The following is a 113,816-nucleotide window of genomic DNA, read 5'->3' on the forward strand; positions in this document are numbered from 1 at the left end:
GGCATTGCGGGTCGCCCCTGGGCTCGCCGACGCTGCGCGCACCCGACGCCGGCGCCAACAGATCCCACTCTGGAGTTCCACCATGCGTGCATCCCTTCCCTCGAACAGCAGCTCGACCGAGAACCAGCTCCCCTCGCGGCGCGCCATCGTGACCGCCGGCGCCTGGAGCATCCCCCTCGTGACGCTGGCCGTCGGAGCGCCGTCGGCGTCGGCAAGCACGACGACCGCCGGGTTCGATCTCGCGATCGTCGGCCTGCAGTTCGGTGATTCCCTTCCCCTGTTCACGCCGGACTACTCCCAGCGGTACACGTCGTTCGTGCCGCTCAGCAACTTCGCCGTCGCGAACTTCGGCGACGCCCCTTCCCCTGATTCGGGGTTCCAGGCCAGCTACACGGTCGACAACGAGGTGGCCACCATCGACCGCGTCGGGTACCGGGTCGCCGGGGCCACCGAGCCCACGTACGTCGACGACGTCGAGACGATCGTGACCGGGACACGCACCGAGCTCAAGTGGCTCGTCCCCGTCTCGGTTCCCGTCAACGAGTCCGACGACCCGATCTTCCCCACCGGTGCGGTGGTGCTCGTCGTGGAGTCGACCGTGCTTCTCCGCTACCCGAACGACGCGTACGACCCGACGAAGATCACGGGAGCCCGGGTCAGTGCGACGTCCCTGTCTCCCGAGACCAAGACCGACAACAACGTGCTGCAGGGCGTCGGTGTCACCGAGCTCGAGCCAGCCGCGCCGTACGCCGCAGAGACCGAGGCGAGCTTCGAGACGGTTCCCCTCGGCACCGGGCCAGCCCGCACGAGCCGCCCGACGTCGGTCAAGATCACGTCGGTCGGTCCGAGCCCGCTTCCTGCGTCTGGCGCAGCCGTCGTCAGGTTCGACTACCGTTCGACGACGACGTTCTCCATCACCAACGTCCGCCGCAACGGCGCCGCGACGAGTGACTTCCTCCTGAGCGTGACCGCACCGGATCGTCAGACCGGCTCGAGCGTGCAGGAGCTTGTCGCCGCGTTCGGGACACCGCTCGACGCTGGCGACTTCCTCGAGTTCGACATCGTCTACGACGCCCCGGGCGCTGGTTCCTTCGATGTGACGTCGACCGCTGGGCACGTGGGCTTCCTCCCGGCGGACAACAACGACCGCAACCAGCGCACCACCGAGTTCGCCTACGTCTACGGCGTGATCCCGGCCTGAGCGTGAAGGGCGAGCCTCCGAAGAGCTCTGACTGCTCGGGAGGCCCGCTCCGAACGAGCTCGCTGCCGAACGACGGGGTTCACACGCCTGGCCGACGATTCGGCTGACTGGCCCGCCGGGATCGCTCGCGCGCGGGCCTCCCGAGGGGTACGTTCTCGTCATGGTCCCAATCGACAGCCTGCTCGCCTTCGCCGTCGCGTCGGTGCTGCTCATCCTCATCCCGGGGCCGAGCGTGCTCTTCGTGATCGGCAGGTCGATCGCGCTCGGCCGTCGGGCTGGCGTGCTGAGCGTCGTCGGCAACGCGATCGGGATGATCCCGGCGGTCCTCGCGGTGGCGCTCGGGGTCGGGGCCCTTGTCGCCTCGTCGGTCGTGGCGTTCACGATCATCAAGATCGTCGGCGCGGTCTACCTCGTCTGGCTCGGCGTGCAGGCGATCCGCACCAGGAACGCGCACCTCGAGGCCGCGGCGCCCGTTCCTTCGAGCGCGTTCAAGCTGCTCACACAGGGCTTCATCGTCGGCAGCACGAACCCGAAGACGATCGCGTTCTTCGTGGCCGTGCTTCCCCAGTTCGTGTCGCCGGCGGCCGGGCCCGCCTGGCTCCAGCTCCTGGAGCTCGGCGTCTGCTTCCTCCTGCTCGCACTCGTCTTCGACTGTGCGTGGGCGCTCTTCGCCGGTACGGCCCGGGCCTGGTTCGCGCGCTCCCCCAAGCGCATCTCCGGCATGTCCGCGACGGGCGGAGCCATGATGATCGGGCTCGGCGGCGCGCTCGCCTTCACTGGCGCGAAGTCCTAGCGACGCACGCAAGCTGGCCGGTCCGTGCATCCGGGACCGGCCAGCCGTGCGTTTCGCGCGCGAGCTGCGCGCTCGTGGCGACTCCTCGCTGTTGGGAGCTACTCGCGCTCGGTCGCAGCGCGTCGACGGGCGACGAGTGCAACGGTGATGCCCGCGGCGAGGAGCAGACCAGCACCAATCGCGATGGGCGCGGCACCCTCTGCGCCGGTCGTGGCCAGCGAGTCCCCGCCCTGGCCGGTCGCCGAGGTGCTCGTGGGTGCAGGACCCGCAGTGGCAGGAGCGGTGGCGGATGCCGTTGCGGACGCGGTCGGCTCGGTCGTCGCCGTCGCCGTCGGTGCGGTGGTGGCCGTCGGCTCAGTCGTCGCCGTGGCGGTCGGTGCGGTCGTGGCCGTCGGCTCGGTCGTGGCGGTCGGTTCGGTCGTCGCGGTCGGCGTCGGCGGAGCGGCCTCGACCCACGCGGACGTCAGCAGCCACTGCGCCATCTCGGTGTTGTCGAGGTAGTGGCCGCGCAGCGGGTCCCGCTGGTCGGCGAGCGCCGTGAGCTGCTCGGCACCTGCACCCTTGTAGAAGAAGGGCACAAGCTGGTTGGTGTGGTTCGTGGAGTTCCACGAGTGGGTGGCATAGTCGAGGTGGTTCTCGACCGTCATAGGCGTGAACTGGCCTTCGACCGGGCCAGAGAGGTAACCGGTCTCGTGGTCGGCGGTGACGACGACAAGCGTCTCATCCCAGCTCGACTCGGTCTCGACCCAGTCGATGACGGAATCCACGGCATCGTTGAAGTCGAGGGTCTCCTCGAGCGCACGGTCGGTCTGGTTGGCGTGCCCGGTCCAGTCGATCGCGCCGCCCTCGACCATGAGGAACATGCCGCTGTCGTTGTTGTCGAGCACGTTGAGGGCGCCCTCGGTGAGCGTCGCGAGACCCGGCACGTCGTTCTTCGCACCGGTGTCCGTGCGGCCCTGCTGCAGCGTCGAGCCGACCTGGGGGACCCCGAAGACCTGCTCGGGGGTGTCGCCCTCGGTGAGCGCCTCGAAGTCCTCGTTCGTCTCCAGGAAGGCGTAGTCGCTCGCCCCGCTGGTCGCCGCCTCCCACTCCGCTTGGCCCACGTACTGGTAGTTCGGGGTGGCCAACGGCTGGTTGTCGTCGTCGTAGAACGGGTGGCCCGCGCCGATCACGACATCCATCTCGCCAGAGAGCTGCTGGGCGGCGATGCCGTGGTAGTCGTTGCGCGACACGTTGTGCGCCGAGTAGGCGGCGGGTGTGGCGTGCGAGAACGGCACGCTCGTGACGACGCCCGTCGACTTGCCGAGCGAGTTCGCACGCTCCGAGAGGTTCTCGACGACGTTCTCGTCGACGTCAACTCCGATGCCGGCGTTGTAGGTCTTGACGCCTGTCGCCATGGCGGTTCCAGCTGCGGCGGAGTCGGTCGGGTCGTTCTTGTTCCACTCGAAGTCGGTCCAGGACTCCGCGGGGTCGTACGCGGGGCCCTCAGCCCAGTGCGTGGACATGCCGGCGAGGTCCCAGCTCTGGAAGCCCTCCGTGGGCCGGTCAGCGTTGCTGCCAGCGGGGATGACCTTCTTGTCCCCGCCCGTGGTGACCTGGTAGTAGGTCTCGCCGCTGGTGTGGGCGTTCGCGAGGTCCACGAAGTTGTAGCCCATGCCGTCGCCGATGAGCACGATCACGTTCTTCGGGCCAGTCTCGTCGGCGGCGGCGGCCGGCGTCGCGGCGAACGCGGTGCCTGCGATGGCGAGCGCGGTGAGCGCGACAGCGCCTCCGGCGAGTGGTCTGCGGATGATGCTGGGCATCTGGTTCCTTCCGGTCCGTCTTCGGGGTACCTCGGCGACGCTATGAGAACCATTCGCATGTCCGGCGAAGACTCCGTTTCCCCCGGGTAGCGCCCCGGTGAATTTCGAGTGACCTCCTCGCAAGCCGACACCGGCGCGCACGACCACCCAGTCCTTCCCGAGCGATTACCCTCGTCAGGTGCGTCTTGTCATTGCGAACTGCAGCGTCGATTACATCGGCCGTCTCACCGCCCACCTCCCCATGGCCCCGCGTGTGCTCATGCGAAAGGCCGACGGCAGCCTCCTGGTGCACTCCGACGGCGGCAGCTACAAGCCGCTGAACTGGATGAGCGCACCCTGCTCGATCGTCGAGGAGGAACCGGACGCAACCCAGCTCGAGGCGGGTATCACCGCGCTCTGGCGGGTCACGCAGACGAAGACCGGCGACCAGCTGCTCGTCACGATCGGCGAGGTCTTCGGCGACCACTCCCACGAGCTCGGCAAAGACCCCGGCCTCGAGAAGGACGGCGTCGAGGCGCACCTCCAGAAGCTGCTCGCCGACCAGATCGACCTGCTCGGCGAGGGGCATGCGCTCGTGCGCCGGGAGTACATGACCGCGATCGGGCCGGTCGACATCCTCGCGCGCGACGAGAGCGGCGCTTCTGTTGCCGTGGAGATCAAGCGTCGCGGAGGCATCGACGGCGTCGAGCAGCTGACGCGCTACCTCGAGCTCATGAACCGCGACCCGCTGCTCGCTCCCGTCTCCGGGGTGTTCGCCGCGCAGGAGATCGCCCCGCAGGCACGCACGCTCGCCGAGGACCGCGGCATCCGCTGCGTCATCCTCGACTACGACGAGATGCGCGGCGTCGACCCGCGCCACATGCGCCTCTTCTAGCGGCGCACCCCAACCGTTCAGCGGGCTGTCGCCTGCCGCTCGGCCAGCCCTCACTACACTGGCTCGGACATGACGCACACAAGCTCTCCAGAAACGGAAGGCCGGGTCCCCGCCGACCCGCAGCCGACACCGGCCGTCCAGCCTGCGGCCACCACGACGACTCGCAGGGTCGACCTCGAGCGCGGCACCGGCATCGCCCCATACACGGCGGTGCTGTGGGACCTGGACGGGACGATCAGCGACTCGGCTCCTGGCATCCTGAACAGCCTGCGCACGGTTCTCTCGAGCTACGGGCTGCCGATCCCGAGCGACAGCGAGCTGCTCAAGCACGTCGGCCCTCCGATCCACGAGACGTTCGCCGCCTACGGGCTCGACCCCATCGAGGCGACCGAACGCTATCGCGCGATCTACCGCGCCTCTGAGTCGTTCATCGGCGACGCGTACCCCGGGGTGCTGCAGGTCATCCGCGACGTGCATGCCGCAGGTATCCCGCAATCGACGGCGACGAGCAAGCCGGAGAGCTCGGCGAGAGTCATCCTCGAGAGCTACGGGATCGACGACAGCTTCCTCACCATCACGGGAGCCTCCGACGACGAGGTGCGCTCGGCCAAGGCCGACGTCATCGAGGAGGCGCTTCGTCGACTCGACGTCGCGGGCGTCGACCTCAGCAACGTGCTGATGATCGGCGACCGGTTCTATGACGTCGAGGGGGCTGCCGAGCACGGCGTGCCCGCGGTGTACGTGTCCTGGGGCTACGGCCGCCTCGGCGAGGAGGCGGGCTCCGTCGCGGTCGCCGATTCGGCGGAACGGCTCCGAGCCTTCCTCTCACTCGACTGACCACGCCGGAGTTCCCGTCGCTTTGTCGGTGCGCCGTCGTATCCTCGTGGCATGCGCGCAGAGAGCTCTTTCACCATCGAAGCCTGGGATGCCAACGGCAGAGCCGTCGGCATCGAGACCGCCGCACCGCTTGGCGGTGCATTCATCGTCCGTGCCATCTCAGGCGGTGACATCGAGGGGCGCAGCGAGGTGCTCTTCGCTGGCGCTTTCAACGAGAAGCATGGTTCGGGCACGTACGTCGCGATCGACGCCTTCGAGGGCTCGATCGCCGGCAGGACGGGCACGCTCGCGTTCTGGCACGCGAACACGGTCGCGAGGGGCCGTCCTGCCGCTGGCGGAGGCGTGCTGCATGTCGTCCCCGACTCCGGCACCGGAGAGCTGACCGGTGCGAGCGGCACGGGTGAGATCATCGCCCGTGGCGACGACCACACGCTTGTCCTGCAGATCGAGTTCGACGGCGCCGACGACGTGGAGATCGACGGCGAGGTGTTCGCGGGCGAGGTCGAGGCGGGCTCGTCGAAGAGCGAGGCCTGACCGGAAGCCGGCCGCCCGTGCCCACGAAGGCGGGAGCCGCATCCACCCGCCCGAACCCCTTCACGCCCTCGTTCGGCGTGACGCCGCCACTGCTTGTCGGCCGGTCGGCGATGCTGGCTTCGTTCGAAGCGGCGATCGACGGCACGCCGGGCGAGGTGGGGAGGGCGACCCTCGTCACCGGACTGCGCGGCGTCGGCAAGACCGTCATGCTCAACGCCCTGGAAGACATCGCCGTCTCACGAGGCTGGCTCGTCATCTCGGAGACGGCCACGAAGGGACTGGCCGGGCGGATGACCACCGAAGCGCTCCCCAAGCTCTTGGCCGAGCACGACCCGAGGTCCAGCAAGCGCCGCATCACGGGCGTCACCCTGCCGATGGGCTCCGGAGGGTTCGTGTCGACGGTCGAGGAGCGCTACCGCCCCGTCGCCAACCTGCGGTCCCAGCTGACGGAGCTCACGCGTCTGCTCGCCCCGAACGGGACGGGGGTCCTCATCACCGTCGACGAGATCCACCGTGGCGCGATCGACGACCTCCGCGAGATCACGACGGTTGTGCAGCACGCGTTCCGAGAAGGGCTCGACGTCGCGTTTGTCGGCGCCGGCCTCAAGCCGAACATCAACGAGCTGCGCAGCGACCGCATGCTGACGTTCCTGCGCCGCGCGCACGTGCAGGAACTCGGGCAGCTCGACTACGAGGCGTCGGCGCGGGCTCTCCGGGAGCCCATCGCCGAGGGTGGGCGCAGCATCGATGACGACGCCCTCGACTACGCCGTGCGAGGCACGCAGGGGTACCCGTTCCTCGTGCAGTTCATCGGCTCGAAATCGTGGCAGGAAGCCGGCCCCGCCGAGCGCATCCAGCTCGCGCACGCCCGCCGCGCTGTTCGCCTCGCGAGGCAGGCCATGGGCCAGTACATCTACGAGCCCACGCTCGCCGCGCTGTCCGTCGGCGACCGGACCTACCTGGCCGCGATGGCGAGCGACGACGGGCCGTCGCTCTCAAGCGATATCCGACTGCGGATGCGCGCGAAGGCCGGCTACGTGGGCGTGTACCGCCAGCGACTCATCAACGCCGGCATCATCGAGCCGGCGGGTTACGGCAGCGTGCAGTTCACGACGCCGTACCTGCGGGAGTATCTGCGAGAGCACGTCGTGAGCGAGGCCATCGCGCTCCCGCAGGGGCGGGCCTTCCCGCCTCCACCCGACGAGGACGAAGATCTCGACGACTGAGCCCTGGCACCAGTCGTGAGGGGCCGGGTCGGCCTGGATGGACTCAGGGAACGCGAACGCCGGTGAACGGCGTGGCCCGACGCAGCTCGAAGCCCAGCTTCTCGTATGCGGCGATGGCGCCCGTGTTGGCGGCCGCCGCGTGCATGAGCGCACGGTCGCCGCGTTGCTGGATGTGGAAAGCGACGTCGAGCACGAGTCGGGATGCGAGTCCCTGCCGGCGGTAGTCGGCGTCGGTCGCGACCGCGCTGATCTCCGTCCAACCCGCCGGGTGGAGTCGCTCCCCGGCCATGGCGATGAGCTTTCCGTCGCGGCGGATGCCGACGTAGCGCCCGAGCACGTACGTTCGCGGCAGGAACGGGCCGGGTTGGTTGCGCTCCACGAGCGCCAGCATCTCGGGGGCGTCGTCTGCCCCGAGCTCGACGACCTCCTCGTCCGGTCTCGTCTGCAAGCGCGGCGTCTCGACCAGCTGCACGCCTTCGCCGCGCCAGGTCTGTGCCCAACCAGCCGGAACCTCGGGGTCTGCGTGCGAGATCGCGAGCTCGGCCCCGGAGCCGAGGAGCTCGGCGATCGCATCCCAGACGCCGGGCTCCTCCCAGGAGCGGACGCCGACGAACGGCGACACGTCGGCCGGGTATCGCTTGACCAGGTCGCCGCCGACCGCGAGGTGCGCGTGGGCGCCGGTCAGCGAGTTCCAGGCGGGGTTGTCGAGCACGGAGGTGGAGGCGATGGTGGTGTCGGTCATGGGGTCCTCGAGACAGTGGATGTGTCTCCGATTGTCACGCACAACGCACGATGCTCTTGACGTCGTGACCGACGGTTACGACCCGTTGCCTCCCGCTCGGCTCAGATGCCGAGCGTCGCGCGCAGCTCCTCCACGTGGCCGTCCGGGTCGATGTCGTACGCGACCCAGGAGAGCTTCCCGCTCGCATCCACGATGAAGGTCGACCTGATGACTCCGGTTCCCGCGATTCCCGCGACGGGACGCTCGCCCCACGCACCCCATTCCATGGCGGTCGCCCCCGAGTCGCTGAGGAGCGAGTACGGCACCTGCTGCTCTTCGCCGAAGATGGCGAGCTCTCGCGGCTGATCGAGCGAGATGCCGAGCACGGTGACTCCGGCGTCGCTGAGTGCGGCGTAGTTGTCGCGGAAGTCGCACGCCTGCTGCGTGCACTTGCGCGTGCCGGCCTTCGGGTAGAAGTAGACGACGACTGGCGAGCCGGCGAGGTCGCTGAGGCGGATGATCTCGCCGTGCTGGTCGGTGAGCGCGAAATCGGGGGCGCTGTCGCCAACGCTGAGAGTGGTGACCAAGATTGCTCCTCGCTCGGGAATCTGACCTGCCCGACTCTAGCGAGAGCGCATCCACCGTCGCCTGTGAACGAGATGCGGGCCGCCCGCCGATAGGGGCGAGCGGCCCGCATCTGCAGAGCGGAACCGAGCGATCGGCGCGAGGCCGACCCTGGCTGAACTCTCTAGGCCTCCACGGTGATGCCGAAGGCCTCTGCGAGGCGCAGGATCTTGCGGGCGCGGCCGAGACGCGGGAGGTCGCTGCCGTCGCGGACCACTCCGCCGGAAGCGTCGAAGTCGGCGAGGAACTCGCGTGCCCAGAGGATGTCGCTCGTCTGCGGGCAGATGACCTCGTTGACGACGGCCGTCTGCTCGAGGCGGAGGCACAGCTTGCCGGTCATGCCGTGCTCGAGGGTCCACTCGGACTCGTTGCGGAGGACGCGGAGGCTCTCGTCGGTGGTGGGTCCGTCGACGGGGCCCGGGAGGCCTGCCGCCTTGGAGGAGACGGTGAGGCGCGAGCGTGCGTAGGCCATGGCCTCGCGGGTCGCCCACATGCCGGTGTCGCGACGGAAGTCGCCGCTGCCGAAGGCGAGGCGGAAGGAGCCGTCAGCGCGGGCGATGTTCGTGGCCTCTTCGAGTCCGAGTGCCGACTCGATGAGCGGTACGACGGGGATGCGCGCGCCGAGTCGCTGGTACGTGTTGACGACCTGCTCGGCCTGTTCCGTCTTGGCGAGCACGACTCCGAGGAGACCGGGGACTCCCGCGAGCTCGTCGACGTCGTCAGCCCAGAAGTCGGACAGGGTGTCGTTGATGCGCACCCAGGCGGCGTTGCCCGCCTTGAGCCAGGCGATGACGTCAGCTCGGGCGGCGGCCTTGTGCTTGGGGTCGACGGCATCCTCGATGTCGAGGATGACGACGTCGGCGCGCGAGGCTGCCGCGGCGTCGAAGGCTTCGGGCTTGGACGCCGGGACGAGCAACCAGGACCTGGCGTCTGCCGGGGGCACGACGTGTCCGGCGGTTGACTTGGGGTGGGGGCTCGCTGGAGCGTTCAGAACTCTCGCCTCATTCATCGACTGGATGCACGGGCCTGCTCGACCGCGTACGGCCGCGTGACACGCAGCCAAGGTGTGAGCTTAGTACGACGAAACGCGGTGTCCTCTTGCGGACCTCTACAAGAACGGCTCGGGATCCTGATCAGTAGGAGAACGGGATCAGGCCGATGAGGAAGAAGAAAACCGTGGGAACGAGGGTGATGACTCCGACGACGGAGCCGACGGAGGCTGGCATGTTGCGCCATCCGCTGGATCGAAGCGCGAGGATGCCGAAGACGATTGCGGCGACGGAGGTCAGCAGCTGCAGGATGCCGTTTGCGGGGCTCAGCACCCCGTAGATCTCGTAGCCGCCAGTGCGCGCCAGGACGCTCATCACGAAGGAGAGGAACGTCGTGAGGACCCACCCGCCAAGCGCGCTCGCCAGCGAGATCATGCCGAACAGGTTCGTCGAGAAGGAGAGCTCCTCGCGCAGGCTCGCGAAGGTGGCCAGCTGCTTCCGGCTCGGCCCCTTCGCCGGCTGAGGGTTGCCCGGCTGCTGGTAGCCACCCGGCTGCGCGTACTCGCCGGGTTGGGCGTAGCTGCCTGGCTGCTGGTAGCCACCGGGCTGCGCGTAACCGCCGGACTGCTGGTAGCCGCCCAACTGCTGAGGGTCACCGGATGCCTGACCGTATCCCTGGCCAGACGGCGCCTGACCCGACGGTGCCTGACCAGTGGGACCGTAGGCGGAAGGTGTGCCGCTGGGCGGAGTGCCGTAGCCAGACGCGCCCTGGGCTGCGGTCGACTGGGGGTCGGGGCTGTGCTGTCCGTTCCACTGGCTCGGTGTCGTCATGCGTTCACCCTAGGACTGTTGGTGTGTTCGTGACGCGGGCACCTCTGCCCGTCGCCTCTCTGCAATACGATTCGGTGCATGACGACGACGTTCTCCCCTTCGCCTGTTCTTGCCATCGATGCTGGCCAGAGCGGCATCCGCTCGCAGATCGATTCGGGCGAGGTTCGCTCCTTCGCCGCGATTCGCACCGACCTCCCGTTGGCGCCGCAGCTCGCGAGCGTCGTGGAGCAGTCGCTGCGTGATTCTGGGTTGACGGGGGTCACGGTGTCCGGTGGCGTGTCGGGGGTGACGCACGCGCAGACGGTTGCGGATGAGCTCGCTCTGCTGGTCGGGCAGTTCGGCGTCGCGAGGGTCTTCATCGCGCACGATTCGATCTCGGCCTTCCTGGGGGCCCTCGGGTCCGAGCTCGGTGCGGTCGTCGCCGCTGGCACCGGTGTCGTGACGCTCGCGGTCGGCGAGGAACGCCTCGCGCAGGTCGACGGCTGGGGCTACCTCGTCGGCGATGCCGGCTCCGGGTACTGGATCGGTCGCGCCGCACTGGACTCGGTGATGCGCGCCTTCGATGGCCGTGGTCCGGAGACGGCGCTCACCGAGGTCGTGCTCGCCCACCACCCAGATCTGCCGAGCATGTACGTATCGCTGCAGACGAACGAGGGGAAGGTCCGTCACATCGCGTCGTTCGCTCGGTCGGTCGGCGACCTGGCGGAGACGGATGCGGTCGCTGCTGCAATCCTGGCGGCGGCGGGCTCGGAGCTGGCCGCCTCGGTCGCGGCCGGGCTCACGCGGGTCGGTCTGCCAGGCGGGCGTGAGGTCGTGCAGGTGCGGGCGATCGGCAACGTGTTCTCGTCGCCGCATGTGGCCGCGGCCTTCCGGCGCTCGCTGCTCGAGCGGGTCCCGGAGGCTCAGGTGGCGGTGGGCGAGAGCCACCCGCTGGACGGGGCGGCGATGCTCCCCCATCTGGAGAAGGACCACGCGCTCATCGCCTCGATCGGGGTCGTGACGCTCTAGGTCGTGACGCTCTAGGTCGTGACGCTCTCGATCGTGACGCTCTCGATCGTGACGCTCGAGGCCCGCGCGCCGACGGCCTCCCCGAGAGGGTCGAGCGTCAGATCGCGAAGATGCGCTGCGAGGTCTCGAGCTTCTCGCCTGGCTCGAGCCAGGCGAGGTCGAGGCCGGAGTTGAAGGCGTCGGGTGCGCAGGTCATGGGCTCGACCGCGACGGCCTGGCGGTCCCATTCGATGCCAGGCTGATCGCTCGTGAAGACCTGCACCCACGGTGCGTCCGTACTCCAGGTCATGCCGACGCCCGTGCCGTCGGGGGTCGTGAGCGTCACCGTGGCGGTGTCGCCTTCGCCGAAGACATCGGTGAAGGCGTGGTCGATCTCCATCTCGCCGATGCGCCGGGCGGCCCGGAAGTCGAAGGCCCCCGCGACCTCCTCGACCGAGACGACCGAGCCGGGGAGCAGACGTGCGCCGTGGGCGTGCATGAGCTTCTGCGCGGGAGACTCGAGGGTCCATTCGTCGATCTGACCCTCGCCGGCGACCAGGTACGAGTGGGTGGATGCGCCGGCGGGTGCGGTCCCGGCTCCGACGTTCCGCAGCTCCACGGTCGTGGTGAGGCCGTCGTCGCCGAGCACATAGCTCGTGCGCACCTCGATGCGGAACGGGTAGCCCGTCTGCGGCTCGATCGTGGCCGTCAGCACGACGAGGTCGGGGCGGACATCCTCAGGTGCGAAGTCGAGCCACAGGGCGAGGCCGTGCAGGGCGTGCCCGCGCTTGGGCTCGGAGAGGGGCAGCTGCAGCTCCTGCCCGTCGATGCGATACCGGCCGTCGATGATGCGGTTCGGCCACGGGGCGAGCGTCGCCCCCTTGTACGCGGGTCGAACCTCATCCATGTCGAAGGTGTGCACGAGATGCCTGCCGTTGTGCGTGAGCTCGCGCAGGGTCGCACCGACGCTCGAGATCGAGGCCTCGTAGGCACCGTGCGAGAGGAAGTAGGAGGAGCCTGAGCGCGGGGTGATCGACATCTGTGGGGACTCCTCGGTGCTGTCGGGGGAAGGACCAAGGCAGTCTTTCACGCCGGGGTGAGACGGGCGGGTCGCAGGCACCCAGGGAGTGCTTCCCAGACCGCGTCACTAGCCTGAGACGATGACTCCAGCTCCTCAGCCCTGGCCGCAGACCGCACTCTGGTGGCACGTGTACCCGCTCGGCTTCGTCGGTGCGGACACGGCGGGCACTCCCCGCTCGAGTGCGATCGAGCATCGCCTCGATCGCATCACGGCGTGGCTGGACGAACTCGTCGCTCTCGGCCTCAACGGCTTGCTGCTCGGACCGATCTTCGCCTCGCAGACCCACGGCTACGACACGGTCGATCATCTCCGCATCGACCCGCGGCTCGGCGACGAGGCCGACTTCGACGCGCTCATCGCCGCCTGCCGTGAACGCGGCGTCCGCGTGCTCCTCGACGGAGTCTTCAATCATGTTGGCCGCGAGCACCCGTGGTGGCGCGAGGCCGTCGAGGCTGGCCCCGACTCAGGAGCCGCTGCACGGTTCGCGAGAGGTGCGGATGCGCGTGGGGTCGACGGACTCGCGGTCGACGTATTCGAGGGTCACGACGCGCTCGTAGTGCTCAACCACCAGCATCCTGAGGTCGTCGAGCTCGTCTCGAAGGCCATGGACCACTGGCTGGAGCGGGGCGTCGACGGGTGGCGCCTCGACGCGGCCTACGCGGTGCCGCCGCACTTCTGGCGGTCGACGATCGACCCGTTGCGTGAGCGGTTCCCGGACTCGTGGTTCGTTGGCGAGGTCATCCACGGCGACTACGAGGAGTACGTGCGAGAGTCCGGCATCGACTCGGTGACGCAGTACGAGCTGTGGAAGGCGCTGCGCTCATCCGTGCAGGATCAGAACCTCTTCGAGCTCGACTGGTCGCTGCAGCGGCACAACGACTTCGCAGAGCACTTCCTGCCGATGACGTTCCTCGGCAATCACGACGTGACGCGCATCGCGAGCGCCATCGACGATGAGCGCAACCACGCCATCGCCATCGCCATGCTGTTCTTCTTCTCGGGCGCCCCGAGCGTGTACGCGGGCGACGAGCGCGGGCTCGAGGCGCTGAAGGAGGAGCGGGCCGGCGGAGACGACGCCATCAGGCCTGAGTTCCCGCGCGACCCGAAGCAGTGGCCGGAGAACGCCTACTCGCAGGCGCACCGAGACGCGATCGCGTTCCGGCGCCAGCATCCCTGGCTCGCGACTGCGCGCATCCGCACGGAAGAGCTCGCGAACACGGCGGCACTGTTCATCGCCGAGGGCAGCGAGGGCGAGCGGGCTCTCCTCGCGGTGAACCTCGGCGACGACTCGGTGCAGCTCGGCGGCCGATCCGTCGACGGCCACGGTCTCGAACGCTGGAGCGACGGCAGCTAGCGACGACGGCTGACCAACTTCAGTGCGGAGAAGCCCCGGATCAGTCCGAGACGACCCGGAATGACCTGTTCAGCACTGAAGTTGGTCAGGGCGCGCGTCAGTGCATCGAGACGAGGGAGTCCTGCTCGGCTGATTCCGACGGCACGAGCGGGCGGTCCTTGGTGCCCCTGATCATGAAGCCGGCGATGAGCGCCGCGAGGAGCATGGCACCCGCGGCGGCCAGGAAGACCGCCGAGTAGCCGTTCGTGAAGGCCTGCAGCTGCGTCTCGCCCTCCTCGACTCCCGAAGCAACGGCGTTCGCATAGAACACGGTGAAGACGGAGAGGCCGATCGACCCGCCGATCTGCATGGTCGAGTTCACGGTTGCCGCTGCGGCACCAGCGTCGTGCGGCTCCACGCCCGTGAGCGCGAGGTTCTGCAGTGGGACGAAGATCATCGAGAGGCCGATGCCGAGCAGCACGAGTCCGGGCAGGATGTGCGTGAGGTAGCTGCCGTCGACGGTCACGCCGGAGAGCAGCAGGAGTCCGCCGGCGACGACGATCGGGCCGACGAGCATGAACGGGCGTGGCCCGAACTTGGGGAGCAGACGCGCCCAGACAGGGACGCACACGAGGATGACGACGGTCATCGCGACGTTCGCGAGGCCCGCGACGAGCGGCTCCATTCCCATGACGATCTGCAGGTGCAGCGCGAGGTACATGGTGGCGCCGATGAGCACGCTGCCGATGACGGCCTGGATGAGGAACGCGCCGCCGCGCACCCGGTCGAGCACGACCCGCAACGGGAGCAGGGGCTGGGCGACGCGGGTCTCGATCCACACGAATGCGGCGAGGAGTGCAACACCGAGCGCGAGGAAGCCGATGGTCCCGAGGGATCCCCAGCCCTCCTCGGCGAGGCTGAACCCGTAGACGAGCGAGCCGAGGCCGAGCGACACGGTGACGGTGCCCCAGAGGTCGTAGGTGTTGTCACCCTCGGCCTTGCTCTCCTTCAGGACGATGAGCGCCCCGATGACACCGGCGATGACGAAGAAGACGTTGACGAGCAGGCACCAGCGCCAGCTGGCGAACTCGGTGAGCGCTCCGCCGAGCACGAGGCCGACCGCGGCCCCGCTCCCGCCGATGGCACCGAAGACGGCGAACGCGGTTGTGCGCTCCTTGCCGGAGGGGAAGCTGACGGTGAGCAGCGCGAGGGCGGCGGGGGCGAGGAGCGCGGCGAAGAGACCCTGGAGTCCGCGGGCGAGGATGAGGTCGAAGGCACTCTGGGCGAAGCCGCCGTAGACCGAGGCGACCCCGAAGCCGATCATGCCGACGAGGAAGGCGCGCTTGCGTCCCCAGTAGTCGGCGACTCGACCGCCGAGCAGCAGGAGCGCCCCGAAGACGAGGGCGTAGGCGGTTACGACCCATTGCCGCTGCACGTCGGTGAGGCCGAGCTCGATCTGCGCCTGCGGCAGTGCGATGGTGACGATCGTGCCGTCGAGCACGACGACGAGCTGGGTGAGGGCGAGCACGGCGAGTGCCCACCACTTGGAGATGGTGCGTGGCGCGGATGCGCGCTTGACGGAAGACGCGTCAGAAGACAAGAAAACCCTCCAGGTTCTCAGAAAGCGAGTGCTGGAGGTTTCAAGCCTCGGACCGAGGACGTCGCCGCCTCGACCTACCCGAGCGGCGACGCTCGACAGATCGGCCACCTTAGCAAGTCCCGAAGCTCGACATAAGTCCGCCGGTGCGGGTGCGTGCCGGAACGACGAAACCCCCGGAACCGAAGTTCCGGGGGTTTCGTGTTCCCAGTGCTCTTGCTCTGGGACCCTGGTGCGCGAGGGGGGACTTGAACCCCCACACCCGAAGGCACACGGACCTGAACCGTGCGCGTCTGCCAATTCCGCCACTCGCGCCAACCTCCGAGAGATTACCAGACACTGTCGCAGAGTGCGAAACCGGGGCGTGGATGCGAGCGTCTCAGACCCGAGGACGCCCACCGGGGAAGCGCCCAGGCAGGGCACCGAAAGCCCATAGCCGAGGCAAAGAAGTCGGACATCCAGCCCAGTGCCGTTAGCATGAAACAGATTCGCGCCACCCGGTGCGGGCTGTTGCGTGCCCTCGAGAACCAGGAGACATGTGGGAATCCTCGACAGATTTGAGCGTGGGCTCGAGCGTCTCTTCAATGGTGCGTTCGCGAAGACCTTCCGCTCTGGGCTCCAGCCCGTCGAGATCAGCGCCGCGCTGAAACGCGAGATGGACACCAGGGCGTCGATCGTCACACGCGACCGCGTGCTGGTCCCGAATCGCTTCAACGTGCAGATGTCGCAGGTCGACTACACGCGCATCTCGCAGATCGCTGGCATCCAGGACGAGCTCATGCGCGTCGTCGAGCAGCATGCCGCGAAGCAGGGCTACCAGTTCTCGGGTGGCCTCAGCATCAAGTTCCTGGAGAACGACTCGCTCTCTGAGGGACGCATCGAGGTCGACTCGCGCAGCGTGCAGGGCCAGGTCGCCTGGGCCCCCATCCTGGATGTCGATGGCGAGCGCATCCATGTGGGCGTCGGATCGACGGTCATCGGGCGCGGCTCCGAAGCCGACATCACGATCGCCGACACCGGCGCGTCGCGGAAGCACGCCGAAGTCGTCTGGGACGGGAAGCGTGCCGGTATCCGCGATCTCGGCTCGACGAACGGGACGAAGGTCAATGGCCGTTCGATCTCCCAGGCGGGTCTCGAGCCCGATTCGACCATTCAGATCGGGCGTCACCGTATTGTGTTCCGGGTGATCCCCCAGGCCGACCCGAGCGACGACACCGGGTACCTCCCGCGACAGGGAGGCCTCACATGACCAGTGAGCTGACTCTCCTCGTCTTGCGCCTCGCCTTCCTGGCCGCGCTCTGGATCTTCGTCTTCTCCGTCATCTACTCGCTTCGCAGCGATCTCTTCGGCACCCGATCGTCCGCCTACAAGCAGGCCATGGAGAAGTCGCGCCAGCAGGTGTTCGCCTCGGCCGACAACGACGCCGCACCGGCACCGGCCGCCGCGCCTGCCGCTCCCGTCCGCTCATCCGACTCGGGTGATGCTGGTCCAGGAAGCCACCGGCCGCCGACTCCCGTGCCCAGTCCGGCTGCGCGCTCCGAGCGGCCGAGCAAGCTGGTCATCACCTCCGGCCCGAAGCGCGGCACGGAGCTGTCGCTGCGCAGCGAGCCGCTCTCGATCGGCCGATCTGGCGACTCCGACCTCGTCATCCAGGACGACTACAGCTCCACGCACCACGCGCGCCTGCTGCTCTGGAACGATGCGTGGATGGTGCAGGACCTCGACTCCACGAACGGCACCTACGTCAACGGCAAGCGCGTCTCCCAGCCGACCCACGTCCCGGTCGGCACGCCTGTGCGCATCGGGACGACGACGTTCGAGCTGCGATAGGCATGCTGGTCATCGCGCGCGCCGGCGCCGTCTCCCATGTCGGCAAGGTCAGAAGCAACAACCAGGACTCCGGCTTCGTCGGCACCAACCTGTTCGTCGTCGCGGATGGCATGGGCGGGCATGCCGGCGGTGACGTGGCGAGCGCGATCGCGGTCAAGCACTTCGCGGAGAACGACGAGCAGTACTCGAGCACCGAAGACGCCGAGCAGGCCATGACGGAGATGCTGCTCGACGCGAACGCCCTCATCGCGGGCGCCGTCGAGGAGCACAGCGAGCTCCGCGGCATGGGAACCACGGTGAGCGCCCTCAGCCTCGTCGGCCAGTCCCTCGTGCTCGCGCACATCGGCGACTCGCGGGTGTACCGGTTCCGCGATGGCTCTCTCGTGCAGATGACCGTCGACCACACGTTCGTGCAGCGGCTCGTGGATGCGGGCCGCATCACGGCGGAGGAAGCACTCACCCACCCGAGGCGCTCGGTGCTCATGCGGGTGCTCGGCGATGTCGAGACCAGGCCTGACGTCGACACCGAGGTCTTCGACATCCAGGAGGGCGACCGCTGGCTGCTCTGCTCGGACGGCCTCTCGAGCTACGTCGACGAGTCGCAGATCGAGCGCACCCTGGCTCGCATGGACGAGTCGAGCCGCGAGATCAGCGATGACCTCGTGCAGCTCGCGCTCGACAACGGCGCACCGGACAACGTGACCGTGGTGATGCTCGAGATCGGCCCCGAGCCCCTCGAGCCCATGAAGACGCGAGTCGTGGGATCAGCCGCGAACCCGCTCCGCTACTCGGCGAACCTGCAGAAGCGCAGCAACCAGATCATCCCGTCCATCCTGCACCCCCTGCGGCGGCCCGCCCCTCGCCCGCAGGACGAGGAGTTCGTCCCGTTCAGCGACGAGGCGCTGCAGGAGCTCATCGCGGAGGACAAGCGACGAAAGCGCCTCCGGCAGGTCTCGTGGCTCGCGGCGTCCATCGTCTTCCTCGCGGCCGTCGCCGGTGCTGGGCTCCTCGCCTACAACTGGACGCAGCAGCAGTACTACGTCGGTGAGAGCGTCGGCTACGTCGCCGTCTACCAGGGCGTGCAGCAGGGCATCGGACCGATCACCCTGCACGAGCTCACCGAGACGACCGACATCAAGATCTCGAGCCTGCCCGAGTATCAGCAGTCGCAGGTCGACAAGACGATCAGCGCCGGCGACCGCGAGGCCGCCAACGAGATCGTGGAACGGCTCCGAGATGCCATTCCTGAGTAAGCAACGCGAAGAGGCGCCCGTCGTGCCCGGGGCCCCGAGGAAGACAGGTCAGGGGCTCCGCAACATGGAGCTCGGCCTGCTGGTCTTCGCGTTCATCATCAACTTCTCGGCGCTGCTGCTCGTGCAGCTCGGCGTGCGCGGCACCTTCGACTTCAACGTCGTCACCCTGTCGGCCATCATCGGTGCGCTGACTCTCGGCGTGAACATCGTGCTGCGCTTCCGCGCGCCGGGCGCCGACCCGTTCATCCTGCCCATCGCGGCGGTGCTCAACGGCCTCGGCATCGCGATGATCTACCGCATCGACCTGAGCAATCCTGCGCTTGAGGGCGTCTTCTGGACTCCCTCGACGCAGCAGATCGTGCTCACGATGCTCGCGGTGGGCGTCGCGATCGCAGTGCTCATCGCGCTCAAGAACCACCGAGTGCTGCAGCGCTACACGTACGTGTTCATGGCCATCGCCATCGTGCTCCTGCTGCTGCCGCTCATCCCGGGGCTTGGCCGTACCGACGTCGCCGCGCGCGTGTGGATCAGCATCGCGGGCTTTTCCTTCCAGCCCGGTGAGATCGCGAAGATCGCGCTTGCGATCTTCTTCGCCGGCTACCTCGTCACGGCCCGCGACTCGCTCTCTGTCGTCGGCAAGAAGTTCCTGTGGATGCGCTTCCCGCGGGTCAGGGATCTGGGGCCGATCCTCGTCGTGTGGGCCGTGTGCATGGGCGTGCTGGTCTTCCAGCGCGACCTGGGAACCTCCCTGCTGTACTTCGGCCTGTTCCTCGTCATGGTCTTCGTCTCGACGGGGCGCCTCTCGTGGGTGCTCATCGGCCTCGGCCTGTTCATCGGCGGCGCGCTCATCGCGGCGAACACGCTCGGCTACGTCGAATTCCGCGTCCACGCCTGGCTCGACCCCTTCGACGACGAGATGTACGAGGCGGATGGCGGCAGCTACCAGCTCGTGACGGGACTCTTCGGCCTCGGTGCCGGCGGTCTCATCGGCAAGGGCCTCGGCTCGGGCAGCCCCGGCACGACCCCCCTCGCGTCGAGCGACTTCATCATCGCGGCCATCGGCGAGGAGCTCGGCATGGCCGGCATCTTCGTCGTGCTGCTGCTCTTCGTGATCTTCGTGGCGCGCGGCTTCCGCATCGGCCAGCAGGGGGTCGACGACTTCGGGCGACTGCTCGCGACGGGCCTCGCGTTCACGATCGCGGTGCAGGTGTTCGTCGTGGCAGGTGGCGTCATGCGCGTCATCCCGCTGACGGGCCTCACGATGCCCTTCATGGCGGCGGGCGGCTCGAGCCTGCTCGCCAACTGGATCATCGTCGCGATCCTTCTCAGACTGAGCGACACCGTGCGTAACGTGCCGACGGAGGCGATCGACGAATGAGCAAGAACATCCGCCTCGTTGGCGTCCTCGTCATGATCATGTTCATGTCGCTGTTCGTCGCGTCGACGAGCATCCAGGTCTTCCAGGCCGAGTCGCTCCGCGACGACCCACGCAATAACCGCACCCGTGAGGAGAGCTTCGAGATCCAGCGTGGTCCGATCCTCGTCGACGGGACGCCGATCGCGTCTTCGACGCCCGTCGACACTGCCTACAAGTACGAGCGACAGTACGAGAACGGCCCCCTATACGCCGCCGTGACCGGGTACTACTCGATCAACGGCGCATCCACTGGCCTCGAGGGTGCCCTGAACCCGGAGCTCTCCGGCAGCAGCGACACGCAGTTCTTCCAGGGACTCGAGCGTCTCTTCACGGGCCAGGACCCAGCTGGTGCATTCGTCGAGACGACGATCGATCCCGTTGCCCAGCAGACGGCTGCGGATGCTCTCGGCGAGTACAAGGGTGCGGCTGTGGCGATCAACCCGGCGACGGGCGCGATCCTCGCGATGTACTCGACGCCGACGTTCGACCCGACTGTGCTCGCCGGACAGGACTCCGAGACCGTCGAGGAGGCCTACCGGAATCTCCTGGCTGACCCGAATGATCCTCTCCAGAACCGCGCCATCGGTGGCGACATGAACCCGCCCGGCTCGGTGTTCAAGCTTGTCGTCGCGGCCGCGGCACTGGAAGACGGGCTCGCGACGGCCGAGTCCCCGCTCCCGAACCCGGCGACGCTCACGCTCCCGGGCACCAACGTCTCGGTGAACAACCCGTCCGCCGGCGCGAAGTGCGGAAGCGGCGACACGACGAACCTCCGGATCGCCCTCGAGCAGTCGTGCAATGTGCCGTTCGCACAGCTCGCCATGGACCTCGGCGCCGACAAGGTACGCGCTATGGCTGAGGCGTTCGGCTTCAACCACGAATTCGAGATCCCGATGACGGCGAGCGCGAGCAGCTACCCGACGGCGCTCGACGACGACGCGCAGCTCGCGCTGACCGGCTTCGGCCAGTTCGACGTGCGGGCGACCCCGCTCCAGTTCGCGATGATCTCAGCGGCCATCGCCAACGGCGGCGAGGTCATGAACCCGTCGCTCGTGGAGAGCATCCAGACTCCGACGTTCCAGGAGATCCAGGGACCGGAGATCTCGAGCTATGGCAGGGCCATCAGCGAGGAGACTGCGGCATCACTCCAGTCGATGATGGAGGGCAGCGTGAACTCGGGCGTTGCCAGTAATGCAAGAATTGACGGGATCAACGTGGCTGGGAAGACAGGGACCGCGGAGAACGGCGAGGGTGAGCCGTACTCGCTGTGGTTCACAGGATTCGCCGAATCGGGCGATACGCAGATCGCGGTCGCGGTAGTGCTCGAAGACGGTGGCGGAATGGGACAGTCTGGGACCGGAAATGGCCTGGCGGCGACGATTGGGCAGCAAGTGATGAAGGCGGTGCTGAGCAGATGAGACCAGCTGCAGGTGTTTCGTTCGGAGACCGATACAAGCTGAGCTCGCGCATTGCCATCGGCGGCATGGGCGAGGTCTGGGAGGCGACCGATCAGGTGATCGGGCGCACCGTTGCCATCAAGATCCTCAAAGACGAGTACATGGGCGACCCCGGCTTCCTCGAGCGCTTCCGCGCGGAGGCGAGGCACGCCGCTCTCGTGAACCACGAGGGAATCGCCAACGTGTACGACTACGGCGAGGAGAACGGCTCCGCCTACCTCGTCATGGAGCTCGTGCCAGGCGAGGCGCTCTCGACCGTGCTCGAGCGCGAGCGCGTGCTGCCGCCCGACCAGGTCATGGACATCGTGTCGCAGACGGCACTCGCCCTGCACGCGGCTCACAAGGCCGGCCTCGTTCACCGCGACATCAAGCCAGGCAACCTGCTCATCACGCCAGACCGCCGCGTGAAGATCACCGACTTCGGCATCGCTCGGATCGCCGACCAGGTGCCGCTCACGGCGACGGGTCAGGTCATGGGCACCGTCCAGTACCTCTCGCCCGAGCAGGCCTCCGGTCACGCCGCGAACCCGTCCACCGACATCTACTCGCTTGGCATCGTCGCCTACGAGGCGCTCGCAGGCAGGCGCCCGTTCACGGGTGAATCGCAGGTCGCGATCGCCATGGCGCACATCAACGACGAGCCTCCGGCACTGCCCGTGACGGTGCCAGAGCCGGTTCGCAACCTCGTGCTCGCTGCCATCGCGAAGAAGCCGGAAGACCGGCCGGTCTCAGCGGAGGTCTTCGCTCGAGCTGCACGCGCACTGCGCGACGGCAACGTCACGCGGGCAGCGCAGGCGGTCCCCGCGGTTCTCGGTTTGACGGCCGCCGACGAGGTCGGTGACGCCACCGCTCCGCTCGATCGCACCGCCATCATGGACGAGGGCGCACGCACGACCGTGCTCGGCACGGCCGCGGGCACGACCGAGGTCATGAAGGACGACTTCGACACGCTCATCGGAGGAACCCCGGTCGAAGGCGCAGAAGAGGATTCGACCTCGCTCGTCTCCCCGGCAGACGAAGAGCGCAAGAAGCCGGCTGCCTGGTTGTGGGTACTCATCGGAGCGATCATCCTCTTCGCTGCGGCCCTCGCCTGGTTCGCGTTCGCGCTGGTGACCAACAACACCGACGCCGACGCGACGACGACACCCCCGCCCTCGATCACGGAGACGACACCGGTCGAGACTCCGTCGCAGGAGCCGACCCCCAGCGTCAGCACGCCGACCAACGTGTCGATCGCGCAGGCCGACTACCTGGGCCTCGACTACGACACGGCGGCGAACCGCATCTCGGAGCTCGGGCTGACCCCGGCACGCGCCGAGGGCCCGGTCGCGACGAACCAGGAAGACGTCAACACGGTCACGGCGGTCAGCCCGACCGGAACCGTCGACCTCGGCTCCACCGTGACGCTCACCGTGTACGCGAACATGGAGACGCCGAACACCCCGACGACGGCTCCGACCGTCACCGTCAACGCGGCGGGTACGCAGGCGACCATCAGCTGGCCGTCGTTCCAGTGCCCTCCCGGGCAGAGCCTCTCCGCGTACAACCTGAACGTGTCTGGCGCCGAATCCCCGGGCAGCGTGACGGGAACCTCGGTCAACGTCAACGTCAACGACGGCTCGACGATCGTCGAAGCCTCGTACAGCGCCACCTGCGGCTCGGGCAACACGAGTGCCGACTCACCCACGGGTTCCGCGACCGTCCCACAGCCGACGCCGAGCACGTCAACTCCGCCGTCAACCGACCCAGAGGGCTGATCTCGGCGGCCCGGCGGGCGGATGCACAAAGCAACGAATTCGCTCAACTCCATGCATCCACATGGAACGCGCGGTTCACAGCTCCGATGGCACCGATCACTCATTCGCGTCGAGATAAGATCGGCAGACTAACGAGGCTTGAGCTTGGCGAACACTGCCAAGGGGAGAGGAGCTTGCTTCCGTGATGCAGGGCGAACGCACGCTCGCGGGCCGATATGACATCGGTCGGCGTATTGGTCGTGGAGGTATGGCTGAGGTCTACCTCGGGACCGACGAGCGTCTTGGCCGCCGCGTCGCCGTCAAGCTCCTCAACACGCAGCTCTCCGGCGAGCCCGACTTCCGGTCGCGCTTCCGACAGGAGGCACAGGCCGCTGCCCGGATGACGCACCCGACGATCGTCCGCGTCTTCGACGCAGGCGAGGACACGTTCGTGCGCGCCGATGGGCACGAGCTTGTCGTGCCCTACATCGTCATGGAGTACATCGAGGGGCAGCAGCTTCGCGACGTCATGGCCGGTGCCCCGCTCGCCGACACGCAGATCCACGAGTACATGACGGGCATCCTGACGGCGCTCGAGTACTCGCATCGTGCTGGCGTCGTGCACCGCGACATCAAGCCCGGCAACATCATGATCACGCCGGAGGACACGGTCAAGGTCATGGACTTCGGCATCGCCCGAGCCATCTCCGACACGGCGGGCACGATCGCCCAGACGACGGCGATCCTCGGCACCGCCTCCTACTTCTCGCCCGAGCAGGCGAAGGGCGAGAACGTCGACGGACGAAGCGACCTCTACTCCGCAGGCATCGTGCTCTACGAGATGCTGACCGGCAAGGTCCCGTTCCAGGGTGACTCCGCCGTAGCCGTCGCCTACCAGCACGTCACCGAGCGCCCCATCGACGCCAACGAGATCAACCCGAAGGTCTCGAAGGCGATGAACGCGGTCGTCAAGCGCTCCCTCGCGAAGAACCGCGAGGACCGCTACCAGTCGGCCTCGGAGTTCCGACGCGACCTCGACCTCGCGGCGCAGGGCATCATGCCGGCGTTCGCCACGAAGGTGGAGGACGACGACCGCACCCAGCTCTTCGGCCCAGCCCCCTCTGGCGTGAGCGCCACGGAGTCCGCCTTCAACTCGCTCTCGGAGACCGACGACCGCGCACCGCAGGTGCAGCGGCGTCCCCCAGCGATGTGGATCTGGGGCGCCGCGGCGCTCCTCGTCGTCGTCATCGTGGCCGTCAGCATCTGGGTGTCCTCCCTCCCCCAGGTCGGCCAGCTGCCCGACACGAGCGTCGATGTGCCAGACGTCGTGGGCGAGCAGTGGGACGCGGCGCGCACGACACTCGAGGACGCCGGCCTGACGCCCGTGCGTGCGGCGCAGACGAGCGATGAGGTCCCCGAGAACCAGGTCATCAGCACGACGCCGGGCTCAGGACTGAGCGTCTCTCCCGGCCAGGAGATCACCGTCCTGGTCTCGACTGGCCCGTCTGCGGTCACGATGCCGGACATCAACGGCATGACCGTTGAGCAGGCGACGGTCGCGCTCCAGGGCGCGGGCTTGAGCGTCGGCCAGATCACGTCAGAGGACTCTCCGACGGTCGCTGCCGGCACGATCGTCCGCAGCGACCCTGCGGGCGGCTCCAGCGTCGCCGCGGGCTCCAGCGTCAACCTCGTGACGTCGACGGGCAACGTGGCGCTGCCTGACCTCATCGGCCAGCCCCTCGAGTCGGCGACTGCCACGCTCCGTGAACTCGGGCTCCTCGCGGTCGTGAAGCAGGACCCGGGCTGCCTCGCGGTCGACGGCGACCCGATCGTGAACATGTCGGTCCCATCAGGACCAGTCGCCCAGCACTCGCAGGTCGAGGTCACCTACTGCACGTCCGTGCCGGCCCCGCCGGAGACGACCGCGCCAGCACCAGAACCCACCTCGAGCGCGGGCCCCTCCTCAACGGAGGAGTAGCGGCGCACGACGACTCGCGAGCAAGGTCGCGGTGACCGCGCAACGCGTTCCGGCTCCTTCCGATGATCGGGAGGAGCCGTCGCTGTCAGGATGCCATTGTCGCTGAGGAGCCAGCGATTCCGAGGCCGACGGTGACGTCGTTCTGGGGCGTGAGCAGTGCATCCGCCCACGGGAACGCGTAGAAGACCAGACCGTAGAGAGCGGCTGCGATCACGACGAGCGTGATCAGGAGCTTGACGGGCCATGGCCCGGGGAGCACACGCCAGAGCGCGCCGTACATCAGAGACCCCCTTGCGTGGCGACGGACGCGGCGATCGACGCTGGCGGGCCGTCGGCCCGCGGCGTGAAGCTGTCGAACACCGCGTACCCGATGATGCGCTCTGCCGTCGACCAGAACGGGTTGCAGCTCATGATCATCATGAGCCGGTCTGTGCCGGTCTGCTCCGGGTAGCGAGGCACCGAGCCGAGCACGTCGACCTGTGTGGGGGCGACGTACTCGCCGGAACGATACGAGTAGGTGTACCAGCCGTCGGCGGTCTCAACGACGAGTTCGTCGCCGAGCTGCAGCTCGTGGATCTTCTGCATCGAAGCCCCGTACGCAAGACGGTGGCCCGCTATGGCGAAGTTGCCGACCTCACCGGGCATCTGCGAGTCGGGGTAGTGGCCGATGTTGTTGTCGAGCACCTCGTGCTGTTCGATTCCCTGCGCGATGGGACGGGCGTAGTCGGCCCCCCAGGTGGGAACGTAGAGAATCGCGAAGCGCTCGTTCGTGACCGTCGGCGCCGAGGAGATGGGGATGCCGATGGCCGGATCCGTTGTGGTCACGGTCGTCGCTTCTTCACCGCCATCCGCGAGCACCTGGCTGAGTTCCTGCCCGGCCTGGTTCTGCTCATCGCCGACGATGAGGTCGTTGAGCCAGTACTTCCACCCGACGAAGAGCAGGACGACGACTCCGAGGGTCATGAGCACTTCACCAGAAACGCCGATGATGCTGAGCCGCCGCCTCGGCTTCGAGCCCGTGACCTTCGACGAGTCCTCGCGCTGCCGGGATGCAGCCTGCTGCTCTCGGAGGCGTCGCTCGGACCTGGTCTCGTAGCCGTCGTCGGCCGCGAGGAGAGACTCGATCGAGGTCGTCCCGTCGTCTCGTCCGGGCCGTTCAGCAGATGGCATAGGAGCAATCATAGATAGGATGGCCCGCATGTCTCGTGAGAAGTCCAGCGACTCCAAGTCCGACGAGCCGGAGAAGAAGACTCCGGCCGGTACGAAGAAGCACCGTTCCTCGGAAGCGTCCGCAGCTGCGGCCGCTCTCGCGGCGACGGAGAAGCAGCGTCGGCAGAAGCGCGCCTCCGGGGTGAGCGACAGCGACGAGCGCAACCCGAACCCGGTCTGGTTCAAGCCGCTCATGTTCGGCTTCCTGCTGCTCGGGTTCCTCTGGATCATCGTGTTCTACCTGACGAGCGGTGCTCTCCCGATCGCCGAACTCGGCTCATGGAACATCCTCGTGGGCTTCGGCATCGCGTTCATCGGCTTCATCATGACGACGAACTGGCGTTAGCAGCCCCAAACAAGTTATCCACAGGGTCTCGAATGACAGCTGTGTAATTCATCCCCAGGTGTGCATAACCCTGTGGATAACTCTCACACAACACAGAGAAGCCGCGCATCCGACCGGATGCGCGGCTTCTTTGATCCTGCGAAGCAGACGGGACAGCTAGCCAGCTACCGCCAACGGCAGCTGGGAGACGCTGACGGTGGCACCCACGACGATGAGGACGCCGAGGGCCGCCACTATCCAGAGCCCCTTCTGTGAGGGCTTCGCCGATTTCGACTCCCAGAGGAACAGCCAGGAGCACAGCGCTCCCGTGACGAGCCCACCAAGGTGCGCCTGCCAGGCGATGCCCGGGATCACGAACCCCATGACGACGTTGATGCCGACCAGCACGATGAGCGACATCGTGTTCATCCGGGCCTGCCGCATAACGACGAAGTACGCGCCGAAGAGACCGAAGACGGCACCGGAGGCGCCGAGCACCGTGGTGTTCGGGGCGACCAGCGCGATCGCGAGCGAGCCACCGAGCGCACTGACGACGTAGAGCGCAGCGAACCTCAAGTGCCCGTAGACCTGCTCGAGTACCCGACCGAAGATCCACAGCGTCAGCATGTTGAACGCCAGGTGGAAGACGGTCGAGTGCGCGAACGCCGAGGTCAGCATGCGCCACGGCTCGAACGCCCCGCTACCCGCGTGAGAGTAGATGCCGTGGTAGACGAGGATGCCCGTGAGCCAGTCCCCCGTCACCTGCTGCAGCAGCCAGAGGACCGCCGAGATGCCGATGATGGCGTAGGTGACGAGCGGACGCTGATCCTGCCCGAGCCGTCGCAGCCGCGTGCGGGCCGAGGGCCGCTGTGCGGCCTTGGCCTTCGCGTTCGCTTCCCGGATGCACTCCGGACAGATCACGCCGACTGGCGCGAGTGTCTGGCATTCGGGGCACACGGTGCGCCCGCATCGCTGACAGAGCACGAAGCTCTGTCGGTCTGGGTGCCGGTAGCAGAAGTTCTCACGCTGCTGCGACAGCTCGGGTGATGTCATGCGGGGAGTGGCTCCTGGAGGTTAGAGCTGCTCGACGGCGACGCTCTCGATGACGACGTCCTTGAGCGGCTTGTCACGGCCGTCGGTGGGGACCTTCGCGATCGCGTCGACGACGGTGCGCGACTCATCGTCCGCGACGCGGCCGAAGATGGTGTGCTTTCCCTGGAGCCAGGGAGTGGGGTCCGTCGTGATGAAGAACTGCGAGCCGTTCGTGCCGCGTCCCATCTGCTTGCCGGCGTTCGCCATAGCGAAGATGTAGGGCTCGTTGAAGTTGAGCTCTGGGTGGATCTCGTCGTCGAACGCGAAGCCGGGACCGCCGGTGCCGGTGCCCGTGGGGTCACCGCCCTGGATCATGAAGTTGGGGATGATGCGGTGGAAGATCACGCCGTCGTACAGGGGCGTGCTCTTCGTCTGGCCGTCACGAGGGTCGGTCCATTCGAGCTCACCCGTGGCGAGGCCCACGATGGTCTTGACCGTGTTCGGCGCGTGGTTGCCGAAGAGCTCCACCTTGATGGGGCCGTGGTTCGTGTTGATCGTTGCGAGTGCAGTGGCGATTGACATGCTGGTCATCTTTCCATAGCCCCCCGACTTCTCTCCTCCCTGTCCGCCGACAGCGTGCGGTGATTCAGGTTCCGTGTGGCAGAAGCGTGCCAAGATATGCAGTACCTACTTGTCAACGTCCGGAGGTACCAATGGCCCTTTCACGGAAGCAGTCGCGTGAACTCAAGCGTCTCCGCAAGGACGCAACAAACTTGTGGAGCGAGCAGCAGTCTGTCATCGAGCACGCTCGAGGCATCCTGCAGTCGGCAGGCGTGAGCGCGAAGGGCTTGGCTGAGTCCGAGCTCGTGCCCGCGCTGCAGAAGAGCTACGACAACAACGTCCGCCCCAGCTTCGACCGCAGCTACAACGCCGCGCGCGACAAGTACGAAGACGCGAGCGTCCGTTTCAACGGCAAGGTCCTTCCTGTCGTGGCCGGCCTCTCCGGCTCGCTTGCCGGCACGGTGAGCAACCTCGCTTCGAAGAACGACGACTTCAAGGACGCCGCTGGCACCGCGAAGAAGGTCTCGAAGGAGCTCAACTCGCGCGCCAAGAAGGCGTCGAAGGCGTACGACAAGAAGTACAACAGCTCCGGCGTCGGTGTCGGTGGCTGGCTGCTCATCGGTGCAGGCGTCGCCGCCGTCGCAGCCGTGGGCTATGCCCTCTGGCAGACCTTCCGTGCAGACGACGACCTGTGGATCGCCGACGAGGAGCTCGACGCTCCCGTCACGACGGTCTCGCCCGCGTCGGCAGCGAACTAGTTCTCGCCGCACACATGCACGACTGGCCCCGCACTCACCTGGTGAGCTGCGGGGCCTCGTCGTAGGCGGCGACGATGACCTGCGCGAGCGCGTCCGCCACTGCTGGTTTGGCACCTCGCCACCACGCGAGTCTGACCTCGATCGTCGGGGCGTCCCGCAGCGGTCGGTAGGCGATACCGGGTCGCGGATGCTGCGCCGCCGTAGCCCCGCTTGTCACCCCGTAGACGTCGCCGTCCGCGATGAGGGTGAGCCACTCGTCGAGCGAGCTCGTGGGGATGAAGACCGGGGCGCGTTCCGCCGGCCAGAGCGAGCCGACCGTCGTGCCGGTGCGTGCATCCACCGCCATGGTCTTGCCGGCGAAGTCGTCGAGGAGCAGCGCCCTGCGTCTGGCGAGCGGATCGTCGTTCGCGAGGACGGCGACGCGTCGTTCCTCGCCGAGGCGGACCGTCTCGATTCGGGGATCACGGGGAACCGTGCGGAACACGGCGAGCTCGACCTCGCCGTCGAGGAGCCCCGCCGTCGCGGTGTTGCTCTGCCGGAAGACGAGGTGCGACTCGGGATGCTGCGCCCGCCAGGCGCGCTGCACGGCACCGGTGTGCGCGCCGAGGGTCGACCAGGCATAGCCGACTCTTACCTCCCGCGTCGTCTCGGCGACCTCGTCGCTGATGAGACGCACCTCGAGCAGCACCCGGCGGGCGCGGGTCAGGACACGCTCGCCGAGTGGCGTGAGCGCGACGTGTCGAGTCGACCTGGAGAGCAGTTGGGCTCCGAGCTGCGTCTCGAGGGCGAGGATCGCCCGGGAGACGGCCGCCTGCGAGCAGTGGAGCTCGATCGCCGCATCGGTGAAGGTTCCCGTGTCGACGACCGCGGCGAGGGCGCGCAGGTGACGAATCTCCAAACTCATGCGTCCAGCGTATAACTCCCGCGTGTCGCGCATTTCTGGGCTTGCGGGGGCGGGGTCACCATTGGCTCATGACAGGAACCGGGAGAACGGCCTCCGCTGCCGCACCACGCAGCGTGGTGACGGGTGCGGCGATGCTGACCGGAAGCGGGCTCTCGAACCAGCTCGGCGCGGCACTCGGCGCCCTGGCCTTCGGCCCCCTCGGCACCTCGGGCGTCGTGGCCATCCGCCACCTCGTGTCCGCAGCCATCCTCCTGCCGGTCGCGCGCCCTCGCCTGCGGAGCTTCACTTGGGCGCAATGGTGGCCCGCACTCCTCCTCGGCGTCGTCTTGGCGACCATGAACCTGTCCTTGTACGGAGCCGTCGACCGCATCGGGCTGGGGCTCGCCGTGACCCTCGAGTTCCTCGGACCCCTCGCCGTGGCCCTATGCGCATCCCGAACGAGGGCCGATCTCCTCCTCGCGGCCGGCGCCGCTGTCGGCGTGTACGTGCTGCTGCTCCCAGACGCGTCGAGCGACGTCCTCGGCTACGCCCTCGGACTGCTCGCGGCGTGCTGCTGGGCGAGCTACATCCTGCTCAATCGGATGCTCGGCGGTCGCCTGAGCGGCCTCCAGGCACCCGCCACGGCAACGCTCGTTTCGAGCCTGTTGACGCTCCCGATCACGGTGCAGCTGATCGCGGAGGGACGGCTCCTCGGCTGGCCACTGCTGCTGGCTGCGCTCTCCGGTGTGCTGTGCTCCGTCATCCCGTACTCGATCGACGTCATCGCGCTCCGCTGGGTGACGACGAGGTTCTTCGGGGTGTTCATGAGCATCAACCCGATGTTCGCGGCACTCGCCGGCGTCGTGGTGCTCGGGCAGGTGCCCGTAGCGCACGAGTGGATCGGGATGGCCATGATCGTGGCCGTCAACGCAGTCGCCGTCTCTCGCAACCTCCGCGGGTCTCGTGTCGCCCGCACGCCCCGTGACGGGGTCGCACCCTCCAGCGCCTAGCGGGGGGCCCGAATCGAACGCAGGTGCCCGTTGGCCGGACGCTCCTCATGGAGCCTGAGCCCCACATCCACGAGCGACACCGTGCGGAGCGCGGCTATCTCATCGAGGTCGAACCAGCGAGCCTCGTCCGTCGAGCCGCCCCGCTCGTTGCGGAGCTCGCCGCTCACGATGCTCGCCTCGTAGACGACCCGAACCGACTGCATGGGCGTCTTGCCTGGCTCGAGCCGGTCGCGGCCCGCGATGATGTGCGAGTCGATGCCGAGGAGCCGGTCGATGGACGCGTGGTAGCCGGTCTCCTCCCAGATCTCACGAACGACGCCGTCGATCGGATCCTCGCCGGGGTCGGTGCCACCGCCGGGCAGGGTCCAGCCCGAACGGCCGCGGTCACGCCAGTGCGCGAGGAGGATCTGCCCATCGCGCACGATGACACCGTAGGAAGCGAGTCGTCGATGCACGGAACCCCCAAAGATCTCTGCCGAGGTCTCGAGGTCAGCGGCCTGATGCCTGGGCCGACCCGAACCACGGGCGCTCGCTATCGTACGCCGACGCGCGCCGGGCCTCCGCACAGGGAGGCACCGACGCGCGATCGACGGGCGCTGGCATCTGCCCGGATCAGCGACGCAACGTCTTGCGCGCTGCCCAGTTCCCGAGGAACTGCAGACCCTGCACGATCACCACGATGACGATGACCGCAGCCCACGTGACGGCCGGGTTGAACTGGCGGTAGCCGTATTGGATGGCGAAGTCACCGAGACCGCCTGCGCCGATGGCACCGGCGATCGCCGACATGTCGACGAGAGCGACGACCGCGAACGTATAGCCGAGGATGAGGGGCCCGAGCGCTTCGGGGACGACAACCGACCATACGATCTGGAAGCGCCCGGCTCCCGCGGACCGTGCTGCCTCCACCACGCCTGGCGACACCGTGAGCAGGTTCTGCTCGACGAGGCGCGAGATCCCGAACGTCGCAGCGAGCGACATGGCGACGATGGCCGCTTCTGCCCCGATCCCCACGCCGACGATCATCCGCGAGACCGGCTGCACAGCAGCGATGAAGATGATGAACGGGATGGGTCGGAAGAAGTTCACGATGATGTTGACGATCGTGCTGACGACCGGCTGCTCGTAGAGGTTGCCCTTGCGCGTCAGATACAGCAGCAGGCCGACGAAGAGTCCGCCGACGCCACCGAAGACGAGGCTCAGGGCCACCATGTAGAGGGTGGCGCCTGTGGCTTCGAAGAGCTTCGGCAGCAGGTCGATCACATCGTTCATGCGGCACCTCCAGCATTGGTGTCCTGGAATTCCGTCACGACGGCGAGTTCCCTGATCTGGTCGAGCGCTCTGCGCTGTGCTGCGGCATCGCCCTGCAGGGCGAACGTCAGATCGCCGAACGACCTCCCGCGGATCTCGTTCATGCCTCCGTAGACGAGCTCGACGGTGATGCCTGCCTCGTGCAGGATGCGCAGCGCCTGGCCCTGGTTCGTCCGCCCGTCGCGGAAGCTCAGCGTCACGAGAGTTCCCGGGTGTCGCGCATTCAGGTCGGACCGCAGGGCAGCATCCGGAACTCCCTGGACGACCGTCGAGACGAACCGCTGGGTCGCGGGCGCCTGCGGGTTCGCGAAGATATCGAAGACCTCGCCCTGCTCGACGATCTTGCCGTGCTCCATGACGGCGACGTGGCTCGCGATCTCCTTCACGACGTCCATCTCGTGGGTGATGACGATGATCGTGACCCCGAGCTCCTGGTTGGCCTTCTTGAGCAGCTGCAGCACATCGGCCGTGGTCTGCGGATCGAGGGCGCTCGTGGACTCGTCGGCGAGCAGGATACTGGGGTTCGTTGCGAGCGCACGGGCGATGCCAACACGCTGCTTCTGACCGCCGGAGAGCTGGTCGGGGAAGGCGCGGGCCTTCTCGGAGAGCCCCACGAACTCGAGGAGTTCGGCGATGCGCTTCTCGCGCTCCGCCTTGGGGGTCTTCGCGACGCGCAGCGGATACGCGACGTTGCCGGCGACGTTGCGGGAGTTGAAGAGGTTGAACTGCTGGAAGATCATGCCGATGCCCGCGCGCACCGAGCGCAGCTTCGTCTCGCTGAGCGTCGTGATGTCGACGCCGTCGACGTGGATGCTGCCGGACGTGGTCGGCTCGAGCGCATTGATGAGGCGCACCATGGTCGACTTTCCAGCCCCCGAGTAGCCGATGACCCCGTAGATGTCGCCGGCCTCGACGTTGAGTGAGACGCCGTCGACGGCTCTGGTCGCCGGGGCTCCGCGCTTCGGCGACGGATACTCCTTGACGACGTCGGTGAGTGTGATGAGGGCCATGTGTTCGCTCTCGCCTTCTTCACGGTCGAACCGTGTGGGTGGTGCTGGTGGACGCCGTCGGGACGCCGTCCGTCGGTGCAAGCGAGATCGCCGCCCGAGGCCTGATGATCATCATCGGGTCTCGGGCGGCGATCTCGCGAGCGGTGGGTTCTAGCCCTGTGCTTCGATCTCGGCGACGAGCTCGTCGAGCGTCGTCTGCAGCTCATCGACGGGGGTCTTGGTGAGCACGGCGGTGTCGCCGAACGTCTCCTTGACCGAAGCCGCGACTGCCTCGGAGTTCTGGTAGATCTCGACCAGCTTCAGGTAGTTCGCGTTGTCGGCGTTCTCGGCCGACGTGACGAAGATGTTGATGTACGGGAACGCGGAGGCGTTCTGGGGGTCATCGCGAGTGAGCGCGTCTTCCGTCGTGAGGCCTGCGTTCTCGACGAAGTCGTTGTTGATGATCGCGCCGGCGAGGTCGGGCAGCGAGGTCGCCGTGAGCGAGGCCTCGAGCTCGGTCACCGTGACACGCGACTCGGGGAGCACGTCGTCGAGGGTCGAGAACGGCGAGCCGCCGTCCTTGAGCGAGATGAGACCGGCTTCCTGGAGCACGAGGAGGCCACGTGCGCGGTTCGACGCGTCGTTCGGCACCGCAACCTCGGCGCCGTCCGGGATGGCTTCGACGGAGTCGTACTGCGAGGAGTAGAAGCCGAGGGGGTAGATCGCGGTCGAGCCGATCGGCACGAGGTCGTCGCCGCTTGCTGCGTTGTGCTGCGCGAGGTAGATGATGTGCTGGAACGCGTTGACGTCGAGCTCACCCTCGGTCGTCGCCGGGTTCGGCTGGTTGTAGTCCGAGAAGTCGACGAGCTCGACCGTGAGGTCCTGAGCTGCGGCCTCCTCGACGAGCACCTCCCAGTAGGGGTCGGATGCGCCGACGACGCCGAGCTTGATGGTGTTCTCATCGGATGCGCCGGTGGAGCACGCGGAGAGGCCTCCAACGAGGGCGATCGCGCCGATTGCTGCGGCGATCTTGGTGAGACGTGACATGGAGGAGGGTCCTTTCAATGCGGCGCGCAAGCGCCGGACATCCTCTAAGGCTCTAGAGGGCCTCGCAAGAAGAGCCACGAGGCGTCGCAAGAATAAGAGAACAGCGGGTCTCCGCGCCGATACATCCTGACACGTTGCGTAACAGTCCACTGACGGGGTCACGAACGCAAGAATGTTGCTCTCGGGTCGGCCTTCAGTTCAAGGGAGGAGCCCTAGCTGCCTCGCCTTGGCAAGAGCCTGGTAGCGAGAGCTCGCATCCAGCTTCGTCATTGCGGTACCGAGGTAGCTCTTGACGGTGCTTTCGGTCAGGATCAGCTTCGCGGCGATGTCTCGATTGGAGAGTCCGAGGGCGATCTGCCCCAGCACGTCGAGCTCCCTCGGCGAGAGCCTGACCGGTTCCTCGGCCGACTCGAGAGCTCTCGAGCGCTCCCGATCGCGGGGGTCACCGTGGTCTCCGGCAAATCTGACGAGTCGCTCCTCGACGCCTCGAAGGCGCGCGCGAACCCGCGCGTCGCCGAGCATCGACGCGACCTCGCGCAAGTCGGAGAAGGTGCCTCTCAGCTCCTCGAGCTGGGATGCGGTGAGCCCGCCGGAGCCCAGCCCGGAGATGCTCGCGGACCCTACCCGCATTCGGCGCCTCAGCTCGTCTCGCAGACGCAGCTCATCCTCGACCCTCTTGCCGAGCGCGACAGCTTGACCGAGCGACATCGACTGGGAATCCGGAGCCGCGCGGAACCCGCCGTAGAGCACGCCCCGGACATGCTTGTCGACGATGACCGGAACCGCCATGAGGCTCTGGACCTGCTCAGACAGGACCTGCACGTCGTAGTCGTGGGTGATGCGGCTGCTTCCTCGGTAGTTCGTCGTGACCTTCGCGCGACGCTCCAGCATCGCGCGACCGCCGAGACCACGGCCGAGCTGCACTCGCAACCCGACCAATCCGCGACCCTGATTCCCGCAGATCGTGTGGACATTCGTCGTGTCGCGATGGGTGGGTCCGCCGAACGAGAGCGGACACCCCGTGGACTCGCGCAGGCGGGCGACAGCCTCGGCGAAGACATCCGCTTCAGTGGCTGCCTCTGGGAACATCATGTGGTCACTACCAACTTCCGGGGGTAGTTCGATACTTCGTCGTATGCGTAGCGTGGATGCTATCACGCAGGCAATGAGGCTTTCGTGTTCGCAACGATGCGAAGAAGCGCCGCCTTTTGCCGTCGAGAACTGCACGAACATATCTGACGAACGCAGCAATGCACTGAGGCAAGGAGGCCCCATGCGACACGAAACGTCATCTCAACCGCCAGGTGGAATCGACTACGTCGCATTCGAGGAAGCGGCTGAATTCAAGGAGCTGAAGAAGCGCCAGCGCTCCTTCGTCTTTCCACTCTCAATCTTCTTCCTGGTCTGGTACGGCGCCTACATCATCGTTGCCGCCTACGCGCACGACTTCATGGCCACACCGGTCTTCGGCAACATCAACGTGGGTCTGCTGCTCGGCATGGGCCAGTTCGTGACGACCTTCGCGATCACCATGTGGTACGTCTCCTACGCCAACCGGCGGCTCGATCCGCTCGCGAACGACCTTCGCGTTGAGCTCACCAAGGCGGACAAGGCATGAGCGGGCAGCTGTTGGCACCCCAGGCAAGCGCTGTCGCGAACAATGACCCCGTCCTGAATATCGCGATCTTCGCGGCATTCGTCGCGGTCACTCTCTTCATCGTTATTCGCGCAAGCCGCAACAGCAAGACCGCAGCCGACTACTACGCCGGCGGGCGATCCTTCTCCGGAACCCAGAATGGGTTCGCGATCTCAGGTGATTACCTGTCGGCAGCGTCGTTCCTCGGCATTGTCGGAGCTATCGCCATCAACGGCTACGACGGATTCCTCTATTCGATCGGCTTCCTCGTCGCCTGGCTCGTCGCTCTGCTGCTCGTCGCCGAGCTCATGCGCAACACCGGCAAGTTCACGATGGCGGACGTGCTCTCGTTCCGCCTCAAGCAGCGTCCCGTGCGTGTTGCCGCGGCCCTCACGACCCTCGCGGTGTGCTTCTTCTACCTGCTCGCGCAGATGGCGGGAGCCGGCGGCCTCGTCGCCCTCCTCCTCGGCATCACCGACGACATCGGGGTCGCGATCGTCGTCGCCGTCGTCGGCGTGCTCATGATCATCTACGTGCTCATCGGCGGGATGAAAGGCACCACCTGGGTGCAGATCATCAAGGCCTTCCTGCTCATCGGCGGCGCGGGTGCGATGACCATCTGGGTGCTCGTCATCAATGGCTTCGACCTCTCCGCGCTCCTCCAGGCGGCGGTCGACAAGGCGGCCCTCGACGGCGCGGAGGATCCGGCCGCGATCCTCGCGCCGGGCCTGCAGTACGGCAAGAACCCGATCGACTTCGTCTCGCTCGGACTCGCGCTGGTGCTCGGCACAGCTGGGCTCCCGCACGTGCTCATGCGCTTCTACACGGTGCCCACCGCCAAGGAGGCCAGGAAGTCGGTGGTCTGGGCCATCTGGCTCATCGGCGGCTTCTACGTCTTCACGCTCATCCTCGGCTACGGCGCAGCGGCACTCGTGGGGGCCCCAGCCATCAAGGATGCGCCAGGAGGCGTCAACTCGGCTGCCCCGCTGCTCGCCCTCGAGCTGGGCGGGCCGATCCTCATGGGCTTCATCTCGGCGGTCGCCTTCGCGACGATCCTCGCGGTCGTCGCGGGTCTTGCGATCACGGCTGCCGCATCCTTCGCCCACGACATCTACAACAGTGTCGTGAAGCGGGGAACGGCCACCCCAGAGCAGGAGGTGAAGGTCGGCAAGTACACGGTTGTCGTCCTCGGCGTCGTCGCCATCGTGGGTGGCATCGGCGTGCAGGGGCAGAACATCGCGTTCCTCGTCGCACTCGCCTTCGCCGTCGCGGCCAGCGCGAATCTGCCGACGATCCTGTACTCGCTCTACTGGCGCAAGTTCACGACCCGTGGGGCGCTGTGGAGCATGTACGGCGGTCTCGCCACGGCGATCATCCTGATCGTCTTCTCCAAGGTCGTCTCCGGCGCTGAGACGGCGATGCTCGGCGAGGAGATCGACTTCGCCTGGTTCCCACTCAACAACCCGGGCATCGTCTCGATCCCGGTCGGGTTCTTCCTCGGCTGGCTCGGCTCCGTGCTGCCGCAGAAGAAGGAGGACCCTCGGGTCGCCGCGGAGATGGATGTGCGCTCGCTCACGGGCTACGGCGCAGAGGAGGCTGTCGAGCACTAGGAGGCTCGCTGCACCGCGTTCGACGCCACGTCGAGTTCGCGCGTTTGCGTTCGCGAAATGGTCGCTCTGACTCGCTCAGGGCGACCATTTCCGCGTCTGCGTTGTCTCCGTGCCACAACGCACATGAGGTTCGGCATGCGCGTGGGTAGCGTGGGTGCGTCCACGATGCACATGGAGGTGCGGATTTGACGCAGTCAACGGAGACAGGTTCCCTCGCGGGGAAGACCATCATCATGTCGGGCGGGAGCCGCGGCATCGGACTCGCGATCGCGAAGCGCGCCGCGCGTGACGGTGCGAACGTCGTGCTCCTGGCCAAGACCGGGGATCCACATCCGAAGCTGCCAGGGACGGTGTACACAGCCGCTGAGGAGATACGCGAGGCCGGCGGACGCGCGCTGCCAGTCGTCGGCGACGTGCGCGACGACTCCGACCTGCAGCGGGCGGTCGACAGCGCCGTCGCCGAGTTCGGCGGCATCGACATCGTCGTCAACAATGCGAGCGCCATCGACCTGCGCTCGACGCTCGACATCGACGAGAAGCGCTACGACCTCATGCACCAGATCAACCAGCGCGGCACGTTCATGCTCTCGCGGGCGGCCCTGCCGCACCTCCTCGAGTCACAGGATGCGCGCATCCTGTCGCTCTCGCCGCCACTCAACCTCGCACCACAGTGGCTCGGTGCCTACCCGGCGTACATGACCGCGAAGTACGGCATGACACTCGCCACACTCGGTATCGCGGCCGAGTTCGCCGAACGGGGTGTGGAGGCGAACACCCTGTGGCCCCGCACCACCATCCAGACCGCAGCGGTGGCCAACATCATCGGCGGCGAGGAGCTCATGCGCCGCAGCCGAACCCCTGAGCTGTACGCCGACGCCGCCCACGCGGTGCTGACGGCCCCGCGGGGCCGATATCGGGGGCAGACGCTGCTCTGCGAGGACGTGCTCGCAGAAGCCGGTGTGAGCGACCTCAGCGTGTACTCGCCGGGAGTCGACGCCTCCGAGCTCTACCCCGACGCCTTCGTCGACTAGAGAAAAAGAAAGAACCCCGGTCAGATTTCTCTGACCGGGGTTCTCTGTCACCGTGGAGCCTAGGAGATTCGAACTCCTGACATCCTGCTTGCAAAGCAGGCACTCTACCAACTGAGTTAAGGCCCCGTTCGGGTGGAAACGATACCAACGTTCGGTATCGAACCGTGGGGCTACCAGGACTTGAACCTGGGACCTCTTCGTTATCAGCGAAGCGCTCTAACCGCCTGAGCTATAGCCCCCGAAGCGACTGCCCCAACATACACGAAAAGTGCACGTCAAGGGAAATCGAGCCGCTAGCTGTTCGTGAAACCGAACACGAGGCCCCCCGTGACCTTCACAGCGAGGTTGTAGAGGAACGCCGCAACTGCGCCGAGGGCCGTGCCCGCGACGAGGTTGAGGAGTGCGACCACAAGGGAGAAGAGCATGAGCTGGGGCAGGGTGACGAAGTCGTCGACCCCCACGCCGGCCGAGCCGGAGACGTCATTGAGCAGGTCGTTGACGCTTCCCAGCACACCAGTGTTCTCGATGACGGTCCACATCAGGAACGTCGCGACGATCGTGATGATGCCGAAGCAGATCGACAGGAGGAAGGAGAACTTCACGACAGACCAGAAGTCGATGTGCACCAAACGGAGGCGCACCTGCTTGCTCGCAGTCTTCTTGCTGGACTTCTGGGCCAGCTTGTCAGCAACGCTCGTCATAGATCAGTACCTCAGTCTTCGGTCTCGTCCTGCTCGAACGACGTGACAGAGTCTGCCACAGTCTCACTCTGGGCACTCTCGGCTGGGGCAGTCTCGCCGTCCGGTGAGACTGCAGACGTTCCCTCGAGAGCGGAGTCGGCGGCGGTGACGGTCGTCTCGCCGTCCTCACCTTCCTCGTCCTCCTTCTCGAGTTCGCGGTCGGCGTTCTGCGCGATGGCGATCACGTAGTCACTGCTGTCGAGCCTCGCGAACGTCACGCCCATGGAGTCGCGTCCCGTCACCGAGACCTCGGCCACGTTGGAGCGCACGACCTTGCCGGAGCCGAGGATGACCAGCACCTCTTCGTTGTCGTGGACGAGCAGCGCACCGGCGAGGCCGCCGCGCTCCTCGTTCAGCTTCGCGACCTTGATGCCGAGTCCGCCGCGCTTCTGGATGCGGTACTGCGACACCGAGGTGCGCTTCGCGTATCCGCCCTCGGTGACGATGAACACGTAGGCATCGTCGCTCGAGGTGACAGCGGCCGTGAGCAGGTAGTCGCCGTCGCGGAACGACATTCCCTTGACGCCGGAGGTCGACCGACCCATGGGCCGAAGCGCATCGTCGTTCGCCTCGAAGCGAAGCGACATTCCGAGGTGCGAGACACAGAACACGTGGTCCGACTCGTCGGCGAGCATGGCGGAGACGAGCTCGTCGCCTTCGCGCAGGTTGACGGCGATGATGCCAGCCTGACGGTTCGTGTCGTACTCCGTGAGTGCCGTCTTCTTGACGAGCCCCTCGCGTGTGGCGAGCACGAGATACTGCGCCTGGCGGTAGTCGCTGATGTCGAGGATCTGCGCGACCTTCTCATCGGGCTGGAGCGGCAGGAGGTTCGCGATGTGCTGCCCCTTCGCGTCCCGGCCCGCCTCCATGAGCTCGTACGCCTTCGCCCGGTACACACGACCCAGGTTGGTGAAGAAGAGCAGCCAGTGGTGCGTCGTCGTCACGAAGAACTGCTCGACGACGTCATCCGCGCGGAGCTGCGCACCCTTGATGCCCTTGCCGCCGCGGTGCTGCGAGCGGTAGTTGTCGCTGCGCGTGCGCTTGATGTAGCCGCCGCGGGTCACGGTGACCACCATCTCCTCCTCGGGGATGAGGTCCTCGTCAGTCATGTCGCCGCCGGAGCCACGCAGGATCTCGGTGCGGCGATCGTCGCCGAACTTGTCGACGACTTCCTGCAGCTCTTCGCCGATGATGGTGCGCTGGCGCACGGGGTCGGCGAGGATCGCCTTGTACTCGGCGATCATGGCCTCGAGGCGGGCCGCGTCTTCCATGATCTTCTGGCGCTCGAGCGCCGCGAGGCGACGGAGCTGCAGGTTCAGGATGGCGCTTGCCTGCAGCTCGTCGACATCGAGCAGCTCCATGAGGCCGGTCCGCGCCTCTTCGACGGTCGGCGACCGACGGATGAGTGCGATGACCTCGTCGAGCATGTCGAGAGCCTTGAGGTAGCCGCGGAGGATGTGAACCTCGTCCTCGGCCTTCTTGAGGCGGAACTTCGTGCGGCGCACGATGACTTCCACCTGGTGCTGCACCCACGCGGTGATGAAGCCGTCGATGGCGAGCGTGCGCGGAACCCCGTCGACGATCGCGAGCATGTTCGCGCCGAAGTTCTCCTGCAGCTGCGTGTGCTTGTAGAGGTTGTTCAGCACAACCTTGGCGACGGCGTCGCGCTTGAGCACGATGACGAGACGCTGTCCCGTGCGACCGGAGGACTCGTCGCGGATGTCGGCGATGCCGGAAAGGCGCTGATCCTTGACCAGCTCGGCGACCTTGAGCGCGAGGTTGTCCGGGTTGACCTGGTACGGCAGCTCGGTGATGACCAGGCACGTGCGTCCGTGGATCTCCTCGATCGCGACGACGGCGCGCATCGTGATGGAGCCGCGACCGGTTCGGTACGCCTCCTGGATGCCCTTGGTGCCGAGGATCTGGGCACCGGTCGGGAAGTCGGGGCCGTGGACGCGCTCCATGAGCGCATCCATGAGCTCCTCGCGAGAGGCGTCCGGGTGCTCGAGGTGCCAGAGCGCGCCTGCTGCGACCTCGCGGAGGTTGTGCGGCGGGATGTTCGTGGCCATTCCGACGGCGATGCCGACGGAGCCGTTGACGAGGAGGTTCGGGAAGCGAGCGGGCAGCACGGCAGGCTCGCGCGTACGTCCGTCGTAGTTGTCTTGGAAGTCGACGGTGTCCTCGTCGATGTCCCTGACCATCTCGAGCGCAAGCGGCGCCATCTTCGTCTCGGTGTACCGGGGGGCGGCGGCGCCGTCGTTGCCTGCAGAGCCGAAGTTCCCCTGGCCGAGTGCGAGTGGGTAGCGAAGGGACCACGGCTGCACGAGTCGGACCAGCGCGTCGTAGATCGCCGAGTCACCGTGCGGGTGGAACTGCCCCATGACGTCGCCGACGACGCGGGCGCACTTCGAGAATGCCTTGTCCGGGCGGTACCCGCCGTCGTACATCGCGTAGATGACGCGACGGTGCACGGGCTTGAGTCCATCCCGAACCTCGGGCAGTGCTCGACCGACGATGACGCTCATCGCGTAGTCGAGGTACGAGCGCTGCATCTCGAGCTGCAGGTCGACCTGTCCGATGCGGTCGCCGCCGTCGGCGTTGGTGGTTGTGACGCGTTCTTCAGCCATAGAGGTGCCTGTGTGCCTTAGATATCGAGGAAGCGCACGTCGTGCGCGTTCTGCTGAATGAAGGTCCGGCGAGATTCGACGTCCTCGCCCATGAGCGTGCTGAACACGGCGTCAGCCGCCTCAGCGTCGGTCACCTTGACCTGCAGGAGCGTGCGCACTGCGGGGTCCATCGTCGTCTCCCAGAGTTCCTGGTAGCTCATCTCGCCGAGGCCCTTGTAGCGCTGGATGGCGTTGTCCTTGGGGATGCGGCGGCCAGCTGCCTTGCCGTCTGCGAGCATCGCGTCGCGCTCACGGTCGGAGTACGCGAAGTCGTGCGCGGCATTCGACCATTTGATGCGGTACAGCGGCGGCTGGGCGAGGAAGACGTACCCGAGCTCGACGAGCGGACGCATGTAGCGGAAGAGCAGGGTGAGCAGCAGGGTCGTGATGTGCTGACCGTCGACGTCGGCGTCTGCCATGAGGATGATCTTGTGGTACCTGACCTTGTCAGGGTCGAAGTCGTCGCCGAGGCCGGCTCCGAATGCCGTGATCATGGACTGCACTTCGTTGTTCTGCAGCGCACGGTCGAGGCGGGCCTTCTCGACGTTCAGGATCTTGCCGCGCAGCGGAAGGATCGCCTGCGTCTCGGGGTCGCGGCCCTGGACGGCGGAGCCGCCTGCCGAGTCGCCCTCGACGATGAAGACCTCAGAGCGAGTCGGGTCCTTCGACTGGCAGTCCTTGAGCTTGCCCGGCATGCCACCGGTCTCGAGGAGTCCCTTGCGCCTGGTCTGCTCGCGCGCTCGACGTGCGGCGAGTCGAGCGGCGGATGCCTGACCGGCCTTGCGGATGATGTCCCTCGCCTGCGAGGGATTGCGGTCGAACCAGTCCTGGAGGGCTTGTCCGACGATGCGCTGCACGTAGGACTTGGCCTCGGTGTTGCCGAGCTTCGTCTTCGTCTGGCCTTCGAACTGGGGCTCGCCGAGCTTGATGGAGATGACTGCCGCGAGACCCTCGCGGACGTCTTCGCCTGAGAAGTTCTCGTCCTTCTCCTTGACGAGGTTCTTCTCCCTCGCGTAGCGGTTCACGACCGTGGTCAGCGCTGCACGGAACCCCTCGAGGTGCGTGCCGCCCTCCTTGGTGTTGATCGTGTTCGCGAACGAGTGAATGGATTCCGAGTAGGAGTCGATCCACTGCATGGCGAGCTCGAGCGAGATCTTCCGCTCGGTGTCCTCGGCGTTGACCTCGATGATCTCCTCGTGGACCGGCTGCTTCTTGCGGCGGCTGACGAGGTGCTGCACGTAGTCGACGAGGCCGCGCTCGAACAGGTAGGTCTGCGAGCGCTTCTGCGGGATCTCGATCGACTCGGTGACCCCCTTCGGCTCACCGGTCTCGGTGCGCTCCGCCTCGTCGATGTCTGCAGCGGATTCGTCCTGCAGCTCCGTGATCTGAGCGGCGAGCCCGTCACCCTGGAGGGTTGACTGGTCCCGGTCGTCGGCCAGCGAAATGCGAAGGCCCTTGTTCAGGAACGCCATCTGCTGGAAGCGGGCGCGGAGCACTTCGAAGTCGTACTCGACCGTCTCGAAGATCTCGGAGTTCGCGTAGAACGTGATGGTGGTCCCGGTGTCTTCCGTCGGCTCACCCTTGCGGATGTCGCCCGTCGGGACGCCGTTCTCGAAGTCCATCTCCCATTCGAAGCCGTCGCGCTTGACCTGAGCGATGAGTCGGTAGGAGAGCGCGTTGACCACGGAAGAGCCGACACCGTGGAGACCACCGGAGACGGCGTAGCCGCCACCACCGAACTTGCCGCCGGCGTGGAGCTTGGTGAGGACCACCTCGAGTGTGGAGATTCCCTCGATCGGGTGCAGCTCGACGGGGATACCTCGACCGTTGTCGCTCACGCGCACGGCACCGTCATCCTGGAGCGCGACCTGGATGTCGTCGCAGTACCCTGCGAGCGATTCATCCACAGAGTTATCCACAATCTCGTACACCAGATGGTGCAAGCCCTCGGGGCCCGTTGACCCGATGTACATGCCTGGGCGCTTGCGTACGGCCTCGAGACCCTCGAGCACCTGGATCTGCCCGGCGCCGTAGTCGTTCTCGACGCGGTCGTTCTGCGAGCGGGTCTCGGCCACTTCAGCAGGCGCCTCGCTCAGCCCTTCCGCAGCAGTCTGGCCTTCCGACGTTCCTGGACCGGCCGACTTCCCCGCATCTTCTGGCGTCTCAGTCGTGTTCTCGGGGTCGGAAGTTTCTGATGCCATAACTCGGGCGTCTCCTTGCTGTGTGGCGACATGCAAGATCCGCGTTGCGAGCAAACTCACACGACGCGGATCCAGCGACTGTTCAGTCTACCAAGGAACCCGACCCGAAGCCCGAAGAAGGCGCGTCAAGCGACGAAAACAATGGCGAGGACCGTAAATGCCTCGTCAGCCGTAGGTATCGCGTGGGCCACGCCCTGGAACCGATCTGGGACCGCGTTTCCACGAGGGGGCACCCGGGTTCAGAAAGCGGATGCGCTCGACCTTGGCCTCGGCGTACCTCTCGATGAGGTTCGTGAGCAGCAGCGTCTGCATGCCGCGGAGCTGCGTCGCCCAGGCGGTCGAGTCGCACTGCACAAGCAGCACCCCGTCCTCGATGTGCAGGGGAGTCGAGTGCGCAGCTGTCTCCTTGCCGACGATCTCGGGCCACGCATCCATCAGCTCCGCCTGTTTGATGGGGCCGTTCCAGCCGAACTGCCTGGTGAGGGCCGCAAGAGCGGAACCAGCAGCCACCGGATCGCGGCCGAAGCCGAAGGGCTCGGACAGATCGGTGCCCTGCTCATCCTTCGCCTTGGCGGCCAGCCGCCTGCGCAGCGAGGTCGTCTTCCCGCCGAAGACCTCCTTGAAGCGCGCGTAGACTTCCGCACCCTCACTCATCGGCTTGGCCTATCTGTATCGTCCCGGCGCTGATGCGGATGACCTGCGACCGCAGCCCCACAGGCACGTCTTCGAGGACCGCCGCAGTGATCAGGACCTGCTCGAAATCGCCGATCGCCTCTGCCAGACGTGATCGGCGCGAAGCATCGAGCTCGGCGAAGACGTCGTCGAGGATCAGGACGGGATCCCCGGCGCGCGACTCACTCCGCACCAGCTCGGCAGCAGCGAGCTTGAGCGCAAGCGCAAACGACCAGGACTCCCCGTGGCTCGCCGTGACGCGGGCCGGCAGGCCGTTCAACCAGAAGACGGCGTCGTCGCGGTGCGGACCCACGAGGCTCACACCGCGTTCGAGCTCCCGCGGACGCATGGCAGCCAGCTGCGCCGCGAACCGCTCGCGGATCTCAGACGTCGTGACCTCGCCACCCTCGACCTCGGCACCCTCGCCATCCGCGTCGCCCATCACGGAAGCTGCGTGCCCGAAGGCCGACACCCGCATCGAGAGCGTCGGACGGTGGTCGGCGCCGACCAAACGCTGATACGAGCCGGCGAGGTGAGGAAGGAGCCGGTCGCAGAGCAGGAGCCGTTCCGCGATGATCTGCGAGCCCAGCTCGAGCATGCGCTCATCCCAGACGTCAAGAGTCGCGATCATCGCGTCGGACGATCGTGGCCCTCGCATGGATCGGAGCAGGGAGTTCCGCTGTCGAAGCACACGCTCGTAGTCGGCGATGACACCGCCCAGTCTGGGCGAATGGGTCACGAGCAGGGAGTCGAGGAACCGCCGCCGTGCCCCGGGTTCGCCGCGAACGAGCGTCAGATCCTCCGGTGCGAACAGCACACTCGCGAAGTACCTGGCCAAGTCGCGAGAGCGGACGTTCTGTCCGCCGACCCGCGCCTTGTTCGCACCCGAGCTCGCGATCTGCACGTCGAGGTGCAGCGACCGCGTCTCGTGGGCCAGCTCCATCTTGACGACGGCAAACTCCTGGCCGAAGCGCACCAGCGCCTGGTCGCTCGAGACTCGGTGCGAACCGAGCGTGGCCAGGTACCCGATCGCCTCGACGAGGTTGGTCTTGCCCTGGCCGTTGGAGCCGACGAACAGGTGAGCGCCGGGTCCAAGCGAGAGGTCGGCGGACTCGTAGTTCCTGAAGTCGTGCAGCTGCAGACGGGTGACGTGCACCGGTTACCGCATGAGCAGATTCGGCTGCAGCAGGTAGCGGTAGTTCGTCGACTCGCCTTCATCGCGCGTGGTCTGGCTCGTCAGCAGCACCGGTCCGGGCTTGTTCGGGTTTTCGGAGTTCGTGAACGCGATGCGCACGAACGGCGAGTGGATGGCCCCGACGCCGTCGAGCAGGAACTGCGGCTTGAGCGAGACGACCATGTCGTTGCCCTGGAGCACCGCGTCGAGGTTCTCGCTCGCCTGCGCCTGCTCGCTGCCGAGCGCTTCCAAGTGGAGTCCCTCGGTCGTGAAGGTGAAACGCAGAGCCGCCTCGCGCTCGAGGACGAGCTGCACTCGACGGACCGCGTCGACGATGTCGCTCACCGTGAGCACCGCGTAGTGCGGCGTCTCGGCGGGGAACAGACGCTCGACGGCGGGGAAGTTGCCCTTGATGAGCAGCGAGGTGACGGTCTTGTTGCCGGCCGAGAAGGCGATCAGCTCGCGGATGTCGTCCTTGACGAGGGTGATGGTGATCTCACCGGAGCTCCCGAGCGACTTGCCGACCTCTGCGAGTGTCTTCGCCGGGACGAGCGCCGTCTCGGTCTCCGTGAGCGAGCTCTGCCATTCGATCGTGCGAACCGCGACCCGGTAGCGGTCGGTTGCAACGAGGCTCATGGAGTCTGCCTGCAGGGAGAGGTTGACGCCGGTGATGACGGGGGCGACATCTTCACGGGAAGCGGCGACGGCGACCTGCGAGATGGCCTCCGAGAAGACGTCGCCGGCGATGGAGCCGCTGGCTCCCTCGACGACGGGAAGGCTCGGGAACTCCTCGATCGGCATCGTCGGGAGGTGGAACGAAGCGCTTCCACAGCGGATGACGACACCGGAGTCGTCACGGCTGAGCTCGACGGGGGCCTGCGGGAGCCTGTTCGCGATGTCTGCGAGGAGGCGACCCTGCACGAGAACCGCACCGGGTTCCTGCACATCAGCGTCGATGCTCGTGCGGCTCGAGACCTCGTAGTCGAACGATGAGAGCGTGACGCCTGCCTCGCCGACCTCGACGACAACACCGCTGAGGATGGGGAGGGTCGGGCGCTGAGGCAGAAGCTTGACGACAAACGACACCGCATCGCTGAAGACGTCACGGTTGACCACAAACTTCACTAGGCGTTCCTCTCGTTGGAATGCCCCAATGGTAGCCGCCTCGATTCGGTGTGTTGTGACCGATCGCACGTGCATCCTGTGATGCACGCAGCAGCACGCTCGAGTCGTCGCGCACGCGAAAATACCAGCTAGACGAGGTCCAGCCGACCACCGTCCATCGATGTCATCGACTCTCCCAATATCTATAGATTTCTTGTCATCATCGTATTAACAGCTGTGCACACTGTGGATAACTCCGAACTCGCCAGCAGCCCCACGGGAACTACAGGAATGTAAGTTGTGGTGGAGCGGTGGACGCCCTGTGCACGCTGACGAGCACTGGGGTGCACAACTTCGCGGACTCCACAGCGTCGAGGGCGTTTTCCACAGTCCGTGCTCGCGTGTCGATTCCACAGTCCACAAGTTATCCACAGGCGAAAACGACAAGAAAAACTCCACATCCGAGCACAGGGCGTCGTGATGTGGAGCAGATGGAGCACTCAGGAGCGGCCGTTGCCGTTCTGACGGATGCGCGCGGTGAGCTCGGTGACCTGGTTGTAGACATCTCGTCGCTCGGTCATGAGCTTCGTGATCTTGCGGTGCGCGTACATGACCGTCGTGTGGTCCCGTCCGCCGAACAGCTGCCCGATCTTCGGGAGCGAGAGGTTCGTCATCTCCCTGCAGATGTACATGGCGATCTGCCTGCTCGTCGCGATCGCCTGAGAGCGGGACGAGCCATAGAGGTCATCGACCGTCAGCTGGAAGTACGCTGCAGTGCGGTTGATGATGTCGACCGGGGACACGATGCCCGTGTCCTGGTCGGAGACCAGATCCTTCAGAACGGTCGAGACGAGCGCCAGATCGACCTTCTCACCGTTGAGATTCGCGTACGCGGTGACCCGGATGAGGGTGCCCTCGAGCTCACGGATACTCGAAGACACCCGTGCAGCGATGAACTCGAGCGCATCGTCGGGAATCAGGAGGTTGTCGACCTGCGACTTCTTCCTCAGGATGGCGATACGCGTCTCGAGGTCAGGCGACTGCACGTCGGTGATGAGGCCCCACTCGAAGCGCGACCGCATCCGGTCCTCGAAGCCCGTCAGCTGCTTCGGTGGGAGGTCGCTGGTGATCACGACCTGCTTGTTGTGCTCGTGCAGGGTGTTGAACGTGTGGAAGAAGGCTTCCTGCGTCGAGTCCTTGCCCTGCAGGAACTGGATGTCGTCGATCAGGAGGATGTCGTTGTCGCGGTAGCGCGCCTGGAACGACTGCGTCCTGTTGTTGGCGATCGAGTTGATGAAGTCGTTCGTGAACTCTTCGCTCGAGACGTACCTGACCTGGATGCCAGGGTAGATCGACTCGGCATAGTTGCCGATGGCGTGGAGCATGTGGGTCTTGCCGAGCCCGGAGCCGCCGTAGACGAACAGGGGGTTGTACGAGCGAGCCGGTGCTTCCGCCACTGCGACCGCAGCAGCATGCGCGAATCGGTTCGACCCTCCGATGATGTAGTTGTCGAAGGTGTAGCGAGGGTTGAGGCGGGACTCCGGGTCGGGCTGCGTGCGCGCTCCCTGATCCGACGAGGAGTGGGCGCCGATCGCCTCCGACTCGACCACGGTGACGGAGCTCGTCGGCGCGGGAGCGGAGCGTGGCGGAGCCACCTCTATGTAGTCGTGCGAGTCAAGGGGCTCGCTCGCCGATGCCCGGGGCGCAGCATCCGGGTTGACGAGCACCGCGAAGGTCTTGATCTCGGACTCGTCGAGCTCTGCGATCGCTGCGAGCATCGGCACCCGCGCGCGCGTCTCGATCATCGTGCGAGTCATGTCGTTCGGGACCTCGAGGAGCAGGGCGCCGCTCATGACTCCCTTCGCCTCCACAAGGCCGAGGAACCCCAGGAGGGAAGCGGGGACGCGGTCATCTTCACGCAGTGTGGAGAGCAGCGTCTGCCACGTCTCCGAAACGGGGTCGGTCACCGAAGCACTCCCCCCATCCCTCTGTACTTCCCAGCTCCGCATCTCTGTGGGCCGGCGTTACTTCTTGGCTGCGCACTCGCAGCATGGTCAACGCACCGGCCGTGTGGCACTGGTGCGCAAGTCATTGTGATCTACCCGGTGAGATATCCACAACTTCTGTGGACAAACGGGCGTCTGCCTGTGCATAACTCGCAGAGGTAGGGGTCCAGCCTACGCTGGATCAGGACGTGCGCCAATCGCTTTCGCTGGATCCGGCATGTCGGAGCCGCGCGGCACGAGCTCGTGAGCATAATGCTGGGCTTCTGGCGGCAGTTGACTGCCAGGCGCAGGTCACGTAGGTTAAGGCAGTTGTGCCCTTCGGTAGGGCACTTGTGAAAATCCGTACGGCGTCCGCCGATCGGGTCGTATCTTCCGGAGTTCTCATGTCGAAGCGTACTTTCCAGCCAAACAACCGCCGTCGCGCGAAGACCCACGGCTTCCGCCTGCGTATGCGCACCCGTGCGGGTCGCGCCATCCTCTCGGCTCGTCGCCGCAAGGGACGCACCGAGCTTTCCGCGTAGCTTCTTGCTTCCCTACGCGAACCGCGTCACGAAGGGCGATGACTACCAAGCCATCGTTCGACGCGGCGTTCGCGTGGGTGCTCGGGGAATCACGGTCAGCGTGCGCGAGCGCGACACCAACGACACACCTACTCGCTTCGGCTTCATTGTCTCGAAGCGGGTAGGTGTGGCCGTTGTGCGCAATCGCATCCGTCGTCGCCTCAAGGCCGTCTCCAGGGAGCTTCTTCCTGAAGTGGGTCCGGGTTTTGACATCGTCTATCGCGTGCATCCCGAAGCGGCTGCGCTCGGATTCGAGGAGCTGCGGGAGCGTGCCAGGTTCGGATCCTTGCGAGGGGTGCGTCGTATCGCCGCCAATGGCGAAGCGAATGCACCGAGAACCGTGAGCTCGAGCACCTGATGGGCGGCTCACTCCGCGCGATCGCGCTGTTTCCTCGAAACGTCGTCATCGCCGTGCTCAACGGCTACCGGCTGCTGATCTCTCCGCTCTACGGAGATGTCTGCCGGTATCACCCCAGCTGCTCCGCGTACTCTTTAAGAGCCGTGCAGGTTCATGGCGTCCTCCGGGGCGGCTTCCTCACCGGGCGACGACTCGTTCGTTGCCACCCCTGGGCTGCCGGAGGCATTGACGATGTGCCAGAGCCTGAACACAGAACCACCACCACTACTGCCCACGGATTCGTAGTCCAGGGCAGCTAGCGGCATCTAAGAGAAAGACGTCACCACACTCATGGATATCCTCGGAACCATCCTGTGGCCGATCAAATGGGTCATCGAGCTCATCCTGGTCGGATTCCACTCGCTGTGGACGACGCTCGGTCTCGATGGCACAGATGGCTGGACCTGGATCCTCGCGATCCTCGGCCTGGTGCTCGTCGTCCGCTCCGCCATGATTCCCCTCATGGTGAAGCAGGTGAAGTCGCAGCGAGCCATGATGGATGTCGCTCCTGAGATCAAGAAGATCCAGGACAAGTACAAGGGCAAGCGCGACCAGTTCTCGATGGAGGCGATGCGCCGCGAGACCATGGCGGTCTACCAGCGCACCGGCTCGAACCCCATGGCAGGGTGCTGGCCGCTCCTCGTGCAGATGCCGATCTTCTTCGGTCTCTTCTCTGTGCTCAACGGCGCACAGCACAACACGGTGGGAGTGGGCCTCCTCAACCAGGAGCTCGCCACATCCTTCTCGCAGGCAGATATCTGGGGCGCGCCGCTGAGCGCGACGTTCCTCAATAACGACGGCAACGTCGGGGTGCAGATCCTCGCCGGCGTCATGGTCGTCGTGATGACGGTCTCGCAGTTCATCACCCAGAAGCAGATCACCTCGAAGAACGTGTCGCAGGCGACCAAGGAGTCGCCGATGTACCGCCAGCAGCAGATGCTGCTGTACATCCTGCCGCTCACGTTCCTCGTATCCGGTGTCATGTTCCCGCTCGGTGTCATGACGTACTGGCTCATCTCGAACTTCTGGACGATGGGGCAGCAGTACATCATCATCCGCAACATGCCGACGCCCGGCTCTGAAGCCGCGAAGGCTCGCGAGGACCGACTCAAGGCTCGAGGCAAGTGGGTCGAGCCTGAGCGCAAGGACTCCAAGGGCAACGTCATCATCGAGGCACCCGTGCAGCAGCCGGTGCAGCGATCGCAGCCTGTGTCGAAGAACAGGGCCAAGAAGAAGGCCTCTGGAGGCAAGCCAAGCGGTGGCACCTCTTCGGGCAAGAGCAGCCCACCTGCCAAGAAATAGCTCCCCAACTCTCGTTGCCACACTGTTTTAAGGAACCCGCATGACTGAAGCAACTCCTGAGACCATCCCCGCAGAGGTCAGCACACCGGACACTCGTGACGACGGTGACATCGCGGCGGACTACCTCGAGGAGCTGCTCGACATCAGTGACGTCGACGGTGACCTCGATATCGAGGTTCGCGAGTCTCGCACGTATATCTCGGTGAACTCAGACGGCGAATCGAACCTCTCGAAGCTTGCAGACGGCGAGACGGTTGACGCCCTCCAGCACTTGACCCGTCTGGCTGTCCAGGCTGAGACCGGCGAGTTCTCAAGACTCATTCTGGACATCGGAGGCTCGCGGGATGCACGCCGCATCGAGCTCGTCGGCCTGGTCGACCGCGCCGTGACCCGCATTGAGGAAGGTGCCTCCTCCGCGGCGCTTCCCCCTATGTCGTCCTACGAGCGCAAGATCGTGCACGACATCGTCTCGGAGCGTGGCTACGTGTCCGAGTCGGAGGGCGAAGCGCGCGAGCGTCACACCGTCATTCGCCCAGTCGCATCTGCCTGACCGAAGAGTTATCCACAGGAGTTTCCACAGGCGAAATCCCGGTTCGCGGCGACTTTCAGGTCTAGAACCACTAAATGCCTGGTCAGAAGCCTATTCCTGACGATTTGGCTGTCAGGTGACGCCAGCCAAGGGTTTTCCACAAAGTTATCCACAGCTTTGTTGCGCACGAACGACTGTCTGGCGAGTGTGGTCTCCGTCATGCATGTCAGACTGGTGCGAGCTGATTGCGGGAGGCTCTCGCAGTCTGGTGCCGACATTCACGTTCGAGAGGGAACTCCTGCATGACTCAGCAGCCAACCGAAGTCGAGGTCGAGCCGGCGATCGCCGCGGAGCTCTTCGCTGATCGTATCGACCTCGCGCGGGCATTCACGGCCGACCTCGCTCAGTACGGGGAACAGCTCGGTCTGGTGGGGCCCCTCGAGTACCCGCGACTATGGACGCGCCATATCGTGAACTCCGTGCTCATGGCGCCGCTGCTCCGTCCGGGACTTGTTGGGGATATTGGCTCTGGTGCAGGCTTGCCGGGAATCGTGCTCGCCATCGCACGCCCTGATGTCAACTTCGTACTGATTGAGCCCATGGAGCGTCGCACCGATTGGCTGCAACGCGAGGTGGACGGGCTTGCCCTCGAAAACGTGCAGGTTCGTCGTGCTCGTGCCGAGGAGGTTCATGACGAGTTCACGTTCGACCAGCTGACAGCCCGCGCCGTTTCGGCATTGAGCAAGCTCATTCCGATTACCGTTCCACTTGTCCGCTCAGGCGGGGAGCTGGTCTTCCTCAAAGGACGCTCCGCAGAGGCGGAGATCGAAAAGGCCAGCAAGGTGATCCGCAAGTTCGGTCTCACGGACGTTCGTGTCGAGGAGCTCGGGGACGAGCTGGAGACCGAGACGACGCGAGTCATTCGCGCGACCGTCGACTGACAGCTTGGGATTGCCACCCAGGGTGATCTCGACTGCAAACTGTCTTGCATCAGTCTAAGTAGATGCAAAAATTTCAGCTGCTCGTAGGACGAATGAGGGCGGGCACTGAAGAAGTTTCACGTGAAACCCCTCCTGATTGACAATCCGGCGCACGAAGTAGCTCTCTTGGGCCACTTGCAGTCGAATATGCGAGGATCAGCGCGCCTGACATCCGAATCTGGCTTCTAGCTGGCAAGATCGGCATGGTTTCTTACTCTGGGGTGGCCCGAGTTTTGGTTGCGGATCACATGACTGCAGTCACGATCAGTTCGAGGAGTTTTCGGCGTTCCCCGCACTGAGTTGTAGGTATTCGGGCCCCGTGGCTGTCACCCACCTACCTATGTGGTCTGCGACCCGCTTCGCTTACGCACGGCTCTTCGATAGCGAGAGTTTCACGTGAAACGCTGGGGAGTGCTCGTACCCGGTTGTCCTCTAGGGCGCTGCTCCGCGAAACTGTCATTCGTTGCGTGTCCAGGCGCCGTGCCTGACTTGAGCACTGTGTCGGCCGCCGTGACACGGGCATCGAGACGGGTGGTGTCGGCGTTGCACAAGTGCTTGCACGAGTGCCTTGGACACCGACAAGCCCGGAGATTCGACTGGCAGCAGTGCCGACCGTCGTGTCCTGGTTTCGTGTCGTGCCTGTCGCTGTGCCGTGTTGCCCTTTGGGTAGATGGGTGGGCGGGTGAGTATTTGTGGCTTCCCTGGCCCACTCCGAGACAGTCCTGTGCGAGTGGAGGAAGTCTGAGGACACCGTGACCGCCCTGACGCGGTCCACCGACGTCGCGAAGCTCGCACGGCCGTCGCCGTGCTCGTACGTGGAGGGCTGAGTGAAAAGCTTGCGGCCGCCTGCGGCCGTCTGCTGGCGACTGACTGTTGACGGTGGGCGACGGACTGGCGGTTGGGGTTGCGGGTTCAGCAGGCCAGGACAGGCACAGGCAGAAGCACGGGAACGGACGTAGGGAGCTTGGCTAGGGATAGAGAGACGCTTGGAGGGTCGAAGTCCGAGGGAGCGTCAACGAATGAGACATGGTGCGGGGGCAAGCGTCATTGTCATCGTCCGTCCACAAGTCAGGTGGAACGCGCATTGGGCGCTGGATGCTGATCTGGTGTGGAAGTAGCTTGATGCTGTCCCGGCCACTGTCGTGGCTCCTCGAGTTCGTGAGCGGGGCTAGCTCCGGGTGCGGACGCAATCCTCTGGCTGCTCTTCGTAGGGGCCCAGACGCGGGCTTGAGGGATCGTACTCGCCTAGGGCAGCCAACTTGCGCTATTGGACTGATCTTGAGCTCACATGGGCTGCTTAATTCTCGTTTCAGTCGAGTCCAGGGCCGGACCTCACTGTGTTCAGGTGCCCGTCTCATCACTCAACCAGTCTCCAGGTCTCGCTTTCTGGTTGTTCCACGTGGAACATGCTTGAGATTCAAGACCCGAGCTTGCAAATCGCAAGACCCTCTTAGCTACGCTCAACGCACAGCTTCTAGCTTCCATGATCAGACGGTCACCCCTTCGTCGACAATCATGTTCATCTCAAAGCCCACTGTGTTGGTTTCACATGAAACGGCGGCGGTCCGACCATCATGCCCCGAGCCAAGACTCGCACCCCAAGGTCTCCCGATCGGGGGCATCAGCTCGCGCGCTGAAGTAAGGAAGGCAGTGGGTAGGAGGCAAGTACGAGAGGGCTGCTTTGTACGCGGCCTGTTGGAATGGATTCTCGGGCTGAACAAGGACAGACACTCATGCCGATCGCATACGTCGTTGTCGGGTGGAGTCGCGCTGCACCTAGTGGCCTCCTGCAGTCCCGCAGGCCACAGTCATACCATGGGCTGGGAGAGGGTTAGTGGGGCGGCTGGAGCATCTTGAACGTATGCGAACTGCGATCGATTGTCCGAGTCGTATGGAGCCGGAGCCGTAGCGCTGACGGTGCCAAGATGGGGTGCGGCTCTGTGCCTCTGTGTTTCTGTGTTTCTGCGGCTCTGTGCCTCTACACCTCAGCAGGGAGGAGCTCAGATCATTGCCCATTGCAAATTTCGATTTCTGTCGTGCGCTGGAAACGAGGCGCAGCAGATCGGTCGAAGCTCTCATTAGCGGCGAGCGGCGAGCGGCGAGCTGGGAGCTGGTCAGCTGTATATGGGTCCGGAGGAAAATAGTCAGCTCGCCGTAGAACCACGCCTTCCGTCTCGCTCCACTCAGTCCGGCTTTACACGATACGAATCGTGAGCCTGATGGGTACGCGAGATTACGCCTGTCATTGAGCGAAGCGCGGCAGCAGAGTCCGACAAGGGCAGCGACTACAGACTACAACTGTGGCGCGAAGCGGGTCATGGACCTGGTCCTCAAGCACGGGACAGTCTCTGGGCGGTGTGTTCCACGTGAAACGGACGATCATGGGTGCCTGGCGGTACCGCCGCGAGCAGCCGGTGTCGTGCAGAATTCGATCGACTGAGTCTGCCATCCGCCGCCGCTGAAGCTCGAGATGTGGCGTGGCGTTCTCTGATTCTGTGCATTGGAGTGTCTCGCCTGGTTCAAGCAGAGGTCCGCAAGTTTCAAGAGGTGTCGACCGGCCACGGACCACCGGCCTGGGTGCGACGACGCAGCAGCCGCAACCGGCAATGTAGTCCCTCCGAGACTCTTGTCTCGCGACGAGCTGAAAGGGGTCTCTTCTCTGCGGCAGCTCGAGTTAGGTCGAGAACGGAGGTGCGTCGAGAGAACTCCGGTCTGGCACGCATGAGGGAGCGGGAGTGGGATCTGGATCGCGACTCGTCTTGTGGCAGTGGGGTCGAAGGGACGTCTCGCCCCAAACCCAGACTCCGAGATGCTGATATCGGTTTCGTTTCACGTGAAACAGAACTTGGCTGTTGACAGCTCTGATCATGTTTGAGGGTGATCATCGACGTATTTGGAGCCCCTTCAGATGGATCTCATGACCACGGAGACTCTCGAGAATGGGCCTTGCCGGGTTCCCGGGATAGCGGATGCGTGACTCCACAGCCGGTCCGTTTCGCAACCGTGAGCCGCAGTACGAGCGATATTGGCGAGAGTGTCCTTCGCGAGTTCAACCTCTGGTGCTCAAATGGTGAAGGGATGTAGTTCCGTCGACCCTTGATTTCCTGAAGTACCGAACCGCAAGAGAGAGGGCCGCGTCCTTGCTTGCGGTTTTTGAGAATGATCGAGTCAGCTCAGCTGCAAAGGTCTCGAGCCCCTAGTCGCACCTGACCGCGGTCTTGCAGTGAGCTACGTTTCACGTGAAACGTCTCGTGAAACATCTTGGGAAGGCACCGATTAGAGATGTCGGGTGAAGAAGCATTGACGCTTGCTGAGATTCGTTCTGAATCATTCTGGCTCGACTCGCCAATGGCTGGCCGGCCGGTGTTCGTCGACTACTGCACCGAGGGTGGACAACCCTCTTGAGCACCAAGGATGCGCCTCGTTTCACGTGAAACGTGATCCGATTGCTCGGTCAGCTGGACACCTAGGTAGTCGGGTCATTCAATAGCAACTGCGCCTCTCGATCATGACACCCCTGGGTCTTCCGCGATCGGATTCGATTTAGAAGGAGGTGGCTGGGGAGGTACGTGAGTGGGCCCAGGGGCCGAGAATCACCGACAGTGCTCTATTCGACCGGTGGGGTGGAGCTTGGCTTCTAGTCACGGATAGCTGCGAACTAGAGGCGTAGAACAACTGGACTCGACTCTGTTCTCCAGCGGGTCGGGGTACTTAGGGTTGTGCCGCAACGCGGAATTAGCAGTAGAGGACCAGGCGTTGAAGGCGCTGGCGACGGCGGCCCGAGTCGCATGACGCCCGTGGTCACAGTCGTCGCCCGTGGTCGCAGTCGTGGTCGTTCGTGGGTGCGAGTGCGTGTGCGAGTGCGAGCGCGAGTGCGAGCGCGAGTGCCAATGCGATCCGATCTGGTTCACCAAACCCACCATGGTTATCGAGGTACGCAGCGAGAGGTGAGGGGTGCGCACGGTATCCACTGGATTTTGGCGTCCGATCTTTGGCCTTCTTTGCATCGGAATGGACTCTAGGGTTCTCAATTTCTGGGTGTTTGAACAACCGATACCTGGCGTCAGTTCTTCGTTCCCAATGACCCAAGGACGGAGACCTTCGAGTCTTCAGGGAAGGCGCGTGCCTGCCGGGTCGCTCTACGAGCTGTGAGGCCTCGCTACCACTGGGAATAGGAGTAGGAGTAGGACGTACCGATGTACCGAGTAATCGAACGAGAGAGTCCCGTCGGCAGTCTGCCCAGCAGCCACGGTGGGTGCCGCAGTTAGTGGCCCTGTAGGCCTGTAGGCCTGTAGGTCTCTAGGTCTGTACCCCAGCAGAACCGGGCCCCGAGGGCTTAGGTGCAGGCTGCGCGTCCAACGGGGCTGATGAGAACCCGCTTCTCTGCTCATGTTTCACGTGGAACGAAGTTCGAGTAGATCTCGCTGAGAAAGACGCAGCCACATGAGGCAGTAGCCTCGGATCGGTATCCCTGAAAACGCACATGCAGCACAGGGCCAGGGGCGACGTGAAGGAGCAAACTGGGTGATGCTGAGCCCCTCGCCGGCCACGAACTAGCCGACCGAACTCCGCGGCTCGGTGGCTCACAGGGGCATCACACCACACCGCACAGGTCTGATCCTCGAGCACTGCAGTCATCGTGACTTTGACTGTCCGGCTCCATGGCCCGCAGCGGTGGGTGGCTGTGGTGCCAAGCTAGGTAGTCCGGGTGCGTACGGATGTGCTCTCTCTCTCTCTCTCTCTCTCTCTCTCTCTCTCTCTCTCTCTCTCTCTCTCTCGTCGGCTTGCGATCTTGTTCGTCGCTTCCCGCCCGCGCTGGCTGAACTACATCGTCTCCTTAGGTGAGGGCGCGGGCCTTGAGCGGAACAGGGCAGATCGGTCTGCAATCCTGGCCCACGCCGAAATACTGGCGGACACCGAGGCTGAGCATGGATACGACGGGCGCGGCCACGCTTCGGTTGAAGAGCAATAGCGTTCGATGCGCCGGGATACCTGCCCGTCCCTCCCGACTTGGTCGCCCGCGGACCACGCACGGCATCTCTCGAAGACGGGACGGGCTAGCGACTCGGTGTGTTCCACGTGAAACGGATCGAATAGACGACGCTGCCCTTCTTTTCGGATTTGGAGTGCGCCTACCGTCAACGCCAAAGGGCAGCGACAGCCGGCGAACCTGCAACACAGGAGTCACGTGCGTAGGCGGCCGATGTGATCAAGTACCGCGTCTCCGCGCTCTAGCGTTGCGCGTCCTCGTTGTGTGGTGTGGGACCAGGCGATTCGGCCTTCTTTCAACGCTCCACTGTCTTGTCGCAGCTTGGCGCGAAAGCTCGCGCTGAACTGTTTCGCTGTCGGACTTCTGCAGAGGGACCGCGCTCTAGGGCTGTCCTGGACACGCGGGAGCCTCCTTGGAACGGTGGCTGGACGAAGAGGTGGCTCGTCGGGCTTAGTTCAGTCCTACCGCTTAGTCAGCCCTACCGGGCCTGACAACAGAGCGATGCTCTCTGTCGGGCATCGTGAGAGCGACGATGACGACCATTGGCCGGTCCGCTGAGCCGGGATTTCTGCGTCGCGCACAGAAAGGCTGGGAGCTCATCGAACCCCGCTTGGAGAACCACCTCAGAGGTTGCGGTCTCTTTGTCTTGAGCTAGTTCGTATGCAGGACAATCTCCGGTGTTCAGTCGGCCACATTCTCATGCGGTCGAGGTCGAGGGCGAGGCCGGGCTCGCTCGACGTCCTTGCAAAGAAGCGCGCAGTGGGTGGTCATTCGGGACGTTCCACGTGAAACGCATTCGTCGAGAGGTGGTGAGGTGCGAGCGAAATCGTAGCGCCCCGCGCCCCGCGCGCCGCGTTGGCCCGTCAGCCACCGCGTTACCCGGGCCCGTCTCCTGATTTGAGCTCACCTCAGAGCGTGAGTCCGCGGTTCCGTTGGCCAGACGGAACTTGTCCCTCTGCCTAGCGACTCACTGCACGGTTGATCCCGTCCCGGGGCTGCGAAACCGGGACAGTACCGCCACTCACGATGACAACAAAGCAGCCGGGCTCTTGAATGTCGTCGGTGTTCGCTGGCCACGTAGATCCCCAAGATCCAAGCCCGCGGGTCTGGTCAGCACCGGGGCCACCAGATCTGAGAGTTTCAGTTTTGCCCCGCCAGAAGGACGCGGTGACGGTCCTACGGACCATTGTCACTGGCTCCGTCCTGATGTTCAGAGTGCTTGCTGTTGGCGGTAGACGGTGCCCTCGACGCGGGATGGGGCTGCCGTGTTCGGAGCGGTAGCTACCCAGCGTGATGCGCTCCAGTTGCCGGGTTCTGAACATCGCAGTCATTTCAAGCAGATGTGGCTACGCGAGCTGCGGGCTCCTTCGGACAGACGGGAAACTACTCCCGGACCCTCGTCTCTTCGTCCAACTGTCCGATGACCAGCGTTTCACGTGGAACAGTTCGTGTATTCGTCCACCCTTGAGCCCGCGCGTGCATACGCGCGGTGCGAGCGTCTGTGCGCTGCCCGACCTTGCTCGCTTTAAGGTCTTCGTGGTCTTAGAGTGGCAGGGCTCGGGCCTGGTGCGTTGCATTGCATCCGTCGAGCCTCTGCCGGAACGAGTGAGTAGCTTCTGCTGTGCCGCGCGACACCTCAACCTTCTAGCTGAAGTTGATGATGCGAAGCCGATGTTCCACGTGAAACCTACCGCCGCTGCACTGTGCACTGATTCCACAAGCCTGAGCGTCACCGCGTTTTCGCGTGCGATCTGGGGCACAATTGAGACGTCTACTTGAGGGAGAGCATTCTTGAAAGCTTCATCTGCCGGCGATGCCGCTTCGCCACCAGCGTCGCAGCTCGACGACTCACCGCTCGCGACGGCCCTCTCTGAACTGAACCAACGGAGAAAGAGCCTGGTCAAGAGAGAGGTTCCCCTCCCCGACCACACGCGCATCTTCACGATCTCCAACCAGAAGGGTGGAGTCGGGAAGACTACAACGGCGGTCAACCTCGCGGCGGCCCTGGCGACGCTCGGTGCTCGGGTCCTGGTCATCGACCTCGACCCCCAGGGCAACGCATCCACTGCGCTCGGTATCGAACACAGGGGTGAGACCGCGGGAACCTACGAGGCACTCCTCGATGGAGAACCACTGAGCGAACTCATGCAGCAGTGCCCCGATATCCACACCCTCTGGTGCGTGCCGGCAACACTTGACCTGGCGGGCGCTGAAATCGAGCTCGTCAACCTCGACAAGCGCGACTACCGCTTGCGTCAGGCAATCGCGGGACTCCTGGACGAGACCACGGGCACCGAGCAGGAGTTCCACTACGTCTTCATCGACTGCCCTCCCTCGCTCGGCCTGCTGACGATCAACGCATTTGTCGCTGCGCGTGAGGTGCTCATTCCCATCCAATGCGAGTACTACGCACTTGAGGGACTCGGACAGCTGATCTCGAACCTCAACCTCCTGTCACAGGATCTCAACCCGCAGCTTCGACTCACGACGATCCTGCTGACGATGTACGACGGGCGCACCAACCTGTCGCAAGAGGTCGCCGCCGACGTGCGAGAGCACTTTCCGCAGGAGACGCTGAAGGTCGCCATTCCCCGCACCGTCCGTATCTCGGAAGCCCCGAGCTTCGGCAAGACCATCATTTCCCACGAACCAACCTCGACCGGCGCGATCGCGTATCTCGAAGCGGCCGTCGAAATCGCCCAGCGAGGAGCATAAAGAACATGGCTACAAAAAAACGGACCGGACTCGGTCGGGGCATCGGGGCACTCATCCCCACGTCAGATCGAGGCGCATCTCGCCCTTCCGACGTGTTCTTCGACAGTGACACGCCCGCCTATCCGACGACTGCATCGACGCGTACCAATGCAGGAAATAAGACGGCAACGTCTGCTCGTGACGCCGACGCCGTCACCGAAGAGGCAGCCAAAGACGGCGCCAGGACTTCAGAGGTGGGTGCAGAGAAGAAGGCCCCCGCGACTCGCGCAAGTCGCGCGAAAACCACGACAACAAAGGCACCGGCCGCTAAAGCGGCAGCAACAAGGACACCCGCGGCGAAGGCCCCAGCCGGAACCAAGGCCCGCGCCACGGCTGTGAAGACACCCCCGAGCACCGCCGCCGCTCCGAGCCCTGCAACTGGATCGAAGAACATCGATTCAATAAGCATGGTCGACGACACCCAAGACCTGACGAGCACCACCGCTCCGGCCTCAGAGTCCTCGTCCGAAGCGCTCGACCCAGCCCCTGCGCCGGGCAACGAAAGCAACGGCGACAACGGCGGAGATGGCGACGGCCTCATCGAGATCCCTGGTGCGACCCTGCGCGCCCTGGACCCGAGCCGGATCGTTCCGAACGCGCACCAGCCCCGAACCGAGTTCGACGAAGCCGCGCTCCAAGAGCTCATCATCTCCGTGCGCGAGTTCGGGGTGCTCCAGCCGATCGTCGTTCGCCCGATCCCAGCCGACCACCCGCTTCGTGACGAAGCCGACTTCGAGCTCATCATGGGTGAGCGTCGCCTCCGGGCAACGAAGGCAGCCGGTCTCTCGAGCATCCCCGCAGTCATCCGCAATACCGAAGACGACGTCATGCTGCGTGACGCGCTCCTCGAGAACCTGCACCGCAGTCAGCTCAACCCGCTCGAGGAGGCATCCGCGTACCAGCAGCTGCTCAACGACTTCGGGATCACGCAGGAGGTGCTCGCCGAGCGAATCGGTCGATCACGCCCGCAGATCAGCAACACGCTGCGCCTCCTTCGCCTTCCACTGGAGGTTCAGCGTCGTGTCGCAGCCGGTGTGCTCTCAGCCGGTCACGCGCGTGCGATCCTCAGCGCGGGCGAACCGGCAGCCATGCAGCAGCTTGCCGACAAAATCGTCAACGAGGATCTGAGCGTTCGCTCGGCCGAGGCTGCCGCTGCGAAGTCGAGCAGCGCCAAGGCAGACACTCAGGCACCCATCCACAAGGAGCCCCGCAGCGGCCTCACCGGGTATCTCGACGAGATCGGCGAGCAGCTCGGCGACCGCCTCAACACCCGCGTCAAGGTCACCCTGCGGCGCACCAAGGGCCAGATCGTCGTCGACTTCGCGTCCATCGCGGACCTGAATCGGATCCTCGAGGAGCTCGGCGAGTCCGCACCCGGCAAGTAGCTCGACGCGAGTCGGCGCCGCACCCTGCGGCGCCGACACCGTGCCGACCCCGAGCTGAACTCATGCCGACCCCGAACTGCTTCGCCACACGAGTCCGGGTACAACTGAGGCATGCACGTGAACAGAGGAGGTGGATGCGCGCCGACCGCGCATCCACCTCCTCTGTTCTGCAGGGAGAAGCTGGCTACTCGAGCGGCCCGCGTGCAGCGGCTGACGCGGCGAGCTGCGCGTAGATCGTGCTGAGCTCGGAGTCGTCGGCCTCGATGCCGAGGGGCACGATCGAGGTCTCCGTGAGCCCGGGGATGGGATCCGCCTCGAGGAACCACACGACGCCGGCCTCGTCGACGATGAAGTCGACCCGAGCGATGTCGGAGAGACGGATCGTCGCGACCGCGTGCAGGGCCGCCTCGCTGACGCGCTGGGCCTCCTCGTCGGACAGCCTCGCCGGAGCGTAGTACGTCGTCTCACCGGCGTTGTAGCGGGCCTCGTAGTCGTAGACACCCTTGTTGGCCACGACTTCGACCGCGGGCAGGGCAAGCGGTTCGCCGTCGAGGTCGAGCACACCGACCATCACTTCGCGCCCCTCGATGCGCTTCTCGATGAGCACCGTGTCGTCGTAGGTGAACGCGGTGACGAGTGCCTGCGGGAACTCCTCGAACGTCGAGACCGATGTCACACCCTGCGCTGAACCGCCCTCGACGGGCTTCACGACAGCTGGCAGTTCGATGCCGCGCGCGATGAGGCGCATGACGGCCTCGGCGCCGAGTTCACGGAACGTGCTGTTCTCGAGCACGATGGAGGGCGGAGTCGACAGCCCTGCTCGCTTCGCGAGCGCCTTCGCGGTGGCCTTGTTCCACGCGAGCCGCGCGGACGTCGGTCGGGATCCCACGTACGGGATGCGCGCGGCGCGCAGCAGCGAGTACAGGGCGCCGTTCTCGCCGCTGGAGCCGTGCAACAGGGGCCAGACGACGTCTGGCTTCGTCTCTTCGAGGAAGCTGAGCAGGGACGCGTCTGGTTCGCGGATGGTGACGTTTGCGCCCGCTCGGGTGAGCGCATCCGCGACCCGCCTGCCAGATCGCAGCGACACGTCTCGCTCATGCGAGATGCCACCGGAGAGGATGACGACGTGCAGGCCCTCGATGCTCAATGGGGTTCCCTTCGTAGGAGAGTCAGGTGCCGCGGTCAGGAGATGTTGGGCGGCGGCATGTTGACGCGGTCCGCGTCGGGTCCGCGCCGCGTCGACGTTCCGAACGTCTCGACGAGGTCGAGTTCGCCGTTGATGACGTTCGCGAGACGCCGCACGCCGAGCTTGATGCGCTCGGGGGTCGGGTAGCAGAACGAGAGGCGCATCTCGTGGCGCCCGCGGCCGTCGGCGAAGAACGCGGTTCCTGGCGTGTAGGCGACGAGTTCCTTCACGGCGCGGGGCAGCATCTGCTTCGAGTCGAGCTGCTCGGTGAGGCGCACCCACACGAAGAAGCCGCCGTCTGGCTTCGTCCAGCTGAGCTGTGGGAGGTGCTCCTGCAGGGCCTGGTCCATGGCGTCGCGACGCTCCCGGTACACGTCTCGGTAGCCCTCGATCTGCTGTTGCCAGTCGCTCTGACGCAGGTACTCGGTGACAACCCACTGGTTGAACGTCGACGGGGAGAGGATGGACGCCTCGACGGCGAGGATCAGCTTCTCGCGGATGGCGTGCGGTGCGAGCGCCCATCCGACTCTGAGGCCCGGGGAGAGGATCTTCGAGAACGACCCGAGGTACACGACGTTCTCTGCATCCATCGAACGCAGCGCGGGCAGGCCGGGCTTGTCGAAGTAGAGGAGCCCGTAGGGGTTGTCCTCGAGGATCAGGATGTGCTCGCGCTTGCAGATCTCCAGCACGCGGATGCGCCGCTCGAGGCTCATCGTGACGCCAGCCGGGTTGTTGTAGTTCGCGACGGTGTACAGGAACTTGATCGTCCGGCCTTCGGCACGAAGATGCGCGATGGTCTCCTCGAGCGCTTCGGGGATGAGCCCGTTGTCGTCGATCGTGACGTGGGCCACATCCGCCTGGTACGACTTGAACGTGCCGAGCGCACCCACGTAGCTGGGCGCCTCCGCGAGGACGACATCTCCCGGGTTCAGGAAGAGCTTCGACACGAGGTCGAGGGCATGCTGCGAGCCGGTCGTCGTGACGACGTCGTCCGCTGACGCGTCGTTGATGCCTTCGAGGCTCATGACCTGCAGGATCTGCTCGCGCACCTCGGGGATGCCCTGGCCGCCCCCGTACTGCAGCGCTTCGGAGCCGTGCTCCCGCATCATCGTGGAGAAGGCGGAGTGGATGAGCTCTTCCGGGAGGGCCTGCACAAACGGCATCCCGCCGGCGAGCGACACGACCTCGGGGCGAGAGGCGACGGCGAAGAGGGCTCGAACCTCGCTGGCGGCCAGACCGGCGGTGCGGTCGGCGTAGCTGGTGTACCACGGGTCAAGGTTTCGGCCTGTCTGCGGGCCGACGTCTCCTGGATGCGTCACGGGGTTCCTTCGCGAGAGTCGAAATCCCAGGATACGCCCGCGCCGAGCGTTGTCTCGCGAACCGCATGCAGGAAGTGGACTGATCGGCTCGTGTGCGTGAGCTGCAGGCGAAGTCCGAGCGCAGCTCACGCACGCATCAGGAGACGGGCGCGGTGAAGGTGAAGACAGCACCGTCCGAGGTGCACTGCAGCTCGTCGGGGGCCCGGGAGGTGTCGCTCGGCACCAGCGTCACCGCCCACTCACCGTCCACGAAATCGATGACCGCGAGCTCATTCGGGTACAGCTCCTCGAAGGCCTCAGCGTAGAGCGCCATGCGCGAGTCGCGAGTCGCCATCCGACACTGTTCGAGAGCTTGCCCTCGGGTCAGAACGTGATCGGAATCGTCGTCGGCCGCGGGCCAGTCGTCGTAGCCATTGCTCAGCGCGACCGTCTCGGATCCGCCGGTCGCGCAGTAGAGGTTCCACTCGGCTTCGCGATTGAGCTTCGGAAGCAGCGTGATGCGCCACTCGCCAGCCGCCGTCGTCGCAAGATAGTGGTCGGTTCCGAAGGTCTGCTCGTAGTTGGCCTGGAAGTCGGAACCTACTCCCGGGTGCCATGCGTCGAGGCACTGAGCCGCTGCGTCGGCCTCACTGAGCACTGGCTTCTGTGTCGGCTCAGGACCCGCGCTGGCCGAGACCGTCGTCGTCGTGCTGGCTTCGGCATCCGGAGAATCGGAAGCTGTCTCCGACGTGCTTGCACATCCGGTGAGGATGAGGAGGGAGGATGCCGCGATCACGGCGGGTCGGGTCAGGCGCATCGGTCCAGGCTAGCGTCACGAGTCCCAGAGCCTCAGAGCCCCGAGTCAGCGCTTCGAGATCGGCGCGCGATGGCCGTCGACAACCTGCAGGAACGCCGCCGGCGCGACCTCGATATCGAGACCGCGCCGTCCGCCGGAGACGAAGACCGTCGGATACGCGAACGCAGACTCGTCGAGGTACGTCGGCAGGCGCATCCGCTGCCCGAACGGGCTGATGCCACCTCGCACGTACCCGGTTCGCTTCTCTGCGAGTGCGGTGTCGGCGAGCGAAGCGCGCTTGCAGCCAGCCGCCTGAGCGAGCCCGCGCAGGTCGAGCGACCCGCTGACGGGCACGACGGCGACAGCCAACTGCTTCTCGTCGAGTTGCACGATCAGCGTCTTGAAGACACGGGCCTCGTCGATGCCGAGCTTCGCGGCCGCTTCAGCCCCGAACGCAGAGACGCCGGGGTCGTGCACGTAGCTGTGAACCACGTGCTCGACCCCGGCAGCGACGAGCGCCTTCGTTGCGGGCGTTATCGGCGCCCTCGCCATGTCTGCTTCCTTCGCCGGTCGGGTCTAGCCCAGGTAGTCGGCGAACTGCTTCTCGAGTGCCGCACGCGGGTACGCGCCGACGACCTCCTTGACGACCTCGCCGTTCGAGAACAGCTTGAGGGCCGGGATGCTCGTGATGCGGAACTTCATGGCCAGGTCAGGCTCGTCATCGACGTTGACCTTGACGATGGAGAGGTTCTCGTGCGCTTCGCTCATCTGATCGAGCACCGGCGCGACCTGACGGCAAGGGCCGCACCAGGGCGCCCAGAAGTCGACGATGACGGGACCCGGGGCGTCTGCCACGATCTGGTCGAAGTTCGCCGTGGTGGCGACGATCGGTTCTGACATTGGTACCTCCGTGGGAGTTGTCGTGCTTCGTGGTGAATGGTGTTCGGGGCGGAGTGCCTGCTCGGATTGAGTCTGGCTGCACTCCGGCCGGTCAGACGATGACGGTTTCGCTCTCCGTCACCGCAGCGGCTGCCTGGTCTTCCGACTCCTGTGCGATCGGCTCGGGGAGAGCTGCCAGGAATGCTTCCGCATCGAGCGCCGCGACCGTGCCTGAGCCCGCAGCCGTGATGGCCTGACGGTAGTGAGGGTCGATGACGTCGCCAGCGGCGAAGACACCGGGGATGCTCGTGCGCGACGAGCGGCCATCCACCCAGATCGTGCCCTCCTCGGTGATGTCGAGGACATCCTTGAAGAGATCGATGCGGGGGTCGTTGCCGATGGCCACGAACACACCCGTCACGGGCAGCTCGGTGCGCTCGTCGGTCGCTGTGTTGAGGACGCTCGCCGACTCGACGCTCGCCTCACCGGCGATGTCCTCGATACGGGAGTTGAGCATCCACTCGATCTTCGGGTTCTGCTCTGCACGCTCGCGCATGATGACCGATGCGCGGAGGTTCTCGGAACGGTGGATGATCGTGACCTTGCTCGCGAAACGCGTCAGGAAGGTCGCCTCCTCCATCGCCGAGTCGCCGCCGCCGACGACCGCGATGTGCTGGTCCTTGAAGAACGCACCGTCGCAGGTCGCGCACCAGGAGACGCCGCGTCCCGAGAGACGACCTTCAGCGTCGAGGCCCAGCTTCCGGTAGGCGGAGCCAGTGGAGATGATGACCGTGCGCGCCTCGAAGTCGCCGCTGTACGACGTGGAGACCTTCTTGACGTCACCGTCGAGGTCAACCGTCGTGACGTCGTCGTAGACGAGCTCAGCGCCGAAGCGCTCAGCCTGCGCCTGCATGCGCTCCATGAGGTCAGGTCCGAGGATGCCCTCGGGGAAGCCCGGGAAGTTCTCGACGTCGGTCGTGTTCATGAGCTCGCCGCCGACTTCGACGCTCGAGGTGATGACAACAGGCTTGAGGCCAGCACGGGCCGCGTAGATCGCAGCTGTGTAGCCGGCGGGGCCTGAACCGATGATGATGACGTTCCGCATGAGTCCTCCGCACTTCTCCGAGTCGCGGGAATCGCGGCTCGACATACAGGCAAACGCGTTGAGACTAGCGACTATTCCTTCGGACGAGGTGTTGAACCGCGCCCGTCGTCGTCATCGGCCTGGCTCCGGGCCTCACGGGCGAGACGCGCCTCTTCTTCACGGCGGGCGGCCAGCTCGATCACAGCTCGGCGCTCCTCCTCGCGACGCTCTCGGCGGGTGCGGGGCGGTTCCTGGCGGCCGACCTTCGGGATCTCGGTCGTCCGAGAGTGCATGGGCAGGATGATGCCGGCGGTCGAGAGGTCCTCCGTCGCGCCACCGAATGCCCAGGAGGCCGCGTTGACTCGCTCCTCGCGCTGTTCCTGCTCCTCAGCGTGCCGGCGTTCGTCCGCGGCGTCGGGCTCGATCTCCTCGGATGCGAGATTCCATGGCGTTGGTGCCGAGTCCTCCGCGCCAACGGTGACGGTCTCCGGGAACAGCGGAAGGTCATCCTCGTCGAGGCCCTTCTCGCCGGGGCGGGCTGGATTCGATGGCGGTCCGGGCTTGATGCCGAATCGAGCGAGGAGCGGGCCAGCGAAGCCCCGGAACTCGGGTGACTTGAGCAGCCAGAGCAGCGGGAAATAGAAGAGGGCCATGATGCCGGCGCCGATCGCGCACGAGACGAGTGCCTGGAAGATGCCGGAGCGGGGGAAGCCGTCCTCCTGGAACGTGCCGAGCAGCATCATGACGATCAGGGCCGGGATGGATGCAGCGATGGCCGCGATCGTGAAGCGCACGTAGGAGCGGGCGATGTTCGCGAAGTCGAGCTGGCCCATCCGCTTTCGCAGGATGAAGAGCAGGATCGCGAGCCGCAGGGTCGACATGATCGACTGCATGAGGGCGAGCCCCACGACGATGAGCTCCACCGGCCCGATCGCTGCGAGCGCCATGCCGAAGATGTGCAGCGGGACCGTGAACAGGAACACGAAGAACACCGTCTTGGTGTCCTCGAGCGCGTAGAACGCGCGCTGCACGAGGAACAGGCCGCTGAACGGGATGAGCCCGACCAGGAAGGCGACAAGTGTCAGTGCGATCGAGTTGATGCCGGTATCCGTCGATGCGAAGATCCGCGCGAACGGGACAGCGACGAGGGCGAGCCCGAACCCCGAGAAGACGAGGAACATGCCGATGAGGCGTGAGCCCTCGGAGAGGTCGCGGATGAAGTCCTTCGGCTTCCCGTCACTGATCGCCGCGCTCATGCGGGTGAAGAACGCCGTGGCGATGGAGACGGCGATGACGGCGTGCGGAAGCGCGAAGATGAGGAACGCGTTCTGCATGGCCGCGATGGACGCGGCCCGACCGAATGCGACGTTGGCGACGATCGTCTCGACGAGGCCGGCGAGCTGCATGACGAGGAGCATCCCGAGCGTCCAGCCCGCGAGGCGGCCCACCTGTCCCAGGCCGGTACCGCGGAACTGGAAATCCAGGCCGAAGCGCAGGCCGGCGCGACGCCAGAAGAACAGCAGGACGATCGTCTGCATCGCGACGCCGACCGTTGCCGTGCCTCCGAGGACCGCGATCATCGTCGGGTCCCAGTCCGAGATGATCCTGTCCTGGCCAGTCGGGTCGGCGCCGAACACGGTGCTGAACAGCAGCAGGCCTGCGATGCCGACAACGTTGTTGATGACGGGCGCCCACGCGAACGGTCCGAAGAGGCCGCGGGCGTTGAGGATCTCGCCGAGGACGGCGTACATGCCGTAGAAGAAGATCTGCGGCATGCACCAGTAGGCGAAGGCCACGAGGAGCCCCAGCTGTTCGGGGCTGAGGCTCGCGCCGTAGAGCGCACCGATGATGGGCGCCCCAACGGTCGCGAGGATCGTCAGGCCGCCAAGCAGCACCATGGCGAGGGTCACGAGCCTGTTGACGTAGAGCTGCCCGCCGTCCTCGTGTCTCGCCGCCTTGACGACCTGCGGCACGATGACGGCGTTGAGGAGCCCGACCGAGATGATCGAGTAGATGTTGCTCGGCAGCTGGTTCGCCCCGGCGTACGCGTCAGCCGAGACGCCGATGACGCCGATCGTCTGAGCGATGACGATGGCCTTCACGAAGCCCAGCACGCGAGACACCATGGTGCCCGATGCCAGGAGCGCGCTCGCCCGCGCGATGCCCTGAGCCATGCCTACTCCTCGGTCTTCGCTGCGTCGGCGGTGTGCTTGCCGTCCGAGTCAGCTTCGGTGCTGTCCTCTTCCGAGGTCTGCGCGTCCAACGGCTCGGCTCCGGCTCCGGCCACTGCCGCGCGCCGGCGACGGATGGTGCGCACGAGACCCGCGACGAAGAGCACGGCCAGGCCGACGCTCGCGACGAGGATCGCGATGCTCTCCCACTCGGCGCGCACATCCAGGCGGATCTGCTTCGTCGAGGAGAGCTGCTCGCCCTCCGGAGTCATGACGTTCACGGTGACGTACGTCGTGCCGTTGGCGATCGCCTTGATGGGGATGCCGACACGCGACATCGAGTTCGGCTCGATCGTGAGGGCCACGGCGTCGCCGGTCTCGACTGCCCCCGTCGTCGGCCTCAACTCGACGAGCACGGTGACTTTGCGATTAGGAACTGCGTTGGACACGAAGAGTGGCAGCTCCGTGTCGCGGCCCACGATGAGCGCCTCGCTCGTGTCGCCGAGCTGCACGTACGACTCCGTGAGCGTGACGTAGTCCCGGAGTCCGCTGACGGCGGTCTGCGCCTCTGCCGGAACGGTCGCCCATCCGGTCGCGAGCGCACCGATACCGGCGACTCTGACGGGGTCGCTGTAATCCAGCGGGTCGTCGAAGATCGTCGAGATGACCTGCGCACGCTCGATGGTCTGCATGACGCTCGTCATCTGGTTGAACGAGGTCTCGCCGACACTGCCGTCGATGAGGGAGGCCTCTCGGCGCCCGGTGTCGGCATCGCTCGGGAACGTCAGCGGCGTCGATGACGCCCAGCTCAGCCCATCCACGAACTGGAGGGTCTGTGCGAGGCGGTCGCCGTCGAACTCGTCGCGAGTCACCGTGCCGACCAGCGTGCGCGGCTCGTAGGGCAGCTCGCGGGTCACGACGGCCAGCAGGGTCGCGATGCGGGTGGCCGCCTCGTTCCACTCCTCATCGGTGGTGGCGTGCACGGCGTCGTCGATCGCGTCGTCGAGGGTCTTCTCGGCGATCACCGCGCTCCACCCGGCGACCGTGGCCTGCGCGCTCTCCGTGAAGTCCGCATCCGCGCTGACCCCCGTGTTGGAGTCGTCCAGGATGAGCGACTCGCCGCCCCAGCCACGGAACTTGTCGAGGTCCGTCGACTGGACGGTGCCCGCTTGAGGCCAGACGACGCCGCTCATCGTGTACGGGAAGCTGACGAGGCTCTCGGTCGTGGGGAGCGGCGGTGCGACGGGCTCAGGATCCTCCGTGGCGGTCGGCTCCGGAGTCTCGGCTGCGGTCGCCTCTGGAGACGCGGACGCTTCTGCACTGCCCTCCGTGTCGGTGCCAGTGGCCCCGTCCTCGGAAGGCGTAGACGCCCCCGTGTCTGCGCTCTCGGTGGGCGTGGGCGTGGGTGTCTGCGTTTCCGTGGGATCGGCGAAGTTCGCGGGATCGATGTCGAAGTCGAAGTTCGTGACCTCGAGCGGCTGCTGCGCCCCCCACTGCGACTGGAGGGTGAGGCTCGCGTCGGCGAAGGGAAGCTCGAACGTCTGGTTGTCGAGGGCCGTCAGCCGGTCCAGCCAGGTCAGCGCCGACTGCGGCGCTGCAGAGCCGAGCACGCGGATCGAAGCCAGGATGCGGGGGTCGATCGCGACGGTCGAGTTCGGGCTGGCCTCGACTGCGGCGAGGATCTCCTCGAGGCGCCCGCCCGGTGCCGTCTGCTCGGCAAGTCGCGCACTGCTGAGCAGCGGCTCATCGGCGTCGACGAACAGGCCGGAGGTGATGGGGACGACGGTCGAGACGAGCGTCGGCTCAGCCGCCGCGGCCCCATTGAGCACGATCGTGGAACGCGCCTGTGCGAGCTTCGCGTCACCACTCGTGAGCGTCGCAGCCATGGCACGAGGCCCGAAGTCGTCGGTGGCGGCGAAGGGCAGCCCCTCCGCGGAAACGGAGACGTTGAGCAGGTCCGTCTCTCCTGGCGGAACGCTCTCGGTTGCGAGGCTCGCGACGACATCGAGCCGGTCGACTGCGGACTCGCTGCTCGAGGAGCTCCACGCATCCAACGCGAACCTCGTGTCGATCGTCGACGAGCCGACCGCGAGCTCGAGCTGAGCGGGCGGGAGCTCGGCATCCGTCTTGTTCACGACGACGAGCTCCACGACAAGCGGTCCGCCGGGCTGCACGAGACCGCCGTCGGCCGGCGCGGCGAAGATCGAGACCTGCCCGTCCGGCGCGTCGGCGATGGCCCGCGGCGCGGCCGTCGAAGAGCTGACCGCGGCCGGGCTCGTGTGGTTCGTGGGTGCACCTGACGCGCCACCGGTGACCCCGAGCGCCAGCACCGACGCCAGGAGCGTCGCAGGGACAACCCGGCGTGCGCAGGCACGCAGGAACCGTGGCACAGCGGCGCGCGGTGCGTGGTCCATGACCTCCATAGTAAGGACGGACGGCGAGGTGGCGAGCTGAACGCGCCCTCAGTGGCGAGCCGACCATCTGCCTCGCCTCGTAGAATGAGCGGATGCAAAACGTGCAGTCCGCCATGGAACGCCTTCGCGGACTCGCGACCGCGTCCCCCGTCGCCGAGCTCGCCTCCGCCTTCGAGGCCGCGGGCTTCGAGCTCGCCCTGGTCGGCGGCCCGGTTCGGGATGCCTTCCTCGGAAGGGACGTCACCGACCTCGATTTCACAACGAACGCTCGGCCGGATGAGATCCTCCGCATCGTCGCCCCGATCGCGGATGCGCACTGGGACATCGGTCGCGAGTTCGGCACGATCGGGGCCCGGTTCTCCGGTGAGACCGTCGAGATCACGACTTACCGGGCCGACAGCTACGACGGGACATCTCGAAAGCCCGTCGTAGCGTTCGGCGACAGCATCGACGGTGACCTGCATCGTCGCGACTTCACCGTCAACGCGCTAGCCCTTCAGCTCCCCGCGCTCACGCTCGTCGACCCCTCCGACGGCACGAAAGACCTCATCGAGACGACCCTGCGCACGCCCATCGAGGCTGCAGTCTCGTTCGGCGACGACCCCCTGCGGATGCTGCGGGCGGTGCGGTTCACATCGCAGCTCGGCTTCCAGCTGGACCGCGACTCCTTCGACGCGATCGTCGAGCTGCGGCGGCGCATCCTCGACATCTCTGCGGAACGAGTGCGCGACGAGCTCGTGAAGCTGCTCAAGACGGACACACCTCGGCCGGGCCTCGAGCTGTTCGTCGAGACGGGGCTCGCCGAGCTCGTGCTGCCGGAGCTGCCCGCGCTGCAGCTCGAACGCGATGACGCGCACCGGCACAAGGACGTCTATGAGCACTCCATCACGGTGCTCGAGCAGGCCATCAGCCTCGAGCGCGAACGCAACCCCGGAGCGGACTCGGACCTCGTCCTGCGCCTCGCCGCGCTGCTGCACGACATCGGCAAGCCCAAGACGCGACGCTTCGGCGAGGGGCGGAAGGTCACCTTCTACAACCACGACGTCGTCGGCGCGAAGCTTGCACGCAAGCGCCTCACTGCGCTGCGGTTCGACAACGACACCATCAAGTCGGTGGCGCGCCTCGTCGAACTCCACATGCGGGTCTTCAACTACGAGGGCGCGGGCTGGACCGACTCGGCCGTGCGACGTTTCGCGCGAGACGCCGGACCAGAGCTGCAGCGGCTCCTCATCCTCATCCGCGCCGACATCACGACGCGCAACCAGCGGAAGTCCGACCGGCTCCTCTTCGCGATCGACGACCTCGAGCGGCGCATTCTGGAACTGCAGGAGAAAGAAGAGCTCGACTCCGTGCGTCCGAGCCTCGACGGGGAGCAGATCATGGCGATCCTCGAGATCGCCCCAGGACCGCTCGTCGGCAAGGCGTACAAGCACCTGCTCGAGGTGCGCCTCGACGAGGGTCCGCTCGAGTACGACGATGCCAAGCAGCGACTGCTCGCCTGGTGGGAGCAGAACCGCCCGTAGTCGCACCAGGCCGGAGTCGCACCAGTGAGGTGCGTGATGGCTTTCGGTGACGCTGATGGGTTTTTACCCATCATCACTCGTGAATAGCCAGCACGCGCCGAGCAGAAACCCACCATCGGTCACCCAAACCCAGCACGAATCGTCCACGGGTGGGGCGATGCGGCAGGGAAGACGGCGGAAGGCGCGTTCGGTCTGCCGAGTCAACTCTGCTCAGCCAGGTCAAGTCTGCTCAGCCAGGTGAACTCCGGTCTGTACAGGCAACGCAGAACGGCCCCCTCCGCAGAGGGGGCCGTTCGTGTCGATCTGCCTGGAGCTACTCGGCGACCAGGTAGTCGGCGAGGCTGTAGCCCGAGCAGGAGACGTAGCTCGAGCTCGTCGCCTCTTCGACGACGTTGCCGTTGACGGTGAGCGTGCAGGTGAGCTGCGCGGTGTCCGAGTAGTCGCTCGTGGATGCGTACACCGAAGCGGACGAGCTGTCGTAGCCGTACTCAGCCTTGTACTTCATCGTGACCGACTCCGACCACGGCACAGCGCTCGCGAGAGCCTCCGTGTCGACCTGCTGGCGGTCGGCGCCCGTGAGGGCGTTGTCGTAGCTGTAGGTGATGTCGACCGGCGTGGTCGAGGTGCTCGTCACGGTGAGCTCGACATCGATCTCACCCTCCGACGGGAAGCCGTTGTCGAGAGTCGAGTACTCGTCGTCGAGCTCCTGCTGGAAGTCATCCACAGAGCTGTCGACCGAGCCGGCAACCGCGGCGACGGTCGTGGCGGTCGTGATGAACGGTCCCACGATGAGGCCGAGGCCACCCAGCACGAGGCCGATGATCGCCATGAGCTTCTTCGCGTTGTAGCGCTTGACGACGAGGCCTGCTATGCCCAGGCCGATGCCGACGAGGGCGAACAGGATGCCGAAGTAGCCGAAGAACGGGATGAACGAGATCAGGAGGCTGATGGCACCGGCGATGAGCGCGATGAGTCCCAGCGTGTTCATGCCGCCCTTGCCCTGCGGGGCGTAGTTGCCGTACTGCTGCTGCTGGCCTCCGCCAGCACCACCGGCTGCGCCGTAGGCAGGAGCTGCTCCGTAGGCGCCGGGAGCTGCGTTCGGGTCCTGCGACGGGGCGCCGTAGGCGTTGCTCTGTCCGGAAGCGCCGTACGCGTCGGGCGCCGGAGCGGAGCCGTACGCGTTGTTCTGCGCGGATGCACCATACGCGTCGGGTGCTGGCGCAGAACCGTAGGACCCGGGTGCGCTGTCGTTGCCGTAGCCGTTCCCGGCCGAGTAGTCGGGAGTGCTGCCGTAGCTCGGAGCCGCGTAGTCGCTTCCCGATGCGGAGGGTGCCGTGTACGAGGTGTCACCCGTGTATGAGCCGGCGCTCGGCGACGAGTAGGAGTTGTCGCTCGGAGCGCCGTAGCTGGGGGTGTCGCTCGGAGCGCCGTAGCTGGGGGTCGAGTAGCCAGAGTTCGACGATGCGCTCGGCACGCTCGAACCGGTCGACCCTGAGTACGACGACTGACCGCCCTGGTAGCCGGATGCTGCGCCCGGGGCCTCGTAGGAGCCGCCAGGTGCCGTGTAGTTGCCCGGGGCCTGGTAGTTGTCGCCGCTCGAGCCGTAGCTGCTGCCGACGCCGTAGCCATTGCTCGAGCCCTGCTCGGCTCCGCCGGGCTGGTCGCCGAACGACGCCTGAGGAGCCTGCGACGCCGCAGCGTCGCCCTCTTGCGGTGCTGAGTTCTTTGGCACGGGGGCGTTCGGGTCGCGTTCGCCCGCGCCGCCTGTTGGATCGCTCATGATTCCCCTAGGTAGTGGTGCGTTTCAGCGGACCACGGGGGCCGCCGGTTGTGCTGGAAAGAGCATATTCGTTCGCGCGTGGGGGAGTTCTTCCAATTGACTGGCATTTAGGAGCCGGAAGCGACTATGCTTGCCAGGTTGTCTGAGCGATCAACTGCCCAGGCACGCGCAATAACCCTCCTGCTGCAGATCGTCTGCAGCCGTTCTAGACCGAAGGAGGTGGGTTTATCGTGCATCAGTATGAGTTGATGGTGATCCTCGATCCAGAGATCGACGAGCGCACCGTAGCTCCGAGCCTCGATAAGTTCCTCAACGTCATTCGCAATGACGGTGGAACCATCGAGAAGACCGACATCTGGGGCCGTCGTCGCCTCGCCTACGAGATCAACAAGAAGAGCGAAGGCATCTACGCCGTCGTTGACTTCACGTCGACCTCGGCAACGGCGAACGAGCTCGACCGCCAGCTGAACCTGTCCGAAGCTGTCATGCGCACCAAGGTGCTCCGCGCAGAAGAGGCCATCGCTCGCGTCGCCTCCGAGGCGAAGCGCGACGAGGCTCGCAAGGCTGCCAAGGCCGCTGCTATCGCAGCGAAGCCCGCGGCGACCACCGAGGCCTAGTCATGGCTGGCGACACGATCATCACCGTGGTGGGCAACCTCACGGCTGACCCCGAACTGCGGTACACGCAGAACGGGCTCGCAGTCGCGAACTTCACCATCGCATCCACCCCCCGCGTGTTCGACCGTCAGGCGAACGAGTGGAAGGACGGCGAGGCACTCTTCCTTCGGGCGAGCGTCTGGCGTGAGTTTGCGGAGCATGTCGCCTCGAGCCTCTCAAAGGGCTCGCGAGTCATCGCGCAGGGTCGCCTCAAGCAGCGCTCCTACGAGACGAAGGAAGGCGAAAAGCGCACTTCCATCGAGCTCGAGATCGAGGAGATCGGTCCTAGCCTCCGCTACGCCACTGCGCAGCTCACCCGCACGTCCTCCGGCGGCGCCGGCGGACAGCAGGGTGGCGGCCAGGGTGGCTTCGGCGGTGGCCAGCAGCGTTCCTTCGGTGGCAACGGCGGCGGCAACGGCAACGGCAACGCGTCAGGTGGACGTCAGTCCGCCCCGGCGGACGAGCCATGGGGCCAGCCTGCGGGCCAGCCCCGCGACAACGGCGCATCCGGCTGGGCGACGCCCGGCGCATCGAACGATTTTGACGAGCCCCCCTTCTAAAGGGCGCTCGCAAACACACTCAACGAAAGAAGATCCCAATGGCTGGAAAGTCAAGCGGCGACCGCCGCAAGGGTGTACGCGGGAAGGGCGGCAAGCCCGCTGCTCCCGCGAAGCAGATCCGGGTCGGAGTCATCGACTACAAGGATGTCAACACCCTCCGCAAGTTCATCTCGGAGCGCGGAAAGATTCGCGCTCGTCGCATCACCGGCGTCTCCGTCCAGGAGCAGCGCCTCATCGCACGTGCAGTCAAGAACGCACGTGAAATGGCGCTCCTGCCCTACGCCGGCTCTGGCCGCTAAGGAGTAGTCGACATGGCAAAGGTAATTCTTACGCACGAGGTCTCCGGCCTCGGTGCAGCCGGTGACGTCATCGAGGTCAAGAGCGGGTACGCCCGCAACTACCTCGTCCCCAAGGGCTACGCAGTCAGCTGGTCCCGTGGCAGCGAGAAGCAGGTCGAGCAGATTCGTTCCGCTCGTGCCGCACGCGAGCTCGCAACCCTCGAAGAGGCGAAGGCGCTCAAGGACAAGATCGAGTCCGCCCTCGTCAAGCTTCACGTGAAGTCGGGCGCCGAAGGCCGCCTCTTCGGTTCCGTTCGCGGTGCCGACGTCGCGACCGCCGTCGAGGAAGCTGGCCTCGGTCAGATCGACAAGCGCAAGGTCGAGTTCCCGAACCCGATCAAGTACACGGGCAACCACGAGGCGACTGTTCGCCTCCGTGACGACCTCGTTGCGACCGTCAAGCTGCAGGTCATCGCCCAGCGATAGCCAGAAGCTGCCTCGGTAGCTGATCGACAGAGCACGGCCCCGGACATCTCGATGTCCGGGGCCGTTCCTGTCTCGCGTCGGGGCCCAAGTCGCACCCCACGGCCTGCACGCACCAGTCTGAGGTGGATGCGCGACCGAACGCTATAAGGTCAGCGGAGTCCAGCATCCAGCTGGTTCCCTTTCCTGATTGACACACGAACATGTCGAACCACACGCACCGACCGGCAGCAGAGCACGAGCCGCGCCGGTTTCCGGTGACGGTGAGCCCTACGGTCCTCGGCTTCATCGGGTCGCTGTTCATCCTCATCGGGTCGTTCGGCGCTGGCTGGATCGGCGATGGCCTCGGTATTCGCGAGTGGTTCCCCATCGCGTTCTTCCGCAGCTCACCAGACCTGACGCGTCTCTGCACGATGCTGCTCATCGTCGGCGGCTTCCTGCTCCTCATCGCCTGGATCCGCTTCAGGCCCAGCATTCGCGACGACGACGCCTCGCTGCGACGCGTGATCAGGACGGCCGTCATCTGGGCCCTGCCGCTGCTGATCTGCATCCCCGTCTTCAGTCGGGACATGTTCTCGTACGTCGCGGTCGGGCGCCTCATGGCAGCGGGGATCGACCCGTACCAGCACGGCGTCAACGAGATCGCCGGCTGGTACTCGCTCGGCGTCGACCCGTTCTGGTCCAGCACCGAGTCGCCTTATGGTCCGCTGTTCCTCGGCGTCGCGGCCGTCTTCTCCTGGCTCGGGGCTGAGATCCCCGAGTACGCCCTGTTCCTGAATCGCGTCGCCGCAACCGCGGGCGCTGTGCTCATGGTGATGGCCTTCTTGAAGATCGCCGCACTTCGTGGACGCAACCGCGCGTTCGTCGCCTGGATGATCGCCGCGAACCCCCTCACGCTCCTCCTGTTCATCGCCTCAGGGCACAACGACGGCCTCATGCTCGCCGGCATGGGGTTCGGCCTCCTCGCGGCGCTCAAGGGGCATCGTGTCCTCGGAGTGGTCTGGATCGCGCTCGCCGTCGCGATCAAGCCGATCGCGCTCATCGCCCTGCCCATCGTGGCGCTCATCGGCAGGCCCAGCTCGCTCCCCGTGTGGGACAGGGTCAAGAGCTGGACCCTGCACGGTGCCATCGCGGTCGGACTGGTGGGTGCGATCGGCCTCGTGCTGGGCCTGGGGTTCGGCTGGGTGACGGCCCTCACCGTGCCGGGGGCGATCCAGCACTGGTACTCCCCGTTGACGCTCATGGTCGGCACCGTGCGCGGCCTGGCGGAGCTCGTGGCCCTGGACCCGTTCGTGTTCGAGGTCATCCTCAAGGTGATCGCCTTCTCGATCGCCGGTCTCGTCGCCGCGTGGGTTGTCCTCACGAAGCGGCCCATCGACCCCCTGCTGCGCCTGGTGCTGTGCACGGCGGTCATCGTCGCGGCCTCCACTGCCATCCACCCCTGGTATGTGATGTGGATCCTCCCGTTCGCGGCCGTCGCTGGTCCGTGGAGGAAGGGGCAGGAGCACCTCGCGATGCTGGTGACCATCTTCTTCACGACGGTGACGCTCGCTGAGCCGACCGACTCGTTCTTCGAGGGGCCATACACGCGCATCGCGGTGGCCAGCATCACGGTGCTGTTCGCCCTGTCCGTGCTCGTCTGGTGGTGGCGTTCGAGCAACGTCTCGGGTCGTGCGGTGGTCATCGCCGTTCCGTACGGACAGGTGCTCGTCGATTGGTGGAGCGCGAGACGGCAGCGGAAGCTGCGGCAGCGCGCCGACACGCAGCGCTGAGCTCACGCTCGCGAGGCTGTGGAAAACGCCCGGATATCCCCGGTTTGCGTGGGGAAGTCGGCGGATGTTATGCACAGTCCTGCTTGCAGGTTTCAACCTTCAATGGATGCTTCACACCTGTTGTGCACAGCAGAACTTCAAAGGAAAACACCAGGTGAGAAGGCGTTTGTGGCCTACATCTCGCAGATTATCCCCTTCGTTATCCACAGAGTTTCCACACATCGTCCGGCGCGTCTCCACAGTTACACACAGAGTTATCCACAGGCACTCCGGTGATGGTTCGCTCGGCTGGGGAGCTGGGGGCTACTGTGGTCAAATCTCTCACCGGCATTCGAGCGAAGTCAGGAGCATCCGTGTCGATCGCGCATCTCGGTTCCTCATCTCAGGGTGAGCGAGAGACGCACGACGGGGTTCGCACGCCTCCCCACGACCTGCTCGCCGAACAGTCCGCCATCGGCGGCATGCTCCTCTCGAAGGACGCGGTCGCCGACGTCGTCGAGGCCGTGCGCGGCATCGACTTCTACGTGCCGAAGCACGAGATCATCTTCGACTCCATCCACGCGCTCTACGCCGCCGGTGAGCCCACGGATGTCATCACCGTCACCGACCACCTCACGAAGTCGGGTGAGCTCTCGCGTGCCGGCGGTGCCGAGTACCTGCACACGCTGGCCGGCATCGTGCCGACAGCAGCGAACGCCGGCTACTACGCGGCGATCGTCTCGGAGCGCGCCGTCTTGCGGCGCCTGGTCGAGGCCGGCACCCGCATCGTGCAGATGGGCTACCTCGCGGAAGGTGAGGTCGTCGACCTCGTCAACCAGGCCCAGGCAGAGATCTACGGCGTCACCGGGGCGGTCGAGAAGGAGGACTACGTCGTCCTCGCCGAGGCCATCCTCGAAGCACAGAACGACATCGACGCCGCGCAGAACAAATCCGGGGGCATGACCGGAGTGCCGACCGGGTTCAGCGACCTCGACCGCATCACGAACGGCTTCCACGGTGGCCAGCTCATCATCGTCGCGGCCCGCCCCGGTCTTGGAAAGTCGACGGTGGCGCTCGACTTCGCACGCTCCGCATCCATCACGCACGGCAAGGCCTCGATCTTCTTCAGTCTCGAAATGGGCAAGAGCGAGATCGCCATGCGCCTGATCTCGGCGGAGGCCAGCGTTCGGCTGCAGCACATGCGTGCCGGCGGCCTCACGCAGGAAGATCTGACGCAGATCGCCCGCACGCAGGGTGATATCTCCGACGCCCCGCTCTACATCGACGACAGCCCCAACATGACGCTCGTCGAGATCCGCGCGAAGTGCCGCAGGCTCAAGCAGAAGGTCGGGCTGTCGCTCGTCGTCATCGACTACCTGCAGCTCATGACAAGCGGCAAGCGCGTCGAGAGCCGCCAGCAGGAGGTGTCGGAGTTCTCGCGTGCGCTGAAGCTGCTCGCGAAGGAGCTCGACGTTCCCGTCATCGCGCTGTCGCAGCTGAACCGTGGTCCCGAGCAGCGTGCCGACAAGCGTCCGGCGGCGAGCGACCTCCGCGAGTCCGGATCGCTCGAGCAGGACGCCGACATGATCATCCTGCTCCACCGCGAAGGCGCTTACGACCGGGAGAGCCCGCGCGGCGGTGAGGCCGACTTCATCCTCGCCAAGCACCGCAACGGCCCGACCGACACGATCACGGTCACCTTCCAGGGGCACTTCTCTCGCTTCATGGACATGGCGCCCGGCTACGCGACGGGGCAGTAGGCGAATCCGGCCGCGCCTCCTCGACAACCTCGTCACCAACGCGCCGCCGGAGAATCGCGAGGCGGAGGCGACCAAGGAACGCGAGCGGCATGAGAAGCGGATGGAGCGCGAAGCTCGTATCTGCACCACGAGCTCGTCGGTCTCATCCCTCCGGCTATCGAGTTCAGCCCCGCGGCCGAAGCGCCGAGGCTCCTGTGCTTCGTACCTTGAATGCAGCACCCACTCGCGGTGACAAGGACAAGGGAGAGATCATGAACGCTGACGCGACGCAGCCGGCCAGCATGAAGCAGCGCCGATCGATACGCATCCTCACGATCGCGATGAGCGTTCTGCTGCTCGCAGTGCTCGTCATGCTGGTTGCCGGGGTCATGGCCAGCTCTGCGCCCATGATCATCGCCGGCAGCAGCGGATGCGCCGCGATTGCCACGGCCTGGACGACCGGCGTCCTCGCGATCCGCCAGCAGGCCAGCAAGTAGCCCGAACGCGATCGCCGAGGCGGCGAGGCATCTGCCAGACTGAGCGCACCGACCCCAACTGGAGGAACCCAATGGTGAGTTCTGAAGAGATCGTCCTGGGCGACCTGCCCGCAGGTATCGTCCGAGCCGACGAGGCCGTGGCCGGCCGTGTCTGGAATGTGCTCGGCCACACCTACATCACGAAGGCAGAGAGCTCCTCGACCTACTCATGGTTGTCGCTCGACCCGGCCGGAACCGGGGTGCCGCCGCACGTGCACCCCACCCAGGACGAGTTCATCTACGTGTTCGAGGGGGTCTACACCCTCTACCTCGACGGCCAGTGGACCACGGCCGGCCCTGGCGACCTCGTGCAGATGCCGAAGGGCATCCCGCACGCCTACTACAACAAGCAGGACGAGGCTGCGAAGTCGCTGTTCTGGGTGAGCCCAGGCGGAAGGCTGGCGAACCTCTTCAGCCTGCTGCACAACGTGACCGACCCGGCCGAAGTCGTGCGTCTCTCAGCCCTGAACGGCGTCGACTTCCTGCCAGAGGGTGCCGTGGAAGGCGCGTGAGGCGTCGCACGTGACGGATGCGAGCGTCCGGGGCGTGCCGGGCGACCCGGAGGCGAGGCGCGAGACATACGGGTCGGACGCAGATCAGCATCTGACGTTCTGGGCGGCTTCCGGGCCCGTGCGCGGGCTCGCCGTGCTCATCCACGGTGGATATTGGCGATCGCAGTTCACCGACGAGCTCATGCTGCCGCTGGTGCCAGAGTTCACCCGACGCGGCTGGGCCGTGGCGAATCTCGAGTATCGGCGGGGCGACGATGGATGGTCGGCGACGCGTGGGGACCTCTCGCGTGGCCTCTCGGCGGCGCGCAGCGAGGCGTCCCGGTTGACGGCGGATGCGCGGCTCGTGATCGTCGGGCACTCGGTTGGCGGTCAGCTCGCGCTCCTCGGCGGAGAACCAGGCGACGCGGTTGTGGCGCTCGCGCCCGTCACTGACCTCGCGCGCGGCTACGAAGAGGGCAACGGCGACGGAGCCGTCTCGGAGTTCTTCCGCGTGGCGCCCTCCCAAGCCCCGGAGGTCTACGCGTCGGCGTCACCGATCGAGCACTTGCCTCTGCAGGCACGGGCGCTGCTTGTGCACGGCGCCGATGACGAGCGTGTGCCGGTCGAGCACACCCGCGCCTACGTTGCCGCCGCCAGGCGGGCTGGCGCCGACGTCGAGCTCATCGAGCCCGCGAGCCTTGAGCATCGTGCCGCGATTGCGCCGGATGCGCCGCACTGGCCAGACGTGCATGCCTGGCTCGACGCATTCGCATTCGCTCATCACGCCTGAGGCAGTCGACCGTGACGCCAGGGAAGGACTGACAGGACCGCCTGACGACCCCGCGCGTCTCCGCTGCGACGTATGCTTCCATCCGGCGAGAAGTCTGAGCACAGACCCCGCCATCGTGGAGGGGAAGCCATTGGGCCAGCAGAAACAGGATTGGGTCCGTCTCGTCGCGGACCGTCTGCGCACCGAGTCGGGGAGCGCCCTCCTGCTCGTCGGCGTCGCGGTGTTCGCGTTGCTGTGGGCGAACTCGCCCTGGTCTGAGTCGTACGTGCAGCTGTGGGAGACCCACGCTGCCATCGGCATCGGCGACTTCCGCATCGACATGAGCCTCCACCACTGGGTGAACGACGGCTTCATGGTCATCTTCTTCTTCCTCATCGGGCTCGAGGTGCGACAAGAGCTCGCGGTCGGCTCGCTGCGTGACCGGCGCCAGGCTCTTGTGCCCATCGTCGCGGGCCTCGCCGGAGTCGCTCTCCCTGCGCTCATCTACCTCGCCATCGCCGGGCGCGACGCCCCGGAAGCGTGGGGAGCGGTCATCGGCACGGACACGGCGTTCCTCCTTGGTGCGCTTGCGTTGGTCGGTCCGAAGATGTCGAGCCAGCTGCGCGTCTTCCTGCTGACGCTCACCGTCGTCGACGACTTCCTCGCCGTCGCCATCATCGGCATCGTCTACACGGAGTCCGTGCAGTGGATGCCCCTCGGCATCGCCGTCGTCTGCCTCGTCCTCCTGTTCCTTCTGGCACGCGCGAACGAGTGGCGCAGCAGTCCGTACATCGTCGTGATCGTCGTGCTGTGGGCCGCGACGCTGCTCTCCGGTGTGCATCCGTCGCTCGCCGGAATGGCCGCTGGTCTGCTCATCCCCGCCTCGGATCCGGACCGGGAGGACGTGGTGCGAGCGAAGCGGCTCTTCCGCGACTTCTGGCAGTCACCCCGCGCCGACGCTGCCCGCAACGTGCGGCTCGGTCTCGCCAAGTCGATCTCCGTCAACGAACGGCTCCACGAGGTGCTGCTCAGCCCCGTCGCGCTCTTCATCGTGCCGGTCTTCGCGCTCGCGAACGCAGGGGTCGACCTGCGGGGCGGGATGCTCGGCGACGCGCTCACCTCGCCCGTCACGTGGGGTGTCGTCGCGGGTCTTGTCCTCGGCAAGTTCGGCGGCATCGCGCTCGGCAGCTGGATCGCTGTTCGTGCTGGCCTCGGCACCCTCCCGCAGGGCGTCGGCATGGGCAGCGTCTTCGGCGGCGCCGCGCTCAGCGGCATCGGCTTCACGATGTCGCTGCTCATCATCTCGCTGGCGCTCGAGGGCGAGGTCGCCGGGCAGGCCATCGTGGGCGTCTTCATCGCCATGGTGCTGTCCTGGGTGCTCGGCTGGCTCACCTTCACGTTCGCGCGCGTCAAGATGAACGAGACCACTGCCGATCTGCCGACGAAGCTGTCTCGGCCCGTCGATCCCGAGCGCGACCACCTCCTCGGCGACCCGGATGCGCAGGTCACGATCGTCGAGTACCTCGACTTCGAATGCCCCTTCTGCGCGCGAGCGACCGGCATGTGGCAGGACCTCGGCGAGTACTTCAGCGACGGCGGGGCACGCTACGTGGTGCGCCACCTGCCGCTGGAGGAGTACCACCCGAACGCCTTCCAGGCCGCGATCGCGGCCGAGGCCGCCGCGAACCAGGGGAAGTTCTGGGAGATGCATAACCTGCTCTTCGCCAACCAGGAGCGCCTCGACGTGCAGTTCCTGCGCGGCTACGCGGAGGAGATCGGGCTCGACCTCGACCGGTTCGACCTCGACATGCTCGACGACGAACTGCCCAGGCGCATCCGCGACGATATGCAGAGCGCCATCGACAGCGGGGCGCGCGGCACTCCGACGTTCTTCCTCGGCGAGACGCGCCACAGCGGTGCGCACGATGCACGCACGCTCATCGCGACGATCGAGGCGCAGCGCAAGGAGGCAGCCATCCGCCGTCGCTCGTAGCACCGCGCCCGAGGTGCTCGGCGCAACTGGGGCCTGCATTCCCGGCGCACGGCGCCGGGTCGTACGATCTCCTCATGGCTGACAAGAAGAGTGCTCTCGTCGAGGAGGGTGCGGCACCAGACACCGACGGTGTGCGATTCGAGGCGCGTGTCATCGCCGCCCCGGTCGTCGGCGATGCGGGCGAGCGGCTCATCGTCCGGTTCCCGGACGACGCGAGCAGAATGCTGCCCTCGCGCGGTCAGGTGGCCGTGACCGGTTCGATTCGGCCGAATGGCGCGAAAGCGGCGCAGTCCTTCGACTCCGTCATCGAACCCGACGGGCTCCGGGGCCACTGGCTGGACGTCGCCGCCGCGCTCGGTGCGGGTGTCGAGGCCGGCGACGCCGTGGCGGTCGAGCTGCGACCTCGAGGCGACTGGCCAGAGCCGGCCATTCCCGAGGACTTCGCCGCCGCGCTCGCGGAGGCACCCGAATCTGCCGCCACCTGGCATGACATCACGCCGATGGCGAGGTGGGAGTGGGTGCGGTGGATCAACGCGACCCGGAACCCGCAGACGCGTCTGCGTCGCGTCGAGGTCGGCCTCTCGAAGCTCGAGGCGGGCAAGCGCCGCCCGTGCTGCTTCGACCTCTCCTCGTGCACCGACCCCGAGCTGTCGAAGAGCGGCAAGCTCGCGGTCTAGCCCCGACGCCGACCGAAGACTGCTCCTGCGGCGAGCAGCAGCGGCACGACCGAGACGCTCATGAGCACGATCCCGAGCGGGGCGAGCTGCGGCAGCAGGAGCACACCGGCGATAAGGAGCGCGGCGAACACGATCGCCGAGACGACCCCGCGCAACATCCGCTCGAGTGAGCGCATCTGCCGATCGACGCTGGGCGTCTGCACCTTGAGCTGGCCCGCCTCGAGGCGAGTGGTGAGCGCATCGAGGCGACCGGGGAGGGTGACTGCGGTCGCCAGCGCGGAGATCGCCTGCTTGGCGACGGCCTGCACCGTGTTGCCGCCCTCGTCGCGGGTGAGGGTGCGGGCGAACGGGTCGACCGCCTCCCACATGTTGAAGTCCTTGTCGAGCGCCGAGGTCACGCCGGAGACGAGCGAGATCGCTCGGATGATGAGCAGGAAGTTCTCGGGCAGCTGGAACGGCATCTCGCGGATGGTGTCGCGGAAGCGGTCGGCGAAGTCACCGAGCTCGGCAGGGTCGACGCGTTGCAGCTCGGCGACTCCCATTCCTCCGAAGCGCCCGAAGAGCTCGGTCATCGCCTGCTCGAGCTCGATGGTGTCACCGGCAGGGAGGAGCACGCCGACGCTGCGCATCGACCGCACGAGCCCTGGCCCGTCGCGAGAGACGATCGCGAAGATCAGCTGGCGGAGGCTCGCCCGGAGGGTGTCGGAGATGACGCCCATCATGCCGAAGTCGATGTAGGTCAGCTCCCAGGTCACGGGCGCGAGTGGCTCGGCGCTTCCTTCGGCATCGACGTCCGAGAGGGCAGGCTGCCTTGGGGTGGCCAAGGGGGTCACGAAGATGTTGCCGGGGTGCGGGTCGGCGTGGAAGAACCCGGCGACGAACAGCTGCTGGAACGTGGCCCTCGCCAGTTCGTTGGCGACCTCGACGGGGTCGATGCCCGCCGCGCGCAGGGCATCCACGTCGGTGATCTTGATCGCGGTGACGTCGGAGAGGGTGAGGATGCGCGACGCGGTGCGCTCCCACACGACCTGGGCGGCCCCTACGCGCGGGTCGGCCTCGAAGTCGGCGGCGAATCGCTCGGCGCTCGTGCCCTCGTGGATGTAGTCGATCTCCTCGAGGCTCGTCGCGGCGAACTCCTCGACGAGAGCGGGTGCGTCTGCACGCTTGGAGACGAGCTCGACTCGCTTCAGGAGCTGGCCGACGCGGCGCAGTGCGCGAAGGTCGGTCTCCACGAGGTCCTCGATGCCCGGCCGCTGCACCTTCACGACGACGTTGGAGTAGCCGGTCTCCTCGGCGAGCGCGGGGGTGAGCACAGCCCGGTGCGCCTGCCCGAAGGAGGCGGCGGCGATCGGAGCCTCGTCGAAGCTCGCGTAGGCCTGCCCGAGCGGCATACCGAGTTCAGCCTCGGCCTGTGCACGGATGGCCGGGAACGCGACCGCTGGCACCTCATCCTGCAGCCCCTCGAGCTCTGCGGTGATCTCAGGTGGCAGCACGTCGAGGCGCGACGACAGGAATTGGCCCACCTTGATCATGAGTCCGCCGAGCTCGACGGCGAGTGCGTGGAAGCGGCGAGCGAGGCGCTGCATGCGCGCCGTGCGTCCGCGTTCCGCGAGCTTCCCGAGGCGGATGCGCGGCAGGAAGATCTCGAACCACCAGATCTGCACCATCGCACGCTGCGCGAACCGCACGATCCTGCGGTACCTGGCACGGCCTTCCGCCGAGAGCTTCGTATCGCTGCTGCGGACGGCACCGGGCCGGGTGACGGCTCGTGCCTGCGCCGCGGCTGCGGTCAGTCTGCTCTCGGCGGCCAGCTCCTCCGTGAGGCCGGGGCCATCGGTCACGTTCAGTCCTCGGCGAGGATCGAGTACAGCTTGCGCCGTGTCTCGTCGAGCAGTGCTGCGGCCCGTTCGGCCTGATCGGGGGTCGCGCTGCTCTGCACCTGGACGACGGCCTGCGCGAGGCGAGCGCCGGCCTTCGGAAGGGTCGCTGCGCGCTCGGCGCGGCGTGCGGCTGGCGACTCCCAGGGGAGCTCCCCGGCTGAGGCATCCACTGCGACGGCGCGGCCTTCTTCGGTGAGCGCGTAGACCTTGCGCTCGCCGGTGACCTCGGGCACGACGAGGCCCTCGTCGGAGAGCAGCTGGAGTGTGGGGTAGACCGAACCGGGGCTGGGCTTCCAAGCGCCACTCGTGCGGGCTTCGATGGCCTGGATCAGCTGGTAGCCGTGCTGTGGGCCCTCGAGGAGCGCGACGAGGAGGGCGGTCCTGACATCTCCGCGGCCGGCTCGAGCAGTGGTCGGTCGCGAGGCGAAGGTCTCGCGGATCTCGTCGACGGCTTCGCGGAGGCCGAAGCCGAGTCCGCCTGGGGTGTGCTGAGCGACCATGTGCATTCCTTTCGAGTGCCGAGCATCCGGTGGCGATCGTGTCGGCCGTGTGGATGCGCGGATTGGCGATACCTGACGACACCCGACGATACATCGGTGAATGTCGGTGAAGCTGTGCATTCAGGGTGGCTCTGGGCGTTCGCCAGGTAGCCACTTGTCTTTGTTGCTAAGTACCGGTACTCGGTGTTACTTTGTACCGGTATTCATCGTTGCTGAGTAGAGAAGGTGGCCGATGGGCAAGCAAGCATCCGAGATGCTCAAGGGCACGCTCGAGGGCATCGTGCTCGCGATCCTCGCGAAGCGCTCCGCCTACGGGTACGAGATCACGAGCTGGCTCCGCGAGCAGGGCTTCGTCGACATCGCCGAGGGAACGGTCTACGCGCTCCTCGTGCGCATCGAGCAGAAGGGTCTCGTCGACGTGGAGAAGGTCCCGTCCGAGAAGGGCCCGCCGCGGAAGGTCTACACGATCAACGCCGCGGGCACCGAGTACCTCGCCGAGTTCTGGCGCACGTGGGGGTTCCTCGTCGAACGCCTCGAGCAGCTCCGCGACACCACAACCGCACCATCCGCTGACACCAGCACAGACATCGAGAGAGGCAACTGACATGGCCGCCAAGTGGATCGAATCGCTCACGGGCTCATTCGAGGAGAAGAAGCAGTACAAGGAAGCACAAGCTCGGCTGGATGCGCTGCCGGAGCCCTACGGCAGGGTTGCGAAGGCCATCCAGCGGTACCTCATGTACTACAGCGGCATCGCCGATGGCGAGTCGATGGTGCGCATGAACGCCGACCTCGCCGACCTCTGGGAGCGGGCCGTGGCCGATGACGCTCCTGTCCGCGACATCGTGGGCAGCGACCCGGTCGACTTCGCCGAGACGTTCGGCCAGTCGTACTCAGGGAAGCAGTGGATCGACAAGGAGCGCGCCCGCCTGGTCAAGGCCGTAGAAGAAGCGGAGCGGGGGCAGTAGTCAGCCATTCCCCACCGACGGTCTCAGGCGGGCGGGAACGTGCAGGTGACGGTGGGGAGCTCGATTCTGAGGTCGTCGTTCGCCGTCAGGTCGCTTGGAGCGATCGCCTTCGAGAAGAGCAGTCGCAGTGTGACCATGCCAGCTGCGCTTCCGGAGTGGTGGGCGAACGTGATCGGGGTCATCGTCGGGTCTGCGCCGTGCGTGACCGGGAGCGTCTGTGCCGGCGCGGGGTCGGTGGATGCCGTGGAGAGCACGGCGAGGGATTCGATCGTCGTCCCCCTCGCATCGACGGCGTCCACGACGATCGCCGCAGGGCGGCTCGACCCGGAGTCGGACGAGTGGCGGCTCGCGGAAACCCGAGACGTGAAGGTGTACGTGCGGCCAGGGGTCACCGGGAAGGCGTAGCTCGCGCTCCAGGTCGCGGGAGCAGCCGTGCCGGCGGCGTCCATCCCGGAGACCAGGGTGACGCCCGTCGAGCTCTCGAAGCCGTTTGTGCCCGAGCCTTCGACGAACGAACCGGTCAGCGGGCCGGCGTCGATCTTCCACGCCGAACGCGAGGTGGAATTTCCCAGGCAGGGGTACTCGGGGGGAGCAGTAGAGGCGACCGCGGCCGCAACGACAGGTGCGCTCCAGGCCGGGCCTCTCAGAATCCGTCGCGCGGTCATCTGCAGGGTGGCGGTCAGTGTCGGTTCCCGGGTGAGTCGCGCTTCTGCTGTCGCTTTTTCGCGCTGCGTCGTTTGGTGATGATGCCGAGGGCAAAGGTGATGATGCGAAGGAACATGGTGGTGGAGCTTTCAGATTGGAGCTGGGTCGTGCTTGTGGGGGTCGTGGTCTGGCTACTGCAGGCGAGTCGACTTCTGCGTTCGTGCTCGGAACCCGCCAGTCAGCTGGAGGAGCACAGGCAGCTCACTGCCGAGCAGCGCGTCGAGGGTGTGGAGGTCGCGTTCGACGATGTCTGCGGCGTCTCTCGGGGAGACCCCGCGCCGACAGCTCGCGGAGACCTTCAGTACGGAGGTGCCGCGCACCTCGTAGGCGGAGACGCTGGCCCCGATGAACTCATCGCGTTCGCCGAGCGAGTCTGAGAGCGCGTCCCTGGCGACGCTGACGTCCACGACAGTGGGCCCCACCTTCGACGCGCGGTCGTGGATGAGGGTTCCCGTCCGCCCTTGCCCTTGTCGGAGGGTGAAGGCGAGGAGCAGGATGATGCCCACCACGAGGACGGCGACGACGGTGATCATCAGCCAGCTGAAGTCGGTGCCGGGGAAGGGTGTCTGCTGGAGCCAGCTCCCGACCTGCGTGTTGACGGTTTCGGAGATGGGGGTCCAGGTGTCCTTCGCGCCGGGCAGCCAGGCGCCGAGTGCCGCAGCTGCTCCGATCGCGAGCAGGACGAGGCCGACGGTGACGATGAGGAGGCGGTTCAGGCCTCGGTTCGTGTTGTTCATGCGCCGACCTTCCCGTTCTCTGCGACGCGCACCTTGGCGGTGACGCGTGGGGTGAGCTCGTACTGCTCGAGCTGCTGTGTGACGGCCGCTTCGATGGAGGCGGCGTCGACTGGCACGCCGGAGGCGGGGGTGAGGCGCACGTCGGCGCGGCGGTGCGAGACCGAGACGGTGACGTTGTCGGGGCTGACGTGGCCAGCTCGCGCCGCGTGGCGGGCCAGCGCCGAGGCGATGACCGCGTTGTCCGCGACGGTGGCGGTCCGCGACGAGCGCAGGACGTGACGGGAACGGCGACCGGGGGCGAGCCCCACGATGAGCAGGATCAGCCCGATGACGGCCACGACGACGCCGGCGGGGCCGACGTACTGGGCAGGCTGCTCGAGCACACCAAGTGTCGAGGCGAACATGTCGACCGGTGCCACGAGGAGCGCCGGGAGGGCGAGGAGCGCGAGCACCACCTCGGTGCCGACCCGGGCCGCGACGACGATGAGCAGCACGGCGAGGGTGATCGAGAGCGCCGACCGAGGGGAGTGCGTCTCGCGCCGTGCGACCCGTGCGTAGAGGGAATCGCGGTTGCTCATGTGACTCGTTCCTCGGTTCGGATGGCGAGCCCGGTAATCCGCAGCATGACGCGGTCGACGTGCGAGTCGGTCAACGTCTGGAAGCGATCCCGGATCGCGACCTTCGCGGCTTCGACTCGATCGAGAATCGGCCCGCCGCTGCGTTCGATGGAGGCGTCCTGCGAGCGGATGCGGGAGAGGGAGGGCACACGAATCGGTGTGCTGATCCGGAGCGCGAGTTTGCCGTTGTGGTCGTCGAGGTCGACGTTGACGCTGCCAGCGTCGACCCCGAGGGCGTCACCGGCGACAGCTGACGCGACACGAGTCAGGGCCTTCGCGGTGAGTCGTGTTGTGCCTCGCTGCGCCGCGCCGTGGTGTGTCGTCGCGGCGGTGCTCATGAGGAGGTGTTCCGTCCTCGGATGACGTCGACGAGGGCGCTGGCGTCGAGCTTGCCTTCGAGGATGCGTNGGTGCGGGGGTTGAGGCTCGAAGAGCGGGTGCGGGGGCGGAGTCGGGATTCAGGCGGGCAGCGCGGGCTGGCAGCTGGGGCACCAGGCCGCGACCCGCTCGCGGCCTTGGACGCCGCGCTGGATGCGCGTCCCACAGCGCAGACACGGTTTGCCGTATCGGCCGTAGACGTAGGTTCGCTTGCCGGGCCGCAGGTCACCGGTCGTCGTGCGCTCCACCCGGTCGCGGTTCGCGACGATGAGCTTGTGGCCCAGTTCGACCAGCCGGTCGAGGTCGCCGGCGCCGGACACCGGGGTGTGCGGATGCAGGCCGCGCAGGAAGAGCAGCTCCGTCACGTAGACGTTCCCAAGGCCCGCGAGATTGCGCTGTTCGAGGAGGGCTCCGGCGAGCTCGGCGTCTGGGTCTCGGCGCAGGTTCGCGACGGCGAGCTCGGCATCCCAGTCGTCACCGAGGAGGTCGGGACCGAGGTGCCCGACGGCATCGGCTTCGTCTTCGCTCGCGAGCATCTCCACGACGGCGAGCTCGAAGCCGATGGCGCTGCCGGCAGCCGTGCCGAGCACCGCCCTCGCCAGGTACGCCGGACGGGGCCACTTCCCGCCTGCGGTCACGAGCTGCCAGCTGCCGTCCATCCCGAGGTGAGTGTGCAGGGTGTGTGGGCCGATGCGAGTCAGGAGGTGCTTGCCGCGCGGAACGACCTCGTCGACCGCGAGGCCGGCCAGATCGAGGGCGGCGTACTTCGGCACTCGCAGCTCGAAGCGTGTCAGCTCGCGGCCCGCGAGGGCGCGGTTCAGCCGGGTCGCCGCCCGGTAGACGGTGTCACCTTCCGGCATCACGCACCTCGATGCCGAGGTGGGCCGCGAGGTGGGGTGCGAGCGCCTCGAGCTGCGATGGCGAGACGGTGACGCCGCGCAGCCCCTCGAGGCCCGTGATGGTCGAGAACTCGAGCCCTCGCAGGTCGACGTGCTCGAGGCGGGCGCCCGTGACGTCGAGGATGCCCGTGCGGCTCTCCGTGAAGGCCACTCGCCGTGCCGTTGCACCGCCGAGGTCGATCTCGTCGAACGCGCAGTCGGCGAAGCGGACATCGGTGAGGGTTGCGCCGCGCAGGTTGACATAGCCGAGCCGGTCGTCGCGGAACTCGACGTTCTGGAAGTCCGACTCGTGGAGGTCTGCCGAGCCGAGTCGGGATGCCGTCCAGCTCACGGACCGGAACGACTGGCGCTGCCCCTCGACGACCGGCACCTCGATGCGCTCGAGCACGCACTCGCTCACCCGGCCCGAGTGCAGGAGGAGCCTGCGGGCCGTGAGGCCTTCTATGCGGCATTCGGAGAACGTCACGCCGGCGGCGTCGAGCTCCTCGCCGCGCACCTCGGTGAAGTGCTGCAGCTCGTGCACCCGCGCCGTCGCGAAGTCCGCGGCGCTGGCGTCGTCGAGTTCCGGCAGGTACGGCGCCTCGATCCTCGGCTCGGTGCCGCCTGCCCTGTTTCCTCGTCGTCCGCGTGCTGTCGCCACTGTGCCGCCTCTGCTGTCGGTTCTGCTTCTGGGTCTGGTCTGGTCTGGTCTGGGTCCTGATGCACGTCGTGGCGTGGCTCACTGGCCAGGCCGCATGCGCAGGCCGCGGGTGGTGAGCGAGAACCCGCCCTCCTGCAGCATGCTCGCGAGGGGTGTCTCGAGCACGAACGTGCCGTCGACCCGTTCGATCACGAGGTTCGGGATGCGCGCCCGCCGGACCGTGTCGGCAAGGGACCTCGCTGCAGCCCGCAGGACGTCGTCGGAGTCGGTGAAGGTGAGGAGCGTCTTGCCGCCGCGTTCGACGTAGAGCGCGAGGGCACCGTCGACCATCGTCACGAGCCCGCCAGCCTTCCTGCCGGGCCGATGCTTGGTCTGCGAGTCTTCGTCGCTCGGCCACGCGAGCGCCGCCCCGTAGGGATTGGCGGGGTCGGTCGCGGCGAGCGTGAGCGTCTCGAACTGCTTCTCGGCATCGAGCTCCTGCGTGAACCCGCGCAGGCGGTCGACGGCGCCGACGGTCGAGAACTGGGCGGCGCCGAGCTTCTCGATGAAGTAGCCGCGTCTGGCCTTCCCCGACTCCTCGAAGCGGGCGAGGACTCGGTAGACGAGCGCGAACCCGCCGAGCACCTCCTCCGCCATGACGCTGCCGCGGGTCACGATGCCGTAGCGGTCGAGCAGCAGGTCACCGATGGCGAGGCCACGCTCGGTGGCGTCGCTCACGCCTTGCAGGCCGAGGGTCCAGCGGCCGCTCGTGTGGGGCTGCGATGGCGCGGGCCGCTGGGAGGCGAAGGCGGAAGCGGCTGGGCTTCCGGCGGAGTCGCTCGGCGCCATGGCGACGCGGCCACGGTAGAGCCTGCCGCGTGCGGCTCGGCTGGGAGCCCGATGCGCTGAGGTGCTTGCCGAGCCGGGACCGCCGGAGATCAGCGCTCGGAGCGGAGAGAGGGTGTCGTTGGTCACGCGTCCCTGCCAGACGAGCGCCCAGAGGGCGTCGGAGAGTTCGCGGTCGCTGGTCGACTCGGGTTCGAGCATGAGCCGCACGTGCCGCGACAGCTGAGGGAAGAAGCCCGGCCCGGACCCGGCAAGGGCGTCGAGGATGTGCCTGCCGCGCGCATCCGGTTCGCCCTCTGGCTGGTCGGGGAGTGTGAGGTGCGCCGTATCGGCGAGGTGCAGGCTGATCCAGCCGTCACTCGAACCGATCGCGCCATGCCCGCGCCAGAGGACCTCGCCCGCTGTGGTGAGCTCATCGAGCATGCTCGGGTGGTAGTCGCGCACCCTGGCGGGGAGGATGAGGCTCTCGAGTGCCGAGGCGGGGACGGGCACGCCCGCGAGCTGATCGATGACGGTGATCAGGCCGTCGATTCCGCGCAGCTCGCCGCCGACGTGCTGCCAGGCCGGCAGGAACCGGGCGAACGCGGAATGGTCGACGGGCTCTATCTCGCTGCGGAGCGCGGCGAGGGAACGGGAGCGGAGGCGCTTGAGCACGGTCTCGTCGACCCACTCCGAGCCTTCGCGGTCTGGTCGGAACTCGCCCTCCACCACACGACGGGCGAGCTCGAGTCTCGTGAGCGCCTCGCGCACGACCGCCTGGCCCGTGCCGTAGCGCTCGGCGACCTCGGTGACGGAGAAGGGGCCGTGCGAGCGAGCGTAGCGGGAGACGAGGTCACCGACCGGGTCGTCTACCGGGTCGATGAACGCGACAGGGACGCCGATGGGGAGCGCGACGCCGAGGGCATCACGCAAGCGGCTGGCATCCTCGATCGCGGCGATGCGGTCGACCCCCGCGATACGAACCCGCAGCGCGCGCTTCGCTGTCACGAGAGCCGAGACGTGTTCTTCAGCGACGGCGACGGTGGCCGTGGGCACGTGCACGTGCTCGTGCTCGTCGCCGTCGCCAGGAACGTCGCCAGCGGTGCCGGCATCTTCGCCGCGCAGGCGGTCCGCGATCTCGTCGACGCTGAGCGGGCCGAGCACGCGCAGGAGGTCGGCCACCCCTTCGGCGTCCCGCGCGAGACGGTCGGGGGCCGTGCGCTGCAGCTCGGCTTCGAGTCTCGAGATGACCTTCGCGTCGAGCAGCTCCCGCAGCTCCACCCTGCCGAGGAGGTCGGCCAGCAGGCTCGTATCGAGCGCAAGTGCGGCCGCTCGGCGTTCGGCGAGCGGACTGTCGCCTTCGTACATGAACGCGCCGACGTAGCCGAAGAGCAGCGTCCGCGCGAATGGCGATGCCTGCTCGGTGGTCACATCGACGAGGCGTACCTCGCGGCCCGCGACGCGCTTCGCGAGGTCGACGAGCGCGTCGAGGTCGTAGACGTCGTGCAGGACTTCGCGCACGGCCTCCAGAATGATCGGGAAGGTCGGATACTGCTTGGCGACGTCGAGCAGCTGGGCAGCTTTCTGCCGTTGCTGCCAGAGCGGCGAGCGCTTGCCGGGGTTGAGGCGCGGCAGGAGCAGCGCACGGGCCGCTGCCTCGCGGAAGCGCGACGCGAACAAGGCCGAGCCGCCCACCTCGCGAGCCACGATCTGCTCGATCTCGTCGGCCTCCAGGGCGAACAGCTCTGCCCCGGGCGGTTCGGCGTCGCCCTCCGGAATGCGGACGATGATGCCGTCGTCGCTTGCGACGACTCCGCCGTCGAGGCCGTAGCGGTCGCGGATGCGCGCCGCCACGATGAGGCCCCACGGCGAGTGCACGGGAGAGCCGTACGGAGAGTGCAGGATGATGCGCCAGTCGCCGAGTTCGTCTCGCGTGCGCTCGACGATGAGCGTGTGGTCGCTTGGTACCTGGCCGGTGGCGTCTTGCTGCTCGCGCACGTAGGCGACGGCGTTCTGCACGGCGTTGTCGTCCATGAGGGCGGCGAGTGCCTCTGGTACCTGCCCCTTGGCGGCGATCTCCCTGGTGATGGCGCCGATGGCCTGGCCGAGCTCGGAGGGTCGCCCGAGCGCGTCGCCGACCCAGAACGGCAGTCGTCCCGGCTGGCCGTATGCCGGGGTCACGAGCACTCGGTCAAAGGTGATCTCGGCGATGCGCCAGCTGGTCGCCCCGAGCGCGAAGATGTCGCCGACGCGCGATTCGTAGACCATCTCCTCGTCGAGTTCGCCGACGCGGCGCGGCCCTCGCTGCGCGTCGGCGTCTTCAGAACCGGCGAGGAAGACCCCGAAGAGGCCCCGGTCGGGGATGGTCCCTCCGGAGGTGACGGCGAGCCTCGCCGCACCGGGTCTGCCAGTGAGGGTGCCTTGGTCGCGGTCCCAGACGAGGCGTGGCCGCAGCTCGGAGAACTGGTCGGATGGGTACTTGCCGGACAGCAGGTCGAGGGTCGCCTCGAAGAGGGGGCGTGACAGGGACGCGAATGGTGCCGAGCGCCGCACCAGGTCGAACCACTCCTCGACGTCGAGGTCTTCGATCGCCGCTGCGGCGATCGTCTGCTGGGCGAGCACGTCGAGGGGATTGGCGAGCACCCGCATGCGCTCGATCTGCCCGGTGACCATGCGCGATGCGAGCACGGAGGAGTGCAGGACATCGGCGCGGTGCTTGGGGAAGATCGTGCCCTCGGAGGTCTCGCCGACCTGGTGTCCGGCTCGACCCACGCGCTGGAGTCCGCTTGCGACCGAGGGAGGCGACTCGACCTGGACGACGAGGTCGACGTCTCCCATGTCGATGCCGAGTTCCAAGCTGGAGGTGGCGACGACGCAGCGGAGGGTGCCGCTCTTGAGTGCGTTCTCGACCTCGGCGCGAGACTCCTTCGAGACGGAGCCGTGGTGGGCGCGTGCGAAGGAGAGCGGGGCACCGGAGGACTGGCCCGCCTGCCCCATGGACGCGGCGGGCGGTCGCTTCGGCGCGGCCTTCGGGCTGGCGCTGTGGTCGCCGGAGGACCAGCGCACGCCAGGTGCTGCCGCACTGTAGGGGTCTGGTGCTTCCGCCGTTTCGACCGACGGGGCATCGGCCGACGCTCGCTCGTCGGCGATCTCGTTGAGTCGGGCCGTGAGCCGTTCGGCAAGGCGCCTCGAGTTGACGAACACGATCGTGGAGCGGTGCGACTCGACGAGGTCGGCGATGGCCTCCTCGATGTGCGGCCACACCGAGCCGGACGCCTCTGCGTCGGCTGCGGGGTCGCGCAGTGAGCCGGCGGCGGCCCCCGCCTCGAAGTCCGCGAACGGGTTTGCATCTGCGATGGCTCCGGATGCGTCGGCGGAGGTCGGAGTCGCGGCCCCGGCTCGGGTCATGCCGATGTCGCTGAGGTCTTCGACTGGAACTCGCACCTCGAGCTTGAACGTCTTCGTGCTCGGCGGGGCGACGACCTTGACCGGTGCGTTTCCGGCCAGGAAGCGGGACATCTCGTCGAGGGGCCGCACCGTCGCGGACAGGCCGATGCGCTGCGCCGGCTTGTCGAGGAGCGCGTCGAGGCGCTCCAGCGTGAGGGCCATGTGCGCGCCGCGCTTGCTCGAGGCGACGGCGTGCACCTCGTCGATGATGACGGTTGTCACACCGGTGAGCGTCTTCCGCGCTTGAGACGTGAGCATGAGATAGAGCGACTCGGGCGTCGTGATGAGGATGTCGGGAGGATTGCGGAGCTGCTGTCTGCGCTCGGTTGGGCTCGTGTCTCCTGAGCGCACTCCGACACGGATGTCCGGTGCCACCGAGCCGAGCCGCCTTGCGGTCTGGGTGATCCCGACGAGCGGCGAGTGCAGGTTGCGCTCGACGTCGACGCCGAGCGCCTTCAGGGGGGACAGGTAGACGACGCGTGTGCGCCGCTCGGCCTTCGCTTCCTCGCTCTGTGCGCCGCGCTCGGCCGCGAGCTGATCGATCGCCCACAGGAACGCGCTCAGTGTCTTGCCCGAGCCGGTCGGTGCCACGACCAGGGTGTGGTGCCCGTCGGCGATCTCGCGCCAGGACGCTTCCTGGACCGCGGTCGGGCTCACGAATGCGCCGCGGAACCACTCCCGTGTCGCGGGGGAGAACGCGTCGAGCGCGGTCGTTTCAGGCATGACGACAACAGAACCACACACCACCGACATCAGCCTCCAGGAGGACCGGATCAACCTCCCGGGGGACGATCGTTCAGCCGGTATGCGCGAAGCTGGATGCACCACGTTCTGAAGGAGTGATCTCACATGAAGCGTCTTGTCCGCCCCCGTAGCGGCCGCGTCATCGCCGGAGTCTGCGCGGGAATCGCGCAGCGATTCGGCTGGTCGCCGTTTGTCGTCCGCCTGCTGACCGTCCTGTCGGTCCTCATCCCCGGCCCCCAGGTCATCATCTACCTGGCACTCTGGCTGCTCATCCCGAACGACTAGAGCAGCGGTGAGCTACCCGAGCGTGCGCTCGAGGAAGCTCGCCATGCTCACGAGCTCCCTCTCGGAGACCGCGTGACCGAGGCCCGCCTCGACGTAGACCTCTGCGTCGGAGTGGGCCTCTAGCCATGCTGCCGTGTGCTCGACAGCGAGCGAGGGGATGACCGTGTCGGCGTCACCCCGACCCCAGAAGACGGGCGGCCGGGACTCCGCGAGCTCGGCGTCTCCTGGCACGGTGCCCACGGCGACGAGGCCCGAGAGCAGCAGGGCTCCCCGGAATGCTGCGGGACGCTGGCGGAGCGCCTGCATGGCGACGATGCCGCCCTGCGAGTAGCCGAGCAGCGCGAGTGGCGCACCCGAGTCGAGGACGCCGAGCGTGTCCAGGAGTGAGATGACGGCCGCCGCGGCGTCGTTCGCGCCCTGCTCGAGAGTGATCTGGGCGTCGGCGTCGACCGCGACCTCACCCGTCGCCGGGTCTGCGAAACGCAGGGGGAACCACTCGCGGCCGCCTTCCGGCTGCGGGTGCGGTGCCGGCACGGAGACGTACCTGACCCCCTGGGGCAGCTGCCCCGTGAGGCTGAGGATGTCCGTTCCGTCTGCGCCGTAGCCGTGAAGTCCGACGACGAGCGGGAGCGTGCTCGTGGCCGCCGTCTCGGTGTCGCCGCCCCGCCAGAGGAGCGTCGTGGGATCGATACCTGTGGATGCTGTGCTCACCCGGGAAACATACATGGTCCACAATGGGGTCATGACGGTGCGCACTCCTGATCCTGAGTCCGGCTGGATGAACGACGACGAGCTCGCGCTCGTGCGGCGTCGCGTGCCGATGCTGTATGTCGAGGCCATCCCGGTGCGTGTCGACGCCTCGGGCAAGGTCGAGCACCTCGGGGTGCTGCTTCGGGCCGACAACCAGGGCGTCATGACGCGCTCGTTCGTTTCCGGGCGCGTGCAGTACGGGGAGTCGATTCGGGGCGCCCTCCTTCGGCACTTGGAGAAGGATCTCGGCACGATGGCGTTCCCGGCTCTGCCGCAGGCGCTCGCCCCGTTCACGGTGGCAGAGTTCTCGCCGATGCCCGGTTCTGGGCTGTTCGACTCGCGCCAGCATGCCGTGGCGCTCGAGTTCATCGTTCCGGTCGCCGGGGAATGCAACCCTCGTCAGGACGCGCTCGAGATCACGTGGCTGACTCCGCAGCAGGCACTCGACCCCGACCTCCTCGAGGAGCTCGAGGGTGGCCGCGGCCAGGTGCTTCGCACGGCGATCGGCCACCTCGGCCTCTGGCCGTAGGGGCCCCAGAGCCTCCAGTCCTTCGACCATCTGACCGTGGCTATCCGCTACTGGCTTGTCGTGCAGCCCTTCGATCGCGCCCTCGCGATGGTGGAGGGCGGTTTCGTGCAGGCGCCGTGGGGTGCGCTCGAGGGGGTCGAGCAGATGCGCGTGTCCGATGGTGTTGCTCTCTACTGTCCGCGCGAGGTGAATCCGGATGGGGAGCCGCTTCGCAGCGTCGTGCAGGCGGGTTACGTGCTCGACGACGAGCCGTATCGTGCTGGCGGGAGGGGGGCGTCGCCGTGGCGCAGGGAGGTGCAGTGGATGCGCGAGGCGCGTCCTGCACTCATTCGGCCATTGCGTGATCTGCTGGATCTGACGCGGAACGACAAGTACTGGGGGGAGCGGCTGCGCGCCGGCTGGCTCGAGCTGTCTCGTCGGGACTTCGAGATCTTCGAGGACGCGGTCAGGCGGCCGTCTCCGGAGCCGAGCGCGCTCGGGATGGGGCTCATCCGCGAGACCGGTCTCGCGCAGTCGGAACCGTCTGGGGGTCAGCGCGATCGGGACCCAGGCGAGGATCCGTACGCGATTCGCTTCTGAGCGTCCGCGGCCAGATGTTTGCTGAAGACCGTGCTTTGTTGACGCATGTGACACATTATTGAGTGGAAGTAATGAACACCCCTGAGGTGTGCTTACGCTTCCCGACCAGAGCGAGCCTTACGAGCGGAGTGCCCATGATCGACGCGTTGGACTTCAAGCCAGCGGCGCAGCAGTCGAACCTGCGTGCCACTATCGAGGATTCCGTCGCCGCTGCGATCGTCTCGGGAGGGCTTGCGGCGGGTGAGCTCGTCTCCGTTCCAGCGCTCGCGGCTCGCTTCGAGGTTTCGGCGACTCCTGTGCGGGAGGCGATGCTGAACCTCGAGAAGTTGGGGTTCGTGGAGCCGGTTCGCAACAAGGGGTTCCGGGTGACGCACGTCTCCGTCGAGGAGCTGCGACAGATCGTCGAGGTGCGGCAGATGCTCGAGGTGCCGATCGTGCGCGAGCTCGCCGTCGAGTTCCCGGAGGCCCCTCGCGCCGAGCTGCGCGAGCTCGCGACCCAGATCGACGCGGCGTCCGCGGCGGGGGATCTTCCCCTGTACCTGGCGGTCGACATCGAGTTTCACGCGAAGCTCCTCGGGCTGTCCGGCAATGAGCGTCTCGTGTCCATCGTGACGGCGCTGCGTAGGCAGACGAGACTCACGGGCCTGACCGAGATGCTCGGTTCGGAGGAGCTCACGGCGTCGTCTCGTGAGCACGCGGATCTGCTGGTGCTGCTCGAGGCGGGCAAGGCAGATGAGGCTGCAGAGCTCATGCACCGGCACATCGGCCACGTCGTGGGCTGGTGGGCAGGACTACCCGAAGAGGCTTAACAAACCCTCCACACAGTGAAACACTTTGTAACAACTCTGTTTCAAGGCTGTGGAAGGGCCTTCTGCGGACTTCTACCGAACAGTAATGTGTGACATCCCATCACCGGAGATGGTCCGGCGATTCTGACGTCTGTTCGGAAGGAACTCACCATGACTGCACGTCGTTCCACCAGCCCTCGGGGTGCTGGCATCTGGAAGAGGGTGCTCCTCCCCGGAGCCCTGCTCGCCACGGCCGCACTCGCCCTCACCGGATGCTCCGGGGGCGTCGCCGGAGGCGGAGACGCCGCGTCCGAGGACGGACCCATCAAGCTGGGACTCGCGGCACCCTTCTCTGGTTCGGAATCTGCCTTCGGCCCGTACATGGAGAACGGCGCCCAGATGGCCGTCGACGAGCTCAACGAAGCCGGCGGAGTTCTCGGCCGTCAGCTGGAGCTGGTCACCGCCGACGACGCGTGCGACGCGACAAGTGCGACCGCCGCCGCGAACAAGCTCGTCACCGACGGTGTCGTCGCCTCGGTCGGCGGCTACTGCTCAGGCGCCACGCTTCCGACGCTGCCGATCTTCAACACGGCAGAGATTCCCATGGTCATCCCGGCCGCCAACTCGAACCAGCTCGTCGCAGCCGGCCTCGACAACGTGTTCCTCATCAACGGCACGGGAACGCAGCAGGCTCAGGCGATGCTGAAGTACGCCGAGAAGCAGGGCGTGAAGACGCTGGCACTCGTCGACGACAACACGGACTACTCGACGGACCTCGCGAAGTCCGCCTCCGAGCAGGCGAAGGAGCTCGGCATCGAGGTCGTGCTCGAGGAGTCGGTGAACGCCGGCGAGTCCGACTACGCGGCCAACGTCAACAAGGTCGTCTCGGCGAACCCCGACATGATGTATTGGACCGGCTACTACCAGGAGGGTGGCCTGATCACCCAGCAGCTGCGATCGGCCGGCTACACGGGCAAGATCATGGTCGCGGACGGCTCGGTCGACGCGAAGTTCGCTGAGATCGCCGGCAGCTCCTCCGAGGGTGTGCTCGGCACGTTCACGCAGACCCCCGACATGCTCGAGGGCGCAACCGAGTGGATCGACGCCTACACCGAGAAGTTCGGCGCAGCGCCCGGACCCTACTCGACGCAGAGCTACGACGCCGTCCGCGTCGTCTCCCAGGCGATCGAGGACGCCGGCACCACCGAGGGCCCCGCGGTCATCGAGGCGCTCGGTGCCCTGGACGGCTTCGACATCTTCTCCGGCCCCCTCACCTTCACGGATGAGGGAACGCTCAGCGAGGGCGGCTTCGCCATCGTCACCGTCGGACCCGACGGCACCTTCATCCTCGAGGATGACCTGAAGAGCTAGTCAGCCACGGCGGGCGGGGAGGGAACTCCCCGCCCGCTTCTGCAGTCAGGAACCACTGTGATTCAACTCATCATCGACGGGCTCTTCGTCGGATCCTTCTACGCGCTCGTCGCACTCGGCTACAGCATGGTGTACGGCATCATCAAGCTGCTCAACTTCGCGCACGGCGACGTCTACATGGTCGGCGCGTTCGCCGGCCTCACCATCTTCTCGGCGTTCTCAGGCCTCGCGGGCGGCGGCATCCTGTCGATCCTGCTGGTCATGCTCCTCGCGATGATCTTCACGGGCATCCTCGGCGTGACCATCGAGCGGGTCGCCTACCGTCCGCTGCGTTCGAGCCCCAGGCTCGCGGTGCTGATCACCGCGGTCGGCATGTCGTTCATCCTCGAGTACGGAGTGCGCCAGATCTTCGGCCCGGACCCCAAGGTCTACCCGACGCGTCTCGAAGGCGAGACGCTCGACCTGCTCGGCGGCCGCATCACGATGCCGCAGATCGTCATGATGCTCGTCGCGGCGGCGCTCATGTTCGCGCTCAACACCTACATCATGCGCTCCCGTGACGGCCGCGCCATGCGGGCCATCGCGCTCGACCCCACGGCAGCGCAGCTCATGGGCGTCAACGTCAACAAGGTCATCTCGCGCACCTTCTTCATCGGCTCGGCCCTCGCGGGCGCGGCTGGCGTCATGGCTGGCGCCTACTACGGCACCATCGACTTCCTCGCTGGCTTCGTCATCGGGTTGAAGGCGTTCACGGCGGCCGTCATCGGCGGCATCGGCAGCCTCTACGGCGCCATGCTCGGCGGCCTCGTGCTCGGTCTGCTCGAGGCGTTCGGCACCCATTGGCTCGGCGGGGAGTGGCGTGACGTCTTCTCGTTCGCGTGCCTGATCCTCTTCCTGTCCTTCAGACCGACCGGCATCCTCGGTGCACGCGTCGTGGAACGGATGTGATCCCATGACCGACATCAGACTCCAGGCGCCTGCGCCCACCGTCGAGCGGCCCACGCCACGCAAGGGCATCCTGAACCCGAAGACGTTCATGAACCTGGTCGGCCCCGTGCTGTTCCTCTTCGCGTTCCTGCTGCCCTTCATCAACGCGACGCCGTACGTCATCTCCATCGGCACGTCCGCGATGATCTACATCATGCTCGCGATGGGCCTCAACATCGTCGTCGGCTACGCCGGTCTCCTCGACCTCGGCTACTACGCCTTCTTCGCCGTCGGTGCGTATACGGCCGGCGTCCTGAACACGCTGCTCGACATGCCCCTCATCGCGACGGTCCCGTTCGTGATCGTCGCGTGCATCCTCGCCGGGCTCATCATCGGCGGGCCGACGCTGCGACTGCGCAGCGACTATCTCGCGATCGTGACCCTCGGGTTCGGTGAGATCATCCGTCTCACCGCCAACAATCTCGAGGTCACGGGTGGCCCGTCCGGCATCTCCGGCATCGACACGTTCGAGTTCTTCGGCTGGTCGTTCGCGGATGGTCTCACGATCGGCGGCATCGAGTTCAACGGCAAGATCCTGCTGTACTTCCTCTGCGTCATCATCGCCGGTGGTGCCGCGATTATCGCCGCCTCGAGGCTGGGCAAGGGCAAGATGGGTCGCGCCTGGCGCGCCATCAAGGATGACGAGGATGCGGCCGAGGCCATGGGTGTCAACACGTACACCACGAAGCTCGGCGCGTACGTGCTCGGCGCCGTCTTCGGCGGACTCGCGGGTGTGCTGATGGCAGCGCACCAGACGGCGATCAGTCCGACCTCGTTCGTGTTCCTCAACTCGGCCCTGCTGCTCATGGCGGTCGTGCTCGGCGGCATGGGCTCCATCCCGGGTGTCATCGTCGGCGCGCTGCTCGTGTCGCTGCTGCCCGAGATCCTGCGCGAGTTCTCCGACTGGCGCTTCCTGGTGTTCGGCGTGCTGCTGGTGATCATGATGATCTTCCGGCCGCAGGGCATCTGGCCGGCGACGGCGATCCTGCCGTTCCTCAAGTCGCGAGCCAAGGGCGAGGCGCCGTCTCCGAAGGACGGCTTCTCGGCCCATGAGGCGCCCGACGCCAACATCGACCTCTCGAAGGAGCAGGCATGAGCCAGGTTTCAGGCACGGGTGACGTGTACGGCACGGCGCCCATCGACGTGCCGAAGACGGAGTCGGTGACCGCGGTCGCCGAGGAGTTCAGGCGGGCGCATCAAGGGGAGCCATTGCTCTCGGTCCGTGATCTGCGGCTGCAGTTCGGCGGCGTGAAGGCGGTCGACGGAACGTCGTTCGATGCGTACGCGGGTGAGATCATCTCGGTGATCGGGCCGAACGGGGCGGGCAAGACGAGTGCGTTCAACTGCATCACCGGCTTCTATCGGCCGACATCGGGCTCGATCACTTTCGACGGCGAGAGCATCATGCGAAAGCAGCCGTCGACGATCACGCGCCTCGGGCTGAGCCGGACCTTCCAGAACGTCCGCATGTTCCGGGACATGTCGGTCATCGACAACGTGAAGACGGCGATGCACGCGCGCATCCGTCAGAACGTGTTCCAGACGATGCTGCACACGTTCGGCTACAAGAAGGTCGAGGCCAAGGCGCTCGAGGATGCGCGCGGCTGGCTCGACTTCGTCGGCTACTCGCTCGATGACGAGCTGCTCGCGTCGCAGCTGCCGTATGGCGAGCAGCGCCGAGTGGAGATCGCGCGGGCACTCGCCACGCAGCCCAAGCTGCTGCTACTCGATGAGCCTGCTGCTGGCCTCAACCACAACGAGAAGCAGGAGCTCATCGCCCTGATTCGAAAGATCAGGGATCTCGGCGTCGGAATCGTGCTCATCGAGCACGACATGGGTCTCGTGATGGAGATCTCGGAGCGCGTGATCGTGCTCAACTTCGGCCGAGAGATCGCCGACGGTCTGCCCGCGGATGTCAAGAACGACCCTCGGGTCATCGAGGCGTACCTCGGCGTCGAGGATCCCGAGGACCAGCACGAGGGCGAGCCAGATGGCGGGCCCGAGAATGAGCGAGTGGACGAGGGGGACCGATCATGAGCGTCGAGCTCGAGATCAAGGATGTGGATCTCTTCTACGGGCGCGTGCAAGCGCTTCGTGGTCTGTCGATCGAGGTCAACGAGGGCGAGGTCGTCTCTCTGCTCGGCAACAACGGCGCGGGCAAGACGAGCACGCTCACGATGCTCTCTGGGTTGGCCAGAGCGAAGCGCGGAACGATCATGTGGCGCGGCAAGGACATCTCGAATGCGAAGCCGTGGGACCTCGTGCGCGACGGGCTCATCCACGTGCCTGAGGGCAGGCGCATCTTTTCGACGATGTCGGTGCACGAGAACCTCCTGCTCGGTGGCTACCAGGTGAAGGACCAGAAGGTCGTGGCTGAGCGTGTCGAGGAGTGCTACGAGCTCATGCCGCGTCTCCTCGAGCGACGCGCTCAGCAGGGAGGCACCCTGTCGGGCGGTGAGCAGCAGATGGTGGCGATCGCGCGAGCGTATGTCGGCGGCCCGAAGCTGATGCTGCTCGACGAGCCGTCGATGGGGCTCGCTCCGCTGGTCGTGAAGCAGGTCATGGAGCTCATCGGGCGCATCAATGAGCGTGGTGCGACGGTGCTGCTCGTCGAGCAGAACGCCCGTGCTGCGCTCAAGGTGGCGCATCGTGCCTATGTCATCGAGCATGGCCGCGTGACGCTCTCGGGCCTCGCTGCCGACTTGGCGAAGGACAAGGCGGTCATCGAGGCGTACCTGGGCTGAACGCGCTCGCGGGGCTGGTCGGCTCTGCTGGCCGGTCGCGGATGGACGCTTCGCTGGCCCGTCCCGATTGTGGGGCGGGCCAGGCTTGCACCACTGGATGGTGTGTGACATATTACTGACAGGAGGTGTGAGATGGGCAGGTACGACGTCGTGATCATCGGCGGTGGCATCATCGGAGCGGCCTGTGCTGCCGAGCTCGCCGGCCGTGGTCGGCGAGTCGCGCTCGTCGAACGCGGTCGCGTCGCGAGCGGCACAAGCGCCCACTGCGAAGGCAACCTGCTCGTCTCGGACAAGGGGCCAGGCGCCGAGCTCGAGCTCTCGAAGCTCGCCAACGCAGCCTGGTCGTCGCTCGCCGGAACCTTCCGCGACGAGCTCGGCCACGACTTCCCCGACATCGAGTTCGAGGCCAAAGGCGGCCTCGTCGTCGCGACGACCGACGGGGGAGCGGCCGCCCTCCTGGACTTCGCGTCCACGCAGCGCGACGCGCAGGTCTCGGCTGAGCCCGTCACGCACGCCGAGGCTCGAGAGCTCGAGCCGTGGATCACCGAGCGGATGACCGCAGCCGTCTGGTACCCGGGCGACAGCCAGGTGCAGCCGACCATCGCGAACGAAGCACTCGTCGCCCTCGCCAGGGCACGAGGGGCGAGCATCCTCGAGCATCACGACGTGGTCGGCGCGATCCGCGAGAGCGGCCGCATCGTCGGTGTCCGCACCTCGGCAGGTGACGTGCGCGGCGCCGAGATCGTCGTCGCCGCCGGCCCGTGGTCCGGCGAGGTCTCCGCGACGCTCGGCGTACCCCTCCCCGTTCGTCCGCGCCGCGGAGTCGTCCTCGTTACGGCGAAGATGCCCCAGCGCGTGTTTCACAAGGTGTACGACGCGGACTACGTCGGTGCCGTCGGGTCTGGCGACGCGGGCCTCATGACCTCGAGTGTCGTCGAATCGACTCCCGGGGGCACGGTGCTCATCGGCTCGAGTCGCGAGCAGGTCGGCTTCGACGACGCGTTCCGCGCGAACGTGCTCGGGCAGCTCGCGGTGAAGGCGATCTCGATCTTCCCCTTCTTGGCCCAGACGGCCGTCATCCGCAGCTACTCGGGCTTCCGCCCCTTCATGCCAGACCACCTGCCGCTCATCGGCCAGGATGTGCGCCTGCCGGGCCTCTGGCATGCCACCGGCCACGAGGGTGCCGGCATCGGCCTCTCCCTGCCCACGGCATCGCTGATCGGGGACCTCATGGACGGCAGATCGACGCAGATCGATGCAGCCCTGTTCTCGCCCACCCGCGCGACGCTCGCCTCAGAGCTGGGGGCGGTCGCATGAGCGAGCGCGCCGACAAGCCTGTGCGCATCACCGTCGACGGTGAGACCGTGGAAGGCCTCGAGGGGCAGAGCATCGCGGGCGTCCTGCTCGGCTCCGGTCGAGTCTCCTGGCGTGAGACCGCCGTCGCGGGAAAGCCGCGCGGCCTGTTCTGCGGCATCGGCGTGTGCTTTGACTGCCTTGTCACGGTGGACGGCGTGCCGGATGTTCGAGCGTGCCAGAGGCGTGCGTGCGAGGGGGATGAGGTGAGCTCACAATGAGCTCGACGCAGACCGAGCAGTCGACGCCGCGCCATGTCGCCGTCGTCGGCGGTGGTCCCGCAGGTCTTGCGGCCGCGCTGGCCGCCGCGGAAGCCGGGGCCCGCGTGACGCTCATCGAGTCGAGTCTAGAGCTCGGCGGCCAGTACTGGCGTCACCTGCCGAAGGAGCGCGACGGTGAGGGGCAGGCCGCGATGCACCACGGCTGGTCGACGTTCCTGGACCTCGACCGACGTGTCCGCTCGCACGCCCGGATCACCCTGCTCAGCGAGACGAGCGTGTGGGCCGTCGGGCTGCCCGCGCTGGAGCTGCTCACCGGCACGTCCGACGCAGCCGACCGCGTTCGCTCGACCCTCGAGCCCGACGCGGTTGTCGTCGCGACAGGTGCTCACGACCGCACCCTCCCGTTTCCCGGCTGGGACCTCCCCGGCGTCTACACCGGGGGTGCTGCTCAGGCCTTCGCGAAGAGCGAGCGCATCGCGGTCGGCGACACTGTCGTGGTCGCCGGCGCGGGTCCGTTCCTTCTTCCCGTCGCGGCCTCACTCGCCCAGGTCGGCTCCAAGGTCGTGGAGGTCGTCGAGGCCAACCGCATCCCACGTCTCGCCTCGGGCTGGCTGCCCAAGCCGTGGCAGCTCGCGGGTGCCCCCGGCAAGGTGCAGGAGCTCTTCGGCTACGTCGCCGGTCAGCTGCGGCACCGGATCCCGTATCGAGTCGGCGAAGCGGTCGTCGAGGCGCACGGGGAGGGGCGCGTCGAGCGCGTCACGATCATGAGCGTCGACGCTCAGTGGCGGCCCATCGCCGGCAGTGAACGAGAGGTCGCGTGCGACGCCGTCTGCGTGACGCACGGCTTCACGCCTCGGCTCGAGGTGGCGATCGCGGCCGGCTGTGCGCTCGACGACAGCCGGTTCGTGGTCATCGACGAGTCCTGCGCCACGAGCACCTCCGACGTCTACGCGGCGGGCGAGGTGACGGGCATCGGCGGCGTCGACCTCTCCCTCGCCGAGGGGCGCGTCGCCGGGCACTGCGCAGCGGGTGGTGCGTCCAGCGACCCTCAGATCAGCACGGCCCAGCGCAAGCGCGCGATCTTCGGTTCGTTCGCGGCGCGCATCGAGGCGGCGCACGGCGTGCGGCCGGGCTGGCAGGCGTGGCTGCGCGACGACACCATCGTGTGCCGCTGCGAAGAGGTGACCGCCGGCCAGCTGAGGCGGAAGGCCGCCGCCACGCGCTCGCACAGCCTGCGCTCCCAGAAGCTCTCCACTCGAGCCGGTCTCGGCATCTGCCAGGCCCGCATCTGCGGCCGCAGCGCTGAGGAGCTCATCGAGACGGTGCTCGGGCGTGGCCTCGACGAGGGCATCGTCGACCGTCGGCCCATCCAGACCCCCATCCGGCTCGCTGAGCTGGCAGGAACCTCAGAAGAACAGCATCCCCTGACAGGAAGGCAACACCCATGACCGAAGCAGCCTCAACCCACCTCGACCTCGGCGGAGTCGTCGTCGCGACGGCCCTTCCCTACAAGGAGGACGCCTCTGCTCCCGCCGGCCTGGCCGTCGACTACGAGGCGTACGCCGAGCACTGCAATTGGCTCATCGAGAACGGCTGCCGTGGCGTCGGCCCCAACGGCTCGCTCGGCGAGTACTCGTCCCTCACCGACGAGGAGCGCCGCAAGGTCGTGCAGGTCGCCGTCGAGGCTGTGGGTGACCGCGGGATCGTCGTCGCGGGCGTGCACGGCCCAGGGTGGCACCAGGCGCAGCACTGGGCGCAGCTCGCCAAGGAAGACGGCGCCCATGGCGTGCTCTGCCTTCCGCCCACCATGTACCGGTCTGCGGATGCGGATGTCATCGAGCACTTCGCGAAGGTCGCCGAAGTGGGGCTGCCCGTCATGATCTACAACAACCCGCTGGACACGAAGGTCGACCTCCGCCCGGAGCTCGTCGCGGAGATCGCGAAGATCGACGGCATCGTCGCCGTCAAGGAGTTCTCCGGCGACGTCCGGCGCGCATTCGAGATCCAGGAGGCCTGCGAGGCGGCCGGGTCGACGATCGACGTCATCGCGGGCAGCGACGACGTGCTCTTCGAGCTCATGATCGACGGTGCAACCGGCTGGTTCGCCGGCTACCCGAACGTCTTCCCCGCGGAGGCCGTGGCGATCTACGACCACATGGCCGCGGGCCGCTACGTCGAGGCACGTGAGATCTACAAGAGCCTCATCGCTGCGTTCCGCTGGGACTCCCGCGTGGAGTTCGTGCAGGCCATCAAGCTCGGCATGGACATGGTGGGCCGCAACGGCGGGCCGTGCCGCCCGCCGCGCGCTGCGCTGACGCCGGAGATGGAGGCGCGCGTGCGTGCCGACACGCAGCGCGCCCTCGACGCGCTCGCCACCCTCAAGTAGGGTCGCAGCAGACACGGGGGTCGCTTTCCTGGCCCCTCTGCCGTCTGCTTGCGGGGCTCTTCCCGCACCAATGCGACGCAATCCGGCAATAGCGCTGGTTGCGTCTGGCCCGCGGGGCGATCCCCCCTCATCTCGCTGGGCCGGCCGCCCGGGGCGTCCCCCCGCCCTGGGCGGCCCCTCACTTCCGATCACGAGGTTTTTTCGCATGCGAGCATCACGAGTCATCTCCGCCGTCGATTCCCACACTGAGGGCATGCCGACGAGGGTCGTCACGGGTGGGATCGGGGTCATCCCCGGTGCCACGATGAACGAGAAGCGGCTGTACGTGCAGGAGCATCGCGACGACCTGCGGACGTTCCTGATGCGGGAGCCGCGCGGGCACTCGGCGATGAGCGGCAGCATCCTCCAGCCGTCCACGCGCCCGGATGCCGACTTCGGCGTCCTGTACATCGAGGTCTCCGGACTGCTGCCCATGTGCGGTCACGGGACGATCGGCACGGCGACGGTGCTGGTCGAGACGGGCATGGTGGAGGTCCACGAGCCGGAGACCGTCATCCGGCTCGATACTCCGGCGGGTCTCGTGATCGCTCGCGTCGAAGTGAGCGAAGGACGCGCTGTTAGCGTTACCATCGAGAATGTGCCCAGCTTCTGTGAACGCCTCGACGCCGTCGTCCCGGTGCCGGAACTCGGCATCGACGCGCTCCGCTACTCGCTCGCGTTCGGCGGCAACTACTACGCCATGGTCGACCTCGACGACGTCGATCTGCCCTTCGATCGGGCCCGCAAAGACGACATCATGCGTGCCGGTCTCGCAATCATGGACGCCATCAACACCCACGACGCGCCCAAGCATCCGACCATCGAGGGTGTCGACCACGTGCACCACGTCGAGTTCATCGCGCCCGGCTCCACCGCCGCCCACTCGCGCCACGCGATGGCGATCTACCCTGGATGGTTCGACCGCTCACCCTGCGGCACCGGCACCTCCGCGCGCATGGCCGAGCTGCACGCCAGAGGCGAGTTGCCGCTGCACACCGACTTCGTCAACGAGTCGTTCATCGGCACGAGCTTCACCGGCCAGCTCATCGACGAGGTCCAGGTCGGTGACAGGTCGGCCGTGATCCCGACCATCACCGGCCGCGCGTGGATCACCGGCATGGGCCAGTACATGCTCGACCCGACAGACCCCTTCCCGGCAGGATTCGAATTCTAGATTGGACTCATCGATGAGCACACCCACCCCGCATACCAGCGACGTCGAGCTCGAGCAGATCCTCGCGGCAGCCGCCGTGGCCGCCCCTCTCTGGGCGGCGACCCCACCGACTCAGCGCGCCACCGCCCTCATCGCGGTCGCCGACGCGCTCGACGCCGCGGCGGGGGAGCTCATCCCCGTCGGCATGCGGGAGACCGGCCTCGCCCAGGCCCGCCTCACGGGCGAGCTGAAGCGCACGACCGTGCAGATCCGCCTCTTTGCCGACGTCATCCGCGACGGCTCGTACCTCGACGTCCGACTCGACGAGGCCGACCCGGACTTCGTGCTCGGCCCGCGGCCCGACGTGCGCCGGATGCTCGTGCCGGTGGGAGTCGCCGTCAACTTCTCCGCGTCGAACTTCCCCTTCGCCTTCTCCGTGGCCGGTGGCGACTCCGCCGCCGCGCTCGCGGCGGGATGCGCGCTCATCGTGAAGGGCCACTCGGGGCACCCGGAGCTGTCCGTGGCGACGGCCCGCGTCGTCGAGGGCGCCCTCCGCGAGTCCGGCGCCCCCGATGGCGTCTTCGCGCTTGTTATCGGCCAGCAGGCCGGGGTCACCGTGCTCGAGGACAACCGCGTCGACGTCGGGACCTTCACCGGGTCGATCCGCGTGGGACGTCTGCTCGCCGACAAGGCCGCGGCCCGCCCCCGCCCCATCCAGTTCTACGGCGAGCTCGGCAGCGTCAACCCCGTCTTCGTGACGGGGGCTGCGCTCGCGGAGCGCGGCGAGGAGATCGCTGCAGGCTACGCGGCATCGGTCGCCGGTTCGGCAGGTCAGCTGTGCACGAAGCCCGGCTTCCTCTGGGTTCCCGCGACGGATGCGGCCGCCGAGCTGCAGCTGCGCGTCTCGCAGGCGGCCGAGCAGGCTCCGGAGCACCGGCTCCTCAACCCGAGCATCGGCCGCGCGTACCTCGAACGTCGGGCGGCCGTGCTCGACGCGGACGGTGTACGGGTCGTCGCCGAAGGCGCTGTGCGCAGCGATGACGATGGCAACGTGTGGGCGACGCCGACGATCGTGGCCGTGCCGGCGAGCAAGCTCGCGGCGGGCGACGAGACGCTGCTCGACGAGGTCTTCGGGCCGTTCTCGGTCATCGTCGAGTACGAGGACGAGACGTCGCTTGCGCCGAGCCTCGACGAGCTGTACGTCGGCAACCTCACGGGCACGGTGCACGCCGCCGACGGTGAGCAGTCGCCCGCGCTCTCTGCGCTCGTCGCGGGGCTCGCGAGGAAGACGGGTCGAGTGCTCTTCGGCGGCTGGCCGACCGGCGTCGCCGTCACGCCCGCCATGCAGCACGGCGGGCCGTACCCGGCGACGTCGAACGACACCTCCACGTCGGTCGGCACCGCATCCATCTCCCGCTTCCTGCGCGGTGTCGCCTACCAGGGTGCGCCGCAGGAGGCACTCCCGGAGCCACTGCAGGACGCGAACCCGTGGGGTGTGCCGCAGCAGCGGGCCGCCGCGGGTCAGTCGGCCAGCTGGGGTGCTCAGGACTGAGCTCTCAGGGCGTCCTTGGCGGCCAGGCGCGAACGCAGCGTCGGCGCCAAGGGCGCTTCGTCGCCGGGCCGACCGGGATCCTGACCAGGAGCTTGATCGGCAGGTTCGCTGATGCGGCCGCGCCTGCGCAGCTCGGGAACCACGTGCTCGACGAAGTCCTCGAGCGAGCCGGGGAGAAGGGCCGGGGTCACGACGAAGCCGTCAGCCGCCCCCGCATCCTGCCACTCGCACAGCTCGTCGGCGATGTCGGCGCCGCTGCCGAGCGGGGAGGGCGTGAGCTGGTCGAACGACTGGCGCAGGGCGAGGTCGCGGACGGTGAGCCCCTCCCTGGCGGACACTGCCGCGAGCATGTCCTCGAAGCCGTCGCTTCCCGTCGCGCCCCGGTGCGCGGCGAGGAAGCCTTCCGCGTCCTCGTCGAGTCGCAGTGTCGTGGCGTCCGCGTGCATGAGCCGCACGAGCGAGCGCACGGCCGAGGCCTCGTCGATGTGCGCGAGCAGTGAGTCGCGGACGCCCACTGCATCGATGCGCGTCGATCCAGCGATCGGCTGGATCGCTGCGCACACGCGAATCTCGTTCGGGTCGCGTCCCGCGAGTCTGGCCCGCTCGCGAAGCTCGGTGCGCACCGCGCGGTTGCCGTCGATGCCGTCGGCCGCGACGAAGACCAGCTCCGCCCACCTCGCGGCGAACTGCATGCCGCGCGGGGAGGCGCCCGCCTGCATGAGCACCGGATGCCCCTGGGGGCTTCTCGGGAGGCTCAGCGGGCCGGGTGCCGCCGCACGTTCGCGGGGCGCCGGAGTGCGCGAGACGAGGCTCGGGTCGGCGAACACGCCGTTCTGGGCGTCCTGCACCAGCGCAGCAGGACCCCAGGTGCCCATGAGCTCGAGCACCTGCGCCACGACGCGGTCGGCGCGGTCGTAGCGCTCCTCTTTCGGGGGGATGCGGTCGAGGCCGAGGTTGCGAGCCTCGGCATCCGTCGTCGAGGTCACGATGTTCCAGGCCACGCGCCCCGCAGAGAGGTGGTCGAGGCTCGAGAGCGTCCGCGCTATGGCGTACGGCGGCAGGAACGAGGTCGACACGGTCGCCCCGAGTCCGATGCTGCGCGTCGCCCCGATGACGGCGCTCAGCACTGTGATGGGGTCGAGCGTCACGGCTCCCTTGCCGCCGCTGGCGAGGGTCGTCGCCACGTCGCCGAGCGCGTCTTCCGGGATCGCGAGCGCGTCTGGCAGGAACATCAGGTCGAAGCCGCCGCCTTCGAGGAGTCGCGCGATATCGATGTACGAGCTGGCGTGCAGCCAGTCGCGGTTCGAGTGCGGGTGGCGCCAAGCGGCGGCGTACCGCTGCGTCGGCGGGTTGACCATTCCGACGAGCGTGAGCTGACGCGTGCTGTTCTCAGACAAGCGACAGCCCCGTTCCTGCGGCGATGCCGAGCATGGCCGCAAGTGCGAACGCGCAGAGCACGACGATGGCGAGTGCTGCGTCGCGGGTGTCGAGCGCGACCGGCCGCCAGACGGTGCGTGGACCCGCTCCGAGGCCTCGCGACTCGAGGGCTTGGGCGATGCGCTCACCGGAGCGGATGGAGACGACGAGCAGCGAGAACGCGGCCGTGCCGAACGCGGTGACACCGGTGCGCGGCGTGCCGTCTCGTCCGAGCGGCGCCCGGACGGCCTGCGCTGCGCGGATGCTCTGCCACTCGCTCGGCAGCAGCTGCAGGAGGCGGAATCCGGCGAGCAGGGC

102 protein-coding genes, 3 tRNA genes and 2 pseudogenes (1 of these 107 only partly in view) are annotated in these 113,816 nt (G+C 66.6%); 59 read left to right on the forward strand and 48 right to left on the reverse strand.

Annotation, left to right across the window (positions count from 1 at the left end; genetic code table 11):
- Nucleotides 1-82: 82 nt before the first annotated feature.
- The gene (locus tag GV007_RS04355; RefSeq protein WP_160071164.1) at nt 83-1,201 is read left to right on the forward strand and encodes a hypothetical protein; all 1,119 of its coding nucleotides are present in this window, start codon (nt 83-85) and stop codon (nt 1,199-1,201) included.
- A 160-nt stretch (nt 1,202-1,361) separates the two neighbouring features.
- Nucleotides 1,362-1,994, forward strand: coding sequence for a LysE family translocator (locus tag GV007_RS04360; RefSeq protein ID WP_160071165.1), 633 nt, complete (start codon nt 1,362-1,364; stop codon nt 1,992-1,994).
- Between the two features lie 98 nt (nt 1,995-2,092).
- On the opposite strand, the gene GV007_RS04365 is transcribed toward GV007_RS04360, so the two are convergent.
- Nucleotides 2,093-3,796: an alkaline phosphatase gene (locus GV007_RS04365; RefSeq protein ID WP_201297559.1), complete on the reverse strand. Its 1,704-nt coding sequence runs from the start codon at nt 3,794-3,796 to the stop codon at nt 2,093-2,095.
- A gap of 178 nt (nt 3,797-3,974) precedes the next feature.
- Here GV007_RS04365 and nucS point away from each other — a divergent pair, with 178 nt between their 5' ends.
- From nucS to GV007_RS04385, 4 genes are all read left to right on the forward strand, one after another.
- The gene (gene nucS / locus GV007_RS04370) at nt 3,975-4,670 is read left to right on the forward strand and encodes an endonuclease NucS (RefSeq protein WP_104244101.1); all 696 of its coding nucleotides are present in this window, start codon (nt 3,975-3,977) and stop codon (nt 4,668-4,670) included.
- A gap of 69 nt (nt 4,671-4,739) precedes the next feature.
- A complete protein-coding gene (locus GV007_RS04375) occupies nt 4,740-5,507 on the forward strand; it encodes an HAD hydrolase-like protein (protein ID WP_160071166.1) in 768 nt (255 codons plus the stop codon).
- A 51-nt stretch (nt 5,508-5,558) separates the two neighbouring features.
- A complete protein-coding gene (locus GV007_RS04380; protein WP_160071167.1) occupies nt 5,559-6,041 on the forward strand; it encodes a DUF3224 domain-containing protein in 483 nt (160 codons plus the stop codon).
- Nucleotides 6,042-6,058: 17 nt separating this feature from the next.
- Nucleotides 6,059-7,267 (forward strand): ATP-binding protein, encoded by a 1,209-nt coding sequence (locus tag GV007_RS04385; RefSeq protein ID WP_201297561.1) that lies wholly within the window; start codon nt 6,059-6,061, stop codon nt 7,265-7,267.
- A 43-nt stretch (nt 7,268-7,310) separates the two neighbouring features.
- Here the strand turns inward: GV007_RS04385 and GV007_RS04390 are convergent, their stop codons facing one another.
- The 4 genes from GV007_RS04390 to GV007_RS04405 all read right to left on the reverse strand — a co-directional run bounded on the left by GV007_RS04390 (nt 7,311) and on the right by GV007_RS04405 (nt 10,432).
- Nucleotides 7,311-8,009 (reverse strand): GNAT family N-acetyltransferase, encoded by a 699-nt coding sequence (locus GV007_RS04390; RefSeq protein ID WP_160071168.1) that lies wholly within the window; start codon nt 8,007-8,009, stop codon nt 7,311-7,313.
- Between the two features lie 101 nt (nt 8,010-8,110).
- Nucleotides 8,111-8,575, reverse strand: a complete 465-nt coding sequence (locus GV007_RS04395) for a peroxiredoxin (RefSeq protein WP_201297563.1) — start codon at nt 8,573-8,575, stop codon at nt 8,111-8,113.
- A 161-nt stretch (nt 8,576-8,736) separates the two neighbouring features.
- On the reverse strand, nt 8,737-9,555 hold the full coding sequence (locus tag GV007_RS04400; protein WP_236558325.1) for an HpcH/HpaI aldolase/citrate lyase family protein: 819 nt from the start codon (nt 9,553-9,555) through the stop codon (nt 8,737-8,739).
- A 190-nt stretch (nt 9,556-9,745) separates the two neighbouring features.
- On the reverse strand, nt 9,746-10,432 hold the full coding sequence (locus tag GV007_RS04405; protein ID WP_160071169.1) for a hypothetical protein: 687 nt from the start codon (nt 10,430-10,432) through the stop codon (nt 9,746-9,748).
- A gap of 78 nt (nt 10,433-10,510) precedes the next feature.
- Between GV007_RS04405 and GV007_RS04410 the strand changes: the two genes are divergently transcribed.
- The gene (locus tag GV007_RS04410; protein ID WP_160071170.1) at nt 10,511-11,440 is read left to right on the forward strand and encodes an N-acetylglucosamine kinase; all 930 of its coding nucleotides are present in this window, start codon (nt 10,511-10,513) and stop codon (nt 11,438-11,440) included.
- Between the two features lie 97 nt (nt 11,441-11,537).
- Here GV007_RS04410 and GV007_RS04415 read toward each other — a convergent pair whose 3' ends face one another.
- Nucleotides 11,538-12,458, reverse strand: coding sequence for an aldose 1-epimerase family protein (locus GV007_RS04415; protein ID WP_160071171.1), 921 nt, complete (start codon nt 12,456-12,458; stop codon nt 11,538-11,540).
- A gap of 121 nt (nt 12,459-12,579) precedes the next feature.
- On the opposite strand from GV007_RS04415, the gene GV007_RS04420 reads away from it, so the two are divergent.
- Nucleotides 12,580-13,854, forward strand: coding sequence for an alpha-amylase family glycosyl hydrolase (locus tag GV007_RS04420; protein ID WP_160071172.1), 1,275 nt, complete (start codon nt 12,580-12,582; stop codon nt 13,852-13,854).
- A 97-nt stretch (nt 13,855-13,951) separates the two neighbouring features.
- On the opposite strand, the gene GV007_RS04425 is transcribed toward GV007_RS04420, so the two are convergent.
- A complete protein-coding gene (locus tag GV007_RS04425) occupies nt 13,952-15,433 on the reverse strand; it encodes an MFS transporter (protein WP_201297565.1) in 1,482 nt (493 codons plus the stop codon).
- A 227-nt stretch (nt 15,434-15,660) separates the two neighbouring features.
- Nucleotides 15,661-15,745, reverse strand: a tRNA-Leu gene (locus GV007_RS04430).
- A 223-nt stretch (nt 15,746-15,968) separates the two neighbouring features.
- On the opposite strand from GV007_RS04430, the gene GV007_RS04435 reads away from it, so the two are divergent.
- From GV007_RS04435 to pknB, 7 genes are all read left to right on the forward strand, one after another.
- Nucleotides 15,969-16,679 (forward strand): FhaA domain-containing protein, encoded by a 711-nt coding sequence (locus GV007_RS04435; RefSeq protein ID WP_104244082.1) that lies wholly within the window; start codon nt 15,969-15,971, stop codon nt 16,677-16,679.
- On the forward strand, nt 16,676-17,260 hold the full coding sequence (locus GV007_RS04440) for an FHA domain-containing protein FhaB/FipA (protein ID WP_160071173.1): 585 nt from the start codon (nt 16,676-16,678) through the stop codon (nt 17,258-17,260). Before GV007_RS04435 ends, GV007_RS04440 begins: the two co-directional genes overlap by 4 nt.
- A gap of 2 nt (nt 17,261-17,262) precedes the next feature.
- Nucleotides 17,263-18,513, forward strand: coding sequence for a Stp1/IreP family PP2C-type Ser/Thr phosphatase (locus tag GV007_RS04445; protein WP_201297567.1), 1,251 nt, complete (start codon nt 17,263-17,265; stop codon nt 18,511-18,513).
- Nucleotides 18,497-19,891, forward strand: coding sequence for an FtsW/RodA/SpoVE family cell cycle protein (locus GV007_RS04450; protein ID WP_160071174.1), 1,395 nt, complete (start codon nt 18,497-18,499; stop codon nt 19,889-19,891). The genes GV007_RS04445 and GV007_RS04450 overlap by 17 nt, the downstream gene beginning before the upstream one ends.
- On the forward strand, nt 19,888-21,348 hold the full coding sequence (locus GV007_RS04455; RefSeq protein ID WP_160071175.1) for a peptidoglycan D,D-transpeptidase FtsI family protein: 1,461 nt from the start codon (nt 19,888-19,890) through the stop codon (nt 21,346-21,348). Before GV007_RS04450 ends, GV007_RS04455 begins: the two co-directional genes overlap by 4 nt.
- Nucleotides 21,345-23,144 carry a protein kinase domain-containing protein gene (locus tag GV007_RS04460; RefSeq protein WP_160071176.1) on the forward strand — a complete coding sequence of 600 codons (1,800 nt, stop codon included), beginning with the start codon at nt 21,345-21,347 and terminating at the stop codon, nt 23,142-23,144. Before GV007_RS04455 ends, GV007_RS04460 begins: the two co-directional genes overlap by 4 nt.
- A gap of 184 nt (nt 23,145-23,328) precedes the next feature.
- Nucleotides 23,329-25,101: a Stk1 family PASTA domain-containing Ser/Thr kinase gene (gene pknB, locus GV007_RS04465; RefSeq protein WP_160071577.1), complete on the forward strand. Its 1,773-nt coding sequence runs from the start codon at nt 23,329-23,331 to the stop codon at nt 25,099-25,101.
- A gap of 85 nt (nt 25,102-25,186) precedes the next feature.
- Here pknB and GV007_RS04470 read toward each other — a convergent pair whose 3' ends face one another.
- A complete protein-coding gene (locus tag GV007_RS04470; protein WP_160071177.1) occupies nt 25,187-25,381 on the reverse strand; it encodes a hypothetical protein in 195 nt (64 codons plus the stop codon).
- The gene (locus tag GV007_RS04475; RefSeq protein ID WP_160071178.1) at nt 25,381-26,271 is read right to left on the reverse strand and encodes a class E sortase; all 891 of its coding nucleotides are present in this window, start codon (nt 26,269-26,271) and stop codon (nt 25,381-25,383) included. Before GV007_RS04475 ends, GV007_RS04470 begins: the two co-directional genes overlap by 1 nt.
- Nucleotides 26,272-26,422: 151 nt before the next feature.
- Between GV007_RS04475 and GV007_RS19155 the strand changes: the two are divergent.
- Nucleotides 26,423-26,656, forward strand: a pseudogene (locus GV007_RS19155) (cell division protein CrgA); the annotation flags it as partial.
- Between the two features lie 156 nt (nt 26,657-26,812).
- On the opposite strand, the gene GV007_RS04485 reads toward GV007_RS19155, so the two are convergent.
- Both GV007_RS04485 and GV007_RS04490 read right to left on the reverse strand, forming a co-directional pair.
- Nucleotides 26,813-27,688: a rhomboid family intramembrane serine protease gene (locus GV007_RS04485; RefSeq protein ID WP_104300362.1), complete on the reverse strand. Its 876-nt coding sequence runs from the start codon at nt 27,686-27,688 to the stop codon at nt 26,813-26,815.
- Between the two features lie 21 nt (nt 27,689-27,709).
- A complete protein-coding gene (locus GV007_RS04490) occupies nt 27,710-28,249 on the reverse strand; it encodes a peptidylprolyl isomerase (RefSeq protein WP_160071180.1) in 540 nt (179 codons plus the stop codon).
- A 131-nt stretch (nt 28,250-28,380) separates the two neighbouring features.
- Here GV007_RS04490 and GV007_RS04495 point away from each other — a divergent pair, with 131 nt between their 5' ends.
- A complete protein-coding gene (locus GV007_RS04495) occupies nt 28,381-28,986 on the forward strand; it encodes a hypothetical protein (protein ID WP_236558330.1) in 606 nt (201 codons plus the stop codon).
- A gap of 34 nt (nt 28,987-29,020) precedes the next feature.
- Here the strand turns inward: GV007_RS04495 and GV007_RS04500 are convergent, their stop codons facing one another.
- Complete coding sequence (locus tag GV007_RS04500) at nt 29,021-29,890, reverse strand: LysR family transcriptional regulator (RefSeq protein ID WP_160071182.1); 870 nt, start codon at nt 29,888-29,890, stop codon at nt 29,021-29,023.
- A 68-nt stretch (nt 29,891-29,958) separates the two neighbouring features.
- Between GV007_RS04500 and GV007_RS04505 the strand changes: the two genes are divergently transcribed.
- Nucleotides 29,959-30,879 (forward strand): EamA family transporter, encoded by a 921-nt coding sequence (locus tag GV007_RS04505; protein WP_160071183.1) that lies wholly within the window; start codon nt 29,959-29,961, stop codon nt 30,877-30,879.
- Here the strand turns inward: GV007_RS04505 and GV007_RS04510 are convergent.
- From GV007_RS04510 to GV007_RS04530, 5 genes are all read right to left on the reverse strand, one after another.
- On the reverse strand, nt 30,876-31,334 hold the full coding sequence (locus GV007_RS04510; protein WP_160071184.1) for an NUDIX hydrolase: 459 nt from the start codon (nt 31,332-31,334) through the stop codon (nt 30,876-30,878). The two genes, GV007_RS04505 and GV007_RS04510, sit on opposite strands and share 4 nt — an antisense overlap.
- A gap of 157 nt (nt 31,335-31,491) precedes the next feature.
- Nucleotides 31,492-32,151 carry a methionine ABC transporter permease gene (locus tag GV007_RS04515; protein ID WP_104244057.1) on the reverse strand — a complete coding sequence of 220 codons (660 nt, stop codon included), beginning with the start codon at nt 32,149-32,151 and terminating at the stop codon, nt 31,492-31,494.
- Entirely contained in the window at nt 32,148-33,200 is a 1,053-nt protein-coding gene (locus tag GV007_RS04520) for a methionine ABC transporter ATP-binding protein (protein WP_160071185.1), read from the reverse strand. Before GV007_RS04520 ends, GV007_RS04515 begins: the two co-directional genes overlap by 4 nt.
- A 150-nt stretch (nt 33,201-33,350) precedes the next feature.
- A complete protein-coding gene (locus GV007_RS04525; protein ID WP_104244053.1) occupies nt 33,351-34,226 on the reverse strand; it encodes a MetQ/NlpA family ABC transporter substrate-binding protein in 876 nt (291 codons plus the stop codon).
- A 198-nt stretch (nt 34,227-34,424) separates the two neighbouring features.
- The gene (locus GV007_RS04530) at nt 34,425-35,318 is read right to left on the reverse strand and encodes a LuxR C-terminal-related transcriptional regulator (protein ID WP_160071186.1); all 894 of its coding nucleotides are present in this window, start codon (nt 35,316-35,318) and stop codon (nt 34,425-34,427) included.
- A gap of 181 nt (nt 35,319-35,499) precedes the next feature.
- Here GV007_RS04530 and GV007_RS04535 point away from each other — a divergent pair, with 181 nt between their 5' ends.
- The 3 genes from GV007_RS04535 to GV007_RS04545 all read left to right on the forward strand — a co-directional run bounded on the left by GV007_RS04535 (nt 35,500) and on the right by GV007_RS04545 (nt 38,503).
- Nucleotides 35,500-35,844, forward strand: coding sequence for a DUF485 domain-containing protein (locus tag GV007_RS04535; protein WP_160071187.1), 345 nt, complete (start codon nt 35,500-35,502; stop codon nt 35,842-35,844).
- The gene (locus GV007_RS04540; RefSeq protein ID WP_104329940.1) at nt 35,841-37,472 is read left to right on the forward strand and encodes a solute symporter family protein; all 1,632 of its coding nucleotides are present in this window, start codon (nt 35,841-35,843) and stop codon (nt 37,470-37,472) included. Before GV007_RS04535 ends, GV007_RS04540 begins: the two co-directional genes overlap by 4 nt.
- A 185-nt stretch (nt 37,473-37,657) precedes the next feature.
- Nucleotides 37,658-38,503, forward strand: a complete 846-nt coding sequence (locus GV007_RS04545; protein WP_268893483.1) for an SDR family oxidoreductase — start codon at nt 37,658-37,660, stop codon at nt 38,501-38,503.
- A 53-nt stretch (nt 38,504-38,556) separates the two neighbouring features.
- Here the strand turns inward: GV007_RS04545 and GV007_RS04550 are convergent.
- From GV007_RS04550 to dnaA, 9 genes are all read right to left on the reverse strand, one after another.
- A tRNA-Ala gene (locus GV007_RS04550) sits at nt 38,557-38,629 on the reverse strand.
- Nucleotides 38,630-38,668: 39 nt separating this feature from the next.
- Nucleotides 38,669-38,742, reverse strand: a tRNA-Ile gene (locus GV007_RS04555).
- A gap of 54 nt (nt 38,743-38,796) precedes the next feature.
- A complete protein-coding gene (locus GV007_RS04560; protein ID WP_104244042.1) occupies nt 38,797-39,204 on the reverse strand; it encodes a DUF3566 domain-containing protein in 408 nt (135 codons plus the stop codon).
- 11 nt (nt 39,205-39,215) lie between these two features.
- On the reverse strand, nt 39,216-41,870 hold the full coding sequence (gene gyrA / locus GV007_RS04565; protein WP_160071188.1) for a DNA gyrase subunit A: 2,655 nt from the start codon (nt 41,868-41,870) through the stop codon (nt 39,216-39,218).
- A gap of 17 nt (nt 41,871-41,887) precedes the next feature.
- A complete protein-coding gene (gyrB, locus tag GV007_RS04570) occupies nt 41,888-44,110 on the reverse strand; it encodes a DNA topoisomerase (ATP-hydrolyzing) subunit B (protein WP_160071189.1) in 2,223 nt (740 codons plus the stop codon).
- A 165-nt stretch (nt 44,111-44,275) separates the two neighbouring features.
- Nucleotides 44,276-44,764: a DUF721 domain-containing protein gene (locus GV007_RS04575; RefSeq protein ID WP_104244036.1), complete on the reverse strand. Its 489-nt coding sequence runs from the start codon at nt 44,762-44,764 to the stop codon at nt 44,276-44,278.
- Entirely contained in the window at nt 44,757-45,938 is a 1,182-nt protein-coding gene (gene recF, locus GV007_RS04580; protein ID WP_160071190.1) for a DNA replication/repair protein RecF, read from the reverse strand. The genes GV007_RS04575 and recF overlap by 8 nt, the downstream gene beginning before the upstream one ends.
- A 3-nt stretch (nt 45,939-45,941) precedes the next feature.
- The gene (dnaN, locus tag GV007_RS04585) at nt 45,942-47,081 is read right to left on the reverse strand and encodes a DNA polymerase III subunit beta (protein ID WP_160071191.1); all 1,140 of its coding nucleotides are present in this window, start codon (nt 47,079-47,081) and stop codon (nt 45,942-45,944) included.
- A 479-nt stretch (nt 47,082-47,560) separates the two neighbouring features.
- Entirely contained in the window at nt 47,561-49,027 is a 1,467-nt protein-coding gene (gene dnaA / locus GV007_RS04590) for a chromosomal replication initiator protein DnaA (protein WP_236558332.1), read from the reverse strand.
- A gap of 422 nt (nt 49,028-49,449) precedes the next feature.
- Here dnaA and rpmH point away from each other — a divergent pair, with 422 nt between their 5' ends.
- The 9 genes and pseudogenes from rpmH (at nt 49,450) to GV007_RS04635 (ending at nt 61,963) form a co-directional block, all read left to right on the forward strand.
- Nucleotides 49,450-49,587 carry a 50S ribosomal protein L34 gene (gene rpmH / locus GV007_RS04595; RefSeq protein WP_068484134.1) on the forward strand — a complete coding sequence of 46 codons (138 nt, stop codon included), beginning with the start codon at nt 49,450-49,452 and terminating at the stop codon, nt 49,585-49,587.
- A gap of 4 nt (nt 49,588-49,591) precedes the next feature.
- Nucleotides 49,592-49,984 (forward strand): ribonuclease P protein component, encoded by a 393-nt coding sequence (rnpA, locus tag GV007_RS04600; RefSeq protein ID WP_160071193.1) that lies wholly within the window; start codon nt 49,592-49,594, stop codon nt 49,982-49,984.
- A complete protein-coding gene (gene yidD, locus GV007_RS04605; RefSeq protein WP_160071194.1) occupies nt 49,984-50,283 on the forward strand; it encodes a membrane protein insertion efficiency factor YidD in 300 nt (99 codons plus the stop codon). The genes rnpA and yidD overlap by 1 nt, the downstream gene beginning before the upstream one ends.
- A gap of 31 nt (nt 50,284-50,314) precedes the next feature.
- Complete coding sequence (yidC, locus tag GV007_RS04610; protein WP_160071195.1) at nt 50,315-51,325, forward strand: membrane protein insertase YidC; 1,011 nt, start codon at nt 50,315-50,317, stop codon at nt 51,323-51,325.
- Between the two features lie 40 nt (nt 51,326-51,365).
- Entirely contained in the window at nt 51,366-51,875 is a 510-nt protein-coding gene (locus GV007_RS04615; RefSeq protein WP_160071196.1) for a Jag family protein, read from the forward strand.
- Nucleotides 51,876-52,156: 281 nt separating this feature from the next.
- The gene (rsmG, locus tag GV007_RS04620) at nt 52,157-52,795 is read left to right on the forward strand and encodes a 16S rRNA (guanine(527)-N(7))-methyltransferase RsmG (protein WP_160071197.1); all 639 of its coding nucleotides are present in this window, start codon (nt 52,157-52,159) and stop codon (nt 52,793-52,795) included.
- A gap of 6,820 nt (nt 52,796-59,615) precedes the next feature.
- Nucleotides 59,616-60,539, forward strand: coding sequence for a ParA family protein (locus GV007_RS04625; RefSeq protein ID WP_160071198.1), 924 nt, complete (start codon nt 59,616-59,618; stop codon nt 60,537-60,539).
- Between the two features lie 5 nt (nt 60,540-60,544).
- Nucleotides 60,545-60,640: pseudogene (locus tag GV007_RS19160) on the forward strand (ParB/RepB/Spo0J family partition protein); the annotation flags it as partial.
- A gap of 345 nt (nt 60,641-60,985) precedes the next feature.
- Complete coding sequence (locus GV007_RS04635) at nt 60,986-61,963, forward strand: ParB/RepB/Spo0J family partition protein (RefSeq protein WP_160071579.1); 978 nt, start codon at nt 60,986-60,988, stop codon at nt 61,961-61,963.
- 184 nt (nt 61,964-62,147) lie between these two features.
- On the opposite strand, the gene GV007_RS04640 is transcribed toward GV007_RS04635, so the two are convergent.
- The 8 genes from GV007_RS04640 to GV007_RS04675 all read right to left on the reverse strand — a co-directional run bounded on the left by GV007_RS04640 (nt 62,148) and on the right by GV007_RS04675 (nt 71,791).
- Entirely contained in the window at nt 62,148-63,110 is a 963-nt protein-coding gene (locus GV007_RS04640) for a D-alanine--D-alanine ligase family protein (protein WP_160071199.1), read from the reverse strand.
- Nucleotides 63,111-63,145: 35 nt separating this feature from the next.
- Entirely contained in the window at nt 63,146-64,468 is a 1,323-nt protein-coding gene (locus tag GV007_RS04645) for an aminotransferase-like domain-containing protein (RefSeq protein ID WP_104244015.1), read from the reverse strand.
- A 136-nt stretch (nt 64,469-64,604) separates the two neighbouring features.
- Nucleotides 64,605-65,264 carry a hypothetical protein gene (locus tag GV007_RS04650; RefSeq protein WP_160071200.1) on the reverse strand — a complete coding sequence of 220 codons (660 nt, stop codon included), beginning with the start codon at nt 65,262-65,264 and terminating at the stop codon, nt 64,605-64,607.
- Nucleotides 65,265-65,309: 45 nt separating this feature from the next.
- A complete protein-coding gene (gene ybaK, locus GV007_RS04655; protein WP_160071201.1) occupies nt 65,310-65,795 on the reverse strand; it encodes a Cys-tRNA(Pro) deacylase in 486 nt (161 codons plus the stop codon).
- 24 nt (nt 65,796-65,819) lie between these two features.
- Nucleotides 65,820-66,143, reverse strand: coding sequence for a thioredoxin (trxA, locus tag GV007_RS04660; protein ID WP_104244011.1), 324 nt, complete (start codon nt 66,141-66,143; stop codon nt 65,820-65,822).
- Between the two features lie 91 nt (nt 66,144-66,234).
- Entirely contained in the window at nt 66,235-67,227 is a 993-nt protein-coding gene (gene trxB / locus GV007_RS04665; RefSeq protein WP_160071202.1) for a thioredoxin-disulfide reductase, read from the reverse strand.
- Nucleotides 67,228-67,298: 71 nt separating this feature from the next.
- Nucleotides 67,299-69,380 (reverse strand): murein biosynthesis integral membrane protein MurJ, encoded by a 2,082-nt coding sequence (gene murJ / locus GV007_RS04670; protein WP_160071203.1) that lies wholly within the window; start codon nt 69,378-69,380, stop codon nt 67,299-67,301.
- A 2-nt stretch (nt 69,381-69,382) separates the two neighbouring features.
- Nucleotides 69,383-71,791 carry a DUF6049 family protein gene (locus tag GV007_RS04675; protein ID WP_160071204.1) on the reverse strand — a complete coding sequence of 803 codons (2,409 nt, stop codon included), beginning with the start codon at nt 71,789-71,791 and terminating at the stop codon, nt 69,383-69,385.
- Nucleotides 71,792-71,883: 92 nt separating this feature from the next.
- Here GV007_RS04675 and GV007_RS04680 point away from each other — a divergent pair, with 92 nt between their 5' ends.
- On the forward strand, nt 71,884-73,314 hold the full coding sequence (locus tag GV007_RS04680; protein WP_160071205.1) for a CCA tRNA nucleotidyltransferase: 1,431 nt from the start codon (nt 71,884-71,886) through the stop codon (nt 73,312-73,314).
- A 313-nt stretch (nt 73,315-73,627) separates the two neighbouring features.
- Here the strand turns inward: GV007_RS04680 and GV007_RS04685 are convergent, their stop codons facing one another.
- A complete protein-coding gene (locus GV007_RS04685) occupies nt 73,628-75,094 on the reverse strand; it encodes a hypothetical protein (protein WP_160071206.1) in 1,467 nt (488 codons plus the stop codon).
- A gap of 227 nt (nt 75,095-75,321) precedes the next feature.
- Here GV007_RS04685 and rpsF point away from each other — a divergent pair, with 227 nt between their 5' ends.
- The 11 genes from rpsF (at nt 75,322) to GV007_RS04740 (ending at nt 85,027) form a co-directional block, all read left to right on the forward strand.
- On the forward strand, nt 75,322-75,711 hold the full coding sequence (gene rpsF / locus GV007_RS04690) for a 30S ribosomal protein S6 (RefSeq protein ID WP_104244003.1): 390 nt from the start codon (nt 75,322-75,324) through the stop codon (nt 75,709-75,711).
- A 2-nt stretch (nt 75,712-75,713) separates the two neighbouring features.
- Nucleotides 75,714-76,310, forward strand: a complete 597-nt coding sequence (locus tag GV007_RS04695) for a single-stranded DNA-binding protein (protein ID WP_160071207.1) — start codon at nt 75,714-75,716, stop codon at nt 76,308-76,310.
- A gap of 38 nt (nt 76,311-76,348) precedes the next feature.
- Entirely contained in the window at nt 76,349-76,609 is a 261-nt protein-coding gene (gene rpsR / locus GV007_RS04700) for a 30S ribosomal protein S18 (RefSeq protein WP_068482210.1), read from the forward strand.
- Between the two features lie 12 nt (nt 76,610-76,621).
- Nucleotides 76,622-77,074, forward strand: coding sequence for a 50S ribosomal protein L9 (gene rplI / locus GV007_RS04705; RefSeq protein WP_104329922.1), 453 nt, complete (start codon nt 76,622-76,624; stop codon nt 77,072-77,074).
- Between the two features lie 200 nt (nt 77,075-77,274).
- Nucleotides 77,275-78,843 carry a polyprenol phosphomannose-dependent alpha 1,6 mannosyltransferase MptB gene (gene mptB / locus GV007_RS04710; protein WP_160071208.1) on the forward strand — a complete coding sequence of 523 codons (1,569 nt, stop codon included), beginning with the start codon at nt 77,275-77,277 and terminating at the stop codon, nt 78,841-78,843.
- Nucleotides 78,844-79,196: 353 nt separating this feature from the next.
- Nucleotides 79,197-80,582 carry a replicative DNA helicase gene (gene dnaB / locus GV007_RS04715; protein WP_104243995.1) on the forward strand — a complete coding sequence of 462 codons (1,386 nt, stop codon included), beginning with the start codon at nt 79,197-79,199 and terminating at the stop codon, nt 80,580-80,582.
- A gap of 251 nt (nt 80,583-80,833) precedes the next feature.
- Nucleotides 80,834-81,058, forward strand: a complete 225-nt coding sequence (locus GV007_RS04720) for a hypothetical protein (RefSeq protein WP_160071209.1) — start codon at nt 80,834-80,836, stop codon at nt 81,056-81,058.
- A gap of 71 nt (nt 81,059-81,129) precedes the next feature.
- Complete coding sequence (locus GV007_RS04725) at nt 81,130-81,609, forward strand: cupin domain-containing protein (RefSeq protein ID WP_160071210.1); 480 nt, start codon at nt 81,130-81,132, stop codon at nt 81,607-81,609.
- A 10-nt stretch (nt 81,610-81,619) separates the two neighbouring features.
- The gene (locus GV007_RS04730) at nt 81,620-82,378 is read left to right on the forward strand and encodes an alpha/beta hydrolase family protein (RefSeq protein WP_160071211.1); all 759 of its coding nucleotides are present in this window, start codon (nt 81,620-81,622) and stop codon (nt 82,376-82,378) included.
- Between the two features lie 130 nt (nt 82,379-82,508).
- Nucleotides 82,509-84,350, forward strand: a complete 1,842-nt coding sequence (nhaA, locus tag GV007_RS04735) for a Na+/H+ antiporter NhaA (protein ID WP_236558334.1) — start codon at nt 82,509-82,511, stop codon at nt 84,348-84,350.
- A 74-nt stretch (nt 84,351-84,424) separates the two neighbouring features.
- Nucleotides 84,425-85,027: a YdeI/OmpD-associated family protein gene (locus GV007_RS04740; protein ID WP_160071213.1), complete on the forward strand. Its 603-nt coding sequence runs from the start codon at nt 84,425-84,427 to the stop codon at nt 85,025-85,027.
- Here GV007_RS04740 and GV007_RS04745 read toward each other — a convergent pair.
- Together GV007_RS04745 and GV007_RS04750 are read right to left on the reverse strand one after the other, a co-directional pair.
- Nucleotides 85,024-86,715: an ABC1 kinase family protein gene (locus GV007_RS04745; RefSeq protein ID WP_236558388.1), complete on the reverse strand. Its 1,692-nt coding sequence runs from the start codon at nt 86,713-86,715 to the stop codon at nt 85,024-85,026. The two genes, GV007_RS04740 and GV007_RS04745, sit on opposite strands and share 4 nt — an antisense overlap.
- 155 nt (nt 86,716-86,870) lie before the next feature.
- The gene (locus GV007_RS04750) at nt 86,871-87,407 is read right to left on the reverse strand and encodes a PadR family transcriptional regulator (protein ID WP_228496668.1); all 537 of its coding nucleotides are present in this window, start codon (nt 87,405-87,407) and stop codon (nt 86,871-86,873) included.
- 232 nt (nt 87,408-87,639) lie between these two features.
- Here GV007_RS04750 and GV007_RS04755 point away from each other — a divergent pair, with 232 nt between their 5' ends.
- Both GV007_RS04755 and GV007_RS04760 read left to right on the forward strand, forming a co-directional pair.
- Complete coding sequence (locus GV007_RS04755; protein ID WP_160071214.1) at nt 87,640-88,011, forward strand: PadR family transcriptional regulator; 372 nt, start codon at nt 87,640-87,642, stop codon at nt 88,009-88,011.
- Between the two features lies 1 nt (nt 88,012).
- Nucleotides 88,013-88,375, forward strand: coding sequence for a DUF1048 domain-containing protein (locus GV007_RS04760; RefSeq protein ID WP_160071215.1), 363 nt, complete (start codon nt 88,013-88,015; stop codon nt 88,373-88,375).
- Nucleotides 88,376-88,398: 23 nt separating this feature from the next.
- Here the strand turns inward: GV007_RS04760 and GV007_RS04765 are convergent, their stop codons facing one another.
- The 7 genes from GV007_RS04765 to GV007_RS04795 all read right to left on the reverse strand — a co-directional run bounded on the left by GV007_RS04765 (nt 88,399) and on the right by GV007_RS04795 (nt 97,324).
- Complete coding sequence (locus GV007_RS04765) at nt 88,399-89,040, reverse strand: hypothetical protein (RefSeq protein ID WP_160071216.1); 642 nt, start codon at nt 89,038-89,040, stop codon at nt 88,399-88,401.
- 171 nt (nt 89,041-89,211) lie between these two features.
- On the reverse strand, nt 89,212-89,817 hold the full coding sequence (locus tag GV007_RS04770) for a hypothetical protein (RefSeq protein ID WP_160071217.1): 606 nt from the start codon (nt 89,815-89,817) through the stop codon (nt 89,212-89,214).
- Entirely contained in the window at nt 89,814-90,395 is a 582-nt protein-coding gene (locus GV007_RS04775) for a DUF6286 domain-containing protein (RefSeq protein WP_160071218.1), read from the reverse strand. The genes GV007_RS04770 and GV007_RS04775 overlap by 4 nt, the downstream gene beginning before the upstream one ends.
- On the reverse strand, nt 90,392-90,772 hold the full coding sequence (locus GV007_RS04780) for a hypothetical protein (RefSeq protein WP_160071219.1): 381 nt from the start codon (nt 90,770-90,772) through the stop codon (nt 90,392-90,394). Before GV007_RS04780 ends, GV007_RS04775 begins: the two co-directional genes overlap by 4 nt.
- A gap of 119 nt (nt 90,773-90,891) precedes the next feature.
- Nucleotides 90,892-91,671: a DNA-formamidopyrimidine glycosylase family protein gene (locus tag GV007_RS04785; RefSeq protein ID WP_160071220.1), complete on the reverse strand. Its 780-nt coding sequence runs from the start codon at nt 91,669-91,671 to the stop codon at nt 90,892-90,894.
- Complete coding sequence (locus tag GV007_RS04790) at nt 91,658-92,350, reverse strand: pentapeptide repeat-containing protein (RefSeq protein ID WP_104341462.1); 693 nt, start codon at nt 92,348-92,350, stop codon at nt 91,658-91,660. The genes GV007_RS04785 and GV007_RS04790 overlap by 14 nt, the downstream gene beginning before the upstream one ends.
- A 78-nt stretch (nt 92,351-92,428) precedes the next feature.
- Nucleotides 92,429-97,324 (reverse strand): DNA glycosylase AlkZ-like family protein, encoded by a 4,896-nt coding sequence (locus tag GV007_RS04795; RefSeq protein WP_160071221.1) that lies wholly within the window; start codon nt 97,322-97,324, stop codon nt 92,429-92,431.
- A 126-nt stretch (nt 97,325-97,450) separates the two neighbouring features.
- On the opposite strand from GV007_RS04795, the gene GV007_RS04800 reads away from it, so the two are divergent.
- Nucleotides 97,451-97,630, forward strand: a complete 180-nt coding sequence (locus GV007_RS04800) for a PspC domain-containing protein (RefSeq protein WP_068479399.1) — start codon at nt 97,451-97,453, stop codon at nt 97,628-97,630.
- A 12-nt stretch (nt 97,631-97,642) separates the two neighbouring features.
- On the opposite strand, the gene GV007_RS04805 is transcribed toward GV007_RS04800, so the two are convergent.
- Nucleotides 97,643-98,341, reverse strand: coding sequence for an alpha/beta hydrolase (locus GV007_RS04805; protein WP_160071222.1), 699 nt, complete (start codon nt 98,339-98,341; stop codon nt 97,643-97,645).
- A gap of 31 nt (nt 98,342-98,372) precedes the next feature.
- Here GV007_RS04805 and GV007_RS04810 point away from each other — a divergent pair, with 31 nt between their 5' ends.
- The 14 genes from GV007_RS04810 to GV007_RS04875 all read left to right on the forward strand — a co-directional run bounded on the left by GV007_RS04810 (nt 98,373) and on the right by GV007_RS04875 (nt 112,082).
- Entirely contained in the window at nt 98,373-98,909 is a 537-nt protein-coding gene (locus tag GV007_RS04810) for a DUF4916 domain-containing protein (RefSeq protein ID WP_104331881.1), read from the forward strand.
- Between the two features lie 36 nt (nt 98,910-98,945).
- Nucleotides 98,946-99,488, forward strand: coding sequence for an EVE domain-containing protein (locus tag GV007_RS04815; RefSeq protein WP_160071223.1), 543 nt, complete (start codon nt 98,946-98,948; stop codon nt 99,486-99,488).
- 134 nt (nt 99,489-99,622) lie between these two features.
- A complete protein-coding gene (locus GV007_RS04820; RefSeq protein WP_160071224.1) occupies nt 99,623-100,297 on the forward strand; it encodes a GntR family transcriptional regulator in 675 nt (224 codons plus the stop codon).
- A gap of 150 nt (nt 100,298-100,447) precedes the next feature.
- Entirely contained in the window at nt 100,448-101,647 is a 1,200-nt protein-coding gene (locus GV007_RS04825) for a branched-chain amino acid ABC transporter substrate-binding protein (protein WP_104331878.1), read from the forward strand.
- A gap of 57 nt (nt 101,648-101,704) precedes the next feature.
- Nucleotides 101,705-102,595, forward strand: a complete 891-nt coding sequence (locus GV007_RS04830; protein ID WP_104242764.1) for a branched-chain amino acid ABC transporter permease — start codon at nt 101,705-101,707, stop codon at nt 102,593-102,595.
- A 4-nt stretch (nt 102,596-102,599) separates the two neighbouring features.
- Nucleotides 102,600-103,730, forward strand: coding sequence for a branched-chain amino acid ABC transporter permease (locus tag GV007_RS04835; protein ID WP_160071225.1), 1,131 nt, complete (start codon nt 102,600-102,602; stop codon nt 103,728-103,730).
- Nucleotides 103,727-104,671, forward strand: a complete 945-nt coding sequence (locus GV007_RS04840; RefSeq protein WP_160071226.1) for an ABC transporter ATP-binding protein — start codon at nt 103,727-103,729, stop codon at nt 104,669-104,671. The genes GV007_RS04835 and GV007_RS04840 overlap by 4 nt, the downstream gene beginning before the upstream one ends.
- Nucleotides 104,668-105,378, forward strand: a complete 711-nt coding sequence (locus GV007_RS04845; protein WP_104242758.1) for an ABC transporter ATP-binding protein — start codon at nt 104,668-104,670, stop codon at nt 105,376-105,378. The genes GV007_RS04840 and GV007_RS04845 overlap by 4 nt, the downstream gene beginning before the upstream one ends.
- A gap of 132 nt (nt 105,379-105,510) precedes the next feature.
- Entirely contained in the window at nt 105,511-106,695 is a 1,185-nt protein-coding gene (locus tag GV007_RS04850; protein ID WP_160071227.1) for an NAD(P)/FAD-dependent oxidoreductase, read from the forward strand.
- On the forward strand, nt 106,692-106,952 hold the full coding sequence (locus GV007_RS04855) for a (2Fe-2S)-binding protein (protein WP_104242754.1): 261 nt from the start codon (nt 106,692-106,694) through the stop codon (nt 106,950-106,952). Before GV007_RS04850 ends, GV007_RS04855 begins: the two co-directional genes overlap by 4 nt.
- The gene (locus tag GV007_RS19385; RefSeq protein WP_160071228.1) at nt 106,949-108,400 is read left to right on the forward strand and encodes an FAD-dependent oxidoreductase; all 1,452 of its coding nucleotides are present in this window, start codon (nt 106,949-106,951) and stop codon (nt 108,398-108,400) included. Before GV007_RS04855 ends, GV007_RS19385 begins: the two co-directional genes overlap by 4 nt.
- A complete protein-coding gene (locus tag GV007_RS04865) occupies nt 108,397-109,338 on the forward strand; it encodes a dihydrodipicolinate synthase family protein (protein WP_160071229.1) in 942 nt (313 codons plus the stop codon). The genes GV007_RS19385 and GV007_RS04865 overlap by 4 nt, the downstream gene beginning before the upstream one ends.
- 205 nt (nt 109,339-109,543) lie before the next feature.
- Complete coding sequence (locus tag GV007_RS04870) at nt 109,544-110,551, forward strand: proline racemase family protein (RefSeq protein WP_160071230.1); 1,008 nt, start codon at nt 109,544-109,546, stop codon at nt 110,549-110,551.
- 13 nt (nt 110,552-110,564) lie between these two features.
- The gene (locus GV007_RS04875) at nt 110,565-112,082 is read left to right on the forward strand and encodes an aldehyde dehydrogenase family protein (protein ID WP_160071231.1); all 1,518 of its coding nucleotides are present in this window, start codon (nt 110,565-110,567) and stop codon (nt 112,080-112,082) included.
- Here the strand turns inward: GV007_RS04875 and GV007_RS04880 are convergent.
- Together GV007_RS04880 and GV007_RS04885 are read right to left on the reverse strand one after the other, a co-directional pair.
- The gene (locus GV007_RS04880; protein WP_236558336.1) at nt 112,073-113,479 is read right to left on the reverse strand and encodes an NtaA/DmoA family FMN-dependent monooxygenase; all 1,407 of its coding nucleotides are present in this window, start codon (nt 113,477-113,479) and stop codon (nt 112,073-112,075) included. The two genes, GV007_RS04875 and GV007_RS04880, sit on opposite strands and share 10 nt — an antisense overlap.
- On the reverse strand, nt 113,472-113,816 hold the final stretch of the coding sequence (locus GV007_RS04885) for an energy-coupling factor transporter transmembrane component T family protein (protein ID WP_160071232.1). Its footprint extends 420 nt past the window's final position; only the last 345 of its 765 coding nucleotides appear in the window; its start codon lies off the right edge, out of view — the gene reads right to left on this strand; the stop codon is at nt 113,472-113,474. The genes GV007_RS04880 and GV007_RS04885 overlap by 8 nt, the downstream gene beginning before the upstream one ends.

This window comes from Pseudoclavibacter sp. 8L, from assembly GCF_902506465.1.
Lineage (GTDB): Bacteria > Actinomycetota > Actinomycetes > Actinomycetales > Microbacteriaceae > Pseudoclavibacter.

Coding starts and splice junctions, on each gene's coding strand:
- GV007_RS04355 (WP_160071164.1), top strand. CDS start 83: ATGCGTGCATCCCTTCCCTCGAACAGCAGCTCGACCGAGAACCAGCTC.
- GV007_RS04360 (WP_160071165.1), top strand. CDS start 1,362: ATGGTCCCAATCGACAGCCTGCTCGCCTTCGCCGTCGCGTCGGTGCTG.
- GV007_RS04365 (WP_201297559.1), bottom strand. CDS start 3,796: ATGCCCAGCATCATCCGCAGACCACTCGCCGGAGGCGCTGTCGCGCTC.
- GV007_RS04375 (WP_160071166.1), top strand. CDS start 4,740: ATGACGCACACAAGCTCTCCAGAAACGGAAGGCCGGGTCCCCGCCGAC.
- GV007_RS04380 (WP_160071167.1), top strand. CDS start 5,559: ATGCGCGCAGAGAGCTCTTTCACCATCGAAGCCTGGGATGCCAACGGC.
- GV007_RS04390 (WP_160071168.1), bottom strand. CDS start 8,009: ATGACCGACACCACCATCGCCTCCACCTCCGTGCTCGACAACCCCGCC.
- GV007_RS04405 (WP_160071169.1), bottom strand. CDS start 10,432: ATGACGACACCGAGCCAGTGGAACGGACAGCACAGCCCCGACCCCCAG.
- GV007_RS04410 (WP_160071170.1), top strand. CDS start 10,511: ATGACGACGACGTTCTCCCCTTCGCCTGTTCTTGCCATCGATGCTGGC.
- GV007_RS04415 (WP_160071171.1), bottom strand. CDS start 12,458: ATGTCGATCACCCCGCGCTCAGGCTCCTCCTACTTCCTCTCGCACGGT.
- GV007_RS04420 (WP_160071172.1), top strand. CDS start 12,580: ATGACTCCAGCTCCTCAGCCCTGGCCGCAGACCGCACTCTGGTGGCAC.
- GV007_RS04440 (WP_160071173.1), top strand. CDS start 16,676: ATGACCAGTGAGCTGACTCTCCTCGTCTTGCGCCTCGCCTTCCTGGCC.
- GV007_RS04445 (WP_201297567.1), top strand. CDS start 17,263: ATGCTGGTCATCGCGCGCGCCGGCGCCGTCTCCCATGTCGGCAAGGTC.
- GV007_RS04450 (WP_160071174.1), top strand. CDS start 18,497: ATGCCATTCCTGAGTAAGCAACGCGAAGAGGCGCCCGTCGTGCCCGGG.
- GV007_RS04455 (WP_160071175.1), top strand. CDS start 19,888: ATGAGCAAGAACATCCGCCTCGTTGGCGTCCTCGTCATGATCATGTTC.
- GV007_RS04460 (WP_160071176.1), top strand. CDS start 21,345: ATGAGACCAGCTGCAGGTGTTTCGTTCGGAGACCGATACAAGCTGAGC.
- pknB (WP_160071577.1), top strand. CDS start 23,329: ATGCAGGGCGAACGCACGCTCGCGGGCCGATATGACATCGGTCGGCGT.
- GV007_RS04470 (WP_160071177.1), bottom strand. CDS start 25,381: ATGTACGGCGCGCTCTGGCGTGTGCTCCCCGGGCCATGGCCCGTCAAG.
- GV007_RS04475 (WP_160071178.1), bottom strand. CDS start 26,271: ATGCCATCTGCTGAACGGCCCGGACGAGACGACGGGACGACCTCGATC.
- GV007_RS04485 (WP_104300362.1), bottom strand. CDS start 27,688: ATGACATCACCCGAGCTGTCGCAGCAGCGTGAGAACTTCTGCTACCGG.
- GV007_RS04490 (WP_160071180.1), bottom strand. CDS start 28,249: ATGTCAATCGCCACTGCACTCGCAACGATCAACACGAACCACGGCCCC.
- GV007_RS04495 (WP_236558330.1), top strand. CDS start 28,381: ATGGCCCTTTCACGGAAGCAGTCGCGTGAACTCAAGCGTCTCCGCAAG.
- GV007_RS04500 (WP_160071182.1), bottom strand. CDS start 29,890: ATGAGTTTGGAGATTCGTCACCTGCGCGCCCTCGCCGCGGTCGTCGAC.
- GV007_RS04505 (WP_160071183.1), top strand. CDS start 29,959: ATGACAGGAACCGGGAGAACGGCCTCCGCTGCCGCACCACGCAGCGTG.
- GV007_RS04515 (WP_104244057.1), bottom strand. CDS start 32,151: ATGAACGATGTGATCGACCTGCTGCCGAAGCTCTTCGAAGCCACAGGC.
- GV007_RS04520 (WP_160071185.1), bottom strand. CDS start 33,200: ATGGCCCTCATCACACTCACCGACGTCGTCAAGGAGTATCCGTCGCCG.
- GV007_RS04525 (WP_104244053.1), bottom strand. CDS start 34,226: ATGTCACGTCTCACCAAGATCGCCGCAGCAATCGGCGCGATCGCCCTC.
- GV007_RS04530 (WP_160071186.1), bottom strand. CDS start 35,318: ATGATGTTCCCAGAGGCAGCCACTGAAGCGGATGTCTTCGCCGAGGCT.
- GV007_RS04535 (WP_160071187.1), top strand. CDS start 35,500: ATGCGACACGAAACGTCATCTCAACCGCCAGGTGGAATCGACTACGTC.
- GV007_RS04540 (WP_104329940.1), top strand. CDS start 35,841: ATGAGCGGGCAGCTGTTGGCACCCCAGGCAAGCGCTGTCGCGAACAAT.
- GV007_RS04560 (WP_104244042.1), bottom strand. CDS start 39,204: ATGACGAGCGTTGCTGACAAGCTGGCCCAGAAGTCCAGCAAGAAGACT.
- gyrA (WP_160071188.1), bottom strand. CDS start 41,870: ATGGCTGAAGAACGCGTCACAACCACCAACGCCGACGGCGGCGACCGC.
- gyrB (WP_160071189.1), bottom strand. CDS start 44,110: ATGGCATCAGAAACTTCCGACCCCGAGAACACGACTGAGACGCCAGAA.
- GV007_RS04575 (WP_104244036.1), bottom strand. CDS start 44,764: ATGAGTGAGGGTGCGGAAGTCTACGCGCGCTTCAAGGAGGTCTTCGGC.
- rpmH (WP_068484134.1), top strand. CDS start 49,450: ATGTCGAAGCGTACTTTCCAGCCAAACAACCGCCGTCGCGCGAAGACC.
- yidD (WP_160071194.1), top strand. CDS start 49,984: ATGGGCGGCTCACTCCGCGCGATCGCGCTGTTTCCTCGAAACGTCGTC.
- yidC (WP_160071195.1), top strand. CDS start 50,315: ATGGATATCCTCGGAACCATCCTGTGGCCGATCAAATGGGTCATCGAG.
- GV007_RS04615 (WP_160071196.1), top strand. CDS start 51,366: ATGACTGAAGCAACTCCTGAGACCATCCCCGCAGAGGTCAGCACACCG.
- rsmG (WP_160071197.1), top strand. CDS start 52,157: ATGACTCAGCAGCCAACCGAAGTCGAGGTCGAGCCGGCGATCGCCGCG.
- GV007_RS04635 (WP_160071579.1), top strand. CDS start 60,986: ATGGTCGACGACACCCAAGACCTGACGAGCACCACCGCTCCGGCCTCA.
- GV007_RS04650 (WP_160071200.1), bottom strand. CDS start 65,264: ATGCGCCTGACCCGACCCGCCGTGATCGCGGCATCCTCCCTCCTCATC.
- ybaK (WP_160071201.1), bottom strand. CDS start 65,795: ATGGCGAGGGCGCCGATAACGCCCGCAACGAAGGCGCTCGTCGCTGCC.
- trxA (WP_104244011.1), bottom strand. CDS start 66,143: ATGTCAGAACCGATCGTCGCCACCACGGCGAACTTCGACCAGATCGTG.
- trxB (WP_160071202.1), bottom strand. CDS start 67,227: ATGCGGAACGTCATCATCATCGGTTCAGGCCCCGCCGGCTACACAGCT.
- murJ (WP_160071203.1), bottom strand. CDS start 69,380: ATGGCTCAGGGCATCGCGCGGGCGAGCGCGCTCCTGGCATCGGGCACC.
- GV007_RS04675 (WP_160071204.1), bottom strand. CDS start 71,791: ATGGACCACGCACCGCGCGCCGCTGTGCCACGGTTCCTGCGTGCCTGC.
- GV007_RS04680 (WP_160071205.1), top strand. CDS start 71,884: ATGCAAAACGTGCAGTCCGCCATGGAACGCCTTCGCGGACTCGCGACC.
- GV007_RS04685 (WP_160071206.1), bottom strand. CDS start 75,094: ATGAGCGATCCAACAGGCGGCGCGGGCGAACGCGACCCGAACGCCCCC.
- GV007_RS04695 (WP_160071207.1), top strand. CDS start 75,714: ATGGCTGGCGACACGATCATCACCGTGGTGGGCAACCTCACGGCTGAC.
- rpsR (WP_068482210.1), top strand. CDS start 76,349: ATGGCTGGAAAGTCAAGCGGCGACCGCCGCAAGGGTGTACGCGGGAAG.
- rplI (WP_104329922.1), top strand. CDS start 76,622: ATGGCAAAGGTAATTCTTACGCACGAGGTCTCCGGCCTCGGTGCAGCC.
- mptB (WP_160071208.1), top strand. CDS start 77,275: ATGTCGAACCACACGCACCGACCGGCAGCAGAGCACGAGCCGCGCCGG.
- GV007_RS04720 (WP_160071209.1), top strand. CDS start 80,834: ATGAACGCTGACGCGACGCAGCCGGCCAGCATGAAGCAGCGCCGATCG.
- GV007_RS04725 (WP_160071210.1), top strand. CDS start 81,130: ATGGTGAGTTCTGAAGAGATCGTCCTGGGCGACCTGCCCGCAGGTATC.
- GV007_RS04740 (WP_160071213.1), top strand. CDS start 84,425: ATGGCTGACAAGAAGAGTGCTCTCGTCGAGGAGGGTGCGGCACCAGAC.
- GV007_RS04750 (WP_228496668.1), bottom strand. CDS start 87,407: ATGGTCGCTCAGCACACCCCAGGCGGACTCGGCTTCGGCCTCCGCGAA.
- GV007_RS04755 (WP_160071214.1), top strand. CDS start 87,640: ATGGGCAAGCAAGCATCCGAGATGCTCAAGGGCACGCTCGAGGGCATC.
- GV007_RS04760 (WP_160071215.1), top strand. CDS start 88,013: ATGGCCGCCAAGTGGATCGAATCGCTCACGGGCTCATTCGAGGAGAAG.
- GV007_RS04765 (WP_160071216.1), bottom strand. CDS start 89,040: ATGACCGCGCGACGGATTCTGAGAGGCCCGGCCTGGAGCGCACCTGTC.
- GV007_RS04770 (WP_160071217.1), bottom strand. CDS start 89,817: ATGAACAACACGAACCGAGGCCTGAACCGCCTCCTCATCGTCACCGTC.
- GV007_RS04775 (WP_160071218.1), bottom strand. CDS start 90,395: ATGAGCAACCGCGATTCCCTCTACGCACGGGTCGCACGGCGCGAGACG.
- GV007_RS04780 (WP_160071219.1), bottom strand. CDS start 90,772: ATGAGCACCGCCGCGACGACACACCACGGCGCGGCGCAGCGAGGCACA.
- GV007_RS04785 (WP_160071220.1), bottom strand. CDS start 91,671: ATGCCGGAAGGTGACACCGTCTACCGGGCGGCGACCCGGCTGAACCGC.
- GV007_RS04795 (WP_160071221.1), bottom strand. CDS start 97,324: ATGCCTGAAACGACCGCGCTCGACGCGTTCTCCCCCGCGACACGGGAG.
- GV007_RS04800 (WP_068479399.1), top strand. CDS start 97,451: ATGAAGCGTCTTGTCCGCCCCCGTAGCGGCCGCGTCATCGCCGGAGTC.
- GV007_RS04810 (WP_104331881.1), top strand. CDS start 98,373: ATGACGGTGCGCACTCCTGATCCTGAGTCCGGCTGGATGAACGACGAC.
- GV007_RS04820 (WP_160071224.1), top strand. CDS start 99,623: ATGATCGACGCGTTGGACTTCAAGCCAGCGGCGCAGCAGTCGAACCTG.
- GV007_RS04825 (WP_104331878.1), top strand. CDS start 100,448: ATGACTGCACGTCGTTCCACCAGCCCTCGGGGTGCTGGCATCTGGAAG.
- GV007_RS04835 (WP_160071225.1), top strand. CDS start 102,600: ATGACCGACATCAGACTCCAGGCGCCTGCGCCCACCGTCGAGCGGCCC.
- GV007_RS04840 (WP_160071226.1), top strand. CDS start 103,727: ATGAGCCAGGTTTCAGGCACGGGTGACGTGTACGGCACGGCGCCCATC.
- GV007_RS04845 (WP_104242758.1), top strand. CDS start 104,668: ATGAGCGTCGAGCTCGAGATCAAGGATGTGGATCTCTTCTACGGGCGC.
- GV007_RS04850 (WP_160071227.1), top strand. CDS start 105,511: ATGGGCAGGTACGACGTCGTGATCATCGGCGGTGGCATCATCGGAGCG.
- GV007_RS04855 (WP_104242754.1), top strand. CDS start 106,692: ATGAGCGAGCGCGCCGACAAGCCTGTGCGCATCACCGTCGACGGTGAG.
- GV007_RS19385 (WP_160071228.1), top strand. CDS start 106,949: ATGAGCTCGACGCAGACCGAGCAGTCGACGCCGCGCCATGTCGCCGTC.
- GV007_RS04865 (WP_160071229.1), top strand. CDS start 108,397: ATGACCGAAGCAGCCTCAACCCACCTCGACCTCGGCGGAGTCGTCGTC.
- GV007_RS04870 (WP_160071230.1), top strand. CDS start 109,544: ATGCGAGCATCACGAGTCATCTCCGCCGTCGATTCCCACACTGAGGGC.
- GV007_RS04875 (WP_160071231.1), top strand. CDS start 110,565: ATGAGCACACCCACCCCGCATACCAGCGACGTCGAGCTCGAGCAGATC.